Genomic DNA, 115,343 nt, shown 5'->3' with positions numbered 1-115,343 from the left:
TCCGCTCCCTGCTCGAAGCCCTCCAGCGCCACGCCCCGCTCCACCTTCGAGCCAAATGAGCCCAGGTGCTCGGTGAGCAGCGCCTCGGTGGCGTCCTGCGGGAGCATGAGGATGAAGGGGTAGCGCGTCTCCAGCCAGGTGAAGCCCCGCAACGAGACGCGCGCGCGCACCCCACCCTTCCCCAATACGTTGAAGCCCAGGGCCTCACGCCCGAGGGCGAGGGCCTGCTCCACGATGCCCAGGTCCTCGAAGATCTCCAGCGTGCGGGCCTGCACCGCCAGCGCGCGCGAGAGCGGCGAGGGGGCCGTGAGCTGCTCCACCACGCGGCAGCTCAGCCCATGCCGCGCCAGCTCCGATGCCATCGTCAGGCCCGTCGGCCCAGCGCCCACCACCAGTGCGTCCAGCATGTGCCGTCCTCGTTCACTCCAGCTCGACACCATGGCCGGCCTGGACGTGACCGACGTCCACCCGTCCCCCCTCGATCCGCAACCCCCCGCGGAAGGAATGCTCGCGAATGAAGAGGTGGGTGTCCAGGTCCGCGTAATCGAAACCGCCCAGGCCCGCGGCGAAGTGCACCGCGCTGCTCATCGCCAGGGTGCTCTCCAGCATGCCGCCCATCATCAACTCCATGCCGAAGGCGCGCGCCACGTTCCACATGGCCAGCGACTCCACCACCCCGCTCTTCATCAGCTTGAGGTTCACCCCGTGCGCGCCACCCTCGCGGCCCAGGCGCACCACGTCCGCCACCGTGCGCGCCGACTCGTCCGCGCAGATGGGCACCCGCGAGGAGCGCGTCAGCTCGGCCAGTCCCTCCCAGTCGTCGCGCGGCACGGGCTGCTCGAAGAGCGCCAGCGGAACGCCCGCCGCCTCCAGGCCGGACAGGAAGGTCCGCGCCCCCGCCACCGTGTAGCCCCCGTTCGCATCCGCGAACAGCCGGGTCCCGGGCGCCTCCCGGCGGATGATGACCATGCGCCGCACGTCCTCCTCGGGAGACAGCGCGCCCACCTTCACCTTGAGGGTACGGATGCCCCGCGCGAGGATGGCCCGCGCCGACGCGGCCGCGTGCGCCTCGTCTCCCGCCGTCACCGTCATGTCGATGTCCAGCGTGCTGCCCGCGCCTCCGAACAGGGTGGCCAGGGGCATGCGGTGGTGGCGACCCAGCGCGTCCAGCAGCGCCAGCTCGATGCCACAACGCGCCGACGGAGCCTGGGGCAGCGCCTCCCCGAGCCACGCGCCGATGGGCCTCCAGGCGCTCGCGTCCCGGCCCACGAGGGCGTCGCGCACGGAAGCCATGGCCTCGATCGTGCTCGCCTGCGTCTCACCCGAGACGGCCGTGAAGGGCGCCGCCTCGCCCAGCCCCACCGTGCCGTCCGCGAGGGTGAGCCGCACCAGCACGTTGTCCGCCCGTTCCGGGGCCCCCGTGGCGATGGCGAAGGGCTCGGTGAGCGGGAGGTTGAGGGGTTCGAAGCGCAGTTCGGTGATGACGGTCGGGTTCATGGGCTCGTGGGGAAGGAAGGAATAAGGAATGAGGAAGAGAACGGAGCGGCGGGAGTCAGCGCCCGGAACCGAGCGCCACCAGCGCCGCCGCCATCACCTGCTTGAGTGGAACTCCGGCGGACTCGGCCACCCGGCGGCAGTCCTCGAACTCGGGGTGGGCGTTGAGCACCACGCCGTCGCGCAGGCCGCGCTTCACCCGCACTGGACCCCAGGGCGTCTCGACCTCCACCCAGTCGCGATCCAGGGCCCGCCGCTCCACGGCATGGGAGCGCACCCCGAGCGTCGTGGATTCGCGCAGCAGCAGGTCCACCATGACCTCCTTCGCGCTCGACTCCACCAGCACGCTCAGCACATGGCCCGGCCGCGCCTTCTTCATCGTCGCGGGCACCACCCAGGCGTCCAGCGCGCCGCGCGTCAGCGCATGCTCCAGCAGGTAGCCGAGCAACTGCGGCGTGCTGTCGTCCAGGTTCGCCTCGAGCACCCAGAGGCCCTCCGTCTGGCCCTCGGCCCGGCCCAGGGTGGCGCGCAGCACGTTGGGCCGGTCGCGGAAGTCCTTCGTCCCCATGCCGTAGCCGATGCGCTCCATGCGGAAGTCCGCCGGCGGCGGGGCGATGCGCGTGAGCACCTTGAGCAGCGCCGCTCCCGTGGGCGTCGTCAGCTCGCCCACGCCCTCGAAGCGCACCGGCAGCTCCCGGAGCAGTTCCAGCGTGGCCGGCACCGGGATGGGCATGTTGCCGTGCGCCACCCGGATGGTGCCACTGCCCAAGGGCGGCGGCGCCGCGTACACCTCCGGGTCTCCCAGCAGCTCCAGCACCACCGCCGCCCCGCAGATGTCCACGATGGAGTCCACCGCGCCCACCTCGTGGAAGTGGATGGCGTCGAGCGACACCCCGTGCACCTTCGCCTCCGCCTCGCCGATGGCGCGGAACACCGCCAGCGCCCGCTCCTTGGCCCGGGGCGGCAGCGTGGGCGCCGCCTCGATGAGCGCGCGGATGTCCGCATAGGCCCGGTGGGGATGCGCCTCGCGCTCGTCCAGCACCACGTCCAGGTGCGTGCCGCTGATGGCGTGGCGCACCGCCCGGCTCACCGCCAGCTTCCAGCCCGGCACCCCGAGCCCACTGAGTGCCCGCGAGAGCGCCTCCGGCGACACGCCCAGATCGATGCCCGCCGCCAGGAACATGTCCCCGGCGATGCCGCCCACGGGCTCCAGATAGAGAACCTTGCGCATGCCCGAGCCCCTCAGCGCTGCCCGCGCGTGCGCGAGATGAGCGCCGCGTAGAAGCCGCCACCAAAGCCGTTGTCGATGTTCATCGTCGCCACGTTCGAGGCGCACGAGTTCACCATCGCCAGCAGCGCGGACACCCCTCCGAAGTTGGCCCCGTACCCCACCGACGTCGGCACCGCCACCACGGGGATGCCCACGAGCCCTCCCACCGCGCTCGCCAGCGCCCCCTCCATGCCCGCCACCACCACCGCCGCGTGCGCGGATTGAATCTCCTCGCGCCGCCGCAAGAGCCGGTGGATGCCCGCCACGCCCACGTCGTACACGCGCGTCACCGTGGCCCCCATGGCCTGCGCGGTGAGCGCCGCCTCCTCGGCGACGGGAATGTCGCTCGTCCCCGCCGTCACCACCGCCACCCGGCCCGCCTTGGGCTTGCCCTGCTTCACGTGGAAGATGCGCGCCACGGCGTGGTACTCGCCCTTGGGATGGGCGGCCAGGAGCGCCTCGGCCTTGTCCGGCTGCAGCCGCGTCACCAGCACCGTCTGCTTGCGTTCCACCAGCGTGGCCACGATGCCCAGCAACTGCTCCACCGTCTTCGGCTCGCCCAGCACCACCTCGGGAAAGCCGAAGCGCAGGCTGCGGTGGGTGTCCAGCGTCGCATAGCCCAGCTCGGCGAAGGGCAGGTCCTTGAGCTGCCCCACGGCGGCGTCCACGGAAACCTTGCCGCCCTTCACCTGCTCGAGCAATCGGGTGAGCGTCTTCTCATCCATGGCCGCTCCCTCTACTCCACTCCGCACGGGGCCGCACGCGGCAAGCGCTCGCGTTGTGCGGGAATGAAAAGGGCCCCGGACTTCCCTCCGGGGCCCCGCTCTTCCCTCAACGGGCCGTCATCACGGCCCGTGAATCACGACGCACGGCGCCGCTTGCGCAGCAGGCCACCCGCCAGCAGGGCCAGACCGCCCATGGCCCCGCCGCCGGTCCCCGCGCAGCCGCCGCAGCCGTCCGACCCCTCGGGGGGCGTCTGCCCCGGATTCACGAACACCACCGTGCTGCGCCCCGGCACGGTGAAGGCGCCCGACTGGAACGACGCGCCGCGCACCACCGGATCCGACGAGCCCTGCTGCACGGGGTGCAGCACCATCTCGCGGCTGGCGTACTCGGGGATCTGGAAGCTCTGCTGCTCGTCGTTGGCGTTGAAGAACACCACCACGTCGGTGACGCCATCGGCGGCCGAGCCGTCCTGGAGCTTCATGACGATGAGGCCCGGCACCTGCGAGGGGCCCGTGTTCAGGAAGCTCACGTGCTCCTGGACACCCTGGGCGGTGCGCTGGCGGAACAGGGCCGCGCTCTTGCGGATGCTCAGCATCTCGCCGAAGTGCTCGTGCGCGCGGCGGATGTGCTCCGGCGTGGCCTTGAGCGCCGGGTTGCCCAGCAGCTCCTTCATCGCGGGCCAGTTGTCCTTGTTCTTCTCCTCGGGGGGCAGGCCCACGCCCCAGTTGTTCGTCGTGTAGGTGAAGTCGAGCGCGTTGAACCAGTCTCCCGAGTTGTAGCTGTCGCGGTCGAGTGACTTGGAGCGCAGCAGCTCGTCGCCCGCGTGGAAGAAGGGAATGCCCTGGCCGAGCGCCACCAGGCTCAAGCCCATGTTGTGCATGCGCACCCGGGTGTCCAGGTCGGCCGAGGCGGGCGCCTTGAACTGGACGGCGTCGAACAGCGTCTCGTTGTCGTGCGCCGAGACGTAGGTGATGACCTCCTGGGGATCGGACGTGTAGCCGGCGGGCTGGCCGTTGTAGTCCACCTCCGAGCCCTTCACCGTGTTGCCCTCCTTGTTGACGAGCGTGTAGTCGCGCAGGTTGCCCGCCAGGCCCACGCGGATCTGATCCATGTGGTGCAGCAGCCGCTGGCGCTGCTCCTCGGGCGTTCCGGAGGTGGTCGCGTTGGGGTCGTACCAGAGGCCGCTGATGAAGCCCTGCTCCTTCAGGCCGCTGAACGGGCCTCCGCCGCGGGCCGCGTCGCGCAGCCGGTCACTGAAGGTGCCAATGCCCGTGCCCGTCATGTTGAGCTGGGTGGCGTTGATGCCCCGCTTGTTGCCCGCCACCTCGCCGAAGTCCCAGCCCTCGCCGTAGAGGTAGATCCTCGAGCCGTCCACGCCGTCCTTCTCCACGGTGAGCGCGCGCAGCCGCTCCTGGACCTTGAGCATGTTGGACTTCATGTGGTGGCCCATCAGGTCGAAGCGGAAGCCATCCACCTTGTAGAACTTCGCCCAGGTGACGAGCGAGTCCACCATGAGCTTCTCGAACATGGCGTGCTCGGAGGCCGTGTTCTGGCAGCAGGTGCTCGTCTCGACGTTGCCGTCCCCGTTGAGGCGCTGGTAGTAGCCGGGCACCACCTTGTCGAGCACCGACGTGTCCGACAGGCCCGAGCCATTGACGTGGTTGTAGACCACGTCCATCACCACGCGCAGGCCGCTGTCCGACAGCGCCTTCACCATCTGGCGGAACTCGACGATGCGCGAGTTGCCATCCGGGTTCACCGCGTAACTGCCCTCGGGCACGGTGTAGTGGAACGGATCGTAGCCCCAGTTGAAGCCGTCCGTCTCCTTCACCGCCACCACCGCCTTCTGCTGCTCCTCGGAGTCCGGCGGCAGGGCGGCGAGGTTGCCCACGGGCACCTGCTGCTTGGAGCGATCCTCCTCGATGGTGGCGATGTCGAACACCGGCAGCAGGTGCACGTGCGTCAGGCCCTTCCGCGCGAGGCCCCGCAGGTGCTTCATGCCGTTGGACTCCGGCTCGGTGAAGGCCAGGAAGGTGCCGCGCCTCGGCTCGGGCACCGTCAGGTCGCGGATGCTGAAGTCGCGCACGTGCAGCTCGTAGAGGACGATGTCCTCGGGAGCGTCGAGCGCGGGCTTCTGGAGTGAGTTCCAGCCCGCGGGTGCGAGCGCCGGATCCGCGAGGTTCACCACCTGGCTGCGCTTGCTGTTGAGGGACAGGCTCAGCGAGTAGGGATCGGTGACCAGGCTCTTCACCACCCGCTTCTCCGAGGGGACGTACACCTCCACCTCATAGAGATAGAACTTGTTGCGCCAGCTCCCGTCGACCTTCGCGCTCCAGATGCCCGTGGCGGCATCGAGCGACATGGCCACGCGCGTGCCCACCGACTCCGGCTTGGAGTTGTTGTAGAGCAGCAGCGCCACGTTGCGCGCCGTGGGCGCCCAGAGCTTGAAAGTGGGGGTGTTGCCCGACCAGGTGACGCCCAGGGCCTCGTCGTTGGCGTACAGCGCGTCCAGCGCGAGCGGCAGTTGCAAGCCCGTGGCGTTCACCACGTTGTTCCCGGCGTTGATGAGCGACAGCGCCACCTGCCCCTTGAGGATGTCCTTGACCTGGATGAGATCCGCGTCGGCGATGCGCAGCACCGTCATGCCCTTGAGGTGCGGGAACCTCTCGGCGATGTGCGGAGGCAACCCCGCGGGCTCGATCGACAGCGGCAGCACGCTGCCCCCCGAGATGTCCGTCGCCCCGAGCGTCATCGCGCCCGTGGGATCGTGGTGCAGCCGGAAGGTGGCCCCCTCGGGAAGCGGGGCCGTGCCCGTGGCGTTCCAGGCCAGCAGCTCTCCGGACACCCAGTAGGCCCGGGCCCGCTCGATGTCCCCCTTGGGCGCGCCGATGACCTCGATGCTCAAGACGTGGCTCGTGGGGTTGTAGGTGAAGACCACGGGCATCCCCGAGGAGGGCACGGAGAAGCCGATGTTGCCGCCGCTCTTCTCGCCATTCGCCCCGTAGTTCTCATCCCAGCTCTCGTTGATGGCGACCTTGCACTCATAGCTGCCCGCGGGAAGCGCCGTCGCCACGAACGAGTAGGTGCCATCTCCATCCTCGTCCGTCAGCCACGAGCGCAGGCAGTCCGGCGCCCAGTCACCCGGGCAGCCCAGCTCGCTCTGGAAGCTGCCCGCGATGGTGGCGATGACGGACTTGCTGGTGGTGACCCAGTGGCTCGCGGGGTCGTAGTAGAACTTGACGCTCTCCGGCTGGCCAAGCGTCAGCGAGTACTCGGCCCCATCCTTCTCGCCCTTCTGCCCATAGGTGGACACCGTGCCCGCCTCGTCCACGGCCGCGCGGAAGGTGGTGGGGCCCGCGAGCAGCGGGAACGACTTCGTCCAGACGAGGTCGGTCGCGTCCTGCTCCAGGCGGGACGTGGTGCAGGCCGTGCCGTCCGGAGCGCACAACGGCGCGGAGCCGACGAGCGTGACGCTCGCGGGCTGCGCCGAGACGGCTCCCGCCGAGAACAGGGACAGAGCACAGAGCAGGCTCTTCGCCCGGACTCTTCCGAGGAGTGGAGATACAGGGGTCATGAATACGCCTTTTGCGTGAGCCAGCCGCCGCGCGGACACGGACGGCCGGACATCCATCGGGGGTGAAGGCAGACACCCCGGCGCGACCGCCTCACGAAGACGCGGAAGCACCGCGGTGCCTCGCGAGCGTATAGCAGAGGGAACACACTCCTTCACCTCAGGCACTGGCCCGCGAGCGAAGGACGCTGGTAAGCCACCGGCACCATGCCCCGCGCCTCGCGTCTGCTGCCCCTGCTCGCCGTGACATCCTGCGTCACGGGTTCCCCGAATCTTCCCCCGCCACCCCGCGTGGAACTCGCCGCGCCCGTGGGCGACGCCTGGTACGAGCACGCCGTCTTCTACGAGCTGTTCGTGCGCAGCTTCCAGGACTCCAACGGGGACGGGAAGGGAGACCTGCCCGGCCTCATCTCCCGGCTGGACTACCTCAACGATGGAGACCCGAGCACCACGACGGACCTGGGCGTGGACGCGCTGTGGCTCATGCCCGTGTTCGCCTCGCCGAGCTACCACGGCTACGACGTGACGGACTACGAGCGCATCAACCCGGACTACGGCACCAACGAGGACCTGGAGCGCCTGTGCGCCGAGGCCCACCGCCGGGGCATGCGCGTCATCGTGGACCTGATCATCAACCACAGCAGCTCTCAGCACCCGTGGTTCATCGACTCCGCGTCCTCGCCCAACTCGGCCCGGCGCGACTGGTACGTGTGGAGCGACAGGGATCTGGGCTGGAAGCAACCCTGGGATCCCTCCGCCCCGGGCGCCACCTGGCACGCGCTCAACCGCGCCTACTACTACGGCGTCTTCTGGGGCGGCATGCCGGACCTCAACCTGCGCACGCCCGCGGTGCGCGAGGAGGTCAAACGCCTCGCCTCCTTCTGGCTGGGCAAGGGGGTGGACGGCTTCCGGTTGGACGCGGCGCGCTACCTCATCGAAACGGGCGGAGGCCCCACCGGACAGGCCGACACCGCCGAGACGCACGCCTTCTGGAAGGAGTTCGCCGAGCACGTGCGGAGCGTGAAACCCGACGCGGTGCTGGTGGGCGAGGCCTGGACCACCACGCCCCTCATCGCGACCTATTACGGCTCCACGGAGCGGCTGCCGCAGGGGGACGAGCTGCCGCTCAACTTCAACTTCCCGCTCGCCGAGGCACTGCTCCAGGCGGCCCGGAGTGGAGACGGCAACGGCATCGCCCAGAAGCTGTGGGAGATGAGCAGCCGCTACCCCGCGGGCGTGGCGGACACGCCCTTCCTCACCAACCACGACAACATCCGCGTGGCCACGCAGCTCGCCGGCAAGCCCGGGCCCCTGGTGACCGCGGCGTCCGTGATGCTCACCCTGCCCGGCTCGCCCTTCCTCTACTACGGCGAGGAGCTGGGTATGGCCAATGGCCCCACCCCCAAGGACGAGGACAAGCGCACCCCCATGCCCTGGGACCCGAGCGCGACGGGCGGCTTCACCACCGGCTCGCCCTGGTTCGCGCTCGCCCCGGGCCACGAGAGCACCAACGTGGCCACGCAGACGAACGACCCGGGCTCGCTGCTCTCGCGCTACCGCGAGCTCATCCGGGTCCGCCATGCCTCGCCGGCCCTGGAGCGCGGCGGCCTCACCCTGCTCACCTCCACCCGGGGCCGCGCGCCCACGCTCGCCTTCCTGCGCACGCTCGGCGGCGAGCGCGTGCTCGTGGTGCACAACCTCGGCGACACCGCGCAGACCACGGGGCCGCTCGAGTTGGAGGCCGAGTCCCTCGAGCCCCTCTTCACGGACGTCTCCATGGGCTCACCCGCGCGCAGCGGCACCGCCTGGAGCCTCACCCTGCCCGGCCGCGCCACCGGCATCTGGCGTCTGCGGTAGCGCGGACGCGCCGGGCCCGGGCTTCTTCCCGGGCTCCGGCACGACCCAGGCCACGCGGAACTACTTCTTCTCCGTGGGCGCCGCCGCGCCGCCCACCATGGGGAGGGTGGCCAGCGTCTTCACCGCGCCCTCCGCGCCACACTCGAAGGCGAGCGCCTCGTGCTGGGCCTTCACCTCGGAGGCGTCGCCCTTGCCCGCGCCCGCGAGCATGTCCATGACGTGCGGATCGCACTCGCCGTCGTTGCCACCACCGAAGCGGTGCTGACCCTCGTACTCATTCACCTTGCGGGTCAGCAGATCCTTGTCCGCGGGGAAGCCCTCGTTGGACTGGATGAGCACCTGGTAGCGCCACTGCGAGGGCTCGCCCTGCAGGCCCGGCGCGTTGACGGTGGCGGTGATCTTCTTGCCCGAGCCCTTGACGCGCTCGGGGACGAGGACGTTGTCCTTGACGGCGCCGGCCTTGGAGGCGACCTCGGTCTTCACGCGCTCGGCCCCCGCCGGCGAGATGACGATGGCCTTCTCCCAGCCGAAGTCGGGGGCGAACTTCACGTTGAGCCCGGGAAGGGACTCGGTGGAGCCGCTGCCCGCCTTGCCATCCGTGTCGATGAAGACGAAGACGAGCTGCACGGCGAAGCCACTGCCCGTCTTCCAGGCGTCCTCCAGCGTGGAGTTGAGGCCCAGGGTGACGTCGAGCTTGTCGCCCTTCTTCGACAGGGAGAAGTCGGTCAGGTCGAACGAGCCGGGCTTGTACACGGGGTCGGTCGGGTACTTGTAGGTGCCCGGGCCGTTGTCATCCCCCGTGGGATCCTTGAAGGACACCTTGTTGGCGGCGAGGGCGGGCGCGCTCAGCAGCGCCGCGGTGAGCGAGAACCACGCGAGTCGGGACGTCTTCATCAGGCACTTCTCCTTGGGGTAAGGCAGAGGCGAGGAAGGCGGACGGGCTAACCCTTGACGCTGCCGGCGGTGAGCCCGGACACGAGGTACTTCTGCAGGAAGAGGAACAGGAAGACGACGGGGATGGACACGATGATGGAGCCCGCGGCGAAGTAGCCCCACTGCTGCGAGTAGCCACCCACGAAGAAGCGCAGGCCCACGGGCGCCGTGTACATGGCCTCCTGGTCCATGAAGGTGGCCGCGAGGATGAACTCGTTCCACGCCGTCATGAAGGAGAAGAGCGCCGTCACCGCCACCGCGGGCTTGGCCAGCGGCAGGATGATGGTCCAGAAGATCTTCCCCACCGAGGCGCCCTCCATGAGCGCCGCCTCCTCCAGGTCCTTGGGGATGGTGTCGAAGTAGCCCTTGAGCATCCACACGCTGAAGGGAATGGACGTGGTGGCGTAGACGATCATCAGCCCCAGGCGCGAGCTGCCCAGCCCCAGCCACTGCACCAGGATGATGTAGAGCGGAATGAGCATGAGCGTGCCCGGGAACATCTGGGACACGAGGAAGGCCATCATGCCCGTGCGCTGCCCCACGAACTTGAAGCGGCTGAAGGCGTACGCCGCCGTGCATGCGAGGAACACGCCCACCACGGTGGTGCCCAGCGAGATGACGGCGCTGTTGAACAGCCAGTGGCCGAAGGGCTGCTCCGTCATCACCGAGGTGAAGTTGGAGGCCGACCACGTCTCGGGCCACGGGACGATGGCGCGCACGCGCTCGAGCGCGGTGGGCGACTCGGGCAGCGTGGTGATGGCGAGGCTCTGCCGCCCGGAGAACGCGATCGTGATGACCCAGAGGATGGGATAGAGCGCGAAGAGGGTGAAGAGCACCAGCAGCACGTGCAGCGGCCAGTGGGGAAGTCCGTCACGACGCGAGAACATCAGGCGGCCTCCGTGGCGCGCGAGACCCGGTTCTGCACCATGCTGTAGAGCAACAGGATGCCGAAGATGATGGTGGAGTAGGCCGCCGCGTAGCCGTGGCGGTAGAGCTGGAAGGCGTACTTGTACGCCTGGGTGATGAGGATCTCCGTCGAGTGGCTCGGCTCACCTTCCGTCACCAGGAAGATGACGTTGAACTGGTTGAAGGTCCACACCACCGAGAGGATGACGGCGGGCACGAGCGCGGGCTTGAGCGCCGGCAGGGTGATGGCGGTGAACTGCTGCCAGCGGCTGGCGCCATCCACGCGCGCCGCCTCGTACAGCTCCATGGGGATGGACTGGAGCGCGCCGAGCGACACCACCATCATGAAGGGGAAGCTCAACCAGCCGTTGGTGGCGAGCACCGTGAGGAACGAGGTGAAGGGCGTGTCGTACCAGGACAGGCCCTGGCCGCCGAACATGCGGATGATGTGGTTCACCACGCCGAACTGCTGGTGGAACATGCCCTTCCAGATGAGCGCGGTGATGTAGTTGGGCATGGCCCAGGGCAGGATGAGCAGCACGCGGTAGATGGGCCGGAAAGCCAGCTTGTCCACGTTGAGGATCAACGCCAGCACCAGGCCCAGCGTCACGCCGAGCACCACGTTGGTGATGGTCCACACCACCGTGAAGAAGAGCGTGTAGTAGAAGTTGAGGTAGTTGAAGACGAGCGAGCCGTCCTGCGCGCGCTTGACGATGTTGAAGTCGCCGAGGATCTCCACGTAGTTGCGCAGGCCGACCCACAGGTTCATGAACGGCTGGCCCGCGTTGTAGAGCGTGGAGTCGGTGAACGACAGGGCGATGCCGTAGAAGAACGGGAAGAAGACGAGCACCAGCATGCCCACCATCGCCGGGGCGATGTAGGCGTAGGCGGTGCGGTTCTCCACCACGGTGGCCGCCGTGCGGTGCACGCCGCCCAGGCCGATGAAGAGCAGCACGACGAGCGCCACCGCGCCCAGGCCCGTCATCGCGCGGCCCACGCCCGAGCGCAGCTCCTCCATGCGCGCGGACACCACCGACTCGTTCACCTGACCCTCGGGGCTCACCAGCCCCAGCGGACGGCGGTACGCATCCGCGTCCCAGTCCCCGGGCCGCAGCGCGGGCTCGGTGGCGAGCTGCCGCTCCGCCATCACCGCCTGGGCCCGCTCGGACATGGCGCGCACCTGCTCGGCCACGAGCGTCTGCGTGCCCCGCACCTCGGCGCCCAGCGTGCCCAGCGAGTAGGAGCCATAGGCGCCCAGGCCCACCACGAGCGCCACCACCGACACGGCGACGAGCACGCCCTGGCGCCGCGCCACGAAGGACGCCACGGCGCACAGCGCCAGCGGCAACAGCCAGCACAACAACAGCGTCGGCAGCGAGGGCTCGAGCGGGGCCGCGAGCGGCGCCGTGGCCAGCTCCACCATGCCCACCACCGAGCCCTCCACTTCCACCGGGGCGCTCAAGAGGCGTCCGCCTCCGGGCAGCGCCTCGGCCTCCACCTCCAGCTTGCGCGCTCCCCCCTCCTCGCGGTTGGTCTCCACCGCGGCGCGCAGCCGCTGGCCGCGGTCATAGAGGGGCTTCTCCTCGCGACTCAGCCGGCGCGGCGCCACGCGCTCCCCCACGTCCTCGGGGAAGGTGGACGCCTCCAGCCGGATGCCCGAGAAGGCCACCACCCGCACGGCGCTGCCGGCGGGCAGTTGGGTCTTCCACGTATCCACCACGGCGCGCACCGCGTCGCCCGAGCCTCCGGCGCGCTGGACGAGATCCTCCAGGGCGCGCAGGGACACGAAGGACTGACGATCCGCGCGCTCGGTGGAGACGCTGTCCAACGCCTTGGCCAACAGGCCCTGGGCGATGAACAGCGCCGCGCCGAGCGAGAGCAACAGGCCCACGAGCACCCGCCCCCGGTAGAGCGCACCCGCGCCTCCGGAGGGTTCGCCCGAACCGGGGACACCATTGAGGCCGCTCGTGTCGGTGAGCAGGGCGGCGGGATTCCCAGGTTCGCTGCTGGGAGGCTGGGGGACCACGTTTCTCACGCTCGACCTCTCACTTCTTGCGCAGGCTGGCCACGTCCTTGGCGACACCCTTCTGGGCGGCGTCGAGGGCGGCCTTGGGGGTCGCGGTCTTCTTGAGGATGGAGCTCATCGCCGAGGTGGCATGGCCCCAGACCATCGACATCTCCGGCACGTTGGGCATGGGCACCGCCGTGTCGACCTGGGCGCGGAACGCCTTGAGCTGCGCGTCCCCGGAGACCTTCGGGTCGGAGTACACCGCCTGGTTGGCGGGGCTCTGCCGGCCCTCGAGCGCGAGCACCTTGGCGCCCTCGGTGCTGGTGAGGAACCTGGCCAGCTCGAACGCCGCGTCCTTGTTCTTCGACGGCGCGGCGACATACACGCCCTCCACCGTCGTCCACGGACGCATGGGCTTGCCGCCCGCCTCGTCCAGCGTGGGCAGCGGCGCCAGGCCGTAGTCCACGCCCTTGGCGATCTCCCCGAGGAACCACGGGCCGGAGAACACCATGCCCGCCTTGCCCTCGTTGAAGAGCGAGGTGATGAGCGCCGTGGTGGGCTCGGCCGGAAGAATCCCGTCCTTCTCCTTCCACTTGAGCAGCTGCTCGGCCGCCTTGACGTTGGCCGGCGAGTTCATCGCGGGCGCGCCATCCGCGCCGAACACGCCCCCGCCAAAGCCGTTCATCAGGGCCGCGTGGTAGTAGAAGTCACCGTAGGCGTAGGCCAGACCGAAGCGGCCCGCCTTCTGGTCGGTGATCTTCTTGGCCATCGTCACCAGCTCGCCGCTCGTCTTGGGCGGCGTGGGCACGAGCTTCTTGTTGTAGATGAGCGTGATGGACTTGTAGTTGAGCGGCAGCCCGTAGGTGGTGCCGCGGTAGACCATCGCCTGGAGCGTGGAGGGGATGAAGCGCTTCTTGAGCTCATCGTCCAGGTAGAAGTCGATGGGCTCCACGGTGTTGCCCGCCTCGATCCATCCACCCAGGCGATCCTGGGCGAAGATGAAGACGTCCGGGCCCTTGCCGCGCGGCACCGTGGCGGAGATCTTGTCCGCGTAGGCGTCATACGGCACCGCCAGCGTGTTGACCTTGATGCCCTCGGCGGCGTGGGCGGCGTTGAACTGGCCCACCAGCTTCTCGAGCGCGGCCTTCTCCTCGGCGCGGTAGCCGTGCCAGAGGACGAGTTCCTTCGTCTCGGCGGCGGAAGAGGCCGAGGGCAGCAGGGCGAGCACACAGGCGCTCGCGGCCGCGAACATCCATCGCAGGTTCTTCATGTCGGGGGAGTCCTAGGAATGAGGAAGGGGTAAGGAGAGGCGTGGGCTCAGGCGGACAGCCGTTGCTCGGTCTCGGCGTCGAACAGGTGCAGCGAGTCCAGCTCCACCAGCACCTTGAGCTTCGAGCCCGACGGGGGCGAGTGGTGCGGCGGCAGGCGGAAGACGAGCGAGTTGTCGGCCAGGTGCGAGTGGACGATGACCTCGTTGCCGAGCGGCTCGACGAGGTCGACGTTCACCTCGATGGGCGCCGTCTCGCCCCGGGCGCTGGCCTCGGGCGACTGGATGTTGTCGGGGCGGATGCCGACCTTGAGCTTGCGCCCGCCCTTGCCCGCGGTCACCGCGCGCATGCTCTGGGGCACCGGCAGCCGGAAGCCCTCGCCCTCGAGCACCTCGCCATTGGCCGACAGCGTGGCCGAGGTGAAGCTCATGGGGGGCGAGCCGATGAACTGGGCCACGAAGACGTTGGCCGGACGCTCGTACACCTCGAGCGGCGTGCCGAGCTGCTGCAGCTTGCCTTCCTTCATCACCGCGATGCGGTGGCCCATCGTCATGGCCTCGATCTGGTCGTGCGTCACGTAGACCGAGGTGACGCCGAGGCGCTGCTGGAGCTTCTTGATCTCCGAGCGCATCTGCACGCGCAGCTTGGCGTCGAGGTTGGACAGGGGCTCGTCGAAGAGGAACACCGCCGGCTTGCGCACGATGGCGCGGCCGAGCGCCACGCGCTGGCGCTGACCACCCGACAGCTGCTTGGGCTTTCTATCCAGCAGGTGGGTGATGCCGAGGATCTCCGCCGCCTCGTTCACCAGCTTGTCCATCTCCGGCCTGGGCGTCTTGCGGATCTTCAGGCCGAACTCGAGGTTCTCCCGGATGCTCATGTGCGGATAGAGCGCGTAGTTCTGGAAGACCATCGCCACGTCCCGGTCCTTGGGCGGCAACTGGTTCACCACGCGATCGCCGATGGACAGGCTGCCCCCGGTGATCTCCTCCAGACCGGCGATCATCCGCAACGCGGTGGACTTGCCACAGCCCGACGGACCCACGAGCACCATGAACTCATGGTCCTGGATGTCGAGGTTCAAGCCCTCGATGACGGACACGTCGCCGTAACGCTTGGCCACATTCTTGAAAACCACACCGGACATTCAGGCTCTCCCTCCGAGGGCCCACTCGGAGGGGCCCCTCTGCCTGCTAGGACTGCACGAACTTCACGGGGCTCGACCCAGGATGCGGGCAGACAGCGCCTCGACGGTGATCTCCAGAGTCGGACCCGCCTCCAGTCCGCTTCCGTCGAGCAGGTCTCGCGCGGCCGCGCCACCCCACGCCTCGGGCCAGGGGACCGAGACGGAGGCCTTCTTACCACCGCGATTCACCGCGACAACCACCGCGTCACCGGACTCGGGGTCGTGGCGCACGAAAGTGTAAACATCCCCCTCGGTCGCCAGCCCCTGGTGCGAGCCCCGCGAGAGCGCGGGATGGGCCCGCCGGAGCGCGACGAGCTGCTGGTAGAACTGGCGCAGGGACTCGTCACGCGGCAGCCCGACCCCGGGACCCACGCGGCGCTCGCCCCAGGGCATGTCGCCGCGGTTGGCGGGCCAGTCTCCCCCCGGGCGGCCCACTTCCTCGCCGTAGTAGATGACGGGCAGGCCCGTGGTGGTGAACTGCAAGAGCGCCGCGAGCCGGAAGCGCGCCTTGTCCCCCGCGAGCTGGAAGAGCGCGCCCGGCACGTCGTGCGAGGACAGGAAGTGCGACAGGAGGTAGCCCTTGCGGACCTTGTGGCGCGAGCGGAGGTAGGCGTCGAAGGCCACGGTGCGTCCGCGCCCCTGCACCCACGCGAGCGCGCTGCCCTGGAAGCCGAAGTCGAAGCCGGCATCCAGCTCGTCCCCGGAGAACCACGGGTCGAGCGACTCGCGATCCCCACCCCACACCTCGCCGAGCAGGAAGAAGTCCTTGCCCAGCTCCTCACGGGTGCGGCGACGGTGCTCCCGCCAGAAGGGGTGGTCCACGTGCTTCACCGTGTCCAGGCGGAAGCCATCCACCCCCGAGCGCTTGCCCCAGGCGAGCTGCGCGTCGAGCAGGTACTTCGCCACCTCGGGCACTTCCGTCTTGAAGTCGGGCAGGCCGGACACGCAGCTCGTCACGTCGTCCTGGCCACACGTCCCCTGCTCCTGCGAGCGCAGCCATCCGCTCGTCTGGGGATCCTTCTGGTAGCGCGAGTCGTAGCCCGGGTGGTTGTACACCACGTCCAACAGCACGCGGATGCCGCGCTGGTGGGCGGCGTCCACCAGGGCCTTGAGTTCCTGCTCGGAGCCGAAGCGCGGCTCGAGCTGCTGGAAGTCCTCGGCCCAGTAGCCGTGATAGCCCCAGTCCGGAAAGCCCGCGCCGGTGACGAAGCCGTCGATGTTCTTCACCACGGGGGTGATCCACAGCGCCGTCACGCCCAGCGAGGACAGCTCGTCGAGCTGCTCGCGCAGGCCCTTGAAGTCTCCGCCATGGAAGGTGCCCGGGGCCTTGGCGTCCACCTGGAGGTTGTTGGCCGGGTCGCCATCGGCGAAGCGATCCACGACGACGAAGTAGAGCACCTCGTCGGACCAGGAGCGGGGAGCCACCGCGGGAGCCGCCACGGGAACGGAAACCGCCGCGTCCGTATGAACCTCGGACGTCACCTTCTCGGCGGAGGGCGGCGCGTGGAGGCAGCCCGTGAACGCCAGGGGTAGGAGCAGCGAGGTCACCACCGGATGACGAGTGTTCGCGCGTTTGGCCAGGGGGCGGCGAGACGACCAATCCACCATTGCGGCCGCACCTTTTCACACCCGTTTCAGAATAGAAACCTCGATGCTTTGAGTGTCACGATTCAGCGTCGAACCCGACAGGTCTGCCCCGGTTTTCACCGGGTGCGTGCGAGCCAGGGGACGTTTCACGTCGGGGAGTGCGCCCTGCGGGGCTACACGCCCAGGCGGGTGAGCAGCGCCCGGGAGCTTTCCTGATCCAACAGCAGCAGCATCTGGCCGGACACGGCGGGCACGCCCGCGGACGAGAAGCGCGTCTCCAGCACCACCACGCGGCCATCGCTGCCGGTGGCCTGCATCACCTCGGCCAGCACCGGGCCCGCCGCGCCGCGCAGGAGCACCGGCACCGTGGGCAGCAGCCGCCAGCCGGTGAGCATGCCGATGGCCGACAAGCACGCGCTCGCCACGATGTTGGCCGCCTCGGACAGGGCGCTCTCGCGCTCCTCCTGGGGCGCGTCCTCCCGCCGCAGCAGCAGCGATTCCAGGGCCACGCTGTCCTGGGTGGGCATCACCAGCAGCAGCACCCCGCCCAGCTCCCCGTCCATGCCCAGCTTCGCCGCCACCACGGACGCATCGGAGCCGCCCAACAGCTCCGTGAGCTCCGGGGTCTCGGCCACGAGGGCACGGGGAATGGACAGGTTCACGGTGCGGCCACCCACCAGACGCGCGAGCGCGTTGATGGCATGGCCGCAGCCGATGTTCGCCACCTCTCGGAGGGCGTCCAGCTGAATGTCGCTCGGAAGAGGGCTCACGCGGATAGCAACCTTGGCACGTCCAGGATGAAGACCGGCCGGCCCGTGCCCAGGATGGTGACCCCTGAAAGCCCTGGGAGCAAGTCCAGGGGCCGGGAGAGCGGCTTGAGCACCGCTTCTTCCTGCCCCATCAGTTTGTCGACCGCGAGCGCGACGCGGCCGGATTCGCCTTCCATCACCACATAGGGCCGCACGCCCCCCCTGCGGGGCGACGCCTCGACTCCCACCAGCTCTCCCAGGGCGTACACCGGCAGCAGGCCCTGGTTGTGGGGCAGGAGCGGAATCTGCCGACTGCGCTCGAGCTTCTCCGAGTCGGCCTCCAGCGCGCCCACCACCTTGGCGATGGGCAGGCCGAAGACTTCCTCCCCCACCGACACGAGCAGGAGCTGCACCACGGCCACCGTCAGGGGCAGCCGCAGGGTGAAGCGCGAGCCGCGGCCCAGCTCGCTCTCGATTTCCAGCGTCCCGCCCACGTTCTCCGCCACGCGCTTCACCGCGTCCATGCCCACGCCACGGCCGGAGATCTCCGAGACGTCCTTCGCGGTGGACACGCCGGGCAGGCACGAGAGCAGGAGCGCTTCCCGGTCCGCCATGCGCGCGGCGGCCTCGGCCGACACGGCGCCCCGGGCCACCGCCGCCTCCTTGAGCTTCACCACGTTCATGCCGCGGCCATCGTCCTCCATCTCCAGCACCACGCGGTCGCGCACGCGCCGCACCGACACCACCACCCGGCCCCGGGGCGGCTTGCCCGCCGCCACGCGCTCCTCGGGCGACTCCAGGCCATGGTCGATGCAGTTGCGCAACAGGTGCAGCAGGGGATCCGCCAGGTCGTCGAGGATGGCCCGGTCCAGCTCGATCTCCGCGCCGGTGATGATCAGCTCCACCTCGCGCTCCTTGCGCCGGGCGATGTCGCGCGCCGCGCGGGGCAGCCGGTCGGTGATGGTCGACAGCGGCGTCATGCGCGCGCTCATCACCTTGTCGTGCAGGTCCTTCACCAGGGTGTGCAGCCGGTACACGCCCTCCTCGATGGGCGGGCGCGAGCCCTCCGGCAGCATCTTGCCCAGCTCACGCAGGCGCGCGGTGGCCAGCAGCAGCTCGCCCGCGGTGTCCAGGAAGTGATCCAACAGCTCCGTGCGCACACGCACCGTGCGCGCGCCATCCGCCCCCGTCGCGGTGGCGCCCCGGGCGGCCTCCGCCGAGGCCTGCAGCGCGCTCGCGGGATTGGCCACGGGGGCGGCGGCGACCACCGGCGTCATCGAGACGAGCTCCACGTCGGCCACGTTGCGCAGGGCCTTGCGGATGCCCTCCTCGGACTCGGTGGATTCCAGCTCGAGCTGGATGGCCCCCTCGGGGATGCGGCCGGCCTTGAGGTCATCCAGCCCGGGGCGCAGGTCGTGCAACGTGCCCAGCCCCAGCAGCCGCTTGTGCATCAGGAAGGCGCGCACGCCCGGGGTCTGGCAGGTGGGGGACAGGCGCAGGTGCATCGTCCAGCGCGGCACCTTCTTGGGCTCGGCGTCCTGCCGCGCCAGCTCCTGCGCCTTGACGGCCTTGACCACCGCGGTGGCGAGCTGGGCCGCCGCGGTGCTCGCGCTCACCCCCGTGGGGGTGGGCGAGTCATCGGACAGGAAATCGGCGGGCAGGGGCTCGATGGCGGGAGCGGGCGGCGCGGCGGCGGCGGGCTCGGGCTCGACGGGAGCGGGGGGAGGAGCCGGCGGAGCGGGAGGCGGCGCGGGCGGAGGCACCGACACGGTCGCCGCGGCGATGGAGTCGGTCAGCCGGCTGAGCACCTTCGTGGCGGAGGGCGCCTGGCCGGTGAGCAGGCTCACGCGTTCGGCGAGCTGCCCGAGCAGCATCGAGGCATCCTCGGGCGTGCGGTTGTCGGCCACGCAGCGCACCTGGGCGAGCATCGCGTCGGTGGCGGACAAGAGCAGGTCCACCAGGGTGCGCTCCAGGCGACTGGGGTCCTGGCGGATGGCGTCCACCAGGTCCTCCACGCGGTGGGCGAGCACCGCGATGGACTCGAAGCCCATCGACGAGGCCATGCCCTTGACCGAGTGCGCGTGGCGGAACATCGAGTCCACCACGGCCCGCGCGCCCTCGCGCTCGAGCTGCACGAGGTCCCGGCCCAGTCCTTCCAGATGCTCGCTCGCCTCGGTCAGGAACAGGCCGAGGTAGCGGGACATGTCCATGGTCATGTCCAGCCTCGGTGATTCATCGATTCATGGGAGGGGACTCAGCCCTCACCCAGGACCTTCTTGACGACCGCCAGGACGTCCTCGGCGCGGAACGGCTTGACGATGAAGTCCGAGGCACCCGCCTCGATGGCCTCCATCACCAGGCTCTCCTGCCCCAGGGCCGAGCACATGATGACCACCGCGTTGCCATCGAACTTGATGATTTCGCGCGTGGCCTCGATGCCGCTCTTGAAGGGCATGACGATGTCCATCGTCGTGAGGTCCGGCTTGAGTTCCTTGTACTTCTCCACGGCCTCCAGCCCGTTGGCCGCCTCTCCGACGACCTCGAAGCCACCGGACGCGAAGATGTCCTTGATCATGTTGCGCATGAAGATGGCATCGTCGACGACCAGCACCCGCTTAGCCATGTGAAGCTCCGCCTCCGCGTAAGGCCCCGAGAGGGCCGCGGACACTACCACCCGCCCATTTCAGACAGCTACTCACTTCTGCGCCGCGGTGAAGAGTCCAACCACCGCGGAATCCAGCCCTTCTGGATCCAACACCGTCACCGCCAGCCCCCGCAACCGCGCGACACCGCGCACCGCCGGGACCGTCTTGCCTGGAGCCGCGCTCACCCGCTCCACGGCCTCGATGCCCTCCACGTCCGTCACCAACAACCCGAGATCACGCCGGCCCCGCTCCAACAACACCACCCGCCCGTTGGGAGAAGGCCCCTCGGGCAGTCCCAACAACTGCCGCAGCTCCACCACCGTCACCACCCGGCCCCTCAGGTTCATCACCCCCGTCACCGCCTTGGGGGCTCGCGGCACCCGGGTGAAGCGCTCCGGAGGAACCACCACTTCCTTCACCGCGATCAGCGGCAGCCCGTAGCGCTCCTTCTCCACCCGGAAGATGACGTGCCGCACGAGTGCTCTTCTACCAGCAATCCGGGGAGCGGGGAAAATCCATGCCCACGAAGGCCCTGAAGGAGGGCTTGGACGAGGGCCTGGAGGAGGGCCCGGCCACCCTCACGCATTGAGCCGGAAGCTGCGCACCACGCTCTGCAGCTCGATGGAGAGGTTGGTCAGCTCGCTGGCCAGCGACGTCATGCGCACCATGGCGTCCGTCTGCTCCTGGATGACGGACTGGATGGCCTCGGTGGAGGTGGCGTTGTTGCGCGCCACGAGGGAGATCTCCTCGGTGGCCTTCACCATCTCCTCGCTGCCCTTCTGCTGCTCGCGGGCGCTGTCGGAGATGAGGTGGACCTTCTCGGCCACCTTGCGCACCGTGTCGGTGATGGAGCCCATGGAGCGCACGATGCCGGTGAGGTCCTCGCGGCCCTCGGCCAGCTCCTCGATGCCCACCTTCATGGCGCTCACCACGGCGGTGGACTGGCCGGAGATGTCGCGCGCCAGGCGGGAAATCTGTTCGGCGGAGCGGCCCGCACTCTCGGCGAGCTTGCGCACCTCGTCGGCCACCACCGCGAAGCCGCGGCCGTACTCGCCCGCGCGCGCCGCCTCGATGGTGGCGTTGAGCGCGAGCAGGTTGGTCTGCTGGGCCACCTGGGTGATGGCGTCGACGATCTTGGAGATTTCCTGCGTCTTCTCGCCGAAGGCGAACACCTGCTGGCTCGCCGCCTCGATGCGGTTGAAGACCTTCTTCACCTTCTCGCCGGCCAGCAGGGCCGCCTTGCTGCCGTTCTCCGCGGCGCTGCTCGTCTCGGCGGCGGTGCGGGCCGCGTCCTCGGCGCTCGCCGCGGTGCGTTGAATGCTGCTGGCCATCTCGGTGATGACCTTGGACGTGCGGCCCACCAGCTGCGACTGCGTCTCGGCGCCCCGGGCGATCTTGTCCATGGACAAGCCCACCTCTTCATTGGTGCCGTTGACGTTCTCGGCCGAGCCCTGCAAGTCCTTGGCGGTGTCCGCCACGCTCTTGGCGGTGTCCTGGATCTTCCCCACCAGCTCGCGCAGGTTCTCCTGCATCTTGCGGATGGCCAGGGCCAGCTCGTCGATTTCATCGCGGCGCCAGGCGCGCGGCGGCTCGACCACCAGGGGCTTGGACAGGTCGCCCTGGGAGATCTCGAAGGCGGAGCGCGAGAGCACCCGCAGGCGTGTCACGCGCGGCAGGTAGCGCGGCAGCGTCAGGGACAGGGCGAGCGTGATGCCCAGGGCCAGGGCGATGCGCCACCAGAAGGTGAGCAGCGGCTCGGTGATGAAGAGCGTGCCGGTGAGCACGCACCCCATCATCAAGTAACCCACGAAGATCTTCAGTTGGAGGGAGACTTCATGGCCTCCCGTGCTGGATTGCTCGACCGTGCGCAACAGCCGCTGCACGGTGTCGCGGCGGGGAGTGAAGCCGGGAGGTGGATCGTCGCGAAGAGGGCGGCGCACGGTTTCGCTTTTCAGGAAGGCGGCAACGGCGGACTCCAGGGTTTAGCCCTCCCGTTCGGAACGGTCAATCCGCCCCCCCATCCTGTTGGAAGTGATCGAAGCCGGCGGGCAGGCGCAGCGCTCGCCCCCCCGTGACACGCATGTGTCCGGCCGGACCCGGGGTGAGCCGGCCTATACGGGTAATGGATTCTTCCGCCCGGAGGCACGCTCGCTCGAAGGCGGAGGTGCGCCCGGGTGGGACGGCGAGCAGCAGTTCGTAGTCCTCCCCACCCGCCAGGGCCCCCTCGAGCCCCAGGGAGGCACGCACGGCACGCGACACCGGGAGCCGTTCCACGTCCAGCTCGGCGCCCGTGCCCGAGGCCCGGCACAGGTGGCCCAGGTCCTGCGCGAGGCCATCGGAGAGATCCAACGCGGCGGAGGCGAAGCGCGAGGCGAGCCGGCCGAGCGCGATGCGGGGCACGGGGCGTTTCTGGCGGAGGATGGCCGGGGAGCGCCGCCGGCCGGCCTGGAGTTGGGCCAGGCCCAGCCGGGCGTCGCCGAGCGTGCCCGAGACGTACAGCACGTCCCCGGGCCGGCCACCCGCGCGGGTGAGGGGCGGGCTGCCCGGGGGCAGTTCCCCGGCGGCGGTGAGGGTGACGGACAGCTCGCGCGCGGAGGAGAAGTTGCCGCCCACCAGGGCGATGCCGTGCTCGCGCGCGAGCGCGCTCATGCCCCGCGCGAGCCCGAGCAGCGCGCGGCGGGGGAAGTCGCGGGGCAGCGCGAGCGCGCAGACGAACCAGCGCGGCAGGGCGCCCATGGCGGCCAGGTCCGACAGGTTCACCGCGAGCGCCTTGTGGCCGATGTCCTCGGGAGAGAACCAGGCGCGCTTGAAATGCACGTCCTCCACCACCGCGTCCGTGGTGATGCACTGCGCGCCCCGCGACGGAGCGAGCACCGCGCAATCGTCCCCGGGCCCCACGGGCACCCGGGCCCGGGGGAACTGGGACAGGAAGAGATCGATGAGGGCGAATTCGCCCGCGCGCTTCTGGCTCACGCGCCGCAGGGTAGCGCACCCGGCCCATGAAGCGCCCGCCCGCCCGTCCGCTGTCCGGACCGCCCCGGGGCATGGGACTGCCGGACGGGGCGGGCACGCCCATGTTGAGGCGCACCACGAGGGACGAACCCAGGGAGACAGGTCATGGACTACGACAAGAAGCCGGGCCGTACGAGCAAGGTGAAGGAAGCCCTCAAGCGCGACCTCGAGCAGACGAAGCACGACCTGAACCACAAGAAGGGTCAGGATCTCAACCAGGACGTGGGGGACACCCTGAAGCAGGCCACGGGCAAGGAGCCCATTCCTCCTCCGTACCTGCCGAGCCCCGACAAGAAGTAGGCCCCCCGCTCCACCGCGCGAAGCTCCATCCGGTCCTTCCCGGGTGGAGCTTCGGTGCGTCCTGGCGGGACTAGAAGCGCTCGGGCTCGGTGTCCACGGGGGGCGGGATGTAGGCCGGGCCCTGGCCCGACAGGGGCGGCTCCTTCGGGAGGACCACCCGGAAGCACGAGCCCTTGCCCACCTCGCTGCGCACCGACACCTGACCGCCGTGGCCTTCCACGTAGCTCTTCACGATGGCCAGCCCCAGACCCGCGCCGCCGTACTCGCGCGTCGGGCTGTCGTCCACCTGATAGAAGCTCTGGAAGATGCGGTCGCGCTGGTTCTCCGGGATGCCCACCCCGGTGTCCTCCACCTCGATGTGGTAGCCGGCGGAGGCGAGCTCCGAGCGCGTGCCCACCTCCGACAGCCGCACGTCGATGCGGCCCAGGGAGGGCGTGAACTTCACCGCGTTGGCCAGCAGGTTCACCACCACCTGACGCAGCTTCTCGCGATCGGCCACCACCCGCGGCTGCGGCCCCACCGGCAGGTTCGCCTCGAGCGTCAGGCCCTTGCGCTGGGCCTGGGGCGTCACGCTGGTGATGGCGCTCTCCACCATCTCCCGCACGTCCACCCACTCGAAGGCGAGCCGCACCTTGCCCGCCTCGATCTGGCTCATGTCCAGGATGGAGGAGATGAGCTTGAGCAGCGTGTTGCCCTTCTCCATGATGGTGCGCACGAACTGCATCTGCTCCGGATTGAGCCCGCCCACCAGGCCCTCGGCGAGCATCTCCGAGTAGCCGATGATGGACGCGAGCGGCGTGCGCAGCTCGTGGCTCACCGTGCTCAGGAAGCTCGACTTGCTGCGGTCCGACTCCTTGAGGCGCTGGTTGAGCCGCAACAGCTGCGAGTTCTGGTGCTCCAGCTCGCGCTGCGTCTCCACCATGGCCTCCAGGTGGAGCTGCCCGGTGAGATAGGACTTCTGTCCGGCCGCCAGCAGCGCCGCCAGCACCTGGGACAGGTGCGTCACCATGCGCGCCAGCTCCTCCTGGGACAGGTGGCGCGTCCGCTCCGCCTCCAGCCCCTCGGGGCAGCCCGGCGAGCCACCGTCCTCGGACGCGTAGGGCCCGAACACGACGCGCCCGAGCACGTCTCCCTCCCACACCACGGGGACCACCACGTAGCACAGGCCGGTGAGGCAGGTGTGCAGCAGCAGCTCGCCCGCGCCCTCCGTTCCCAGCGCCTGCAAGGGGGGCAGGGCCGCCAGCGGTCCCTCCTTCACCCGCGTCACCTGGGCGGAGCAGCGCACGCGCACCGCGGGGTTGGCGCCGATGAAGCCGCAGAATTCCCCGTGCGCGCCCTGGGCGTCCGCGAGCGTCCGGTTGCGCTCGTCCAGCACGCGCACGCCCACCTGGAACAGCGCGCCCAGGCTCTCCACCACGTCCCCGAAGGTGAGCGGATCCAACAGGTCCACCAGCGACAGCTTGCGCTGGAGGGCCAGGCCGGTGGGCTCGGACCCGTTGCCCGTGGGCCCCGGTTTCTCGGCGCTCATCGCGACTTGCCCCCCACCGGGGGGTAGAGCGCTTCCAGGGGCGTCCCCTTGAGGTCCATCTGCTGGAAGATGTGGCCGAGGAATTCCCGCTCCTCCAGGCCGATGTTGCGCGCCAGCCGCATGCGCTCGTCCAGGTTGCGCCAGGCCGACTGCAAGAGCGCGTGCAAGGTCTCCATCACCCCTTCCCCACGCAGCGCCACCGCGCCCACGATGGGCTCGGTGCCCCGCTGGCGCGCGGCCTCCAGCTCCTCGTCCGTCTGGGCGTCCGGCAGGTCCCGCTTGTTGAACTGGATGACCACCGGTACCTGCGAGGTGTCCAGGCCGTTCTCCCGCATGTTCGCCCGGAGGCGGCGCCAGGAGGCGTTGTTCTCCGCGCCCGCGCTGCGGCGGCTGTCGGCGATGAAGGCCACCGCGTCCGCGTTCTGCAGCACCACGCGGCGCGTGGCGTCATGGACGACCTGGCCGGGCACGGTGAAGAGCTTGAGCTTCACCTTGAAGCCCGACTGGCTGGTGAAGAAGACGGGGAGCAGATCGAAGAAGAGCGTGCGGTCCTCGTGTGTCTCCACGCTGAGCAACCGGCCGCGCGCCTCCGGCCGGGCCCGCGCGTGGATGCAGCGCAGGTTCGTCGTCTTCCCACTCAGCCCAGGGCCGTAGTAGACGATCTTCAGGGTGAGTTCGCGCTGGGCGTGGTTGAGTTGCACGTGCGGAGCTCAGGGTGCCGGGCAAGAAGGGGAAGGATCGACCAACCCGCTCGGGGAGGACGGTTTTTTATAGTGAAAGGTGTTCATCATTGAAAGCCGTCTCCGGTTTGTCGCATGGGGCAGCCCCGGAACGAAGCGGCGGCCGGCGGCCTTGGAATGCCCGGGCCACGTGCGCAGTTTGGGGTAGTCCGGTCCCCCCACCCATGAGTGGAAATGTGCGCTGAACCCAAGGGCGTGCAAGGGAGACAATGAAGCGGTTAGGATTCGTAGCGCAATGGAGGAGCAAGGCATGACGATGAAGCGGGTGGAGCCGGGCGTGGAGGTAGGCGCGATGCCGGTGCCGGACATGACGACCATGCCCAATGACCTGGCGCTGGCGGTCAAATTCAACGCCCCGAGCGACGAGGACATGGCCTCCGTGGCCGCGCTGCGCGCCAATTCGGAGCCGTGGCTGAGCCGCGGAGAGACGTTGGAGGACAGCCTGAAGGCCCTCACGGGGCTGCGGCCGTTCGTGCAGGTGGCCAAGGTGCAGAACCAGGTCGTGGGTTACGTGACGGTGGAGCGCGACGGCCCGGTTCCCGGCGCCGCCTATATGCGCAACATCGTCATCAAGCCGGAGCTGCGCCGCAAGGGCGTGGGACTGGCCGTGCTCAACCAGGCCCTCCAGGTGGCCCGGGACATGTACCGCAAGACGATCGCCCTGCGCGTGGACCCGGCCAACGCCCCCGCGGTGAGTTTCTACCGCAACGCGGGCTTCACCACCGTGGCCACGGTGGTGTCCAAGAAGTCCGGCAAGCTGCGCCTGCTCATGTCGCGCGAGCTGTGAGCCGGCCTGGGCAGGCCCGGCCCCCTCTCCGAGGGACCGCTCCTTCCCTCGTGTGATTCCGCCCGGATGGGGCCCTCTCGAGGGTCCCTGTCCGGGCGTTTCTTTTTTCGCGCCGCCTGTCCGTCCTCCCTCCCGGCGACCCGGGTCGACGGCCGCATTACCCCTCTTTCGGGAATACCCGACATTCCCAGTTGTGCTGTACCCTTTCCCGTCGGCCCCCCACTCCCCCGGAGGGCCCGAAGGGTGGCCCCGCGCAATGAAGAGCTTCACGGAACTGCTGCGCCAACTGGCTCGACCGGCCGTGGTGGAACTGACGCTCATCAGCGGACGCGCCCCGCTGGCCAAGACGGGCACGGGCTTCGAGACGCTGGATGAGGGCCTGCTCACCCTGGAGGGACTGCAGGAGGCGCTCAAGGGCCTGGTGGGCGCCGCGCGCGTCGCCTCGCTCTCCGAGAAGCCCGGGCAGTGGGGCCTGAAGCTGGAGGGCTTCGGTCCGGTGATCGTGGGTGCCATGCGCCGCGGCGACGTGCTCCACGTGCGTATCCTGCGCGGCGAGCCCGCGCCCACCGTGGCTCCCCCGCCCGCCCCGCCTCCCGCCACGACGGGCAGGCCCGCCCGGTCCGCCGGCATGCAGATCCTCCCCAGCACCGAGCGTTCCGCGCCCGCCGCTGGGCCTTCTCCCTCGGCCCCCCCACCCACGGCCGAGTCCAGGGCCGACGCCTCCGCGGGGCCCCGGCTCGTCGTGCGGCCCGCGTCCGCGGGCAACCTGGCGATGCTCCTGGAAGACGCGCGGAGCGTGGGCGCGAGCGACCTGCACATCATCGCCAGCCGCCCTCCCCTCTTCCGGCTGGTGGGCGAGCTGCTGCCCCACGGCGCCGTGCTGCCGCCCGAGGCGGTGGAGAAGATGCTGCTGCCCCATGTGCCCGACCGGCTGCGCCTCGTGCTCGAGCGCGAGGGCAGCTGTGACTTCGCGCTCGACCTGGGAGCGTCCGGCCGCTTCCGCGTCAACGTCTCCCGCCAGCGCACCGGCTACAAGGGCAGCTTCCGGCTCATCTCCCGCGAGATTCCCACCCTCGAGTCGCTCGGCCTGCCCGCCGACATCGCCAAGGCCACCCACCACCACCAGGGCCTCATCGTCGTCACCGGCCCCTCGGGCCACGGCAAGACGAGCACGCTCGCGGCCATCGTCGACATCATCAACCGCGACACCACCCACCACGTGCTCACCGTGGAGGATCCCGTCGAGTACCTCCACCCGCGCAAGAAGGCGCTGCTGAGCCAGCGCGAGGTGGGCACCCACACCAAGAGCTTCGCCAGCGCCCTCAAGGGCAGCCTGCGCGAGGACCCGGACGTCATCCTCGTGGGCGAGCTGCGCGACACCGAAACGGTGCGCATGGCGCTCGCCGCCAGCGAGACGGGCCACCTGCTCGTGAGCACCATGAACACCCAGAGCGCCGCGAAGACGATCGACCGGCTCATCGATCTCTTCCCCCCGGGCGACCAGGCCCAGGTGCGCATGACGCTCGCCAGCAGCCTGCGCCTCATCGTCAGCCAGCGGCTGCTGCCCTCCGCGGACGGCAAGGGCCTCGTGGCCGCCGCCGAGCTGCTGCCCGGCTCGGTCGCGCTCGGCAACCTCATCCGCGACAACAAGACGTTCCAGATTCCCTCCCTCCAACAGCGCGGCAAGAGCCTGGGCATCGTGCGCTTCGATGACTCGCTCGCCGAACTGGTGCGCTCGGGCCGCACCACGCTCGAGCACGCGCGCGTCTACGCCGAGAACCCCGACGAGCTGGAGGCCGTGGTGACGGGCAAGCGCCCCGGCTCTCCTCCCGAGCCCTCGCCGCCCGACGGCTCCAAGCCGCTGCTCTCCAAGATGGGCAACCTCCTCAACCGCAAGAGCGCCTGACCCATGAGTTCCTCGAGTGCCTCGCCGCGCATCGCCGCGTTCTTCGACAAGCTCCTCGAGCACAAGGGGAGCGATCTGCACCTGAGCATCGGCCACCCGCCGCTCGGCCGCATCCGCGGTGGACTCCAGCCGCTGCGCGAGGAGCTGCTCACCCAGAGGGAGCTGGAGGCCATGCTCTTCGAGCTCACCAGCCCCGAGCAGAAGCGCCACATCACCGAGGAGTTGGACCTCGACTTCGCCTACAGCTACGGCACGCGCGCGCGCTTCCGCGCCAACTACTTCTACAAGACGAGCGGCCTCGCGGCCGTCTTCCGCACCATCCCCAGCCGGGTGCTGTCGCTCGCGGAGCTCAACACGCCCGAGGTGGTGCGCAAGCTCGCCGAGCGCCGCAGCGGCCTCGTGCTCGTCACCGGCCCCACCGGCAGCGGCAAGTCCACCACGCTCGCGGGGATGATCCACCACATCAACCACACCCGCGCCGCGCACATCCTCACCATCGAGGACCCCGTCGAGTTCGTGCACGAGTCGGTGAAGTCCCAGGTGACACACCGCGAGGTGGGCCTGCACGCCTCCAGCTTCGCCACCGCCATCCGCTCGGCGGGCCGCGAGGACCCCAACGTCATCCTCATCGGCGAGCTGCGCACCAACGAGACCATGAAGCTCGCGCTACAACTGGCCAGCTACGGCGTGCTCGTCTTCGCCACCGTGCACACCAACAGCGCGCCGGCCACCATCGATCGCATCATCAACTCCTTCCCCGCCGACGAGCAGCCCCAGGTGCGCGGCATGCTCGCCGAGGGCCTCGCCGGCATCGTCGCCCAGCAACTCATCCGCACCGCCGACGGCAAGGGCCGCGTCGCCGCCCTGGAAATCCTCATCGGCACCAGCGCCATCGCCTCGATGATCCGCGACAACAAGGTGTTCCAGATCGCCAGCAAGATGCAGTCGAGCCAGGGCCTCGGCATGCAGACGCTCGACATGCACCTGGAGCGGCTCGTGGCAGCCAACACCATCACCCCCGAGGCCGCCCTCGAGAAGGCCCAGGACAAGGAGTCCTTCGTCAAGACGCTCCAGCGGCTCAAGCCCGACTTCCAGGTCTCCGCCGTCGACGGGGGCGAGGTACTCGGGCACTAAAGCCCGTGCCTCACTCCTCCACGTCGTACACGGGCTCGCCGTGGAACCACGCATGGAGCGAGTCGTGCGAGTGCGTGCGCCAGGCCGGCGGCAGGCTCGCGAGGAAGGACCGCCCGTAGCTCTTGGTGACGATGCGCCGGTCCAACAGCGCCACGATGCCCCGGTCCGCCCGCGTGCGGATGAGCCGCCCGAAGCCCTGCCGCAACGCCAGCGCCGCCTGCGGCAACTGGTAGCCCCCGAAGGGCTCCTCGCCACGCGCCTCCAACTGGCGGATGCGCGCGGCCACCAGCGGGTCTCCCGGCGAGGCGAACGGCAACCGATCGATGATGACCAGGCTCAGCGCGTCCCCCGGCACGTCCACGCCCTCCCAGAAGCTGTGCGCCGCGAAGAGCACGCTGGGCTGCGAGCGGAACGCCTCGAGCAGCTGCTGCTTGGGCCGCTCGCCCTGCAACAACACCTGGTAGGGCAGCCGGTGGCGCGCGAGCGCATGCGCCCGCTCCATGTTGCGCAAGCTGGTGAAGAGCACGAAGGCCCGCCCCCCCGTCACCTCGCACAGCCGGACGATCTCCTCCGCCGCCGCCTCGATGAAGCCGGGCGCCGCCGGGTCCGGCAGGTGCGTGGGCAGGTACAGCGCCGACTGCCGCTCGAAGTCGAAGGGGCTCGGCACCGCCACCGTGCGCACGCTCGTCACCGGCGAGCCCTCGTCGTCGTACAGCCCCATGCGTTTGGCGAAGAAGTCGAAGCGGCCCGCCGCCGCCAGCGTCGCCGAGGTGAACACCACCGTGTCCACCCCGCCGTAGAGCCGCTCCTGCAACTCGCGCGACACCTCGATGGGACTCGCGCGCAGGAACACGCCCCGCCCCCGCGCCTCCGCCCAGTACACGTGGTCGTTCGACTCCACCTTCTGCAGGAAGGAGAAGTCCGCCACCAGGTCCGCGCACCGGCGCGTGAGCAACGTCAGCTCCGGCTCGCGCTCCGTCGTGGTGAACGCCGAGAGCGCCGAGAGCGACTCCTTCACCTGCTCGATGGACCCGGACAGCTGCTCCAGCCGCTCGGGCTTGAGCGCCACCGCGCCCTCCTGCTCGGTGAGCCCCAGCACCCGCGGCGCCTGCGAGAAGAGCGCCTCCGAATACGTGCGCAGGCGCACCACCAGCGACGACAGCATCCCGAAGCGCGAGTCCTGCGGCGACATCACTCCCAGCGCGTCGCGCACCAGCTCCTCCAGCCGGAAGCTCGACACCGAGTGCCCGAAGTAGCTGCCCGCCGCGTCCTCCAACGCATGCGCCTCGTCGAAGATGACCGCGTCATACGGCGGCAGCACGCCCTCGCCCCGCTGGCCCCGGCCCCGCAGCGCCAGGTCCGCGAAGAACAGGTGATGGTTGACCACCAGCAGGTCCGCCGACTCCGCCGCCCGCCTCACCCGCGTCACGAAGCAGTTGTCGTACACGGGGCACTTCGAGCCCAGGCACGTGTCCGACGTCGTCGACAGCCGGCCCCATGCACTGAAGGACTCGGGCAGCTCCAGCTCGCTGCGGTCCCCCGTCTCCGTGCTCCCCGCCCACGTCTTCAGGTGCTTCCAGTACCGCCCCTCCTCACGCGAGGCGAACTGCGGATCCTTGCTGAAGGTGTCATAGCGGTGCAGGCACAGGTAGTTGCTGCGGCCCTTGAGGTACACCGCCTCGAAGGACAGGCCCATGCGCTCGCGCAACAGCGGCAGATCCTTGAAGAAGATCTGCTCCTGCAGGGTTTTCGTCGCCGTGGACACCACCACCCGCCGGCCCGACAACAACGCGGGCACCAGGTAGGCGAGCGTCTTGCCCGTCCCCGTTCCCGCCTCGGCCAGCAGGTAGCCACGCTCCTGGAAGGCCCGCTCCACCGAGCGCGCCATCTGGAGCTGCTCCGGACGGTACTCGTACGCATCCAGCGCGGCCTCCAGCGCACCGCCAGGGCCGAGCAGGGAGTCCACCGAGGGAAGATGCGAGGAAGCAGGCAGGGCCATGGTCGGGGGCGGCACGAGGCGGGGGAAGACGGGCACGGAAGGATAACAGCCGCCCCCTGTCCCGTCGGGTTTTGTACCCACTCTCGCAGGCCGCTCGCCCGGGGGGCATGACGCCCCGCCCGAAGCCCCTGTCAGGGAGAGGGAGGAAGCGTGCCGCGCACCTGCACGGGGCGCTCGCGGATGAAGCGCAGCGTGGCCTCCACCGCGCGCTCGAAGCCCTCGAAGGTCGTCTCCTTGCGGGGATCCACCCGGACGTGCCCGGCGAGCTGCTCGCGCATCCGCCGCACCCGCTCTTCGAGCCCAGCGCTCTCGAACGCCCGCGTCACCTCCTCCAGCCGCGTCGCGTACGCCGCCCGGCAGTCCGCCTCCTCCAGGCAGCGCGCGGCGAGCAGCCCCGTCACCGCCCATGGGTCCTGCACCGTGCCCGCCTTCGAGCCCTGGCGATGGCCGAAGGTCTGATCGATTCCCCCCGGAATCAGCGTCCAGCGCCCCGTCGAGGGATCCTCGTACACCCGGTAGTTGTTACGCGTGTCGAACGAGTAGCCGTCCCAGTGGGAAATCACACCCTCGATGGCCCACGTCGTGAGGAAGCGGTCGTAGTCGAAGAACGCCAGGACCTCGGGATAGAACCCGCCCCGGCCGAGTCCCTCGAGCCGGCGCGTGAGCTCGCGCAGGGGCGCATACCCATCCGCCGCGGGAGAGCCCCCACCGAGCTTGCGCTCCAGGCAATAGCCGCTCGCGTCCTCCCCCGGGGCCGGCATGTTCTCCGCGAGCAGATCACACCAGTACGAGCCCTCGTAGAGCGCGCCGTCCTTGTCCTCGAACCAGCGCGCGAGGAAGCGCCGGTCGATCGTCTCCACATGCGTGTAGAGGCCCCACGGCTCGCCATTGACGAACAGCCGCACCGACGCCGCCCGGGGCGCCGGCACCCCCATCGCCCGGAAGAAGGCGAAGCCCAGGCGCTCGTTCATGAAGCTCGGGTCCTGCACGTTGTTGTCGAAGGTGAAGTTCTTGCGGCCCAGCAACTCCCGCGAGGGCTCGCCTCCGGGCACCGCCGGGTCATCCCACTCGAGGTCCACCTTGAAGGAGGACTTGCCCTCGAGCGTACGCGCCGAGCCGCAGCCCCCCTTCACGTGCACGCCGACGTTCTCGAACACCTGGGCGCCAAAGCGCAGCGTGGCCCGGTGGTCATCGCGCTCGTGCGGAACACAGTCGGGTGGAACGGCCTGCGCGTTCATCGCCGCCCAGGAGTCCGGTGGAATGTCGAGATGGAACTCGAGCACCCGCGCCTCGTCGAAGAGCTGCGCGGAGCCATCCTCCGTCCGGAAGAGGCGGAAGCCACTCCACGGCCCCCAGGCCTCACAGGTCGAGGACCCATAGGCGTAGCGCACCCGTGCCGCGTACCGCGTCCGCTCGGACAAGCCGGCCCTCGTGGATTCGAAGCGACCTTCGGACAGTCGCGCCTCGGGCGCGCTCACCGTGGCCGACCAGACGAGCACCCCGGGCGCGTCGTCCTCCACGGACCACACCTCGAAGTGGGCCCGGCCCGGCGCCGCGCCTCCGGAGTCCTCGAAGCCTGACGCATGGAGCACCAGTTCCCCGGGCACCACCCACGCCTCGGGCGCGGGGCGCTCCATGACGGGCGCCGCCGCCTCCACCGGAGCCATCTCACACGGAACCTCGGTCCCGGGCGGTGGCCCGGACGGCTCCGTGGGCCCTGGCGGCACCGGCTCGCCTGGAGAGGCCGGAGGCCCCTTACCAGGCGCCTCGGGCTCTGGAGTCGGCGGGGAGCAGGCGGCGAGCAACGCGACCAGACAGGCCAGCGGCAATCTCTTGTTCACGCGAGCGAACATGGGTTCGCCCCCCACGCGCGTCATCGACGCCTTGCCCGTCCACTCCCTCCACGAACGAGGCACCAGGCGGAGCGCGATTCGAGCGGGTTCCAGGAAAGTTCCGTCCGGGAGGGGCACGCACCCGAAGAGCGGAACTTCTTGCACCCCCCGAAAAGTCCCTTTCCGTAAGTCTTACTGCCCTCCAGTACAATGTCGAGGCCGCGCACTTCACAACCCATTGGAATCAGGAGGCTCTTCCCCCTCCTGGCCCCTGGCATGCGGACTGCTATGGACCCCGGGCAGGACGGGCGGGTCGAGGACCAGCAGGTCGGGGCAGGACGGGCGGAGTCGGGGTTGGGGCAGGACGGCGGATTCGGGGTCGGGGCGGAACGGCGAGGTCGGGGCAGGACGGGCGGGGTCGGGGCGGACAGGTTTTCGAGTGGGGTTGAACAGTACGGGGGCAGTGCATCACGGCAGCAACACTACGGGGGTAGTGGGTAGAGGAGTGCGTCGGGGGGGATCCGCTGGGGGCGGATCCTCCCCGATTCTTTTTTGGCGTCTCCCGCTCGCGGCCCGCGTGGCACGGTGAATCCAGAAGATCCTTCCTCTTCCCAGGAGCCCCATGTCTCCGCGTCCCTTTCGCATCGATGTGCCCCAGGCCGTGCTCACGGATCTTCAACGCCGCCTGGAGGCCACGCGCTTCCCCGAGCCGCTGCCCGGTGAGCCCTGGCAGCGCGGCGCCGACGTCGCCTATGTCCGCGAGCTGTGCGCGTACTGGCGTGAGCGTTACGACTGGCGCAAGCAGGAGGCCGAGCTCAACCGCTTCCCTCAATTCCTGTGCGAGGTGGAGGGCGTCGACATCCACTTCTGGCACGTCCGGGGCAAGGGTCCGTCTCCCCTGCCGCTGCTACTGACGCACGGCTGGCCCGGCTCCATCTACGAGTTCCATCACCTCATCGAGCCGCTGACGGACCCCGCCGCGCACGGAGGTGACGCCCGGGACGCCTTCGACGTCATCATCCCCGCGCTGCCGGGCTATGGCTTCAGCGGCAAGCCGCGCGAGCCGGGCTGGGATGCCACGCGCGTGGCCACCGTGTTCGACCGGCTCATGGTCGAGCACCTGGGCTACTCCCGCTATGGCGCGCAGGGCGGTGACTGGGGAGGCGTCGTCACCACGGCGCTCGGGGTGGAGCACGCCGAGCACCTGGTGGGCATCCACCTCAACTTCGCCCTCGCGGCGCCGCCGTCCGGACAGGAGCAGAGCGAGCTGGCGCGAGAGTATGGCCAGAAGATGGCGGCGTTCTCCGCCGCCGAGAGCGGCTACAGCCACGTGCAGATGACCAAGCCCATGTCGCTCGGCATCGGGCAGGCGGATTCACCGGCGGGGCTCGCCGCGTGGATCGTCGAGAAGTTCCGCACCTGGAGCGATTGTGGCGGGGACGTCGAGCGCGCCTTCTCCAAGGACTGGCTGCTGACCAACCTGATGTTCTACTGGGCGCCCAACAGCATCGCGAGCGCGGCCAACCTCTATTACGAGACCTTCGGCATGCAGCGCCTGGACTTGAAGAAGCCGGTGCGCGTGCCCACGGCGATCGCGGACTTCCCCAAGGAGCTCACCCACACGCCCCGGCCCTGGTTGGAGGCGCGATTCAACCTGCGGCGCTACACGGAGATGCCGCGCGGGGGCCACTTCGCCGCCGCGGAGCAGCCGGAACTGTTCCTGAAGGACGTGCGCTCGTTCTTCCGGGAGCTTCGCTAGGAAACCGAGGGAATCTCCTTCCTGGTAAGTCTTACCGCTTCCGGACGGGCTTCCGGTCCCCGCTCCGCGTAACCCCCCGAAATCACGGCCTCATCTCTCACGAGCACACTGGCATTCGGACTGCAATAGCCCTCTGGCACGAAGTCGGGATGAGGCAGCACGGGGCAGGACGGGCGGGTCGGGGCAGCACGGGTAACACGGGGCGGTACGGGGCAGGACGGGCGGGTCGGGGTCGGGAAAGACAACCATTTCAGGGGGAGAAGGAGTCGAACGGGGGCAGTACGGGGAGCGCCACTTGGGGAAGTGGCGCGAGCAGTGCGAGTCGGGGAGGAGCTGCTGGGGAGCGGCTCCTCCCCGACTCTTTTTTGGGGGTTTTGTCAGGGGCATTCCGGCAAGGCGAGCGCGGCCCTCGGAGAAGAACGCCAGAGGGCCGCGAGGGCCTCACACGTCCCGGCCTCGGACGCACCGGAGGCGAGGCTCCGCCAGAGGGCATGGTTGCAGAACACGAGCTTCCACTCCCTCTGGACGAGGGCCTGGAAGGCCGCCGTGTCGTCACGCCGCAGGACGTCGAGCGCGCGCAGTTGCTCCCGAGGAGACAGGTCTCGGAGCTGGGCCGAGGTGGGCACGGGTCCGGTGTAGCTGGCTCCGAACCAGACGGCGCTCACCTGGATGAGCGAGGCCAGATGGGCGTTGAACGCAGCCAGTTCCCCGGAGGGAACCCACAACTCCTGATGGCGCGAGTCGCCCACCACCTTCACGTCGAAGGCGCGCAGGTAGTCGGCCTCCACCTCGAACGAGGTGACGTACCCGGCGAAGCCCGAGCGCACGTCGGGAGGGTTCCAGTCGCGAGCGATCTGCTCGGCGTACCCGGCGTTGAGGACCGGGTAGAAGATGGGCTGCTCCGGCAGGCGCGGCGGAAACGCCCGCGAGCCCGCGTCGAGGATGAGCTCCAGTTCGAGAAGGCCCACGGGCCGGTACAGGGTCTGCGTCCGAGGAGGGATCATGGTGGTGAAGGAGGAAGAGGCCCACCGACCCCCTACCACCCCCTGTCCTGACGGGAGGTCCAAGTCTCCGTAACCTTTTGAAGGCCCATTTCGTGGTCCCGCCGAGAGCCCCAAGCACGGGGCTCGAAAGGGAGCGAGACCATGAAGACGACGGACGTGGCGGTGGTGGGCGGAGGGCTGGGAGGCCTGGCGGTGGCGACGCTGCTGGCACGGGGAGGCCGGCGGGTGGTGCTGTTCGAGAAGGCCAGGCACCTCGGCGGCCGGGCGCACACCACGCTTCAAGAGGGCTACCACCTCAACCTGGGCCCCCACGCGCTCTACCTGGCCGGAGCGGCGGCGCGAGTACTCGGACAGTTGGGCCTGGAGCTCAAGGGCCGAGGGCCTCGCGGTGAGGGAGGCTTCGCGCTGCGCGGAGGTCGGCTGTACACCCTCCCCTCGGGGCTCGTGTCGCTGCTGACCACGGATCTGCTGAGCACGGCGGGCAAGCTGGAGTTCGCCCGGGTGATGGCGAGATTGAGTCGCATGGACGCCTCGACGCTCAGGGGCATGAGCCTGGAGGAATGGCTGCGCGCGAACGTGTCTCGCGACGAGGTGCGCGCTCCGGTGGCGATGCTCTTCCGGTTGTCGACGTACTGCGCGGATCTGGCGCTCCTGGGCGCGGACGCGGCGGTGGCGCAACACCAGGCGGCGTTGACTCAGGGCGTGCGCTACCTCGATGGGGGCTGGGTCGAGATGGTGCGCGGACTGAGCACGCTCGCGGACGCGGCGGGAGTGGAGCGGGTGCTGTCGGCGCGAGTGGAAGAGGTGACGCGCGAGGAGGGAGGCGGGCGCCCCCGGGTGCGCGGCGTGCGGCTGGCGGATGGAACGGAGTGGGCAGCCGAGTCGGTGGTACTGGCGGCGGGACCTCATGAGGTGGCGGCGCTCCTGCCGGGGGACGCGGTGGCGGCGGGCTGGGCGGCGAAGGCGGTGCCAGTGAAGGCGGCCTCGCTGGAAGTAGGGCTGTCGCGGCTGCCGAGGCCCGGGGCGCTGACGGCGTTCGGGGTGGATCGGCCGTGGTATGCCTCGGTGCACTCGGCGTGGGCGCGGGTGGCCCCGGAGGGAGGAGCGCTCGTGCACGTGGCCAAGTACCTCGGGGAGCGCGACGCGGAGGCGAGCGAGCCGGAACTCGAGGGCGTGCTGGACCTGTTGCAGCCGGGCTGGAGGCAGCACGTGGTGACGCGGCGGTTCCTGCCGGGGCTGACGGTGATGCATGCGCTGCCGACGAAGGCCGAGGGCCTCGCGGGGCGGCCCCGGCCGGTGGTGGAGCACCTCCAGGGGCTGGGCCTCGTGGGGGACTGGGTGGGGACCGAGGGAATGCTGGTGGATGCCTCGCTCTCCAGCGCCGAGGCGGTGGCGCGCGCGTGGTCAGGCAGCCGCGTGGGAGCCCGCGCGGCATGACGTCCGTGGGCCACGAGGCGCTGGAGCACGCGGCGCGGGAGCACGAGCGCTTCCTGTGGGGGCTGTGCTACCGGATGACGGGCGTCGCGGCGGACGCGGACGAGCTGGTGCAGGAGACGTACGCGCGGGCGCTCGCGACGCCGCCGGAGCGCTCCGAGGAGTTGCGCCCCTGGCTCACGCGCGTGGCGATGAACCTCGCGAGGGACAGGCTGCGGCGGCGCAAGCGCGAGGGCTACGTGGGGCCGTGGCTGCCCTCGCCGGTGGAGACGGGGGAGGAGGCGGTGGCGTCGGTGGAGGCGCACCTGCCCGGAGGCGGCACGACCGAGGGCCGCTACGAGCTGTTGGAGAGCGTGACGTTCGCGTTCCTGCTGGCGCTCGAGGCGCTCACGCCGCGGCAGCGCGCGGTGCTGCTGCTGCGCGACGTCTTCGACTACCCGGTGCGCGAGGTGGCCGGGTGCTTGAGGATGAGCGAGACGAACGTGAAGGTGACGCACCACCGGGCGCGGGCGGTGATGGCGGCGTATGACCGGGAGCGGTGCGTGCCCACGCGCGAGCTCCAGGAGCGGACCCGGCGGGCGCTGGAGGACTTCCTGGGGGCGCTGGTGTCGGGGGACGTGGCGGCGGCCGAGGCGCTGCTGGCCGAGCCCGTGCGGGCGTTGTCGGACGGGGGTGGCGAGACGTTCGCGGCGCGGGTGCCCGTGGTGGGAGTCAAGCGCGTGGCGCTCTTCTACCGGCGGCTGCACGAGCTGGGCGGCGTGGCGGACGCGCTGGAGGTGCGGATGATCAACGGGCTGCCCGCGCTGGTGGCCCGCTGGAAGCAGCCCGCTCCCGGCCGCCCCACGCGGGTGGTCGTCCGCCTGGACATCGGCGAGGACGGACGGGTGCGGGTGCTGCACTCCATCCAGGCGAGCCGCAAGCTGGCGGGACTGCCCACCTCGGCGTGAGCAGTCCGCCTGGACCTTCCGGGCGGTGAGCGGACACGGAGGCCCGTGTCGCCCACCGAATCGGGAGGGAACTGCTCAGCGCTGGAGCAGCAGCGCGTTCCTCCCGAGGAGGCCGGTCCCACTCAGAAGGTCCAGCCGGCCATCCCCGTTCGCGTCCAGCACCGAGAGATGTGGAGTGTCATAGGAGCTGTCGGAGTCATAGGACCCGAAGCACTGATCCGGAGCGAGCACGCCCTGGCCCACGCCCCGCAGCACGGAGACGGAGCCAGCGTTGAGGTTGGAAGACAACACGTCCCACCATCCATCCGCATCGACATCCGCCAGGGTCAGGGTCGTGCAGTTGCCTTGCGTGGAGTAGGAGCCCAGGCGGGTGAACTCCCCGGTGCCCGTGCCCTTCAACACCTGGAGGGAGTACTTCACTTTGGGTTGCTCGTAGACATCGCGGCAGTACACGGCATCCAGGACTCCGTCCTGATCCAGATCCGCCAGGCGTAGCTGGCCCGTCATGGCATCGTCTCCGAGCGACAGCCCGGGTCCAGGCGTGAAGGTGCCATCACCCCTGCCCATCAGCACCTCCGCGCCCACGCCGGTCCCGGACCGCAGCACCATCACATCCAGCTTGCCGTCACGGTCCAGGTCCGCCAGCACCGCCTGCCGCAGCAGGCTCCCGGTCGCCAGGGACACGGGCGGCTCGAAGGTTCCATCTCCCCGGCCGATCAACAGACGCGCTTCCCTGCCGGAGGAGGCCTCGCGCCCGGCGATGAAGACGAGGTCTGGTTTGCCATCCCCGTTCACGTCGCCGGATTCCACATGCTCCACGAGCGATCCCAGTGGGAGCGCGACGGCGGGACGCAGGGTGCCGTCACCATTGCCCAGCAGGAGCTGCACGAGTCCAGAAGAGGAATACAGCACCACGTCTAGCGTCGTCCCCACATCCACGTGGACCACCTGCAACGCGACAGTGGCGGAATTCAACGTGGTGACGAGCCCGGGGTTGGACAGGCCTCCTGGGCCCCCGAGGCTCATCTTCACCTGCGTCGTCGAGTACCCCGTGGTGGAGATGACATCCGTCCACCCATCGCCGTTGAAATCTCCGACAGCGGAGAGGCCCTCGGACCCGATGGGCAGCGTCCGGGTCGTCCGCCCCGGGCCACCGAGCCACACGCGCACGTCCTTGGTTTCCCACTGCAGCGTCACCACGTCGGACACACCATTCCCATCGAAGTCGCCGGTGGTGACGAAGGAGGGCCTGCGCCCCGAGGGCAGCCGCACGACCGGCGCGAAGGTGCCATCTCCCAGCCCCTTCACCAGGTTGAGCGTGTTGCGCACTTCGCGACCGGCGTTCTGCTCCTGCTCGATCGTCACCGCGAGGTCCAGGTGGCCATCACCGTCCAGATCGTCCGCCTCCAGGAGGGTCGGGCCCGAGGGGTTGGGAGCGCCCGGGACCGAAGCCACGAGCGCCGCCGCGGAGAATCCGCCCTGGCCGTTGCCCCGGCGCAGGCGCAGCTCGGTGGTGGAGGACCCAGGCACGGCGATGACCTGGTCCACGTGACCATCCTCGTCGAAGTCCCTCAGTGCCGAGTCCAGCATCCAGACATCCCCCGTCTGCTGCTGGGTGCGGAAGGTGCCATCCCCGTTGGACAACAGCACGACGAAGGGCCTGCCATAACTCGTGGCCACCAGGTCCTGATGGCCATCCTCATCGAGGTCGGCCGTGGCGAGCCTGCTCGTGAAAGGCCAGTAGGTCCCCGGGGGCAGGACGGCACTCAAAGTCCCATCGCCCTGGTTCAAGAAGAGAACCAGGCTGCTGTATCCCTTCTTCAGGGCCACGTCGGGACTGCCGTTGCCGTCGAAGTCGGCGACGACGAGGCTCGACTTGCCGCCAGCGGACAACAAGCCAGCCTGCATACCCGCCTGCACACCGTATTGGATCACGGGGGCGAACGAACCATCTCCGAGTCCCCGCGCCACGAACAGGATCTGCTCATAGCTCCTCGTCCAGAGCAGATCCAACACGCCGTCCCCGTCCAGGTCCGCGGCGACAGGCGGGGCGTCATCGGGCAGGTTGAAGCCGAGTACGAGCGGGACGGCGGGCAGGAAGCCTCCGTTACCCAGCCCCTTCATCATCAGCATGGGGCCGTAATCCATGACGAGGATCAGATCCAGCTTGCCATCCCGATCGAAGTCGCCCGAGGTCGCCAGGCGGGGCATGTCCTTCTGCATGCTGGTGACTCGGCTGCTGTCCATCCACACGTCACAGCCACGGCCGGGGGCGGGCAGGGCCAGCGCCACGGTCCTCGAGTCCAGCGCGGCGCCCGGCACCTGGGCACTCACGCGCACGTTCACCGAGGTGGCCGCGCGCACGTCCACGGCGCGATTCCACAGGAAGCGGTGGGCCACGCCCTCGGGCGAGGTGGCGCGCGCGAGCAGCCCCTCGTGGTCCGTGGAGCCCGCCTGGGTGACGCGCTGGAAGGAGCCATCCCCCTGCGCGTCCACCTCCACGACGACATCGGCGCGCTCCCCATCCGGCTGCTGGAGGGTATAGGAGATGGACAGACACCCGTCCGGGGAAGCCGGCACCGCGAGGGCCGTCACCCGCGCGGGCTCCTTCAGCAGCCGCACCTCGGGCGAGGCGGATGACACGACGCCGGAGGGCGACACGGGCCGCACGGGCTCGCAGGCAGCCCCCACCGCCATCGACGCGACAATGAACGAAGACAAATACCGTGACACGGCTTTCCCCCCCTTATGGAGTTCGAGGGCGGCGAAAGGAGCCACCCGTTCGGGCGGCTCCTTATCCCAATGAGATATCTGGCGCATCAATTGGAGAAGGCCCACGGGCCGGTACGGCGTCTGCGTTCGAGGAGGAGTCATGGAAGGTGACTGGGAAGACAGGAAGCTCCCCACGCCCGGCGAATGGCGCCGAGCCGGAAGAGAGCGGCCTCCGACGCCTCATCCCCGCCTCACCTGACAAGGTGCTCCGGAGCGTCAACCCCCCACGCCCATGGTCCTGGCCCGCCGGACGGTCTACCCTGATGCCAGGAGGCTCTCCCCATGCACCTTGGCTCGTGGATGCCCATCGTGTCCGCCGCGCTCCTGCTGGTCCTTCCCGCCTCGGCGCAGGTTCCCCCACCGCCGCTGCCTTCGGTGGATCTGGCCGTCCACGAACTCCGTCTCCAGGCGGGGCTCCTCTCCAAACGAACGGAGGAGGACTTGTGGGTCCTCGACGACGCGCGGTTCGCTGTCCAGGTGTCGCGAAGCGCGGACGCCGGCCGTTCGTGGCGAGTGGATGCCCAGGCCACCGAGGCCCTGGTCAAAGCGCTCCTCGCCCATTCGCACAACACCCTCGAACACATGGTCTGGCCCGGCCCCGACACGGGCATCGCCGCTGGCGCCATCGGCCCGCGGGTGCTGCGAACGACGGATGCGGGGCGCTCCTGGAAGTCCATTCCCCTCACGGACGACCTCCAGGTCCACGACCTGCAACACCTGGGGGATCGGCTCTGGCTCTGTGGCTCGTCCGGGCGAATCTTCCGCAGTGATGACGCCGGGGCGAGCTGGCGGGAACTGAAGGGCACGCCCTTCAATGACGATGATCGCTGTCTGAGCATGTCCTTTCTCTCCCCGGAGAGCGGATGGGCCTTGGGAAGCAAAGAGTCCCTCTGGTCCACGGAGGATGGCGGAACGAGCTGGCAGCGTCTGCCTCTTGGCGACCTCACCCGGACAGAGCGCTTGCGCCGCGTGGTCCGACTCTCTCGCCACGTCGCCTGGCTCCAGGGAGAGGGCTTGTGGGTCCAGGGCGAGAGCGGGTGGGTCCAGGGCGAGAGCAGACGGTTCGTCACGACCGATGGAGGAAAGACCTGGCAGTCCAAGGCCTCGGAAGAAAAGGATCCGCTCCTCTCCGTCGCGCGAACTCCCGATGGCCAGCGCATCATCACCGTGCGGCCCACTGGCGACGGCGTTCCGTTGGAGCAGTGGATTCCCTTCCTCGGAGAAGAAAAGGCGGTCGTGCTGGGGGCGGACACCGTCGTGGCGCTGGGCAAGAGGAGGCTGTACACCTTCATCTCCGGCCAACTGCTGCGAGCGGGCCCCCCTGTCAGCCAGGGTTCAGGCGTCCTGACCCCACTCGAGGGCATTGCCCGGAAGGCGCCCGATGAGTGGCTGGGCTGGGCCGGCGACCAGATCGTCGCCTCCCACGATGAGGGCCGGAGCTGGTTCCAGGTGGGCCGTGTTCCCCAGAGTCCCCTCCGGGCGATCGCCTTCCTGAAGACCAAGACGGTTCTCGCCGAGCTCGGTACGGGGGCGCTGCTGCGCTCGGAGGACTTCGGGCGCACCTGGAAGACGAGCACGAGTCCCCTGGACGCCTACGACTTCGCGCGGGCCTCGGGCCGCACCACGACCCCAGACAACCCCTTCGAGTGCGTTCTCGGCACCTCGCCTGTGTCGATGAAGATCCACTACGAGGAAAGCGGTTGCTTCAACGTCTTCGGGGGGGTGCTCTCCGTGCGGTTGTCCCCAGGTGAAGCCCTGCTCTCGGTGGAGCGGAACCAGGGGGGAGCGGAGGGCAAACAGGTGCGCGAGCGGAGGAAGCTCTCCCGCGGTGACGGGGAGCGCATCATCCGGGAGTTGGTGGCGGCGGCAATCCGTGAGGAGACGATGCCCGACTGCGATTCCACCACGGTGTATTCGGCCTCCATCGAGTGGTCCTGTGCGTCGGGACCCGTCAAGAAGGGGTCCGTGAGGCTCAACGATTCGAGCTGTGAGTCTCGAGACCCCTCGTCCCTGATGAATGTGCCTCCCAACGCGTATTCGCGCACCCTGGGCATGCATCAGGCCGTGGACGAGGTGCTCGAGCGCACGTCCCTCTGATACGCCCGCGTGGGTGAGCGTCTCCCATGACATCTGCTCATGCCAGCTGAACTGGAAATCAACGAAGGACTCTAGCGCCGAGCAACTCAGGGCGCGGGAGCAGGCAAGAGCCCGGTAAGCGACATCATCCTGGAGACAGATGAGACCGAGCGCCACTGGTGACAGCGGCGCTCTCTCGCAACCCCATGACAGATGCCTCGTGTATGACAGATGCAACGTGAGCCGGGGCCACGATGTCCCAACGCGCCGGACACCTCCATGGAGACAATCGTGTCAAAACTTTCGCTGGTCGCCGCACTCGCCCTGGGTCCCCTGCTCGGCTGCGGTATTCAAAGCACTCCGTCCGAGCCGAACCCCGATGGAAACGTCGGAGCGGAGTTCGTGGATGCGGGAGCACCCCTGAACGATGCCGGAACTCAGACGAGTTGGTGGCGCCCCACTCCCGCGCAGCCCATTCACTGGCACTGGCAGCTCTCCCAGGACTTTTCCTACCCGCGCGACGTGCTGCCCCACAAGACGGTCTATGACCTCGATGGCGAGCTGACGTCGGCCGAAACGGTGGCGAAGCTTCACGCCCTCGGACCAGACATCGTGGTGATCTGCTACTTCGACGCGGGCGTCTACGAGGACTACCGGTCGGACAAGGCGCGCTTCCCAGCGTCCGTGATTGGCAAACCGGACGAGGGCTGGGACGGCTCGTACTGGCTCGACATCCGCCAACAGGACATCCTCCTTCCCATCATGAGGGACCGGATGATCAACTGGTGCAAGAACAAGGGCTTCGATGCCATCGAGCCGGATGAGACGGAGGTCTGGAGCAATGACTCCGGATTCCCCATCACCAAGGCCCAGAACAATGCCTACAACAAGGCGATCGCGGACCTCGCCCACTCGCTCGGAATGTCGGTGGGACTCAAGGGCAACAACACCGAGGCGCCGGAGTTGGTGGACTACTTCGACTGGGCCCTGACGGAGCAGTGCTGGGAGTACGACGAGTGCCAGCTCTTCAAGAACAGCTTCATCGCGAAGGGCAAGGCGGTCTTCAACGTGGAGTACAACACCAACCCGAACTGCACCCGCGCGAATCAGTGGCACATCAACTCGAGCCGCCGCGACCTCGAACTCGTGGGACCGACCGCGAGCGGCTATCTCTACCAGCCCTGCATCCCCGACACCCAGTCCACCTGGTGAGGTGTTGAGCTGACGTCCCGAGGGCACATCCTCGAGCACCAGGATGTGCCCACCCGCGCACCGTCGAACTACGTCGTCAGATACTTCTTCAAGGATTCGTTGGCGGCGTTGCGGTACTCCGGGAGGCGGCCACGCTCGGCCTGGGCGAGGGCCTGCTTCAGGCGCGCCGCATCGAGGTCGTGGGTGTAGCTCGGGGTGCCGGGCTGCTGGCGCCAGGAGTCCGAGAGACTCCCGGCATCGATGGCATCGAAACCGAGTTCGTCCACGAGTTGGAGCACCTTCGCCCGGGCTTCGGGCGGATCCCCCGCGACCGGCAGCGCGATCCTCCCCGGTGTGCCCTTCGCCTTGCCGTTCTCCAGAAGGCTCTTGAAGAAGATGTTGTTGAAGGCCTTGACGACGGGGCGGCCGATCCGCGACGCCACCCACTCGCTCTCGACCTTTCCGCCGTCGAGCTCCTCGAGCAGTCCGTCGCGGATGGGGTAGTAGTTGCCCGTGTCGATCACGACGACGTCCTTCGGCACGTTCGCGAAGAGGTCCTTCGGCAGGTCCAGGACCGCCTTCTGGGGGATCGTCAGGACGACGACCTCGCCGGCCCTCGCCGCCTCGGCGCGGGTGACGGCCTTCGCGCCCGTCTCCGCCGCGAGTTCGCGAAGCGTCTCGGGCCCGCGCGAGTTCGCGATGAAGACCTCGTGTCCGAGCCGGGTCCAGCGCCGCGCGAGGGTTCCACCGATCATTCCCGCGCCGATGATTCCGATCTTCATGCCGCCATCCTCCTGGGAGTGATTCCGATGACTCCGTGCGCCGGTTCGATGCTCGACCCCCACGGAGGGTTCGCGGCGTGTCTCGTGCGGTCGGCGCAGCCGGATGGGGCCCACCACGGGCAGGGTGGGCCCCGCGAGGAGGAGCAGGCCCTCCCGGTCGCTGGGCAAGCAGGCATCGGCGGCGGGGACGCCCTTGCTCCGGGTTGCTCGCCATTCGGCTCAGGCCCAGCTTTCATTCATGAAGCTGCCCGTCATGCCTCCGGTGTCGCCAATGCTCGCCAGTCTGGTGCGAGAGATACCGGGGGAAGGCGAGGTGCTCTACGAGCCGAAGTGGGACGGATTCCGCGCCATCGTCTATCGCGACGGAGACGAGATCATCCTCGGCAGCCGCAACGAGCGGCCGATGACGCGCTACTTTCCCGAGCTCGTCGAGTCGCTCCGCACGCATCTGCCGCGCCGCTGCGTCGTCGACGGAGAAATCGTCATCGTGGGCGAGGACGGCGGGCTCGATTTCGACGCGCTGTTGCAGCGCATCCACCCGGCGGCTTCACGCATTCGCAAGCTCTCGGTGGAGACGCCCGCCTCGTTCGTGGCGTTCGATCTGCTCGCGCTCGACAAGCGAGACTTGCGGCCGCGGCCCTTCCACGAGCGCAGGAAGTTGCTCGAGAAAGCGCTCGCGGGTGTCCGTGCGCCCATTCACCTCACGCCCGCCACGCGCAGCCGCGAGGTGGCCGAGGCCTGGTTCCGCCGCTTCGAGGGCGCCGGGCTCGATGGGGTCGTCGTCAAGCCGCTCGCCCTGCCGTACCTGGAAGGCAAGCGCGAGATGTACAAGGTGAAGCACGAGCGCACCGCGGACTGCGTCGTCGGTGGCTTTCGCTGGCACAAGGACGGCCAGGGCATCGGCTCGTTGGTGCTCGGCCTCCATGACGAGCAAGGCACGCTGCACCACGCGGGCGTCGCCACGGGGTTCACCGCGAAGCAACGGGTGGAACTCGCGAAGAAGCTCGAGCCGTACCGGAAGCGGGCGATGGAGACGCACCCCTGGCGCGAGTGGGCCGAGGTGGAGGACGACGCGGTCCGGATGCCGGGGGCCCAGAGCCGCTGGAGCGCGCAGCGCGACCTGAGTTGGGAGCCCGTGCGCCCGGAACTCGTCGTCGAGGTGGCGTACGACCACATGCAGGGCATGCGCTTTCGTCACGCCACGCACTTGCGAAGGTGGCGCCCGGACCGGACGCCGCGCTCGTGCACCTACGCGCAATTGGAGCGCTCGGTCCCGGCCGAACTCGTCGAGGTCTTCGCCTCCGGGCTCGAGGGCGCCACCGCCCATTGAGTTTCCGGCGGGTTTCCGGCCCTCGCGCCGGGGCCGGCTCAACGGCTTCCGCCGCGACGCGGCTTTCGCTGTGCACGTGCCGCGAGCGCCGGTTTCGCGCGGACAGCGCCCGCGCGGGGCGCCGCACGGAGCGGTTCGTCCTTCTGCTTGTCGAAGTGCGGCGGAAAGGGGGCTTCACCGAGCCCCGCGGCCTTCTGGCGCTCGAAGAGCTCGAGCAGGCTGTCGAGCGCGAAGGCACGCTCGTCCATCCCTTCCCAGACGTCACCGAGCTTCTTGTAGCGCCGGGGCACCGTGGCGAGCGTCAGCTCCTCGGGCTCCACGTCCGCGACCTCGTCCCAGCGCAATGGGCAGGACACGCGCGCTTCGGGGTTGGCCCGCACGGAATAGACAGACGCGATGGTCCTGTCCTTCGCATTCTGGTTGAAGTCCACGAACACCCGCCGGCCGCGCTCCTTCTTCCACCAGGCGCTCGTCGCCTTGCGCGGCATGCGCCGCTCCACCTCACGCGCGAGCGCGAGCGCGGCGTGGCGAACCTCGGTGAAGTCCCAGTGCGGTGCGAGCCGGACATAGACGTGCATGCCGCGCGACCCGGACGTCTTCGGGTATCCCACGAGCCCGTGCTCCTCGAGCACCTCGCGCACGCACAGGGCCACCTCGCGCACGCTGGAAAAGCGCACGCCCGGCTGCGGGTCGAGGTCGATGCGGAGCTCGTCCGGGTGCGAGAGCTCGCTCCGGCGTACCGGATGCGGGTTGAAGTCCAGACAGCCGAGGTTCACCGCCCAGACGACGTGCGCCAGGTCCACCGGGCAGAGCTCGTCCGCGCTCCGGCCGCTGGGAAAAGTCACCTGGGCGGTCTGGAGCCACTCGGGCGCGCCGGCCGGAACCCGCTTCTGGAAGAAGAAGGCCCCTTCGGCACCGTCCGGGTAGCGCTTGAGGGCGCACGGGCGCTCGCGGACGCCGCGAAGCACACCTTCACCGACGGACAGGTAGTACTCGATGAGATCGAGCTTCGTCTCGCCGCGCGCGGAGAAGAAGACCTTTTCCGGCCGGCTGATGCGCACGGGACGACCCGCGATCTCCAGGTGGGTGAACGCGTCGGACATGTCCTCAAGCTAAGTCCACACCTGAGACGGGTGACCGGAGTGCGCGGGGGAGCGCCCGGCTGTCCGGCGGCCGAGTGGGTCCTGGCGTTCAAACGTCGGAATCAGATGCTCGGCGGCCAACCGCTCCTCCCAGACGCACGTGAGTCCCACGACTCCGTGCGCCGGTTCGCTGCCCGACCCCCGTGGAGGGTACGCGGTGCGTATCGGATTTTCGGCGGGGATTCAGAGCCGGAAGCGCGTTTCTGCTAGGAGGCAGCGGATGCACCGCTACACCTCCCGCATCGTTCCCAGGTGGTTCGCTCTAGCCCTCTGCCTTTTGACACCCGCTGCTCACGCGGCCGAGGTCTCGCCCGCCAGCCGGGTGGAGACTTCCCCCGGCCTCTCTCCCGAAGCAGTCAAGCGCGTCTTCGACCAGCAGCGGCCGGCGCTGGCCTCCTGCATGCGCCTGCTCACCGAAGAAGCCCCCAGGGAAAACACTCCCTGGACCCCTCCTCCCGATGTGGATGATCGGATCCTGCTGCGCTTCGAGGTGGGGCGCGACGGCAAGGTGCTGGATGACGCGCGCGGTGGACACATCCCTCACGTGGGAGGTCTCTATCTGGAACGCAACTGCGTCATGCTGCTCGTGCGCTCCTGGGTCTTTCCCGCCTTCCCCGCCCGCCAGGGCGAGGAGGTGAAGGTGGAGATCGAGGCGCGTTTCAGCACCACGGCGGCCGAGCGCAAAGCCGAGCTGGCTCGAATCCGCGAGGAATTCGAAGCCCTCTGCCGTGCCCTCTCCGCGCTGGGTGGAGGCAAGCCGCCAACGGCGCAAGACACGACACAAACCATCCAGCGCTTCCTCGCGGAGCGCCGCGGCCGCCTGTCCTCACCCACGCGGAGCAGCCTGGAGTCGCTGTTGCATGTCAACGTGCCGGACATGGTGTCCATCTACGAGCACCTCGCCCTGGAGCTTCTGAGCACGCCTGTCTCATGCCCCACGGTCCATGGCTGGGGTAGACGACAGGCGCCATGATCACATCGGTGGTGACCTCCGGGCGCGAACCGTTGATGCCTTCTACAATGACTACGGCCTGCAGGCTCGTGGCACGCTGAAGGCCGACACCCTCTCGGTGGAACGACACCAGGTGACGGCGGGCCGGTTCGGCGTCAGGGAACGAATCGACAAGTAGCCGAACCGGCTCGGACGAACGCTCAGGGCACCGTGTCCTTGCGCGGGACGGAGGCCGAGCGCAGGCTCGACACCTTCGAATTGACGGTGTTGGTGTCCAGGTACGCGTCCTTGGCGAAGTACACCCAGTCCACGTCCTCGAAGTACGTGCGCGCGCCGCCGGAGGGGCCGAGCTCGATGAACCACATCTGGAAGTCGAGGAACTGGTTGATGAGCGGCGAGAACTGGGACGAGTGGTTGGCCCGCTCCACGCCGTCGATGTGATAGACATTGCCCGTGGGCCTCACGTGCAGCACGAGCGTGTGCCAGCCATCATGGCTGTAGCCGAGCCGGGCCGAGGTGCTCGCCGTCTTGTTCTTGTCGAACGAGGTGATGAACATGGTGGGGGTGTTGCCCTGTCCCCAGCCGCCGTTGGGCAGGTACTCGTAGTCCTGCTCCGAGTAGCTGGGGCTGCTGTAGGGCGTGAGCGCGAAGAAGGTCTCGACGTACTTGTCGGCGAAGACGCGCGTGCCGGACAGCGGGGTGTCGCGGAAGCGCATCCGGGTCGCGTAGGTGCCGAAGCGGAACTTCTGCGCCTGGGTGAGGACCTCCGAGTGCGTGGTGCCCGCCGCGGTGCCGTTGGTGCTCGCCCGCAGCCGCATCAGCCGGTCCGAGCCCTCCGTCACCATGGAGATGTTGCTCGCGGACCAGGTGGCGCCACTCACGCCGGGGCCGCCCGCGTACGTGCGCACATTCCAGAGGTTGGTGAACGCCGCGTCACCCGTGCCCGAGTAGGTGAAGTCATCGAAGAACTCGGCCAGGTTCGAGGGCGGCGGGTCCGTCGGCGGAGGAGTCGTGCCACCCGTGGGGAGCGTGCCGCCGCGCAGGCCGCCGGTGGGCGCCGAGCCCGCGTCGTGCACGGTGATGCGGCTCCAGTCGGTGGGCGCCGTCTGATTGCCGTAGGAATAGTCATCCGTCTCGTTGACGGCGGCGCCTCCGAAGGTGACACCGAGATCGATGGGCGCGGTCGTCGCGCCAGCGGCCAGGCTTCCGGCCGCGCTGGTGAAGCGGATTTCCACGTACTGATCCGCGCCGGAGGCGGACGCGCTCCCGGTGGTCAGCGAGATGGCCGAGCAGTCCGGCGCGTTCCACCACCAGCACGCCGGAGCCACCGTGGAGGCGCCATTCTTCGTGAGCCAGTAGCGCACGACGATGTTGCTCAGGGGGATGGCGGCCGAGGTGTTGTTACGTACCTGGATGCCCGCCTCGATGATGTCGTCGTTGGGCCCCGCCGCGTTGTAGTTCTGATACTGAACAGTGAAATCCGCCGTCCCCGCGAGGCTCTCGCTCAAGGGCACCACCAGCGACATCGCGGCGAGCAGGCTCTGCTTCCAGATCGTCTTCATCGGCTCCTGGTCCTTTCCCCGGAGAGCGCCTGGGCCCACTCCGTGGGGATTCGTTCGGGTGACGCACGCACCGACGCGCGAACACCTTGGCTGGAATAGAGCACGACTCCAATTTAGTCGGGTTAATTCGTTATGACTTTTTAATCCTACTAATCCATGAGAAGACGGGAAATAACCCACGTCTTTCACAGCAAGTGTGATTGACCGCCCTGAAGTTCCCCTGGCATTCCGGGTGCCCGTGAGGAACACACCCCAGGCATCTGACGAGAGGCAGGCCCCCATCGCGGCGCGTCGTCTCCCGAGCCCTCGAATCGGAGGAGCCTTGCTGGCCCTGACAGTGGTCGCCCTGCTGACAGGGTGCGTCACGGGCGCGCCTCGGGGGCACCTGACGGGCGGCTTCGACCCTCACTCGTCCTCGCTCCACGACGGCTCCGCACCTGGGCGACCCGAGGCCGCTCCCGCCCCCCGAGAGGCGACCGGGGGCTCCGGCGAGCTTCCCGACGACACGGCCGACCCCTTCCAGGTGGTGCAGCAGGCCAGTGGCCTCGGAGAAGAGGCGCGGCACCCGGCGGGCGCGGCGCTCTACCAGGAGCAGGCACGCCAGCTCTTGGCTCAATTGCTCAGGACGCCCGTGACCTATCGGAGCTTCGCTCCGCGCCGGGTGCTGTGCTGGCTGCTGGGCGAGGTGCTCGCGGGCGGCGAGCGCGTGGAGTACGCCGACTTGAAGTGGCGGACCGAACGCTTCTGGCTGCTGGTGATGGTGCGACCGGATGGCTACCTGGCGACCACGCTCACCGGCACGCCCCTGCAGCGCCTGGGGCAGCTCCAACTCGTGGAGGGCGAGTGGCGGGTGGGCAACCTCGCGGTGGGTGACTTCTACTTCTCACGCGGCGGCGTCTTCTATCCGGTGAACGAGGCCTTGAGGCGCGTGGACAGCCCGCCCCTGGCCGAACTGGGCCTGGGCAAGGACTGGCTCAACGCCGCGCTCGATGGGGCACAGGTCGCCCTGGGGGAGATGGTGGTGGCGATGGCCCATTCCCTCCTCCATCCCATTCGCACCGTGGAGGACCTGGGCCAACTGCCCACCACGGTGGCGAGCCTCATCGCCTCCTCGCCGGAGTACTTCGCTCGCTACGGCGCCATGTCCCGGGAGGACCAGATCCGCGAGGCGGCACGTCTGTCCACGCACGTGCTCATGCTGCTCGGCGGAGCGGAGGCCACCCTGGGGCGCATGGGCGGACTGGGGGCGGAGTTGCCGGCGCTGTCCCTCACCGCCCGGGGTGAGCTGGTGCTGGGCGGCGGAGCGGCCGTGGCGGGAAGCACCGTGAGCACCACCGGGGGCATGGCGCTGGGCGACCTCTCCCTCCTCCACATGGCGGGGAAAAAACAGGGAAGCACCGGAGGCGCGAGCGGCAACAAGGGGAAGGCCGCCCAGACAACCACAGCGAAGGGTCCCGGCAAGTGGACCTACAAGAAGCCCACGACCCAATCGAAGAACTCCCTGGACTATCAAGAACAGATAACGGGACGGCCCGCGTGGTGGGTCTACATGATTGGAAAACTGGAGTTCGACGGCATCCGGGGCACAGAACTGTTGGAGGCCAAGGGCCCCGGCTATTGCTCCTTCTTCAACCCAGATGGCACGCCCAAGTATTGGTACGTGAATTCCGGAAAGTTCAAACAGATGATGGAACAAGCCGAAAGACAATCGAAGGCGGCCCGCCAGTTGGGGCTATCGCTGATCTGGCATGTCGCCGATGCAAAGGTCACGAAGTTCCTTCGCGAAATCTTCGAGGACAGAGGATGGAACAACATCACCGTCCATCACACCCCACCAGCGCGGTAGGAGAGGAGCGCGTATGCAAGACAGATATTACGTGGGGGCGTACTGGGGTCCACGCAAGGAAACAGCGCTGGAGTGTGCCCGGCGCGCGGAACTCTTCTTCTACATGCTGGCACGGTGTGATCCGTCATTTACCCAATGGTACCGAGCAGGCCGAGGATTCCCTCGCGAGCTACCAGGCCACCCGGTGCGCCCGGAGGTTGAGGAACTGGAGAAGTTCCTATTGCAGGGCAGGAATCGCACGGACCTCGGCAAGGAAGTCATCGAGGACTTGGGATTCAGTCAGATGATGTGGAATGAGAAGAAGGATCCCACTCACCTCAGCATTTCTTGCGGTGGATACTCCCCCTGGGGAGGGCCCAATTCGTGCCTGCTCAACCCGCCCAGGGCGGGCCCTGTACGGGAGCGGCTCCTGCGAGCCCCCGTGCTAACCGAAGTGCTCACGAGCATGGCCACCGCGTGGGACCCCGACTTCGCCATGGCCAGCTCGACCGAGATGGTACGCCTCGTCGAGAAACGGCAACCCGAGGTCCGCGTGGGCTGGCTGACCTACCTGTCGCGCCGCCTGGGCACGCTTCCCCCACTGCCCGCGCCCGTGCGCATCGAGCCAGTGGGCACCCTCGGCTGGCTCCTCGCCCTCTCCCCCGAGCCCATGACGGCGAGCAACCCCGAGCACGTGGCCTTCACCGCGCGCGTGCGCGAACTGCTCGACCGGGCTGGCCTCATCGAACGTCCGGAACCCGAACCCACCAGCGATTGAGCCGAAGGAGGTGCATGGAAAGGAGGGCCACCGGATTTCAAGCCGCCCCTCACCAGAGGCTTGACCGCCCCTCCGCACCTCTCTCAAATCCCGGGCACTCGTCAGCCCCTGATGTGAGGGAGGTGAAGCATGTCCACCCGTCTCGCCGCGGGGCCAATCTCCATGGCGGCGCGTCGTCTTCCGAGCCGTCGAATCGGTGGGGCCTTGCTGGCCCTGGCGGTGGTCGCGCTACTGACAGGGTGCGCCACGGGCACTCAGCGTGGCCACCTGACCAACGGTTTCGGCCCTCACTCGCCCTCGCGCCACGACGGCTCCGCACCTGGACGACCCGAGGCCGCTCCCGCCCCCGGAGAGGCGACCGGGGGCTCCGGCGAGCTTCCCGAAGACACGACGGACCCCTTCCAGGTGGTGCAGGAGGCCAGTGGCCTCGGAGAAGAGGCACGACACCCGGCGGGCGCGGCGCTCTACCTGGGGCAGGCACGCCAGTTCCTGGACCGGTTGGCGAAGACGCCCGTGACGTACCGGAGCTTCGCCCCGCGCCGGGTGCTGTGCTGGCTGCTGGGTGAGGTGCTCGCGGGCGGCGAGCGCGTGGAGTACGCCGACTTGAAGTGGCGTGCCGAGCGCTTCTGGTTGCTGGTGATGGTGCGACCCGATGGCTACCTGGCGACCGCGCTCACCGGCACGCCCCTGCAGCGCCTGGGTCAGCTCCAACTCGTGGAGGGCGAGTGGCGGGTGGGGCGCCTCGCGGTGGGTGACTTCTACTTCTCGCGCGGCGGCGTCTTCTACCCGGTGAATGACGCCCTGCGGCGCGTGGACGTCCCACCCCTGGCCGAGCTGGGCCTGGGCAAGGACTGGCTCAACGCCGCGCTCGATGGGGCCCAGGTCGCCCTGGGGAGATGGTGGTGGCGATGGCCCATTCCCTCCTCCATCCCGTCCGCACGGTGGAGGACCTGGCCCAACTGCCCACCACGGTGGCGAGCCTCATCGCCTCCTCGCCGGAGTACTTCGCGCGCTACGGGGCCATGTCCCGGGAGGACCAGATCCGCGAGGCGGCTCGGCTGTCCACGCACGTGCTCATGCTGCTCGGGGGAGCGGAGGCCACGGTGGGGCGCATGGGCGGACTGGGTGCGGAGCTGCCAGTGCTGTCGCTCACCGCCAGGGGCGAGCTGGTGCTGGGCAAAGCGGCCGTGGCGACAAGCACCGCGAGCACCACCGGGGGCATGGCGCTGGGCGACCTCTCCCTCCTCCACATGGCGGGGAGGGGACAGGGACCCATCGGAGGCGCGGGCGGCAAGAAGGGCAAGTCCTCCCAGCCGACTGCAGCGAAGGGTCCCGGCAAATGGGCGTACAAGAAGCCCACGACCGAGTCCAGGCGGGCCCTTGAGTATCAGGAACAGATCACGGGACGGCCAGCATGGTACGTGTACATGATTGAAGAGCTGGAGTTCGACGGCTTCAACAGCAAGGAACTACTTGAGGCCAAGGGTCCCGGCTATTGCTCGTTCTTCAATCCGGATGGCACACCCAAGTCCTGGTACAAGAATTCCGGAAAATTCGACGAGATGATGAACCAGGCAGAGAGACAGAAAAGGCGGGCTCAACAGAAAGGGCTGCCACTGACTTGGCATGTCGCCGACGCCAATGTCGCGCAGTTCCTCCGTAAGGAATTTGAAAAGCGCGGATGGAACAACACGACCGTCCGCCATACGCCACCCATGCGATAGGAGGCAAAAATGGACGAGAGCTACTACGTCGGAGCGTACTGGGGTCCGAGAAAGGAGACAGCGCTGGAGTGTGCCCGACGCGCGGAACTCTTCTTCCACATGCTGGCGCGGTGTGAACCGTCGTTCGCACAATGGTACCGTGCGGGCCGGGGATTCCCCCGTGAGCTGCCGGGCCATCCTGTCCACCCGGAGATGAAGGAGTTGGAGAAACTCCTTCTCCAGAGCAGGAATCGAACGGACGTCGGCAAGAAGGTCATCGAGGATCTGGGGTTCAGCCGAATCATGTGGAATGCCAAGGAGGAGGCCACCGACCTCCACCTTTCTTGTGGAAAATATTCGCCATGGGGCGGCCCCAACATTTGCCTGCTAAGCCCACCCAGTAAAGGCGCAATAAGGGATCGGCTTCTGCGCGTGCCAGTACTCACTGATGTGCTTACCGCCATGGCCACCGCGTGGGACCCCGACTTCGCCATGGCCAGCTCAACCGAGATGGTACGCCTCGTCGAGAAACGGCAACCCGAGGTCCGCGTGGGCTGGCTGACCTACCTGTCACGCCGCCTGGGCACGCTTCCCCCGCTGCCCGCCCCCGTGCGCATCGAGCCGGTGGGCACCCTCGGCTGGCTCCTCGTCCTCTCCCCCGAGCCCATGACGGCGGACAACCCCGAGCACGTGGCCTTCACCGCCCGCGTGCGCCAACTGCTCGACCGGGCCGGCCTCATCGAACGTCCGGAACCCGAACCCTCCAGCGAAGACTCCTGAGCCGGCCCTTCCTGGGGGCCGAGGAGGCAGGCACCCCGCGTCCGCTGACCAGCAGCCCACACTGCCCCCCCATGCCATTGGCCCGAGGCGCGGAGCGTGATTTGACTCCCCCATGAGCCTCCCGTCCCCCGCCGCGAAGTCCGCGTCTGGTCTGTCCACCCTCGAAGCCTCGATCCGTCGGGACCTGGAGCGCCTCGAGTACCCCAAACGCCCCTGGGTGCTCTCCCGCCAGGCGAGCGACGGCCGCCCCATCCTCGACGTGCTCATCATCGGCGGCGGACAGAGCGGCCTCGCCGCCGCCTTCGGCCTCATGCGTGAGAAGGTCAACAACCTCCTCGTCGTGGACGACTCCGCCCCCGGCCTCTCCGGCCCCTGGAAGACGTTCGCGCGCATGCACACACTGCGCACCCCCAAACACCTCACCGGCCCCGACCTCAACCTCCCCAACCTCTGCTTCCAGACCTGGTACGAGGCCCAGTTCGGCGAGGACGCCTGGAAAGCCGTGGGCTTCGTCCCCAAGGAGCTGTGGGCCGACTACCTCCACTGGTACCGCCACGTCCTCTCCATCCCCGTGCGCAGCCACACCCGCGTCGGCGCCCTGTCCTGGCTCCCCGAGGAGCGCTGCTTCGCCGTCCCCGTCCGCTCCACCGACAAGCAGGCGCCCCAGGACGCCCCCGAGGAAATACTCCTCGCGCGCAAGGTGGTGCTCGCCACCGGCATCGACGGCTCGGGCCGCTGGGAGACACCCGCCAACGTGGCCCGCCTGCCCCGCGAACTCTGGGTCCACACCCGCGACGACATCGACTTCGAGGCCCTGCGCGGCAAGCGCATCGGCGTGCTCGGCGCGGGCGCCTCGGCCTTCGACAACGCCTCCGTCGCCCTGGAGCGCGGCGCCGCCGAGGTGCACCTCTTCTACCGCCGCAAGACGCTGCCCACCGTCAACGCCTACCGCTGGGCCGAGTTCGTCGGCTTCCTCAAGCACCACGGCGACCTGCCGGACGCGGATCGCTGGCGCTTCATCCGCCGCATCCTCGAGATGGGGCAGCTCCCCCCGCACGACACCTACCAACGCGCCCGCGCCCTCCCCCACTTCTTCCTCCACCCGGAGAGTCCCTGGCAGGACGTCCAGGCCGTGGAGGGCCGCGCCCAGGTCACCACGCCCCACGCCACCTTCACCTTCGACAAGCTCATCGTCGGCAGCGGCACGGTGACGGACCTGTCCTTGCGCCCGGAGCTGGCCCACCTCGTGGGCGACATCGCCCTGTGGAAGGACCGCTACACCCCGCCTCCCGAGGAGGCCCACACGGATCTCGCCCGCCACCCCTACCTGGGCCCCGGCTTCGAGTTCCAGGAGAAGGTGCCCGGCCGCGCCCCCTACCTCGGCTCGGTCTTCAACTACACCTTCGGCTGTCTGCTCTCGCTCGGCTTCGGCGGCGCGAGCATCTCCGGCATGAAGTACAGCCTGCCCCGGCTCGTCGCCGGCATCACCCGGCAGCTGTACCTCGAGGACAAGGACGCCTACTTCGACTCGTTGATGAAGTTCGACCTGAAGGAGTTCGAGCCATGAGCCAGGACTGGGTTTTGCGCGGCGAGCGCGTCGTCACGGACACGGGCGTGCGCCCGGCCGCGGTGGTGGTGCGCGACGGCAAGGTGGCCGCCCTCATCGGACCCAAGGACGTGCCCGCGGGGCTGCCGGTGACGGACGTGGGGCAGAAGGTCGTCATGCCCGGCGTGGTGGACAGCCACGCCCACATCAACGAGCCCGGACGCACCGAGTGGGAAGGTTTCGAGACGGCCACGCGCGCCGCGGCCGCCGGCGGCATCACCACCGTGGTGGACATGCCGCTCAACTCCATCCCCGCCACCACCTCGCGCGAGGCGCTCGCCCAGAAGGCCGCCGCCGCCGAGCGCCACTGCGCCATCGACTACGGCTTCTGGGGCGGCGTCATCCCCGGCAACTCGGGCGAGCTGGACGCGATGATCGACGCGGGCGTCGCCGGCTTCAAATGCTTCCTCATCCAGTCCGGCGTGGACGAGTTCCCCCACGTGACGCGCGAGGACCTGGAGCACGCCATGCCCATCCTCGCGCGCCGGGGCGTGCCCCTCATCGTCCACGCGGAGCTGACGGCCTCGGAGAAGCCTCCCGAGGGCGACACGCGCACCTACCAGAGCTACCTCGCCTCGCGCCCACGCAAGTGGGAGGACGACGCCATCCACATGATGGTGGAGCTGTGCCGCAAGCACCGCGGCCCCGTGCACATCGTGCACCTGTCCTCCTCGGACGCGCTCGGGGAGATCGCCTCCGCCAAGAAGGAGGGCCTGCCCTTCACCGTGGAGACGTGTCCGCACTACCTCACCTTCGACGCGGAGCACATCCCCGATGGCGCCACCTGGTTCAAGTGCGCGCCCCCCATCCGCGAGTCGGAGAACCGCGAGAAGCTGTGGGCGGGCCTCGCGCGCGGCGACATCGACATGGTGGTGTCCGACCACTCGCCCTGCACCCCCGCCCTCAAGCACCTGGAGCACGGCGACTTCGGCCGCGCCTGGGGCGGCATCGCGTCGCTCCAGTTCAGCCTGCCCGCCGTGTGGACCGGCATGCGCGAGCGCGGCCAGGGACTCGAGCAGCTCGTGCGCTGGATGTGCCACGCGCCCGCCCGGCTCACCGGCCTCACGGGCGTGAAGGGCTCGCTCACGCCGGGCGCGGACGCGGATCTGCTCGTCTTCGACCCCGAGGCTTCCTTCACCCCCGACGCCTCGGGCGTGCTGCACCGCCACAAGCTCACCCCCTACGCGGGCCGCGCGCTGGTGGGCGTGGTGGAGCACACCTGGGTGCGAGGTCAGAAGGTCCACACTCGGGGCGAGCCGCCGCCCTCTCCCACGGGCCGATGGATTCGCCGCCCTTCCACGGCGCGGCGCGTGGAATAAGGTAGCCCTCAGGTAAGCCCTTCGAGGAGAAGCCCACCATGCAGACACCCGAGGAAGGCAAGGTGCGAGTCGCCTTCGCCGAGCTCATCGATCTGGCCGCCGAGAAGGTCGGCGGCCGCGCCCTCTACGCCAACGACGAGTTCTTCGCCCCCAAGGAGAACCTGCTCAAGCCGGGGCGCGGCGTCTTCATCCCCGACAAGTACACCGAGTTCGGCAAGTGGATGGACGGCTGGGAGACGCGCCGCAAGCGCGTGCCGGGCCATGACTTCTGCATCCTCCAGCTCGGCCTGCCCGGCACCATCCGCGGCGTCAACGTCGACACCAACCACTTCGTCGGCAACTTCCCCGAGTACGCCTCGGTGGACGCGCTCGAGGTGCGCGGCGAGGCCACGGTCGAGTCGCTCGTGGCCGCCGCGTGGACGCCCATCGTCCCGAGGACGAAGCTGGTGGGCGGCACGCAGAACTACCTCCCCGTGGCGAGCGAGGCGCGCTGGACGCACCTGCGCCTGAACATCTTCCCGGATGGCGGCGTGGCGCGCTTCCGCGTGCACGGCGTGGTGCGGCCGGACCTGGAGAAGCTGCGCTCCAGCGAGCTGGTGGACCTGGCCGCGGCGGAGAACGGCGGCATCGTCGTCACCTGCAACGACTCCTTCTTCGGCCCCAAGGACAACCTCATCCTCCCCGGCCGCGCGCCCACCATGGGTGATGGCTGGGAGACGCGCCGCAAGCGCGTGCCGGGCTTCGACTGGATCGTCGTGAAGCTCGCCACCGCCGGCACCGTGCAGCGCGTGGAGGTGGACACCAACCACTTCAAGGGCAACTTCCCCGACACCTGCTCGCTGGAGGGCTGCTTCCTCAAGGAAGACCTCCTCGACTTCGCCAACGCCCGGGACATCACCTGGCAGGAGATCCTCCCGCGCACCAAGCTCCAGGCGAGCCACCGCCACTTCTACGAGCAGGAGCTGCGCGAGAAGGGCCCCTTCACCCACGTGCGGCTCAACATCTTCCCGGACGGAGGCATCAGCCGGCTCCGGGTGCACGGACGGGCGGCGTGAGCCGGCTCGCGTGGCTCAACGGGCTGTCCGCCGAAGAGGCCCGGGCGGAGTTCTCGCGCTGCTGCGGCTCGACGCGCTGGGCCGCGGCGCTCACCCAGGCGCGGCCCTTCCCGAGCGAGGCGGCCCTGTACGAGCGCGCCGAGGCGCTCTGGGCCCAGACGGGGCCCGAGGACTGGCGCGAGGCGATGACGCACCACCCGCGCATCGGCGACGTGTCGCGGCTGCGCGAGAAGTTCAAGGCCACCGGCGCCTGGAGCGAGCAGGAGCAGCAGGGCATGCGGGGCGCGGGCGAGGACGTGATTCAAGCGCTCGCCGACGGCAACCGCGAGTACGAGGCGCGCTTCGGCTTCATCTTCCTCGTGTGCGCCACGGGCAAGAGCGCCGGGGAGATGCTCGGCCTGTTGCGCGAGCGCATGAACAACCCGCCGGACCAGGAGCTGCGGGTCGCGGCCGGGGAGCAGGGAAAAATCACCCGCATCCGCTTGGAGAAGCTTCTCTCGTCCCCATGAGCACCCTGTCCACCCACGTCCTCGACACGCAGTCGGGCCGCCCGGCGGCGGGCGTCCCCATCACCCTGGAGTTCCAGTCCGCCGAGGGCTGGCGCGAGCTGACCCGGGGCACCACCAACGCCGATGGCCGCGTGCGCGACTTCCTGCCCACCGGCACCCGGCTGGAGCCCGGCGTCTACCGGATGACGTTCCACACCGGCGAGTACTTCCACGCCCACGCCCTGCGCGGCTTCTATCCGTATGTCTCCGTGGTGTTCGAACTCACCGCACCCGAGGAGCACTACCACGTCCCCCTGCTCCTCAGCCCCTTCGGCTATTCCACCTACCGGGGGAGCTGACCTCTCGCCATGAGCTCTCCCCTTTCCTCCGAGCGACTCGCCATCACCCGCGCGGCGCTGGCCCACGCCCACCTGTCGTACGAGCGCCACCACCCGGAAGCCGCCCCTCGCCGGCAGCCCGTGCACACCATGTACGGCGGCGCCCACCTCTTCACCGCGCAGACGGCCCAGAAGATGGGACGCACGGCCGTGAACGCGCTGCGCGAGTACGCGCCGGATGGCCACGCGCTCGCCGCGTGTCTCGGTCTGCACGAGGCCCTGGCCGAACGGGTCCACGCGCGCGTGCTCACCAAGCTCGAGCGCGAGCCGGTGGAGGACTTCCGCATCGACTTCGAGGACGGCTATGGCCACCGCCCGGACGAGGAGGAGGATGGCCATGCCACCACCGCCGCCACCGAGGTGGCCCGGGGCCTCGCGGACGGCACCCTGCCGCCCTTCATTGGCATCCGCGTCAAGGCGCTGACCGAGGAGCTCTTCGACCGGAGCGCGCGCACGCTCGGGCTCTTCATCGGCACGCTCCTGGAGCGCACGGGGGGACGGCTCCCGCCGGGGTTCGTCGTCACCCTGCCCAAGGTCTCCCTCCCCCAGGAGGTGACGGCGCTCGTGCGCATGCTGGAGCTGTTGGAGACGGACTATGGCCTGGAGCCCAAGGCGCTGAAGCTGGAGTTGATGGTGGAGACGCCCCGGGCGCTCTTCACGCCGGACGGACGCCTCGCGCTGCCCGCGCTCGTGGAAGCGGCACATGGGCGCTGTGTGGCGGCGCACCTCGGGCCGTATGACTACACGGCCTCGCTCCACATCACCGCGGCCCAGCAGGACCTGCTGCACCCGGCATGCGACTTCGCCCGGAACGTGATGCAGGTGTCGCTCGCGGGCAGTGACGTGGCGCTCGCGGATGGCCCGACGAACGTGCTGCCGGTGGCACCCCACAAGCCGGGAGCACACCCGCTCACCGAGGCCCAGCGCGAGGACAACCGCCAGGTGGTGCACCGCGCGTGGCGGCACATGTACACCAACACGCGCCACGCGCTGGAGCGCGGCTTCTACCAGGGGTGGGACTTGCACCCGGCCCAGCTCCCGGTGCGCTACGCGGCCGTGTACGCCTTCTTCCTGGAGGGACTGGACGTGGCCTCGCGCCGGCTCAAGTCCTTCGTGGAGCAGGCGGCCCGGGCCACGCGGCTCGGCGAGGTGTTCGACGACGCGGCCACGGGACAGGGGCTGCTCAACTCCTTCCTGCGCGGCCTGGCCTGCGGCGCCGTCACCGAGGAGGAAGCGCGCGCCACGGGCCTGACGTTGGAGGAGCTGCGTGGCCGCTCGTTCCTCCGCATCATCCAGGGCCGCCGTCCTCCCGCGTAAGTGGCATCCCCAGTCGGAAGCACCCTCTCACCCAAGGGAAGAACCTCCATGAACGAGAAGATCGCGAACCTGCCGCTCAAGCGCATCGACGGAACCGAGACCTCGCTGGCCGCCTTCCAGGGCAAGGTGCTCCTGGTGGTCAACGTGGCCTCGCAGTGCGGCCTGACGCCCCAGTACGAGGGCCTGGAGAAGCTCTACAAGGACTACCAGGCCCGGGGGCTGGTGGTGATGGGCTTTCCCGCCAATGAGTTCGGCGCCCAGGAGCCGGGCACCAACACGGAGATCCAGGAGTTCTGCCGCTCCAGGTTCGGGATCGACTTCCCCATGTTCTCGAAGATCGTCGTCAAGGGCGAGGGCCAGCACCCGCTCTACCAGCACCTGACGGAGACGCTCCCCGAGGCGCGCTTCCCCGCCAACAGCGCCATGCGCGCCCGGCTGGAGAAGCACGGCGTGAAGCAGCAGAAGAGCAACGACATCCTCTGGAACTTCGAGAAGTTCCTCATCAACCGCCAGGGCGACGTGGTGGCGCGCTTCTCTCCGGACACCAGCCCGGATGACCCCACGCTGACCCAGGCCATCGAGGCCGAGCTGGCCAAGGCCTGAGTCAGCAGGCCCTACCCGCGCTCGGAGAAGGAGGGCGGCCGGCGCGGCAAGCGGACGTGGAAGGCGGTGCCGTCGGCCTCGGTGGACGACACGTCGATGTGGCCGCCGTGGACGTCCACGATGTGCTTCACGATGTAGAGCCCCAGGCCCACGCTGCGCGAGACCGTGGCGCCCGAATCCCCCCCGCGCTGCATGGGCTGGAAGAGGCGATTGAGCACCTCGGGCGCGATGGGATCCCCACCATTGTGGACCTCCAGTTCCACCCCCAGGGGCTCTCCGCGCATCGAGACGAGGATGGGCGTGCCGGCCGGGCTGTACTTCGCCGCGTTCGTCAGGAGGTTGGTGAGCAGTTGCACCATCCGGTCGCCGTCCCACTCGCCCCGCGCGTCTCCCTGCTGGAGCAGTTGGAAGTCGCGCTCCGGAAAGCTCATCTGCATCTCGTCCAGCACCTGCCGGGTGAGCAGGTGCAGGTCCATGGGCTCGGGCCGGATGGGCAGGCCGCCCCCGAGCCGGGCCTGGGTGAAGTCGAGCAGATCCCTCACCATCCGGGTGCCACGCTCGGCCGCGGAGAGGATGCGCACGGCGGTGCGGGTGGCGTGCGCGTCCAGGGTCTCGCGCCGCAAGAGCGCCTGCGCGCCCAGGGCGATGGCGCTCAGGGGGTTGCGCAGGTCATGGCTGACGATGCCGATGAGCTGCTGCTCGAAGTCGGCGCGGCCCTTCTCGTCGGCGGCGAGGCGCTTGGCCTCCGTCACGTCCCGGGCCACCGAGAACAACAAGCCCAGGCGCGACTCGGGGGTGATGCTCCACGACAACCAGCGCCAGGTGCCGTCGCGGTGCCGCATGCGGAGGTCCGACTGGGTCACCTCCTCGCCCTGGCGCAGCCGCTCCACGTTCGCGGCATGGGCCGCCAGGTCCTCGGGATGGACGAGCCGCTCGAGGGGCGTGGACAACAGCTCCGCCTCGCTCCAGCCCAGGGTGCGCTCCCACGCGGGATTGACGCGCTTGAGGTAGCCGTCGAGGCCCGACACGCACAGCAGCTCCCTCGAGAGGGTGAAGATGCGGTCGAGCTCGACCTCGGTGCGCTTCTGATCTCCCACGTCGCGCAGGAAGACGGCCATGCCGCCGTCGGGCGTGGGGTGGGCCCGGGCCTCCAGCCAGACATCCAGATTCTCCTGGTGATCCAGGAAGCGCACCGGCACGCGCTCGTGCATGCACCGGTGGTACTCGGCCCAGTAGTCGCGGGTGGGCAGGCGCAGATTCGGCCACAGCTCCCAGAGGACGTGGCCCACCAGCTCCCCGCGGGGTTTGCCGGCCATCCGCTCGAGCATGGAATTCACGCGGGTGAGCCGCCAGTCCTTGTCCACGGCGAGGAAGACGTCCCCCATCGTCTCGAGGATGTCGGCGATGCGCTGATGGGCCTCGCGCTGCTCCTTCTCGGCCCGCTCGCGCGCGCGCACGCTCGAGAGGAGCACGGACACCTGCCCCGCCAACATCCGCAGGAAGTCCTGGTAGGGCCCATCCAGTCGTGCACGGGGCGAGGTGCCCAGCACCAGGAAGCCGAACGGCGAGGACGACTCCCCCATGCCCAGGGACAGGACGAGCGCCTCGCGCGGCGACTCCGGCCAGGGGCCACCCGGCAGGCGCTCCGCCCGGGCGCGCAGGTCCACGCGCAGCAGGGCCTCGGACCGCGCGGCGGCCAGGGGCCAGGGGCTCGGGACGGAGGCGTCGAGGATGATCTCCTTCGGACTGGCCGCGCCCCCCGCCTCCAGACCCACGGCGAGCGCCAGACGGGCGCGCCGCTCGTGGCCCTCGCACAGGTACAGCAGCGCGAAGGGCACATCGGCGGAGTGGAACCGCAGCACGTCCGCGATGCGCTCGCAGGCCTCGCGCGACGTGCCCACCCCGGTGGTCTCGGTGGCCAGATCCCTGAGCGCGAGCAGTCGCCGCTCGGCGAGCAGCATCTGGGTGTCCTCCACCACGGTGACGAGCACCCCCGCCACCTGCTCGCCCTGCCCCCAGACAGGGGCATAGGAATCCGTGAAGTAGCACTCCTCGGTGAAGCCGTGGCGATGCAGGAAGAGCAGCAGCTTCGCCCGGGTGGTGGACACGCCCGAGTCGAGCACCTGCCTCAGGCGGGGCTCGAGCTGGGGCCAGACTTCCGGCCACGCCTCGCGACAGGGGCGGCCCAGGTAGGCCGGGTGCTTGTCGCCCATGAGGGGGAGGTAGGCGTCGTTGTAGAGCTGGACGAGCTCCGGCCCCCACAGCAGGTTCATGGGGAAGTGGTTGGCGAGCACCATGCCCACGCAGGCGCGCAGCTCACGCGGCCAGGCGAGCACGGGACCGAGCGGCGTCGAGGCCCAGTCCGTGGCGCGCATCCGGGCGCCCATCTGGCCTCCGCCCGGGAACATCCGCTCGACGGCCTGATGCTCCAGCTCGTGTTCGTCGCTCTCCATGCACCTGTGCCTATTGGGCGGGCGGGTATTTCTGCAACTTGCGTTGCAGCGAGCGCCGGTGCAGGCCCAGCCGCCGCGCCGCCTCGGAGATGTTGCCCCCACAGTCGGAGAGCACGCGCTGGATGTGCTCCCACTCGGCACGAGCGAGCGAGGGAGGCTGGAAGTCCTCCGTCACGTGGGCGGCCTCGCCCGGGCCGCGCGAGAAGGCCAGCAGCAGATCATCCACGTCCGCGGGCTTGGGCAGGTAGTTGAACGCGCCGAGCTTCACCGCCTCCACCGCGGTGGCGATGCTGCCGTAGCCGGTGAGGACGATGATGCGGGTGGAGCCGTCCAGCGCGTGCAGGGCGCGCACGAGCTCCAGGCCGCCGCGGCCGGGCATGCGCAGGTCCACCACCGCCACCTCGGGCGACTCGCGCGTGGCCAGGGCGAGCGCCTCCTCGTAGGAGCCGGCGGTGCCCACCTCGAAGCCGCGCTCGCGAAAGGCGCGGGCCAGGCGTTCACGGAACACCGCCTCGTCGTCCACGAGCAACAACGTGGGAGCGGAAGACAGAGAGGGATTGGGGCTCGTCATGGAGCCACTTGTGTCGAGGAGGACCCCGGAGACAACGCGGCGGATTGTCGCACCCCGGCCACGGGCCAGGTCAGCACCACGCGCGTGCCCTGGCCCGGGGTGGACTGGAGCGAGAGCTGCCCGCCCAGCCCATCCAGCATGGCGCGCGTGAGGAAGAGCCCGAGCCCCATGCCCTCACCGGGCGCCTTGGTGGTGAAGAAGGGCTCCCCGGCGCGCGCGAGCACCTCGGGCGGCATGCCCGCGCCCGAGTCCTCCACCGACAGCCGCCACGTGTCCGGCCCGGACGACAGGCGCAGGTGCACGGGCGCCTCCGGCGGCGAGGCCTGCAGGGCGTTCTTCACCACGCCGCGCAACGCCCGGACGAAGGTCTGCGCGGGGACGAGCGCACGCTCGTGCCGGGCGCGCTCCTCCATCTCCACGCGCACCCGCTCGCTGCCGGGCAGCCCACCGAGGGCCTCCTCCACCAGGGACGCGGGCGCGCGCGAGCCCAGCGCCTCGCCCTGGCTGGCGCCCGCGTCGGCGGCCATCTGCGCGAGGATGTCGCGGCAGCGGGCCACCTGGGAGCGGATGAGCTGGACGTCCTCGAGCGAGCCGGCCGTCTCGGCGGAGCGGGGCAGGTGGCGCTCCAGCTCGCGCGCCACCACGGCGATGGTGGACAGGGGCGTGGACAGCTCATGCGCGGCGCCCGCCGCGAGCGTGGCCAGGGCGGTGAGCTTGTCGCGACGCGCCGAGGCCGCGCGCGCCGCCACCAGCTCCGCCTCGCGCGCCGACAGGGCCCCCGTCACCCGCCGCACGAAGTAGACGATGAAGGCCGCGGCCAGCGCGAACGCCGCCCACATGCCCTGCAGGTGCATGCGCATGTCGTGGATGTGGTGATGGGGCGTGTCCACGAAGAGCACGCCGAAGCAGATGATGGCCAGGGCGGTGAGCGCCCACGTCCACCTGGCGCGCAGCACCACCGCCGAGAGCGCGATGTGCACGATGTACATCGCGCTGAAGGGGTTGAAGGCCCCGCCGCTGAGCGCCAGCAGCACCGTGAGCAGCACCACGTCCAGGGCCATCACCGCCGCGGGCACCACCTCGGGGGGAGCGCGCTCGCGCCGCCGCTCCCACAGGGCCAGGGCCGTGTTGCTCGCCACCGCCACGGCGATGGTGGCGAACAGGGGCACGAGCCGCTGGGGCAGGCCCAGGCCGAAGTGCACCCCCAGCACGAGCGCCACCTGGCCGATGATGGCGCCCCAGCGCAGGCGCACCAGCCACGACAGATCGATGGCGTGGGCGTCGCGCACCGGGTTTACGGAGCCCCGAAGGTGAGCTTCCACACGCGCACGCCCATGGCCACCAGCAGGATGAGCAGCATGAAGAGGAAGACACCCAGCGCGGCCATGCGGAACTTCGTGCCCTTGTCGGGCGGCGGCGTGGCCAGGAGCATCGAGCCGGCCGAGGCCAGCCGCAGCACCTCCTCGCGCCCGCGCAGCGCCATGGCGTCCTCGGGCTGGCGCGCCAGGCGAACACGGTAGAGCCGGCCGAGCGCCGGCAGTTCCCCGCGCTCCGACGCCAGCGCGAGCACCTTGTCATGAGCGCTCTTGCTGTCCCACAGCTCCAGCACGCCCAACCACGTGGAGGACACCACGGGCGAGGGGCGGAAGTCGTCCTGCCGGAAGCGCGTGAAGTCCAGTCCGCAGAAGGGACACACCACCGAGCCCTCCTTGCGCGGCCCGATGCACTTGGGACAGAAGCCCGCCGGGGGCATGAAGGCGTCCTCCGACACCGAGGAGCCCGCGCCCACCGAGGGCATGGAGCCGGTGTCGCGCACCACGCGCAGCGAGGTGCTCGAGGCGCGCGCGCCCTGTGCCGGGGGCGGAGCCGCCGCGGGCGGCGGCTCGGACGGGGGCGCGGAGGGAGACTCGGACGGCGTGCGCGTGCGCGGCGACTGCACGTCCGACAAGCGCAGCACCGTCAGGTTCGCCCCGGGCGCGTCGGACAACGACGGACGGGAGGGCTTGTCCTTGGCGGCCCCGGACTCGGACGTCTTCGGGGGGGCCTTGACGAACTCGGCCACCTTCACGGGCTCGGGCGGCTTCACGGACTCGGCCGCCTTGTCCTGCGTGGGCTCCTTGTCCTTCTTGTCCTTGGCGGAGCCCTTCTCCTTCTTGCGGCGGTTCTCCCGGGCCTCCTCCTCGATGGCCTGCAGCAGCTCCGCGGGCACCGCCATGCGCCGGGTGGGCTCGTTCTCGATGGGATCCGGCTCGGCCTCGTCCTGCCCGAGCGCGATGATGGGCCCGCCCCCGTCCGACTTGTCCGACTTCCTGGCGGCCGGTGCCGGGGCAGGGCCCTCGTCCTGCTCGATGGCGCCGCGCATCTCCACCTTGCAGCGCGAGCACTTGAGCACGAGCAGACCGTCTTCCACCCGGAACGCCGCCGGGGGAACGAGCCGCTCACACGCCTCACAGAAGTACTTCACCAGATCACCATCCGGATAGGCACGGGCATGGCACACCCCGCCAGGGCGAGGAAGCATAGCGCGCACACCAGCTTTCTCCCGAAGCTCAAAGGCTCGGCGGGGTGGGTGAGCTCGGGATGACCAAAGCCCACCAGCTTGGTGGCGACCAGGAGCCAGACCGCCCAGGTGACGGTGTAGAAGAGGGTGAGGAAAAGAAGCACCAGCGCCATGGCCTTGCCCACCCACCGGGCGCGAGGGCCCCAGAGGGCGTAGGCCATGTGTCCGCCGTCGAACTGGCCCACGGGCATGAGGTTGAGCACCGTCACCAGCAGGCCGAACCAGCCGGCGATGACCACCGGGTGCTCCTGGATGTCCCGGCCGGGCGGCAGGGGCCCGAGCACCAGCGCCTTGAGGCCGCGCATGAGCAGGCTGTCACTGAAGATGATGGCCTGGTGGCCGAAGAAGGGCTCCTCGGGTGGCGCGGGCAGGAGCGAGAGCTGCTCCCCGGCCCATTGCACGGCCAGCCGCCCCAGGCTCCACAGCGAGGTGGAGCCGGGGAAGGCGGTATCGGTCACCGGGGGGGCGTCGATCCATTCGGAGTGGGCCAGGCCCCAGACGAGCAGGGGGAGCGCCACGGCCAGTCCGGCGAGCGGCCCGGCCGCCCCGATGTCCACCAGCGCGTTGCGGGTGGGGATGGGAGCGCGGATGCGGATGACGGCGCCCAGCGTGCCCACGCCCAGATAGGGCAGCGGGATGAAGTAGGGCAGGGACACGTCCACCCCGTGCAGGCGCGCCAGCACGTAGTGCCCCATCTCGTGCGCGCCGAGGATGGACAGCAGCGCGGCGCTGAAGGTGAGCGCGTGCGCGAGCCGCTCGGCGTCCGGCAGGGGTCCGCTGGGAAAGGCCCGGTCGAAGGTGAAGGACGTCGTCCCCACCGTGAGCACGAAGAGCAGCAGGTGGAGCCAGAGACGGTGGGTGACGGGACGGACGGTGACGCGCTCCATGGGGAGTCACGGGGTAGCAACCCGTTCCCGGCATTTCAATACGCCCATCCATTGCTTGACTTGAAAGCGGCCTTTGCTACGACCCCCACGCCACTCGAAGGCCGAGCAACTCGTCGAGGGCTTGCTTCATTCGACGGGGGCTCTGAGCCTGAGCGTTTCGGAGGAAACACACGATGAAGAAGGCGATTGTTGCGGCGGTTCTGGCGAGCGGTCTCGTGGCGTGCACCAGCGTGGAGACCGCGGTGGTTTCCGGCAATGAAGTGGCGGCCACCGGTGGCGAGCCCATCGCCGTCATCCAGGGCTCCGCCCTCGGCCTGACCGCCATCTTCCACGTCATCGACCTGGTGCAGAGCGACCTGGACACGGTGGTGAACCGGCTGCTGGTCAGCGAGGCCAAGGCCATGGGCGGCAACAAGGTGCAGCTGCTCGACGCCAGCACCACGCCGCGTCACGGCATCTTCGCCCTCACCGGCACCATCCTCGCCTTCCCGTATTCCCAGGCCACCGGCGTGGCGGTGAAGTAGTTCCCCTCTCTCCGTCTTCCACGGAGGGTTCGACGAAGGCCCCGCTGGCGACAGTGGGGCCTTCTTCTGTTTGGGCCCACACACATGCCCGCTCGCTTCCTCTTCCTCGTCCTGCTCGTGCTCACCGGCTGCCGCCGGGGAGAAGACCCGTCCGCCCTGCTGTCGGGCGTGCGGCAACGCCTGGCCGCGCGCGACGGCAAGCTCACCAGCTACGTGCTCGCGGGCACGGCGACCGAGGGGGCCCAGACGATGGACTTCCAGTTCGCCTACCGCGCCCCGCTCAAGATGCTGGGCACGCTCGGGGCGCCCGCCTCGCGCACCTTCGCCTGGGACGGTGAGCGCCTGATGGAGCGCGATGACGGGGCGCGCCGCTTCTTCACCTACGAGGACACGCTCACGCCCGAGCAGCGCATGGGCGTGCTCACCCAGCTCTTCTCCCCCTTCGTCCCCGAGGGCTTCCGCGCGCCGTTGTTGCCGGGCCAGGGCGTGACGGCCCGCCGCGCCCCGCACCCGCGAGGCCCCGAGGCCGTGGAGCTGACGGTGAAGCCCGCGGGCAGTGACGTGGAGGTGACGTACGTGCTGCGCTGGCCCGCCCTGGACTTCCTCGGCAAGCGCATGCGCAGCGGCGAGGCGCTCTCGGAGCTCCGGGTGGAGGAGGAGCAGTGCGAGCCGGGCCTGGAGTTGTGTGTCCCCCGGCGGCTGACTCAGTGGGCAGGCGCACAGCAGGTGGCACAGACCGTCCTCACCCGTGTGGAGCTCAACCCCGTGCTGCCCGCGGAGACCTTCGCGATCACCGCTCCAGGGGGTTACGATGTCGGCTCCAAGACACTCACACCCCAGGGGGGCCCGTAGCGAATTATTCCGGGTTGAACCCCTTCAGGGCCATCCCCACCTTCTCCCGGAAGGAGTGCGACGGTATGGCGCTGGTGCAGAACGTCATCTTCGATGTGGACGGCACGTTGGTGGATTCCGTGGACGAGCACGCCGAGGCTTGGCGACGTGCCTTCCTCGAGTTCGGCCGGGACGTGCCCTTCGCTCACGTGCGCAGTCAGATTGGCAAGGGCGCGGATCAACTGCTGCCCGTCTTCTTCACCGAGGACGAGCTGGAGAAGTTCGGCCAGGAGCTGAGCGACTACCGCTCCGCGCTCTTCAAGCGCGAGTTCATGCCCAAGCTGCGTCCCTTCCCGCAGGTGCGCGAGCTGTTCCAGCGGCTGCGCCAGGACGGGCTGAAGCTGGTGCTCGCCTCGAGCGCCAACGAGGACGAGCTGGAGCGCTACGTGCGCCTGTGCCGCATCGAGGGGCTCACGCACGGCGAGACGTCCAAGAGCGACGTGTCCAAGTCCAAGCCCAATCCGGACATCTTCGACGTGGCGATGGAGCGGCTGGGCCGGCCGGATCCGCACAGCGTGGTGGTGATTGGCGACACGCCCTTCGACGCGCTGGCCGCGGGCAAGCTGGGACTGGCCAGCGTGGGGCTGCGCTGCGGCGGCTTCCCCGAGGACGACCTGCGCACGGCGGGCTGCCGTGACATCTACAAGGATCCCGCGGAGCTGCTGGCCCGCTACGAGTCCTCGTCCAACACGTGGCCGTGGACGGCCGAGTCCCTGTCCTCCAAGGACGACGAGTCGCGCTGAGTGCGGGAGGAGGAGCGTGCGGGTGGCGCGCTCCTCCCGGTTGGTGTGCCTGCGAGTGGAGGACTGCACACCGGCTGGATTCCCCGGTGTCGGCTAGCTGGACCGCGGTCCCATGCACAGCTTGGATGGTCATGAACAGCGAGACCCATCCAGATGCCGCGCTCAGCGCGAGCCCCGAGCGCGTGTCCCTCGATGAAGGGCCCGCGATCCTGCTGCTCAATCCCAACTCGCGCATGGGCGGAGAGGCCTTGTCGGCCACGCTCGCCGCGCTCGAGGCCCGGGGCATCCGCCTGACGGCCAGCCACGAGGTCCAGGACCACGAGGAGATGGAACAGTTGCTGCGCGAGGCCGTGGCGGGCGGCGTGCGGCGCATCCTCGTGGGCGGCGGAGATGGGACACTCAACTGTGCCATCAAGCCCCTGCTCGGCCAGGACGTGACGCTCGGCGTGCTGCCGCTGGGCACGGGCAACGACTTCGCGCGCTCGCTCGGCATCGAGCCCACGCTGGAGGCCGCCTGCGACGTCATCGCCGCGGGCTACACCGCGCGCGTGGACGTGGGGCTCGCCAACGGCCACCCCTTCCTCAACGCGGTGAGCCTCGGCCTGGCCTCGGCCATCGCCAAGCGGCTCACCCCCGAGCTCAAGCGCCGCGTGGGCAAGCTCGCCTACCCGGTGGCCGCCGCCGCCGAGCTCTGGGAGCACCAGCCCTTCCGCGTCCGCGTGGTGACGGACACGGAGGAGCTGGAGCAGAACGTGCTCCAGCTCGTGGTGGGCAATGGCCGCTACCACGGCGCGGGCAACATGGTGACGCCCGACGCCACGCTCGATGATCACCTGCTGGACGCCTACGTCATCTCGGCGCCCTCGTCCGAGGCGGGCCGCGAGGGCACGGGGCTCGGACACATGCAGGACATGTCCACGCTGGCGCGCGTGGCCCTCACCGTGCGCCGGGGCGAGCACCTGGCCCACCCCGCCGTCAAGGCGGTGAGCGGGCCGCGCATCTTCGTGGAGGCCACGCCCCCGCAGGACGTCAACGCGGATGGGGAGATGATTGGCCAGACGCCCGTGCGCTTCGAGCTCATGCCCTCGGCGCTGCGCGTCTTCGCGCCCGCGCAACCGGCCGAGCCCCACTGAAGAAGCCTGGGGGCGGCTGAAGCCGCCCGGGGGGCCTACGCCTTGTCGAGCGCCAGCGAGAGCGCCTGCGCGGTGAAGTTCACCAGGGGGATGATGCGCTGGTAGTTCATCCGCGTGGGCCCGATGACGCCCACCGTGCCCAGCACCTGCTCGCGGCTGCCGTAGGGGCTCGCGATGACGGACACATCGCCCGCCGAGGAGAAGTCGCTCTCGGTGCCGATGAAGATCTGCATCTCGCGCGCGCGCTGCACCCTGTCGAGCAGCGACAGCAGCTTGTGCTTCTCCCCGAGCGCCTTGAAGAGCGCGCGCATGCGCTCGACGTCGGCGAACTCGGGCTGCTCCAGGAACGAGCCCGTGCCCTCGATGAGCACGCGCTCGCCCGTCTGGAGGTCCGTGGCCGCCGCGCCTAGCTTGAGCGCCTTGGACGTGAGCGCGTTGTAGAGCGCCTGCTCGTGATCCAGCTCGGAGCGGATGCGCTCGCGTGCCTCCTCCAGCGTCACCTCGTGCAGGAGCTCGGACAGGTAGTTGCTCGCCTTGAGCAGCTCGTCCGAGGTGACGGGGAAGTCCACCGTGAGGAGCTTGTTCTGCACCTGGCCGTTCTGCCCCACGAGGATGGCGAGGACGCGATCCTCGCGCAGGCGCACGAACTCGATGCGGTGGAACACGGCGGCGTCCGGGCGCGGGGTGACGACGACGCCCGCGTGCCGGGTGAGCGCGTGAAGCAGGCGCGAGGCCTCCGACAGCAGCTCCTCCATGCCGACCTCGTGGGTGAGCCCCGCGTGGATGAGCTCGCGATCGCGCGGACCGGGATCCTTCAGGCGCACCAGGGTGTCCACGTAGAAGCGGTAGCCGCGATCCGTGGGAACCCGGCCGGCCGAGGTGTGGGGCTTCTCGAGGAAGCCGAGCTCCTCCAGGTCCGCCAGCACGTTGCGCAGCGTGGCCGAGGACACGTCGAACTCGGGCTTGCGCGCGAGGTGTTGGCTGCCCACGGGCCCGCCCGTCGTGATGTATTCCTGCACGACGGCACGGAGGACTTCCTTCTCGCGATCGCCCAGCTCCTCAGACATCTTGATCACATTCCCTGGTGACGGTGCGGTGACGCTGGTGGAGCCCCTGCTCGGCACGGCCCACCGAGAGTGCACTGAAAGTTTAAAAAGGCGGCGAGAACGGTTCAATCCCCTTCTCCCCGCTTGTCACCGTCACAAGCGCGCCGAGGTCGAGCCGTGAGCGGGCAGGAGAGCGGCGTGGGGTGGAGGGACCGGAGGCGGAGTACTCCGGGGGCACACATCGCGGGGTGGCGGGAGGCACGTTAGAAGCAGCGCGCCTTGGCCTCCCTGTCCTCGCCCACGACTCCCTCCTCGAGCATGCCCGCCGCCGCGCCCCTGGCGGAGGGCAGCCGCGCGATGCTCGTCTTCTGCCTCTTCGCGCTCTACGTCATCTGGGGCTCGACGTATCTGGCGGTGCACTGGGCGCTCCAGGGAGGCCTGCCGCCCTTCCTGATGGCTTCGGTGCGCTTCCTGACGGCGGGGCTGATTCTCTACACGGCGCTGCGGTTGCGCGGCGCGGCGAACCCCACGGCCCGGCAGTGGGCGGGGGGCGCGGTGCTGGGCGTGCTGCTGTTGCTCTTGGGCAATGGCGCCGTGGTGTTCTCGCAGCAGTCGGTGTCCTCGGGAGTGGTGGCGCTCGTGGTGGGCAGCGTGCCGCTGTGGGCGGCGCTCTTCAGTGGGCTGCAGGGCCAGTGGCCCGGGCGCGCCGAGCGCTGGGGACTGGCCATCGGCTTCTGCGGCCTCATCGTGCTCAACATGGGCAGTGAACTGCGCGGCAACACCTGGGCCACGCTGGCCTTGTGTGTGGGCCCGATGAGCTGGGCCCTGGGCTCGGTGATTTCACGCCGGCTGCCGCTCGCCGGGGGGCTCATGGCCAGCGCCACGCAGATGCTCACCGGCGGCGTCTTCTTCCTGCTGGTCAGCCTCCTCCGGGGCGAACACCTCACGGCCGTGCCGTCCGCGAAGGCGCTGCTCAGCCTCGGCTACCTCATCATCTTCGGCTCGCTCGTGGCCTTCAGCGCGTACGGCTACCTGCTGCGCCACACGCGGCCGGCGCTCGCCATGAGCTACGCGTACGTCAACCCGATGGTGGCGGTGCTCCTGGGTGTCGCGCTCGCGGGCGAGTCCTTGAGCCTGGGCGGCCTCGTGGCCATGGGCGCCATCCTCGGCTCCGTGGTGCTCATCACGCGCGCCCGGGCGTGAAGCAGCCTGCCCCCGGCCTCACGAGCCCATTCCATCAAGGTGGGGTGTTGATGCCCGAACCGCGTGATGGAGCGGCAACCGCCCAAAAGCCCCTTTTGGGCGAGAATCCACCCCATGCGAACTCCATTCAGGTGGGCATGGCTGGCCGTGGTGCTGAGTGCGGTCCTGGAGATTGGCTGTGCGGCGACGGATGACCCTGACGAAGCAGTTCTGACCTTGGCCACACGTGCCTCGGGTGCGGCCACCCGGCTAGAGGCCTCGACGGTCGCATTGGCCGCGGGCTACACCCACTCCCTGGCGCTGCACACCGACGGCACTGTCTGGGCCTGGGGCGACAACTCCTACGGCAAACTTGGCGATGGCACCCTCACTCGTCGACTCTCCCCGGTTCAGGTGACAGGCCTGACAAACGTGGTGGCCCTGAGCGCGGGTGACTCCCACTCCCTGGCGTTGCGCACCGACGGCACCGTCTGGGCCTGGGGCTACAACAACGACGGCCGACTGGGCGATGGCACCACCACCCATCGACGCACGCCGGTTCAGGTGCCAGGCTTGACAGACGTGGTGGCCCTGAGCGCGGGCTACTCCCACTCCCTGGCGCTGCGCACCGACGGCACCATCTGGGCCTGGGGCGACAACTCCTACAGCCAACTGGGCGATGGCACCACCACCCCTCGACTCTCCCCGGTTCAGGTGCCAAGCTGGACAGGCCTGACAGACGTGGTGGCCCTGAGCGCGGGCTACTCCCACTCCCTGGCGCTGCGCACCGACGGCACCGTCTGGGCCTGGGGCGACAACTACTCCGGCCAACTGGGCGATGGCACCGACACCCCTCGACTCTCTCCGGTTCAGGTGCCAGGCCTGACAGACGTGGTGGCCCTGAGCACGGGCTCCGCCCACGCCCTGGCGCTGCGCACCGACGGCACCGTCTGGGCTTGGGGCTACAACAACGACGGCCGACTGGGCGATGGCACCACCACCCCTCGACTCTCCCCGGTTCAGGTGCCAGCCTGGACAGGCCTGACAGACGTGGTGGCCCTGAGCGCGGGCTACTCCCACTCCCTAGCGTTGCGCACCGACGGCACCATCTGGGCCTGGGGCTCCAACGAATTCGGACAATTGGGAAATGGCATCCCCACACAGCGGTCCTCTCCAAACCCTGTGTTCGGCCTGACAGACGTGGTGGCGCTGAGCGCGGGCGACTCCCACTCCCTGGCGCTGCGCACCGACGGCACCGTCTGGGCCTGGGGCTACAACTTCGCCGGCCAACTGGGCGATGGCACCACCACCCCTCGACGCACGCCGGTTCAAGTGCCAGGCCTGACAGACGTGGTGGCCCTGAGCGCGGGCTACCACCACTCCCTGGCGGTGCGCACCGACGGCACCGTCTGGGCCTGGGGCTCCGACTACTACGGCCAACTGGGCGATGGCACCACCACCACCCTTCGACGCGCCCCGGTTCAGGTGCCAAGCCTAGCAGACGTGGTGGCTCTGAGCGCGGGTTGCTACCACTCCCTGGCGGTGCGCACCGACGGCACCGTCTGGGCCTGGGGCTACAACTACGACGGCCGACTGGGCGATGGCACCACCACCCCTCGACTCACGCCGGTTCAGGTGCCAGGCCTGACAGACGTGGTCGCACTGAGCGCGGGCGACTCCCACTCCCTGGCGCTGCGCACCGACGGCACCGTCTGGGCCTGGGGCTCCAACACCTACGGCCAACTGGGCGATGGCACCACCACCTTTCGACGCTCCCCGGTTCAGGTGCCAAGCCTAACAGACGTGGTGGCCCTGAGCGCGGGCCGCTACCACTCCCTGGCGCTGCGCACCGACGGCACCGTCTGGGCCTGGGGCCCCAACAACTACGGCCAACTGGGCTATGGCACCGACACCTCTGGGCTCTTTCCAGTCCTGGTGTCCAACCTCACGGGCACGTCCAATCTATACGTAGGTGCAGAGCACTCGCTGGCACTGCGTACAGATGGAACCGTACGCGCCTGGGGCGACAACTACTACGGACAACTCGGTGATGGGACCTCTGCCCTTTTTCTCCATCCCGTACAGGTCCCCTGAGACTCCCTGGGTTCGTCGGACGGGCTTTCAAAGGAGACCAGCCTCTCCCCCGTGTCATGTGGGTTGACGCCTGAAGTCATCTCCCGACAAGCCATTTCTTGCTCTCAAGTTCCGCATTTCAGGCAGCGGTCAAGCCCCCGCCTGAAAGGAGCCAGGTAGGAGAAGTGGGACGTGCTCGCTTCAATTCCGCGGTTCATGAACACGTCCACTTCCGTCGTCGGTAACCTGTTCCCCATCCGCAATCCGAGAGACGGCTGGTACAGCCCCTACCTGGCGGCGCTGCTCAAGACCAATACCCTGGACAACGGCCACAACATGCTGACCGTGGACTTCTTCGACGACAACAAGCAAGCCGTGGCCAACGGCAGCTTCTCTCGGCTCATCTACATCGACAACACCCAAGGCGACGTGTCATTGGAACTGCCTGCGGGTGCTTGGCGTACGTGATCAAGTGTGAGCCCACGGAGCGTCTGAAGGACACTTCGTGAACCTTCCATCTCGCGCCAATCGCCCCAAAGCCCCTTTTGGGCGAGAATCCATCCCATGCGAAATCCATTCAGGTGGGCATGGCTGGCCGTGGTGCTAAGTACGGTCCTGGAGATTGGCTGTGCAGCGACAGATGACCATGACGAAGCAGCCCTGAACTTGGCCACACGGCCCGCGGGTAGGGCCACCCGGCTGGCGCACTCGACAGTCGCATTGGCTGCAGGCTACTCCCACTCCCTGGCGCTGCACACCGACGGCACCGTCTGGGCCTGGGGCTCCAACTCCTCCGGCCAACTGGGCGATGGCACCACCACCCCTCGAGGCTCCCCGGTTCAGGTGCCAGGCCTGACTGACGTGGTGGCCCTGAGCGCGGGCAACCACCACTGCCTGGCGCTGCGCACCGACGGCACCGTCTGGGCTTGGGGCTCCAACTCCTCCGGCCAACTGGGCGATGGCACCACCACCCCTCGACTCTCCTCGGTTCAGGTGCCAGGCCTGACTGACGTGGTGGCCCTGAGCGCAGGCTCCTCCTACACCCTGGCGCTGCGCACCGACGGCACCGTCTGGGCTTGGGGCTACAACTTCTACGGCCAACTGGGCGATGGCACCACCACCCCTCGACTCGCCCCGGTTCAGGTGCCAGGCCTGACTGACGTGGTGGCCCTGAGTTCGGGCATCTACCACTCCCTGGCGTTGCGCACCGACGGCACCGTCTGGGCATGGGGCGACAACGCCTCCGGCCAACTGGGCGATGGCACCGCCACCCGTCGACTCTCCCCGGTTCAGGTGCCAGGCCTGACTGACGTGGTGGCCCTGAGCGCGGGCGGTTACCACTCCCTGGCGGTGCGCACCGACGGCACCGTCTGGGCCTGGGGCTCCAACTTCTCCGGCCAACTGGGCGATGGCACCGCCACCCCTCGACTCTCCCCGGTTCAGGTATCAGGCCTGACAAACGTGGTGGCCCTGAGCGCGGACGACTCCTACACCCTGGCGCTGCGCACCGACGGCACCGTCTGGGCCTGGGGCTACAACTCCTACGGCCAACTGGGTGATGGCACCACCACCCCTCGGCTCTCCCCGGTTCAGGTGCCAGGCCTGACAAACGTGGTGGCCCTGAGCGCGGGCTACTCCCACTCCCTGGCGCTGCGCACCGACGGCACCGTCTGGGCCTGGGGCTACAATTACAACGGCCAATTGGGAAATGGCATCCCCACACAGCGTTCCCCTTCAATCCCTGTGTTCGGCCTGATAGACGTGGTGGCACTGAGCGCGGGCTACTCCCACTCCCTGGCGCTGCGCACCGACGGCACCGTCTGGGCCTGGGGCTACAACTCCTTAGGCCAACTCGGCGATGGCACCACCATCCCTCGACCCTCCCCAGTTCAGGTGCCAGACCTGACAGACGTGGTGGCCCTGAGCGCGGGCGACTCCCACTCCCTGGCGCTGCGCACCGACGGCACCGTCCGGGCCTGGGGCGTCAACTACTCCGGCCAACTTGGCGATGGCACCACCACCCATCGACTCTCCCCGGTTCAGGTGCCAGACCTGACAGACGTGGTGGCGCTGAGTGCGGGCGGCAACCACACCCTGGCGTTGCGCACCAACGGCACCGTCTGGGCCTGGGGCTCCAACTCCGACGGCCAACTGGGCGATGGCACCACCACCCCTCGACTATCCCCGGTTCAGATGCTAGGCCTGACAAACGTGGTGGCCCTGAGCGCGGGCTACTACCACTCCTTGGCGGTGCACACCGACGGCACCGTCTGGGCTTGGGGCTCCAACTCCGACGGCCAACTCGGCGATGGCACCACCACCCATCGACTCACGCCAGTTCAGGTGCCAGGCCTGACAGACGTGGTGGCCCTGAGCGCGGGCGACTCCCACTCCCTGGCGCTGCGTACCGACGGCACCGTCTGGGCCTGGGGCTCCAACTCCTCCAGCCAACTGGGCGATGGCACCACCACCCCTCGAGGCTCCCCGGTTCAGGTGCCAGGCCTGACTGACGTGGTGGCCCTGAGCGCGGGCGGCGCCCACTCCCTGGCGTTGCGCACCGACGGCACCGTCTGGGCCTGGGGCTCCAACTACTACGGCCAACTGGGCGATGGAACCACCACCCCTCGACTCTTTCCAGTCCTGGTGTCCAATCTCACGGGCACGTCCAATCTATACGCAGGTGCAGGGCACTCGCTGGCACTGCGTACAGATGGAACCGGACGTGCCTGGGGCAATAACTATGGCGGACAGCTCGGTGATGGGACCTCTGCCTTTTTTCTCCATCCCGTACAGGTCCCCTGAGACTCCCTGGGCTCGTCGGACGGGATTTCAAGGGAAACAGCCCAGCCACTCCCCGCGTCAGGTGGGTTGATGCCTGAAGTCATCTCCTGACAAACCACTTCCTGATTTCGAGTCCCGCACTTTCAGGCGGTGGTCAAGCCCCTGCCTGAAAGGAGTCAGGCAGGAGAAAATGGGGCCGCCAGGCAATGTCCATCACGCCCACTGGAGAGCGTGCTTGAGAAGACACCGTCCGCCGACGCTGCGGCCTCCCCATCGGGGACGGATTCTCCGCGGAGTCAAGGGGCCACGCTCGTCTGGAATTTATTTCCTGGCACTCCCGGAGAGGCCTGGACGCGGCGGTGATGTCAGACCCGTATGTGAAAGTCTCTCCCGTTGGCCGCCACTTCCGGCCAACGTCAGCCACGGCGCCAGGACTCATGACGTTCTCTTTTGCGGTAGCAGAGGAGACACGGAGGTGTCTTCGCGCCAGCTGTGGAGGTACCCCACAATGATGAAATACCAGCAGAAGATCCCCAATCTGAGCGACATCCGTGCCACGCACTATTCTGCGGGAGCGGACCATCTCTTCTACATGGATTCGGGTCGGGGCGATCTGTGGTGGCTGCCCGTCAACCCGGTGACGCTGCTGCTGTCGAAGACCGAGACGCTGACGCAGAACAAGCGGCTCAACCTCAACGCCTTCGCATCCCAGGAACTCCAATGGTTGTGGGAATCGACGGGGTCCAAGCGGCTGCTCGCGCTGAACTCCGCTCGCATCCTCCCCCTCGGAGCAACCTCCCTAGAGGAGGTCTCTCCAGCATCGTTGGCACAAGCCAACTGGGACTCGGTGGTGGTCAATAACAGTGTGCCCGAGGACGGCACCTCGACCACGGGCCGGATCTACGCGGTCCGGATTCCCAATGGAGGCGAGTTCCACTACGTCAAACTTCGCGTCTTCAAGGCCAACAACCAGACCTGGATCGAGTGGTTCACCTACTCCACCAGTCCCAATGCATACCGCCTCAGCACGGGCTTCCTCGACGTGCGGGACATCCTCCTGTCAGAGTACGAGACAGCTTTGTATCTCACGGCCCAGTACCCCGTGGATGGGCAGTACTACGTCCTCACCTCGCCCCGGGCGAGCACCGCGCTGAGCCCCTATCCCGATTACACTTCCCAGGCCCAGCCCGTCCACGACACCCCCCTGACGGAGCCCCAGCAGATGGCGCTGGATGATGGCTTCCTCTACGTCGTGGATGACACTTCGCTCTGGCGCATTGACTTGTCCACGCGCAATCAGGTGTGCCTGGTGGAAGGACTCACGGGGGGCACGGGGCTGCTGCTTTCGACGCTGGGCTCCTCCCCGAAGGTCTGCCTCTCGGACGCCTCGGGCAACGTCTTCGTCGTCGATCTCCCCAGTTCCGTGGAGGAAGGTCTCACGCTTCAGGTGCCCGCTCAGCCCACCTACTCACTCGGGACCCAGAGCGGTTTCATGGCCTGGGCCAATCAGGAGCACAGCGCCCTCTACATCTGCCTGCATGGCACGAAGAAGGTGGCGCGCATCGACTTGCTCACAGGGGAGATCACGACCGAGGGAGAGATCAACTCCGGCACCGTGACGCCCCGGAGCATCGAGCCGATCTCGGACACCCGGATGTACGTGGCCGGTGAGACGGAGATCGGCCAGTTCTCCCGTGAAATCGAGGTGGCCAACCACCTGCTGTTGGGTATCGGCCTGATTCCGTTCGAATACATCAACAACTCGCAGCAGCTTATCCCGACGAGTCCCGACTCGGGCAAGGTCAACACCAGCTCGGCACCCGGCTACTACTTCAGCGCGTACGCCAACCTGCCCTTCGCTGGCAATCTGAGCCTGATGGTCAACCATGAGCTGGCGTGGACCAATGGGGTCCGCTTCTACAGCGTGAAGATCAAGAACCTGTCCACTGGAGTGACGCGCTCCATCATCGACACGTTCCACGACATGAAGTGGGACGCGCTCGCTTCGCCTCCGCGGTTCATGAACACGCCCACTTCCGTCGTCGGCAACCTGTTCCCCATCCGCAACCCAGCGGTCCTCTGGTACAACCCCTATCTGGCGGCGCTGATCAAGACCAGCACCCTGGACAACGGCCACAACGTGCTGACCGTGGACTTCTTCGACGGCAACAAGCAAGCCGTGGCCAACGGCAGCTTCTCGCGGCTCATCTACATCGACAACACGCGCTGCAACGTGCGGTTGGAACTGCCGCGCGTCGGCTCGGCCACTACGCCCCCCGCCGCCCTCAGCTACCCCACGCTGGAGTGCGGGTGCCTGGCCTACGTGACCAAGAACGACCTGGTGGAACTCGACTTCGTGGCGTGGCAGCCCCAGGGCTCCGGCAGCTACAGCCTGCGCATCTCTGGCGGCGGAGCGGCGCGCCCCAAGCTGGCCCAGGACGGCACCGTCACGGCGAGCCCCCTGCTGGTCACCAAGAAGCTGACGTCGGACGGCAAGCCCATCCGGGCCGGCCACATCCTGGGCGACTGCGACGTGGCCAACGTGCTCATCTCGCTGAGCGTGCCCTCGCGCGTCATCGACGGCTACGGCTGGGTGAACCTGGGCGCGACCACCCAGCGGACCTTCACCCTCATCAAGGGCCCCATCAGCCACTCGCCCTGGAACGAGCCGGCGTAGGCACGAACGCGCCTCAGCGCTGAGTTTCGTCGGGCCCGAATGGAGGCAGGTGACGCCGGTCAGGTCACCTGCCTCCAGCGTCGGCGCGGCTCCCTGGGTGGGCGCCCACCACCCAGGAAGAGCGCCATGCCATGTTTGCCCGGCGCCAAGCCGTGCCAGAGGGCACTGCCGTACGTCAAAAGCCGTGTGCTTCCCAGTATAAGGCCCACGTAGTGTCGGGAAACGCGGGCGAGTCCTTGAGCCTGGGCGGCCTCGTGGCCATGGGCGCCATCCTCGGCTCCGTGGTGCTCATCACGCGCGCCCGGGCGTGAAGCGGCTTCTTCTCCGCCCCATGGGGCAGGAAATCGATTCACATGGGGCCACGAGGCCGTGTTGATAACCCCACGCCGTGAGCACCCATCACCCTCGCTGGCTTGATGGCACTGGAGACTGCGTTCAGAGTTCGCATGACACACGTGTCTGGGAACCTGAGCCATGAAACCCTCCCGCGGATCCTTCTGGCGGCGAGTCGCCATGGAGTTCGACAAGCTCACCGTGGCTCTGCTCCAGAACACGTCGGCCTCTGTCGCGGAAGGGAGCAGGGAGTATCTGGCCCTCCAGAAGACGCTCCTACGCGAGGCGGAGACGGAGTGGGAGCGTCGGCACATCAGACGGTTGGTGGCCCATCACATCCTGAGCTTCGCGCATTTCCGAGCGCGCATCTGGGATGAGTATCGGACGGCACTGCTCCGCGTGCGGCGGCTCGACCATCCGAGCCTGGAGTATCGAATGCACGCGGCCTGCGAAACCCTGGAGTGGGCAGCCGACCGCGATCCCACCAAGGCCGCGTTGGGCTGGGCGATGGTGGAGGATGCGGAACGTCGGCTCCAACGTCTGCGCCGGGGAAACCCGGTGCGAAAGCAGGCCCTGGCCGCCATCGCCAGTGTCAAACAGCGGGTCGCCCGAAAAGGGCTCGCCCCCCCTGCGCCTCCGGGCGCGGCCAGGAGAACGTCTCGAGCCGCATCAGCCCGGTAGAAGCTCCATGAGCGCGTGACGTCAAAAGCCCTGTGCTTCCCGGTATAAGGCCCGTGCCATGAGCCGCGAGCCGAAGCAGAAACCACCCACCACCCCGGATGGGCGCTACTTCGTGATGAAGGGCGTGCTGTGGCGGTGCTCGGACCCGGGACTCGGGCCCAAGCAGCGCGCGCTCCTCGTGGAGGCGCTCATGCACGCGCGGCGGGACGTGGGCCGGGCCCTTCGCGCCGGGGACTCGGAGGCCGAGCACCAGGCGCGCGCCCGTGTCCACAAGGCCAAGGTGGCGCTCGGGGAGCGGGGCCCGCCGTGGTGGATGGATGGCGCTCCGGACTTCAACCGCCACCGGGTGGAGAACACGCCCTATGCCGCGTGGTTCCACGCCCTGCCTGCTCAAATCGAGGGCACCTCGGCCGGCACATCCTCGTAGTACGCGATGACGTTGCCGTAGTTGTAGACGTTGTTGTCGGTGTTGATGGCCTGGCTCGCGTCCTTGGTGCAGGCCGCCGCCGTGGGATCGAACCGCTTCCACTCGCCATCCGCGCCCTTGTACTCGACCCAGGCGTGATTGCCCTTGTTCGTCTCTCCACCCACGACGCGCGCATCGATGCCCGCCGCCTCGAAGCGCTGCGCCGCCTCGACCGCCATGTCCGTGCAGATGCCGGACTTGGAACCATCGAAGTTGTTCTCGTTGCCCACCGCGGCATCAAACGACTTGCCGGGCGAGTTGTCGTAGTTCCAGCTCGTCGCGTCCTGGGCAATCTGCTGGGCCACCGCGTCCGCATTGCCCGAACCATTGAACGAAGGGCCCTGCCCGGGGGGCGAATCGAGCCCCAGATCCGTCGGCCCACCCTCACCCAACGCGTCCAGCCCGCCCGCCGGGGGAACACCGCCACCGCCACCACCACCACCCGGGATCTCACCGCCGCCACCGCCACCACCACCGCCGCCGCCAGCGCCCTTCTGCGAGGGCTCGAAGCCATCCTGGCCCAGCATCTTGATGAGCTCCTGCAACAGCTTCATCAGCTCATCGATGTTCGGCTGCTGCTTCGACCCGGGGGCGTCGGCGTACTTCGTCTCGGCGGGAGCGATGGGAGCCCGCGGGGGGAGCCGATAGGAGGACGAGGAGGGGAGGCGGGAAATGGACATGGCGCGAGGTCTCGAAGTCGTCGAGGAAGGAGCGGCATCAGCCCGTGCCGCCCACGCTCCCTAAGCAGTCCTCGTGCCAGCGCCTTCGGAATCTCTCGATTCCTCATAACCTCCCAGCATCATTATCGAGAGCCGAGTCCTCCCCCTCCGGGACCCGGTGACAGCCGTCACCAGTCGACCCGACTCCTGGTGACTGCTGTCATCAGGACCGCGCTCCCCGACGGCTCCCGGTGGTACAAGAGGACGCCCGGGAGGCGGAATCCCATGAAGTTCTCGAGGAACACGCGGATGAGTTCGTTGCCCATCAGGGCGAGGCTCGTGGTTCCGCTCGTGGGAAGTGCCCTGCTCCAGGCGTGTTCTCATGGCGGGAGTACCGCCGCGTTCAGCGCCTCCCTGTTACGGCACGTGACGGACAGCGGTGTGGAACTCAACGGAGACAGGCTCGAACTGGGAAGGCCCAAGGAGGAACTGCCCCCCTGGTGCAACCCGTTCAGCAAGAAGACGCTTTCGTGCGCGCACGTGCACCTGGCGAAGCCCTGGGAGGTGGGCATCTGGCCAGCTGGCAATGTGAGGACCATCGTTCTCTGGAGTATCCAAGGGCCCTCGGACTTCATCTGCCGCCTCTACACGTCCATGGATTCCGACTTCCGCCAGCATGCGGGCCAGCCCAGGTCGGCCGTGCCTTGCGCCTGCGGGAATCATGGATGCGAGGATCCACGGGCTTCCTCTCGCGAGTGGCGTCTGAGTGAGAAGGTGGAACTCGACTTGGACACCGTGATCCATGCGGAGGCCCCCTTCGCACCAGATGGAACGCCCATCTCCACACTGATCGTGACCGTCAGTCAGGCGTTCGAGAGCCAGTAGGCGACATGACCCGGGGCGGTCGCCGGGTCGGCCAGTTCCGTGAACGGTTACAGCGCGCGCTCGGAGAGCTTCCTCGCGGCCCGGAGCAGCTCGTCACTCAGGGGCGTGCCACCCACCGCCCTCGACAACGAGAGCGCGCCATACATGAGCGCGATCAACCCGAGCGCCTGCTGCCGGTGCTCGGCATCGGACCCCATGAGCTCGGCGAGCGAGCGGACATAATGAGACAGCTCCTTCTCGAGCGCGCCGCGATAGGGCTCCCCTTCCCGCGCGACTTCCGGGGCGACGCTGGGCATCACACACCCCGCTTCCGGATGGTCGCGGTGCTGGCGTGACAGGTAGCGCTCCACCACGTTGAGCACCCGTTCCCGGGGCGAATCGCCCTTGGCCGAGCCCAGCAGCCGGTTCCACATGGTGCTCGCCGCGCTCTGGATGGTCTCGGTGAAGAGATGCTCCTTGGACTCGAAGTGCCCATAGAAGCCGCCGACGGTGAGCCCGGCGCCCTTCATGACATCCATCACCGAGCTGGCCTTGATGCCCCGCTCACGCAGGAGCGCCGCCGCCGAGGCGAGGATGGCTTCACGCGACTTCTGCTTCTGTTCCGTCTTCTGGTTCATGAAGGGACCCCGGTACGACGGCTCAGAGCCGCTCGATGATGGTGGCGATCCCCTGGCCGCCCCCAACGCACATGGTAATGAGCGCGGTCTGCTTGCCGCTACGCTCGAGTTCATCGAGCGCCGTGCCGAGCAACATCGCGCCGGTCGCGCCGAGCGGATGGCCGAGCGCGATGGAGCCTCCGTTGACGTTCACGCGCTCGGGGTCGATGCCCAGCGCGCGAATGGTCTGGAGCACCACCCCCGCGAAGGCCTCGTTGATTTCCCACAGGTCGATGTCGCGCGCATTCATGCCCGCCTGGCGCAGCGCCTTCTCACTCGCTGGCGCGGGCCCCGTGAGCATCAGCACCGGCTCGGTGCCCACGGTCGCCATGGCGCGGATGCGGGCGCGCGGTTGGATGCCCTTCTCCCGGACGTAGCGCTCCGAGGCGAGCACCACCGCGGCGGCGCCATCGACGATGCCGCTCGAGTTGCCCGCGGTGTGCACGTGCTGGAGGGCCCGGGCCCGCGGATAGGCCGCGAGCGCGAGCTGAGCCAGCGTCTCGCCCCGGGGCCCCGCCACCGTCTCTCCCATCGCCACGAAGGAGGGCTTGAGCGCGGCGAGCCCCTCGGCCGTGGTGTCCGGCCGGGGGAACTCGTCCCGCTCGAGCACCACCGCCCCGGTGCCTGGTTGCCTCACGGGGAATAGCGACTTCACGAAGCGGCCCTCCTCGATGGCGCGCGCCGCGTTCTTCTGGGAGCGCAGCGCCACGGCGTCGAGTTCCTCGCGTGACAACCCCTCGAGCGTGGCGATGAGGTCGGCGCTGATGCCCTGGGGCACCTGGAACAGGCGCTCGCGCAGGTGCGGGTTGTTGCCATCCTGGCCGCCGCCATCCGCGCCCATGGGCACGCGCGACATGCTCTCCACGCCCCCGGCGACCGCCAGGTCCATCGCGCCCGAGGCCACTCCCATGGCCCCGAAGTGGATCGCCTGCAGCCCCGACGCGCAGAAGCGGTTGAGCGACACCGCCGACACCTGCTGGGGCCAGCCCGCGGTGAGCACCGCGTTGCGCGCCAGGTTGGCGCCCTGCTCTCCCACCTGGGAGACACACCCCACCATCACGTCTTCGACCTCGCGCGCCTCGAAGCGCCCGCGCGCTTGGAGCGCGTTCAACACCTGCGCGAACAACTCCTGCGGGTGGATGCCCGAGAGTGCTCCCTTGCCCGCCTTGCCCCTCCCTCGGGGGGTGCGTGCGGCGTCGATGACATAGCTGGTGGTCATATGGCCCGGCTCCTCTGGATTATGAGCGTAATATGTCCCCCTCCCTCCAGAGAATCAAGTCGGCCCCCCAGGAGGGCACCCGGATGGAGGGTGTGTGGAGTGTTCACCCCGGGTCAGATGATTGGAATGGCATACAACTCACCCCCGGACGGCTCGCGCGTATGGATGAACTCTACTCGGAGTCCCTCCCCTCACCCCGCCGCCGATTGGATTTGTTTATGACAGTCACAAACGCTAGGGTGCCTTTCACTGTATTCCAGTCCTCGCTGTTTTTTCTCGTTTCAACCCAAACCATAACAATCTCGCTGGAAAGGCCCCCATGTCCCTCTCCATCCGCTCGCGCGCCCTCGGCGCGATGCTCTCGCTTGGGTTCTGCGCGCTGCTCGGCGCGCCCGCCGCGCACGCCGCCTCCACCGAGGCCTGTGCCGGCGGTGGCTTCCGCCTGGAGCTGCCCAATGGCAGGACCCTGTCCGGCTCGGCCCGGACGAAGCTCGACCGCCGGAGCCTGCCCTCGCACGGCACGCTGCGCGTGCGCGGCACCTACGTCGACTTCGACGTCGATGTGTCGACGTTCGCCGTCTACAACTACACGCTCAAGGCGACGAGCAACCCCCTGGACATCACGGGCGGGGTGACCACGGTGCTCTTCGCAGGCAAGGTGCCCCACCTCGGCACGCAGACGCTGGAGAAGGACGACCTGGAAGTGGAGATGGGCGCGGGCGACCTGTGGCTGCTGCGCCGCGGCGAGCGCATCAAGATGAAGATCCAGGCGAAGGACTGCGCCCAGGGCGGCATCTTCCAGATGGAGCCGGAGACGGAGACGACCGGGGCGACGATCGACTTCACCCACACCCTGGGGCCCGCCGTCTTCTACTTCACCAACCCGTACACCGGGAAGATCAACTTCGGCAACGCCCAGCTCATCCGGGGCAAGGACAGCCCGCAGGTGGCGGCGAAACTCGTCCAGGGCGAGCGCGAGACGGTCTGGCGCGTGACGTCCGGGGGCCGCATGGGCGGCGTGCTCGGGGAGGACGCGGTGGAGAACTCGCCTCCCGCCACCTCGTGCACCCAGGACTGCCAGGCGCAGAACCGCGTCCAGGGCAAGTACGACGTGCCGGATCCCGTCTACGAGAACGACGGCGGCGGCATCGGCACCGGCGGCGATGACGGTGGTGGTGGCGACGACTGAGCGAGCGGACAACCGAGAGCCGGGGCGGTCCGGGCTCCCGCGGAAATGCCGCGGGGTGGTGCGCCGTGTCTAGGCAGGGCCGGGGGCATCTGCGAGGCTCGCTCCCGCGTGCACTTCGAGATGCCCCTGCTCATCGGCCTGATGGTGGCCGCCAGTACCCTCGCGATCGCCGCCAAGCGCGTGCGCATCCCCTACAGCGTGGCGCTGGTGGTGGGAGGCCTGTTCATCTCCGTGGCGGGCCTGCTGCCCGGCATTCCTCCGCTCAACCCGGAGTTCGTCTTCCTCGTGTGCCTGCCGCTGTTGCTCTTCGAGGGGGGCATCACCGCGGACGTGGCCAACGTGCGCGCCAACCTGGTGCCCATCGCCACGCTGGCGAGCCTGGGCATGGTGCTGGCCATCACCGCCACCGGCACCGCGCTGCACTACGCGCTGGGGCTGAACTGGGGGCCGGCGCTGCTGCTCGGCGCCATGCTCTCCGTCACCGACACCGTCTCCATCCTCTACGCCTTCCGCCGCGTGGCCGTGCCCCGGCGCCTGTCGGGCATCATGCAGGGCGAGAGCCTCTTCAATGACGGCACCGCGCTCGTGGCCTACGCGGCCATCGCCGGCGTGGTGACGCGGGGCGAGACGTCCTTCTCCCTGCCGCTCTTGAGCGCCCAGGTGGTGTTCGCCACGATCGGGGGAATCGCCATCGGGCTGACGCTGGGCGCCGGGGCGGGCTTCATCATCCGCCGCACGAGGGATCCGCTCGCGGAGATCATGGTCACCACCGCGCTCGCGCTGAGCGCGTACACCATTGGCGAGCAGGTGCACCTGTCGGGCGCCATCGCCGCGGTGACGGCCGGACTGATGACGGGCATCACCCTGCGCCGCCACGTGGCGCCCCAGAGCCAGGTGGCCATCCACACCTTCTGGGAGTACGTCACCTTCGGGGTGAACACCTTCCTCTTCCTGTCGGTGGGGCTCGCCACGAAGCCCGGAGCGCTGGTGCGCCACCTGCCGCTCACCCTGCTCGCGGTGGCGTGCGTCTTCGCCGGGCGCGCGGTGGCCATCTACGGGCCCTTCCTGCTGTTGCGCTGGCTGCGCCCCTCGGCCTGCGTGCCCGTGCGCTGGCAGCACGTCTTCATCTTCGGCAACATCAAGGGCGCGCTGTCCATCGGCCTCGCGATCGGCCTGCCCGAGGGCACGCCCGCGCGCGAGGAGCTGGTGTCCATCGCCTTCGGCGTCACCTTCCTGTCGCTCGTGGTCCAGGGGCTGACGCTCACCGGCTTCCTGCGGCGCCTGGGGCTCATCCGCGAGGACCCCGTGGCCCAGGCGGTGAGCGAGCAGCAGGCGCGGCTCATCGCCAGCCGTGCCGCGCGTCAGGAGCTGGAGCAGTTGCATGACCAGGGGCTCATCCCGCGCGCGGCCTACGAGCACCTGCGCAGCGACTACCAGGTGGGCATCGCCAGCGCCGAGCGGGAGCTGCGCCGGCTGAGCGAGCAGCACCTGGCGCAGGCGGCGCGACTGGTCTTGACGACGCGCCGGCACCTGGTGGACGCCGAGCGCACGGCGCTGCTGTCGGCGCGGCTCGCGGGCCTCATTCCCGAGGCCACGGCGGAAGCGCAGCTCGCGCGGCTGGACGCACGCACCCTGGAGCTGGAGCACGTGTTGTCGGATGTGCCCGATGAGCCGCAGGGCAGTGGGAGGAAGACGACATGAAGGTGGTCATCGCGGGGGGAGGCCGGGTGGGGGGCGCGCTGGCGGCGCGGCTGGTGAACGAGCAGCACCACGTGACGGTGGTGGACCGGGACGCCGCGACGTGCCACCGCCTGTTCGAGGACATCGGCGTGGTGACGGTGTGTGGGGACGCCACGGACCCACGGGTGCTCGAGTCCACGGGCATCATCAATGCGGACATCGCGGCCGGGGTGCTGGCGCGCGACGCGGAGAACCTGGCGTTCGCCACGCTGGTGCGCGCGGTGAGCCCGGCGCGCGTCATGGTGCGCATGCTGGACAGCCGCTACCGAGAGCCCTACCGGCTCGCCGGGGTGGGCGAGCTGGTGGAAGAGGCGGAGGTGGTGGTCACGAAGATGGCGACCGCCATCGACTTCCCCCAGGTGGCGGGCTCGCTGCCGCTGGCCGCCGGGGACGCCATCCTCTTCGAGCTCAAGGTGAGCACCAAGGCGGTGGTGGCCGGGCGCACGGTGGCCCAGGTACGCGCCCAGACGGACTTCCCGCGCGAGTGCGTCTTCATCGGCATGGTGGACCCCGAGGGGCGCATCACCCTGCCGGACGGCAACACGGTGCTGCGCGCGAGCCACACCCTCATCCTCGTGGCGCGCCGTGCCGGGCTGGCCCGCGCGGTGGAGTGCCTCACGCGCGAGCCCCAGAACACGCCGGACACGCCGCTGGCGGACATGCTGCGCCGGGTGGACTTCCTCGCGCCGCTGGGCACCGAGGAGGTGCTCAAGCTGGCGCACGGCGCCGAGTACCTGCGCAAGGACGCCGGAGAGCCCATCTTCAAGAAGGGGGACGCGGGAGAGACGTTCTTCGTCGTCGTCTCCGGGCAGGTGAACCTGCTGGGCGAGGGCAACAAGCTCGTGGAGGTGGTGAAGCCCGGGGGCTTCTTCGGAGAGTTGGCCCTGCTCACCGGCGAGCCGCGGGCCACCCATGCCTCGGCGGCCACCGTGTGCGAGCTGGCGAGCGTGGGCCGCGAGGACTTCCGCGGCGTGGTGATGGCCAACCCCGTCATCGCCCTGGAGATGAGCCGCATCCTCGGCCAGCGGCTGTCGCGCATGGCGCAGGAGGACCCCGCGCCGCGCAAGCGCAAGGGCCTGTTCGGCCGCTGACGCGCGTCAATCGGCGGCGGCCGCGGGCAGGACGCGCCAGGCCACGTTCTCGCGCTTCGCGTCGCCGAAGGCGGGCTGGAAGAGCTCCGGGTGTCCGGCCATCCACCGTGCCTCGATGGGCGCGGGGGCCAGCGTCACCACGTAGTCCACCCGCGCCTCGCGCACCCGCCGCAGCCACGCCGGGAAGTCCGCCTGGGCGAACGTGTCCTTCAGGGCGTAATCCCTCACCACGCCGTCCGGAGAGATGGGCACGTAGGTGAGCGTGTTCTGCAGCCGGCTGCCCATCAACGGGTACCAGTACCAGTTGTGTCCGGAGATGTCCCATCCCGCCGTGACCGCGAGTCGCAGGGGAGCCTCCCCATCCAGCGCCTTCCACTCGGGAAGGCCCATGCTGCTCGGGATGACGAGCGGGTGAAGTTCGTAGGACTGCGCATTCGCGGCGGAGGCATAGATCTCGTAGCGCAGCGCCGCGCGGACGGCGGCGATGGCCTCCCAGCCGCCCCCGAGCAGCATGAGCGCCGCGAGCAGGCCGGGGAGGAGCCGGTGCCGGCGCAGGCCCCACGCCACCAGGGCGGCGGCGCCGCCCAGTGACACCAGCACGGCCGGGAGCACCAGGAGCACCCCGCGCGCATCCACCCCTGCCCAGCCGCACGGCAGCCCGAGCAGCAGTTCCAGCAGGAAGCAGCCCCAGAGCAGCAGCCGCACCCACTCTTCCTCCAGGAGGGCGGCGAGCAGCAGGCACGTGGCCAGCATGCACAGCACGAAGCGGGACGAGGTGGACACCCAGGCCGTCCAGAGCTGCCGGCTCATCGAGCCGAGCAGCGTGCTCGCACCGCAGACGAGCACCAGCAACGAGCGCGCACCCCACCGCTGCCGGGTCCGCACCGCGGCCAGCAGGCCCACGGGCGCCAGCAGCAGCGTGTGGCCCAGCCCCAGGTGATCCGTCCCCGCCAGGAACCGGGAGAACAGGAGCGCCATCACCAACTCCGGCACATCGAGGGGCGTGGTGTTGAGCAGCTCTCCCGACTCGAGGCCGGCCAGCGCCGGGCTGCCCGCGGAGATGCGAATCCCCGCCAACGTCAACGGCCAGGGAAAGAATGGAGAGCCGTGGAGCACCCATGCCCTCAGGTAGGGCAGCACCCCGAGCAGCAGCGCCAACACCACCAGCGCCGCGTGGAAACGAGGCGCCTCTCGCGAGCGCCAGGCCTGGAACGTGCCCCAGCAGACCAGCGCGCCGCCGAGGCAGAACACGGGCAGGCCGCCGGGCTTGATGCCCGCGAGCACCCCCAGGGCCGCCATCGCCGCCACCCGTTCGCCCTGCCGTCCCGGGCGCAGGCTCGCCAGCAGCAACGCCATGGCCAGCAGGAAGAGCGCCAGGATGGTGTTGTCCACATAGCTGGCGGTGAGGACCGCCATCACGATGGGCACGAACACCGCCGTCAGTGCCGCGGGCACGGCCATGCGCCAGCGCGCGCCCAGGCCCCTCGCCATGCCATACGCGCCCACCAACGCGCTCAGCCAGATGAGCCCACCGGCCGGCGCGAGGAACCCATCTCCATGGTCGGGCAGCATGGCCCAGGCCGACAGGGCGTCGCCGTAGGGGAGGAAGTACTGGTAGTAGCTCCACGCATCGGGGGCGAGGAGCGGCTCGTCGCGCCCGCTCTGCACCCACCGGCCCGCCTTCACCAGGTGATAGGTGAGCGAATCCCAAGCGAGCGGTGGGGCGGCGAGCCCGCGCAGGAGCCGGGCGCCGACGAGCAGCGCCCCCAGTGCCAGCGGCCCCAGCATCTGCTCGCGCCGCATCGCGCGGCCCATCGCCTGGAGCCGCCGCAGGTCCCGGCGAAGGGCCACCCCCGCCCGTGCCCACCCGCGGGCCAGCAAGAGCCCGGTGAACGGCACCCAGACGAGCAGGGCGGCCCCCAGGGTGAAGACACCGAGTCCCAGGAGCAGCTCGAACGCGGCGATGAGCAGGCCATACGCGAGCGCCAGCGTGGCGCAAGCCCGGACCCACCCTCCGCGGCGAATCCCCAGCTCGAGGGCGAGGAGGTAGGCGCCGCCGAGGCAGCAACACAGCAGCAACAGCGCGAGGAGGGCGGAGAGACCGGGCATCTGGGCACCGGCAGACTACTCCACCCCCCCACCCGGCTCACACGGCGAGGCGCTCAGCGCTGGAAGTCCACGCCCACGCCCAGGCCCGCGGAGAAGCCCTGCAGCAGGTGGCCCTCCGCCTGGGGGAAGTGCACCGTGCCGCCCGTGAGCACGCCGTAGAGGGCGGGCAGGAAGCGGTGGCGCAACTCGGCGGCCACGGAGTAGCGCGGCCTGCCCGTGAGGTCCGTGAGGATGACGCGCAGCTCGCCCACCGTCTTGTCTCCGGGCAGGTGCAGTTGGAGCGCGGCGTCCGCGTCCACCCGTCCGGTGTTGACGAAGTACTCGCCCGAGGCGCTGACGCTCAGCGCCAGGTCCTCCGGGTTGAGGGGAATCACCGCCGCGGCCACCTCGCCATACCCCGAGAAGGTCCCCGGCAGCACCTCCTCCGCGAGCGGCGCCGCGCTCAGGCCCACCCCGGAGAAGCGCGCCAGCTCGTAGCCCGCGCCGAAGAAGCCGAAGCGGAAGCGGCCTCCCTGGCGCCGGCCCTCGAGGCGCCCGGTGATGTCCAACGACGGATCCGGCTTGCCCCGCACGACGAGGCCCACGGTCGCGCCGTAGTCCGGCACCGACTCGATGAGGGTGTCCGCCCGTGCGCCCGCCGCGGCCTGGAGCCACAACTGGAAGGTGTCGCTGCGCACCACGCCTGCCTGCAACCCGAGGCTCGCCGCGGACAGGGAGGGCGTCGTGCCCCCCGCCAGACCGAAGTCATGCGCCACGTCCACCGACAGGAGGAAGCGGTCGAAGGCCGTGTCCTGATCGCTCAGCACGCGGCCCAGGTCCAAACGGAACTCACCCGCGAAGAGCCGCGCGCCCAGCACGTCGCTGGCGAACACCTCCACCCGGGTGGGGCCGAGGTAGGCGACGAAGTTGGCGCCCGCGGGGTGGTAGTCCTGGGAGAGGTTGTTGTTGTAGCGGTTGATGAGCCAGCCCGCGCCCAGCGTCCAGGTGGAGAACGCCCCCGCGCGCAGTTGCAGCATGCCGTCATCCCGGCCGATGCGCAGCTCCCGCACGAGCTGACCGAAGTCACTGAGCTCGTCCCAGTCCTGGCGCCGCAGCCGGGCGGCATGGTCCGCTTCCACCTGGGAGGGTTCCGTGTCGATCAGCCGCAAGCGCAGCGGCGCCCCCATCTCGAACTCGAACTCCTCGCCACCCTTGACGCCCAGGCGGGGAAACACGGCCAGGAAGCCGTCCATCCCATTGGCGCCCAGGCCCGAGGGAAGGGCGAGTGCTCCCGCCTCGAGCGAGGCGTGGAAGCGAATGCCTTCTTCCGCCGGGGCGGGATTCTCGACGAAGGCCCGAGGGGTCTGCTGAAGCGTGTAAGCGAGGAGGAGGGCACCAATCATGGCGCGTCACTCTAATCCGCCTTCCGCCACACGTCCGTGAACTCCGGCCTCGCCAGGAGTGCACCTTGTCCCTCTGAACAGCGTACGACCAGGCGTCCAGTACCCGACTGGACGAGTCCCCACGTGCCGCTCAGGCGACGACGACGATGTGCGTGCCGGTCGCCTGGGACATGGCGCGCGAGGACACCAGCTTCGCGGCGCCCTTCGTCTCACCCGCCACGTCGAACGCCGCGGCGATCAAATCCCCCAGCGTCACCTGCACCTTGCGCACCGGACGGCTCGCCTTCGCCTTGGCCACCACCCGACCCGCCTTCTTCACCTGACGCGCCACCTGGTTCATCACCGCACCACTCCGCTGGGTCTTCGCCATGGTTCGCCCCGTCCCTTCGAGTCGCTCGTCCACCGTGTTGCCCGCCGCCCACCGCCGCCGCCCGACGGGAATATCTCTTAGCAACCAGCGTGCCCGAACCTAAACCCTTGAAATCAGCAGGGTACCGCTGCGAACGAGCGCACGAGACCCGGGCCAGGGACTGACATTTCTACCGGGTGGCGAGGAATTCCCTCCGGAACGAATGACCGGACGCCAGACCAGCGGGCATGCATGCGTCTGGAGCCGCGCAAACGACCTCGGGCCCACACGGCGCCAGGGAGGCGGCCGGGTGGGCCCGAGTGGGGGAAGCGAGGAGGAGAAAGGGCGGGGTGCTACTTCGCGGCGGGAGAGGAGAGCACGAGGATGAGCTCGCCGCCCACGTGCTTGCCGGCGCGCTGGTAGACGGCGCCCTCGCGGCCCAGCTCCACGTCCACGGCGGACAACTGGGGCACGTCCACGCGCAGGGTGGCGGTGTCGCCCTGCAGGCGCAACAGCCGCAGTGAGGCGGTCACCCCGTTGGGCAGCTTCACCTCGGCGGGCACCTGGGTGCCCACCTCCAGGGACTGCTGCGACAGGCGCTTGAAGGAGGTGAAGTTGAAGTTCTGCTTCTGGAAGGTCTCCTTCATCTTCTGGAGCTCGGGAGGACTCACCTCCGAGCCATTCCGGGAGACGAGCACCACCGCCACCTCCACCTGGAGCTTCTGGACCTTGGCGGCCGGAGCGGGAGCCTGGGCGCGCGCCTGGGTGGGAAGCAAGAACGACCCCAGCAGGGACAGCACCAGCAGGGCCACCGGCGTGCGCGTCATCATCGTCACAGCTCTCCTCCCTTGGGCGGTTGCTCCGGCGCCGCGGGCTTCGCGGGCCGGCGGGCCGGCACATCCTTGAGCGACTCCCCTTCCAGCTCGTCCGTTTCGTCACCGGGCACGCCGCGGGGCTTGGCCGGAGAGGCATCGTGCGCCGCGGGCGCGTCCTCGTCCACCGCCCAGATGATGGTGTTACCATCATCGGACTCCAGCACCACCGGGGCCGCCTTGGCGCCCTCGGAGGCACGCACGGCGCGCACCTTCATGCGCTCGGCGCCATAGCCCAGGGGGGCGGAGGGACGGTTCATCGCCATGGGGACGGCCACCAGCACCACCACCGCCGCCGTGGCCAGCGAGGAGACCATGGCCGTGCGGTGGTAGAGGAACATCTCCGAGAGCGAGATGCGCACGCGCTCGAGCAGCGGCGGACGCTCCGGCGTCACCCGCGCCATCACCTTCTGGGTGAAGTCCTTGAAGTCCACCTCGTCCACCGCCATCTCCAGCCCCACGCGCAGGAGCGCGGACTCGGCCCTCAGGTCGGCCGCCCGGCTGGCGCAGTCGCGGCAGGCACCCAGGTGCCGCTCGACGTTGATGCGCTCGGCGGGGGACACCTCGCCGTCGATGTACGGCGACAACAACGGGATGAAACGCTCACATGCGGGATTGGCGGGGGCCATGGTGTTCCTACCCGTTCCAAGAGGGGACGTGCGGCTTGGACGGTAATGGAAAAGCAATATTCCAAGCCGACTCACTCACTGCCCACTCCACTCTTGGCCTCGTCCAACTCCAGGTATTCACTGAGGATTTTCTGCACCTTGGCGCGGGCGTGGAAGAGCCGGCTCATCACCGTGCCCTTGGGGATGTCCAGCGTGCGCGACAGATCCTCGTACGACATGCCCTCGACTTCACGCAGCAGCAGGATGGCGCGGTGCTTCTCGGGCACGCTGGCCAGGGCCTCTTGAATCTTCTCGGCCAGCTCGCGACGCAGGGCGCTCTTCTGGGGGTTGGTGCCCAGGCGGCTGCCCAGGGCGCCGATGCGCGCCTCGCCCAGGTCCGTGGCGATGGACTCGTCGAACTCCTCCATCTGCCCGCCCGAGGAGCCTTTGCGGCGCATCACGTCGATACAGATGTTGACGGTGATGCGGTAGAGCCACGTGTAGAAGGACGAGTCGCCCTTGAAGTGGTCCAGGTACTTGTAGACCTTGACGAAGGCCTCCTGCGAGACATCCATCGCCTCGTCCTTGTCCTTGAGCATGCCCAGCGCGACGGCGTACACCTTGCGCTGGTAGCGCTCGACAAGGAGCTTGAAGGCGCGCTGGTCTCCATCACGGACGCGCTTGACGAGAGTGAGGTCGTCGGTGGCCAAGGGTGGGCCACCCTAGCACGGGCCACCCTCTTCCCAAGCATTCTCAGAGGCTCACGAGCATGGCCACCAACAAAGCGGCCCCCATCAGGCAGACGACGGCACCAAACGCCAGTTGACTCCACTTCTCCTTGAGCACCGCGCTGTCCTCGGGCGAGGCGCGCAGCGAATGGAGCACGCTCCAGAGCATCCGCGGCCCCAGGCGTTTGTTCGTCCCTCGACGTTCCCGCTCCTTCTCCTCCTCCCACTGCTGGCGGGGGTCGCGAGGGGCGAGCAGCCCGGGAGCGAGCGCCTGGGGCTGCTGCGTGCCGGCCGCCTGGACGCCCGCCTGGCCAGCGGCAGGGGGAGACCGATCCACCTCCTTCTCCTTCTGCTCGGACACCCGTTGGCCCTGGGGCTGGCGCGCGGCGGCCTCCTTGCGCGCCTCGGGCTGCTCCGGCGTGCGGCGCTCCTCGGCCACCGGCAGGGAGACCTCGGTGGGGAGCCGCTCGAGACCGGGCTCCATGTGGACCTGGTCGAGCTGCGCGTGGAACTCCTCCAACGAGGGGGCATCGAGCAGCTCGAGCGCCACCTCCACCCCGTCGCGCCCCGTGCGGACATCCCGCAGGGCGGCGAAGCCGTTGGCGGCGAGCGTCTCGGCGAAGGCCTGACGTCCCGCCGGCGTCTGGCCCATGGGATTGCGCGCGTTCGCCTCGGCGTAGGCGCTGAACATGGCCCACAGCCGCAGGGAGCGGCTCGCGGGGGACTGCCTCGGAGGCAGCAGGAGCAGGTTCTCCGCGAAGTGCTCGGCGAGCGCCTCCTGGCCGACGAGGCCGGAGAGATCCGGCAACAGCTCCTCCAGGGACACCTCGCCCCGAGCACCGGGAAGTCCCGTCGGGGAGGCGGCCGGCGAGCCGGGCTCGGAGGCGGGAAGCGCGGGGCGTCCACCCGACCTCGTCGAGGGACGGGACTCGAAGAGCGTGCCGGCACCAGGCAGCCGCTCACCTCGCACGGTCTGGGTCCCCTGCTCTCCGCGCGGAGCCCCGAACACTCCCGTGGACTGGCCGTCGGCGCCCCGGCCCCGCCCGGGTCCCCGCGGCGGAGCTTCCGGCGTCCCCAGGTCCGAGGGTGCCTCGAACCCGCTCGCCGCGTCCTCCGCGCTCCGGGGCTGACCCGGCACCTGGGGCCGTCCTCCTGGAGCCCGGGGATCCTCCAACTCGCGGGGGACGTCGAACCCACCGGAAGACGCCTCCGCGGCGTCCCGCGTCCGGGTCGGCACCTGGGGCCGCTCCGCCGACGCCCAGGGATCATCCACATCATGCGGAACGTCGAACTCACCGGAAGACGCCTCCGCGGCGTCGCGTGCCCGGGTCGGCACCTGGGGCCGCTCCGCCGGCTCGCCCAGCTCCGGGGGTGCATCGAACTCACCGGAGGACGCATCCGCGGCGTCGCGTGCCCGGGTCGGCACCTGGGGCCGCTCTCCCGAGGGGCGGGAGTTCTCGAAGTCCGACCCGCGCGCGCCTCCCTCCTCCGTGCGGCCACGCGTCCGGGGCCGCTCCGTCGAGGGGCTGCTCTCGAAGACTTCCGCGGACTTGCCTTCCCGGGGGCGCTCGGTGCGGGGAGTCTCCCGGGGCATCAACTCATCCTGGGAGAAGTCGATGCCGCCGCCCTTCGTCTCACGCGGACCGCCCGTGCGGGGGGACTCTCCCTCTGGAGCGGGGCGCCCTCCCGACGTCGTGGTCCCCGGGTCCAGCGGCGAGCGACCGATGCGCGTGCGCTCCTCCCCCATGCCCGGCTTGTCGCCCCGACCCGTGTCCAGCGGCGAGCGACCGATGCGCGTGCGCTCCTCCCCCATGCCCGGCCTGTCACCCCGACCCGGCGAGCCGTTGCCGGAAGCGCGAGAAGGCACGAAGCCCGAGGACCCCGGAGACCCCTTGATGTTTCCAGCCTGGCTCATCCCCTGGATTGTCGTCTGGATGGCGAGCAAGTTTCCAGGGGGCGGGATCCGGCCGTCGATCCTTCACTCCTCCTCGCGCTCCGCCTTCACCGCGGACGTCATCCCGTTGACATCCAGCGTGACGCTGAAGACGGAGACCTGTCCGTCCCCATCCCGATCACCTCGCGCGTAGCAGGTGACCTCGGCCTCTCCCAGGGGAGTCTCCTGCACCACCACCTGGTACTGGTGCCGCACGTGCTCGCCGGGCTCGAAGCCCAGCTTTCGCATGTTCTCATCGGGCGAGAAGGGCACCGCCTGTCCGCCCCGGGGCACCTGCGCGGGCACGGGGCCCGCCACGAGAAAGACGCCGTGCTCATCCCGGTAGGCCTGCGCGTCACCGCACAGGCGCAGCACGTTGACGCGTGCCTCCTGCGACAGGGCCGTCGCGTCGACCACGGCCCCCGCGCCTCCCGGCGCTCGCAACACGAAGACGCCGAGGGCGCTCAGCCCCAGGACGGCGACCACCGCGCCGCCCACGAGCATCTTCCCGTTGCGGGTCATCTCAGGCACCCACCCAGTCGCGAGGACGACGGAGCACCTCCACCAGCCGCGCCTCCTCGGTGCCCGGCTCCGGGTGGTAGTCGTAGCGCCAGCGCACCCGCGGCGGCAGGGACATGAGGATGGACTCGGTGCGCCCCTTCGTCTCCAGGCCGAAAATGGTGCCCCGGTCCCACACGAGGTTGAACTCCACGTACCGCCCGCGCCGCACCTCCTGCCAGGCGCGCTGCTCCTCGGTGTAGGGCGTGTCCTTGCGCCGCTCGGCGATGGGCAGGTACGCGGGCAGGAAGGCCCGGCTCACGTCCTTCACGAAGGCGAACTCGCGCTCCAGCTCCTCCCCCGTGTTCTCGAAGAAGATGCCGCCCACGCCCCGCGCCTCTTCCCGGTGGCGCAGGTAGAAGTACTGATCACACGCCTTCTTGTAGCGCGGGTAGTACGAGGGATCGTGCCGGTCACACGCCTCCTTGTGGACCCGGTGGAAGTGCACCGCGTCCTCCTCCTGGAGGTAGTACGGCGTCAGGTCCGCGCCCCCGCCGAACCAGGCCTTCGAGCCCTGGTGGATGAAGCGGTAGTTGGCGTGCACGGTGGGCACATGCGGGTTGCGCGGGTGGAGCACCAGCGACAGGCCGCCCGCCCAGAACGTGCGCCCCTCGCCCTGCAGCTTGCCCGCGAACGCCTCCTCCAGCTCGCCGAACACCACCGAGGTGCTCACCCCACCCTTCTCCAGGAACTCCCCATCCTCCAGCACGCGGCTGCGTCCCCCACCGCCACCCGGCCGCGTCCAGTGGTCCTCGCGGAAGCGGGCCTTCCCATCCAACCGCTCCAACGCGCCACAGATCTCATCCTGGAGGGCGTGAATGTGATCCGCCATCTGCTTCTTGAGCGTCTCCAAATCCACCGTCATGGGTTCTCCTGGGTCGCCACGGGTGACTCGAATTGCAGGGGAGCGACCCCCGGCACGAGGTTGCCCGCCGCATCGAATACATCGATCTTCGCCCGATAGCTCTTGCCATCTTCCAGGGCGAACGCCCCCCCGCAGGCGCCATGGCCCAACAGGGCCACGCCGTCATGCAGCGGGAGGACATAGTGCTGGGGCGCCATGTTGTCCTTGTCCTTGCTCCGGCTGAGCGTCACCTGTGCGTACGCCGGGCTGTCCTCGGACAGGGACATGCGCAGCTTGACGAAGCGCTCGCTGCCCTCGCGGGTGCGGCGGAAGATGCCCTCGCTCACCACGGGACGCTTGAGCCAACGCGGACGCGCCAGATCCTGCCCCCGCCCGCTGTTCCACTCGGGCCTCGAGTGGCCCATCATGCTGTTGAGCACCTTCACCCCGGGCAGCACGTCGTCCAGGCGCAACGTGTAGACGAGGCCCGGCTTGAGCGGGCCCGAGAGCCGCAGGATGACGAGGGTGCGTCCCAGGGTACTCGTCCAGCCGCGCTGGACGCGCACCTCCACTTCGTGCCCCTCCGTCTGCATCCGCAGGACGCGGCCGGGCAGCGCCCCCACCTTCTCGGACAGCGAGCCCACCCCCTCGAGCAGCAGGCGGGTGTTGGTGGGAACCACCGAGCCCGGCGCGGGAAACAATTGCACGCCATCCGCGGGGCAGGCGGCATGGGCCGAGGGAACGAACCAACAGAGCGTGAGCAGCAAGCCGACGAGTCGCACGAGGCCTCCGAGTCTGCGCTGGCCCGGCGTCGGAGGCCAGCGTCGCGAAACCTCTCGAACTCCGTCCCACATGTCCCACCTCAGTTCATGGACGAGCCCTCGCCCGAAGGGTCGAGGGGACCGAAGCGCGCCTCATAGGAGGCAAGACTTTCCTGCATCACGAGCAGCAGGCGCTTGACGTGTTTGGGGTTGAGAATGATTCGCGAGCGCACCTTCGCACGGACCTGGTGCGGCTGGACGTAGATGAAGTCCAGGGTGAACTCCGTCTCCGTGTGGTTGACCATCGCCATGTTCACGTACTGACCGTTGGCGACCTCGTCATCGAGTTGAATCTGCAGGGGGGCATCCGGGGGTTTGGGAACATCCGCCATGACCGGCGGCATACCTCCCAAAACCCCTCGTGACCAGACTTCCTCCCTCGGGGCGCCCGCGGGACCCGTGGACGTCACGGGACGTGGCGCTGGGGAGGGCCCCCCTACGCGAGACTGGCGAGGATCCCGGCGACCTCCCGGGCCTTCAGGATGAAACCGACGTGGCTGGACTCGACGGTCCTCACGTCGAACCGGTTGTGCGGCGTCAGGGCATCGGCCTCGGCGATCATCTTGTCCTGCATGGAGAGCGGGATGGAGCGATCCTGGGTGAGGCGGATGTAGCTGTGGGGGATCCGCCCCCAGGTGCGCGCATCGACTCGCGCATCCGCCACCATGACCGAGATGGACTCGTCGGGCTGCAAGGTGTTGAGGAACGCCCGGAACTGATCATCGGTGGCCTCGGCCATCAGGGCGGCCTTCGCATTGGCGAGGAAGGTCGGGTCCGACGAGCGGTAGTTGGCCCGGCCCACGCCAATCTGCGTGGGATTTCCCACGGCCACTCCCGCCAGGCTGGGCAGCAGGCTCTCGTTGTTCTCCGGCGTCTGACTGTACTCGGCGATGCTGGGCAGCTCGACGCAGCACCAGGCGGAGATGTAGACGAGCCTGGCGAGCAGGTCGGGGATGGCGTTGCCGACGCCGCTGATGGTCACCCCGCCCATGCTGACACCGACCAGGATGACCGGCCCGTGCACGGCGACGCGCCGCACGATGTCGACGACGTGGTCCACGTAGTCCTGGAGGCTGAAGCGCGCCATGGCCGACGGCTCGTTGGCGAACGCCTCCAGGTCCTGGGGGGCCTGGTACGAGATGGGGAACTGCGCGTCGAAGCCATGGCCCGGTAGATCAACGGCGAGCGTACGATGCCCCAAGAGGGTGAGCTCGCGAAGCAGCGGAGCCCAGCTGAACGAATTGCTGCCGGCTCCGTGGACGAACACGAAGGTCGGCTGCCCCTTCTCGCGTGAAGCATCTCGGTGGGTTGCTTGAGTCATGGGATTCCGTTCTCGGCGGGGTGGAGGAGGTGACTGCTCCCTCCCCCACCGACGTCTGTGGGGACACCCTGTGGCCTATCCCTCCAGGCCACTCTACCCCTCAAGCCGAGACGTCGGCCACCCGGTAGCCCCGCTTCCCGCCAGGGCCTCCCCCTCGGAGCAGCCCACCGTCTCCTGGTGGATTCTCCTCACCCCGGGTGGACCCTGGAACTCCCACCGGGCTTCTGGACGCCCTCCTTCAGCCGCGCCTCCACCAACGCACACAAGGCCTCGAGGTCGAACGGCTTGTCCAGCCGGGCGTTGTCCACGCGCGCGAGGAACTCGCGGGCCGTCGCCGTGAACGCCCCGCCCGTGATGAAGATGATGTCCCGGGCGCGCTCGGGCATGCGCCGGGCGAGCGCCTCATGGAACTCCATCCCGGTCATCTCGGGCATCATCACGTCACAGAGAATCAGGTCCCACGGCTGTCCCTGCTCCATCCACGCCAGTGCCGCCTGGGCCCGATCGAAGGCGATGACCTCATGCGTCCGGCCCAGGGTGCGCTCCAGGGAGGAGAGCACCCGGGCCTCATCGTCCACCACCAGGAGGCGACCACGCCGCGTGGCCGCGACCTCGGCGCGCGGGGGCACGGTCTCGGGTGGGACGCTCGTGGGCTCGCGCCGCGCGGGAGGCGGGAGCACCACCCGGAACACCGTGCCCTTGCCCACCTCGCTCTCGAACTGAAGCTCCCCTCCCATGTGGGTCATGAGCGTGTGGCTGATGGACAGCCCCAGCCCCATGCCCTCGCCCACGGGCTGGGTGGTGAAGAACGGCTCGAAGACGCGCGAGCGGATGGACTCCGGGATGCCACGGCCCGTATCGCTCACCTCGATGAGCACCCGCCCCTCGGCGTCCACGCGCGTGGTGATGCGGATCTCATTCTGGTCCGCCGCGCCCTCGGCAATGGCGTGCGCCGCGTTCACCAGCAGGTGGAGGACCACCTGCCCCAGACGCCCCTCGTTGGCGTACACCGGGGGCACCTCCTGATACTGCTTCACCAGGCGCGCCCGGTGGCGGATCTCATTCCACGCCAGGGTCGCCGCCGAGTCGATGGTGTGGTGGAGATCCAGCCACTCCATGCGCTCGTCGGCTGGCCGGCTGAAGGTCTTCAGGTCGCGCACGATGCGCCGGATGCGCTCGGCCCCCTCATGCGCCTCCTGGAGGACCTGGGTCAGCTCGTCCGCCCCAGGCGCCGCGGCCCGGCCCTCGCGCACCTCCGTCAGCGCGTAGCTCAGGTTGGCCATGACATACGCCAGCGGGTTGTTGATCTCATGCGCCACCCCGGCCGCGAGCGTGCCCACCGAGCTCATCCGCTCCGCCAGTTCCACGCGGGCACGCAGCTCCTCGCGCTCGCTGATGTCCACGCCCACGCCAATCAGGCGCCGCGGATGGCCCTCGGCGTCGCGCAGGATGGCGCTCCGGCTGAACATTCGCGCCCATTTTCCATTGGCGAGGCGGAAGCGGTACTCGTCCGTCCACAGCGAGGCGCCCTGGGCGATGGCACGCTCGAGGCTCTCCGTCACTCGCGCCCGGTCCCCCGGGTGGAAGCGATCGAACCACCAGGAGATGTCGCTGCTCGCGTGCTCCAGGTCATCACCGAGCAGCTCGGCGACGCGCGGGTTCCACGTGAGCTGGTTGGTCTTCAAATCCCAATCCCAGATGGCGTCATGGGTGGCGCGCTGGAGGATGTCGATGCGCTCCTGGCTGGTGCGCAGCTCGGCGATGAGCCGCCGCTGCTCGTGATTCATGCGCCGCAGCTCCAGCAGACTGACCACCTGCCGGGCCAGGGCCTCGAGCGAGCGGGTCTGCTCCGGGGTGAGCTGGCGGGGCGTGTAGTCGAGGACACAGACGGTGCCCAGCGCATGCCCCTGCGGGTTGATGAGGGGGACGCCCGCATAGAAGCGGATGCCCCAGGGCGCGTTGACGAACGGGTTGTCGCGGAAGCGGGCGTCGGCGGTGGCGTCCTCGATGATGAAGGGCTCGGACCGAAGGATGGCGTGGGAGCAGAAGCCCTCCTCCCGCGAGCACCCCTCGATGCCCACGCCCTGGCGGGACTTGAACCACTGGCGCGTCTCATCCACCAGGACCACGGCGGCCATGGGGGTGCCACAAATCCGCGAGGCCAGGTGGGTGACGTCGTCGAAGGACAGCTCGGGTTCCGTATCGAGCACCGCATAGCTGCGCAGGGCCGCCAGCCGCTCCTGCTCGTTGTCGGGCAGTGGGGCGGCCACCGCGCCTCCAGCGGGTGGTGAGTCGGGGACGCGTGCCATGTCAGCTCCTGCCGATGCCGTGACCCGGCCCCGGTCGTCCCAGCCACTCTAAAAGCCCTCCTCGAGACCCACCACCCCTCGATTTGAAAGTCATGGAGGGACACAGGCGATTGTCCCTCCATTGAACCTCGTGGACCCTCACTCACGCATCAGGCGAAGACGTCCGCCACCAGACGGCCCTGCTTCTCCATTCCCTCGAGCCACACCGTGGCCTCCGCCTCGGAGCAACCCACCGTCTCCTGGTGGATTCTCGCCAGCGTCTCGCGCACCGCGGGCGCCATGCGCCGCCCATCCCCGCAGAGGAAGAACATCGCGCCCCGGGCCAGCAGCGCCTTCACCTGCTCGCGCTCCTTCCACAGCCGGTGCTGCACGAACAGCACGTCGCCCTCGGGCTGGCGGAAGAAGGCGGGCAGCACCTTCACCACGCCCTCGCGCTCCCATTGCGCCAGCTCCTCGCGGTAGAGGAAGTCCACCTCCGGGTGATCACACCCGAAGAAGAACAACGCCGGCCCGGCCGCCTCCCCTCGCGCGTGGCGCAGGGCGCGCTCCTGGAGGAAGCCCCGGAAGGGCGCCAGCCCCGTGCCCGCTCCCACCAGGATGATGGGCGTCGCGTTCGACGCGGGCGGATGGAAGGGCGCGTTCGGCGTGCGCACCGCCACCGCCACCTGCTCGCCCGGACGCAGCCGCGCCAGGTAGCTCGAGCACGTGCCATGGAAGCGGCCCTGGCCACTCCACGCCTCCGCGTCCACCACCGCCACCGTCAACGTGCACACCGTGGGGTCCGCCCTCGGCGAGGACGACACCGAGTACTGCCGCACGCGCATGGCCGGCAACAGCTCGAGGAAGTCCCCGAAGGTGAGGATGCACGAGGTGTACTGCTCCAACAGGTCCAACACACTCACGCGCTTGTCGAGGATCTCCTTCTTGTAGCGCTCGGCGTCCTGGGCCAGGGCCTCCAGGTGCATGGCATGCGGCGGGCACGGGTTCTTCTCCGCCAGCCGCTCCAGGTCCTTGCGTGTGGCGGGCGCCGACAGCTCCACGTGCCGGCCGAGCAACTCCTGCACCGACACTGGCTTGTCCGTGGGCAGCGACGACGCCATGGCGCCCCGGGTCGAGTGCAGGACGACGGCGGCGTCCGTGCGCACCCCGAAGCGGCGCGCGGCGCGCTCCACGAGGTCCGGGTGGTTCTCCGGCAGTACCGCCAGGTAGTCACCCGCCGCGTACGTCACGCCCTCGGGCAACTTGAACGCGAGGTGCCGCTTGGAGCGTCCGAGCGGCGACGTCATGTCGACGAGCTCGCGGTTGTCCACCAGCGTCGCCAGCTCGAGCTTGTTCTGCTTCACCAGCTCCGTGCTCGAGGACGGCACCAGCTCCACCGTGTAGAGCGGCTCGGACGACACCGCGCGAGAAGACACGCCGAGCGCCACGCCCACTGTCTCCCAGAAGGGCGCGTACCAGTGCTCGAAGTCGCCGAAGAAGTCCCCCCGCGCATCGGCCTCGCCGCGAGCGACGAGCGCCTCGGCTCCCGCGGCGCTCAGCCGCTCGTCGAAGTGCTTGGGAATGGCCTGGTACGTCGCGGCCCAGTCCCGGTTGCCGCAGCCGAACACCGCGTAGCGCACGCCCAGCAGCGAGCCCTCGGGGACATTCGAGACCCACGTGTGGAAGGCCCGCGCGTTGTCCGGCGGCTGGCCATTGTAGGAGGCCGTCACGAGGACGACGGCGCCCTCCTTGGGCAGCTTCCCGGTGTAGTCGTCCAGCGGCGCCACCTTCGCCGAGTAGCCCCGCGCGAGCCCGTCACTGGCGATGCGCCGGGCGAACGCCTCCGAGGCCCCCGAGTTGGAGCCGTAGAGCAGCAGCAGGGGCGTGCCATGCGAGGCCACCCCTTCCTGCTTCGGAGCGGGCGCGGCGGCACCGGGCGTGGGACGCGAGGCGAGCGGACGGGAGACGGGCTTGCGCACACGGACGCGCAGCTTGAGGCCCTCGGGCTTGAGCGTGAGCGTCTCGCGAATGTGCAGCTCGTACGGCGCGGGCTCCACGAGGTGGAAGCGCTGGAGCATCATGCCCAGCACCAGCGTGGCCTCCTGGAGCGCGAACGCCCGGCCGATGCACGAGCGCTGCCCGTTGCCGAACGGCTTCCACGCGTGCGGCGGAATGCCGTCACGCACCTCGGGGGCGAAGCGGTCCGGATCGAAGCGCTCCGGGTCCTTCCACACCGTGGGATCGCGGTGCAGCATCGTGGTGAGCACCACCGCGGAGTCCTCGCGGCGGATGGGGTAGGTGCCCGCGATCAGCGTCTCCTCCGCCTTGGGGTGCACGGTGAAGGCCGGCGCGGTGGGCCACAAGCGCAGCGTCTCGCGCAGGATCTGATCGAGGTAGTGCAGCTGGGACACCTGCTCGAAGCGCGGCAGCTCGTCGCCCAGCACCCGATCCACCTCGGCATGGGCCTTCTCGAGCACCTCGGGGTGGCGCAGCAGGAAGTACGTGGCGAAGGACAACAGGCCGCTCGTCGTCTCGTGACCCGCGATGAGGAAGGTCACCATCTGGTTGCGGATGTTCTCCTCGTCGAGCCCCTCGCCCGTGAGGGGATCCTTCGCGTCGAGCATGAGGCCGAGCAGGTCGCGCGGGGCCTCCTCGGGCTTGAGCGTGCGGCGCTTCGCGATGAGCTCGCGCGTCACCTCGTGCATGTAGCCGGTGTCCGCCTGGAACTGGCGCTGGGTGCGCAGCATGAGCTGCGTCTGGAGCGGGACGCGCCGGGCGCGATTGCCCGCCTCGGCCAGGGCGCGCACCATGGACTCGACGAAGGGGTGCAGCTCCTTCTGGTAGAAGGAGTTGAAGCGGTAGCCGAAGCCACACAGCGCGATGGTGTCGAGCGTGAGCCGCGTCATGTTGTCCGGCACATCGAGCACGGCCTCTGGCCCGAAGCGCTCCCAGCGCGTGAACATCTGGTCGGCCACGTCGAGCATGTCGTCGTGGTAGTTGCGCATGGCCGCGGGACCGAAGGCGGGCATCAACAGGCGGTGGGCCTTGCCCCAGTTGGGCTCCTCCGTCCTCGCGGTGAAGAGGCCGTCGCCCGCGAAGTCGCGGATCTGCTTGAGCGCCCCGGTCACATGCTTGTCGAAGCGGCTCTCATCGCAGACATCCGCCACCAACTCATGCGAACTGAGCACCAGGGCGGTGCGCCCTCCGGGGAACGACAGCCGGAAGATGGGCCCCAGCTCGCGCGCGAGCTTCATCAGGTTCTGCGTGGGCGTCTCGAAGCCGACGTCCGGCACATTGCCGACGAGGGGACGCACATGGGGCTGGGGAATCGTGCTCGAATGGGAAGACTTCATCGAAGGACTCCGGATCACGGTTGGAGGACGAGACGAATGGGATTGCCCTGCTTCTTCATCAGGCGCTCGACGCCCAGGGGCGCGTCCGCCAGGGGGAGCACGGCGCTGACCGAGCGGGAGAAGTCGAGCCGGCCCAGCCGCGTGAGCTTCACGAGCTGCGGAAGGTGCTCGAGCCGCGAGCCGTAATGCCCCCGCACCTGCTGCATCGCCACGCAGAAGCCGATGCCCTGGGAGAGCGACAGGGGCGCGGGCGTCAGGCCCACCAGCACGAGCCGGCCCCGCGGTGCCAGCACCGATTGCGCCTGCTCACGCACCGGAGCCGCGCCCGCCAGGTCCAGCGCCACGTCCAGGCCCCGCCCGTCCGTCCAGTGCAACACCTGCTCGCGCACGTCCGGCTGCTGGGGATCCAACGCGAGGTCCGCGCCCAGCGCCAGCGCCCGCTGCCGGGCCTCCGGCAGGGGATCGAAGGCGATGATGGGCGCCGCGCCGAACGCGCGCACCAGTTGCACACCGTGCGCCCCCAGTCCGCCAATGCCCCAGATGCCCACGGACTCCGCGGGCCGCAGCGCCGCCGTGTCCACGATGGCCGCGTACGGCGTGGAGACCGCGTCGGGCAGAATGGCCGCCTGTTCGATGGGCAGCTCGTCCGGAACGGCGATGAGCGTGTCCTGACGGGCGAGCGAGTACTCGGCCCAGCCTCCGTCGTAATCCACGCCTCGCGTGAGCGGACGCACACACCCCGTCCGCGTCATGCACGGGGCGCACGCGCCACACGACTGCCCCGCCTGGAGCAGCACGCGCTGGCCCACCTTCCACCAGGTCCCCGTGCCCTCGCCGAGCTTCTCGATGACGCCCGCGACCTCATGGCCCAGGGTGACGGCCGTGAACCCCGGGCGCGGCTTCAATCGCAGGGAACCATCGATCAGGTGCACGTCCGACAGACAGATACCGGCCGCCAACACCTTGATGCGCACTTCACCCGGCCCCGGCTCGGGAATGGCCACCTGTTCCATCCCGAACTTCCCCGTCACGAGGTCGAGCCGACCCGCCAACATCGTCGCCATCTCGCTTCTCCTCTCGCGTCGAATCCGAGGAGAATGATGGGCACCCCACCTCCCAAACTCTGTCGCGACCGCGACACACTCGCGAAAAAGCGCCTCCGCGCGGGGCACCCAGAGGAGTGGCCCACCATGAAGCCTGACCGCACGGCACTCGACTACCTGGAACTCTTCCGCTCCGGGAGTTGGTTCCGCGCCACCCCGGCCGACTTCCAGGAGAGGCTGCTCCGGCTCGGCGTGCTCCGCCCCCTGAAGACCGGCCAGCACCTGTTCTCCCGGGGAAACCTCCCCTCCGGCCTCTATGGCGTGGTCGATGGCGCCATCCGGCTGCGCACGCTTGGACCCTCCGGCCGCGAAGCCCTGCTCAAGTTCCTCGAGCCCCCGTCCTGGTGTGGGGAGATCAGCCTCTTCGATGGCCTGCCCTCGGCTCACGACGCCATCGCCGACGCGCCGACCCTCGTCGTCCATGTGCCGCACGCCCCCCTGGCGGCCCTGCTCGCGGAGCAGCCCGGCTATTGGTACGAATTCGGCCGCCTCATGGCGCAGCACATGCGGCTCACCCTGCTGTCCATCGACGAGGTCGCGCACGAGGCCGCGCCCATCCGGCTCGCGCGGCGCCTGCTGCTCATCGCCCAGAACTACGGGGATCTGCACGCCCACAGCAGCCGGGTCATCGAGGTGCGGCAGGAGGAGCTGGCGATGATGCTCACCATCTCCCGGCAGACGACGAATCAAATCCTCAAGCAGCTCGAGGCCCAGGGCATCGTGGGGCTGCGCTATGGGGAGATCGAGATCCTCGACCTGGAGAAGCTGCGCGAGGTGGTGGCGGGCAAGGGTGACGCGGGGCCCCAAGCGAGCTGACGAGGCAGCGCCGCGCACACGGAGCGTGCACACGGGGCGCGCTTCCATTAGGCACTCCCCTGCATGTCCCCCTCCCCGCCCGTGGTCGAGCTGAACGACGTCTCCAAGTCCTACGCCGAGGGCGATGCCGTGCGCGAGGTGCTCGCCGGCACGAGCCTCACCCTGCACGCGGGCGAATTCGCCGTGCTGCTCGGCCGCAGCGGCTCGGGCAAGTCCACGCTGCTCAACCTCATCAGCGGCATCGACCAGCCCTCGCGGGGCACGGTGCGGGTGGCGGGACAGGAGCTGGGCGCCCTGAGCGAGCACGCGCGCACCCTGCTGCGCCGCGAGCGCATCGGCTTCATCTTCCAGGCCTTCAACCTGCTGCCCACGCTCACGGTGGAGGAGAACATCCTCCTGCCGCTGGAGCTCACCGGGCGCGGGGGCCCGGCCTCGCGCGAGCGGGTGCGGGAGTTGCTCGACACGGTGGGCCTGGGCAACCGGGCCGCGAGCTTCCCGGATCGGCTCTCCGGCGGCGAGCAGCAACGCGTGGCGGTGGCCCGGGCGCTCGCCCACGCCCCGCCCCTGCTGCTCGCGGACGAGCCCACGGGCAACCTCGACGAGGCGACGGGAAAGCGGGTGTTGGATCTGCTCGAGGAACTCACGCGCCGCGAGCGCGTCTGCGCCCTCATCGTCACGCATGATCCGGGAATGGTCGCGCGCGCCCACCGTGTGTTGCGGTTGGAGGCGGGACGGCTGCGCGAGGAGGCCCGCCCGTGAAACAACGCCTGCTCTTCCGCGCGAGCCTGCGCCACCTGGGCGGCCACCCGTGGCTCACCGCGCTGTCGCTGCTGGGCATCGCGCTCGGGGTGGCGGTGGTGGTGTCCATCGACCTGGCCAACGCGAGCGCGATGCGTGCCTTCGAGCGCTCCACGGACACGGTGACGGGCCGCGCCACGCACCAGCTCGTCGGGGGGCCCTCGGGGGTGCCGGAGACGGTGTACCGCGACGTGCGCCTGCTGCCCGGCGCGCCCGTGTCCGCCCCGATGGTGGAGGGCTCCGTGCGCGCGCGAAGTGGCGACCAGCGGCCCCTCACCGTGCTCGGGGTGGACCCGTTCGCCGAGGGCCCCTTCCGCTCCTATGTGCCCCAGGGTGGAGGCCAGGTGGACATGGGCGCCTTCCTCACCGAGCCCGGCGCCACGCTGCTCACCGAGCGCACCGCGCGGGCCCTCGAGGTGAAGGCGGGAGATGACCTGAGGGTGGCGGTGGAGGGCGTGGAGAAGCGGCTGCGCGTGCTGGCGGTGCTGACGCCCGGCGACGAGGGCAGCGCCCGGGCGATGGAGGGGCTCGTGGTCACCGACCTCGCCAGCGCACAGGAGCTGTTCGGCCTGGAGGGACGCCTCTCGCGCATCGATCTCCGGCTGCCGGAGGGCGCGGAGGCGGAGGCCACGCTGGAGCGCCTGAGTCCGCTGCTGCCCGAGGGCGTGGAGGTGGTGCGACCGCGCGCCCGGGGCAACGCGGTGGCGCAGATGACGCGGGCATTCCGCACCAACCTCACCGCGCTGTCGTTGCTGGCGCTCGTGGTGGGCACCTTCCTCATCTACAACACGATGACCTTCTCGGTGGTGCAGCGGCGCGAGCAGCTCGGCCGGCTGCGCGCGCTGGGCGTCACCCGGAACGAGCTCTTCGCGCTGGTGCTTGGCGAGGCGGGCGTGCTGGGCGCGGTGGGCACCGTGGCCGGCGTGCTGCTCGGCATCCTGCTCGGGCGGGGCCTGGTGGAACTCGTCACCCGGACGATCAATGACCTGTACCTCTCGGTGAGCGTGCGGGGCCTCGCGCTGGAGCCCTTCACGCTGGGCAAGGGGCTGGTGCTCGGCCTGGGCGCCACGCTCGCCGCCGCGCTGCGCCCCGCGTGGGAAGCGGCCCGCTCGGCGCCCGCGCTCACCCTGCGCCGCTCCACCCTGGAGGACGTGGCCCATGGCCGGGCGCCGAGGCTCGCGCTGACGGGAGTGGCCGTGCTCGCCGCGGGCGTGGGGCTGCTCGCCCTGCCCACGCGGGAGCTGCTCCCCGCCTACGCGGGCCTCTTCTCCGTGCTGCTCGGCGCGTCCCTGCTGGTGCCCTGGCTCACGGCCCTGCTCGCGCAAGGGGCGGCGGGACCGTTGGGCGGTGCCTTCGGGTTGCTCGGGCGCATGGCGGCACGGGGGGTGACGGCGAGCCTCAGCCGTACCGCGGTGGCGCTCGCGGCGCTGATGGTGGCGGTGGCCACCACGGTGGGCGTGGGACTCATGGTGACGAGCTTCCGCGGCACCGTGGCGGACTGGCTCGGCTCGTCGCTGGTGGCGGACATCTATGTCTCCCCGCCCTCGCTCGTCGCCCGGCGGGGGGGAGCGGCCTTCCTCCCGGGGCTCGCCGAGCGCGTGCGCACCACGCCGGGGGTGGCCAGCAGCAGCACGATGCGCACGGCGCAGGTGCGCGTGGACGGGGTGCCCACGGACGTGCGCGCGGTGGACTTCGGCGGAACGCCCACGCGTCCCTACCGCTTCAAGGAGGGCGAGCTGGCGCGAGTGTGGAAGGAGCTGGAGGCGCCCGACACCGTCATCGTCTCCGAGCCCCTCGCCTCCCACCGCCGCGTGGGCCTCGGCTCGCGCGTGGAGCTGGCGACGGACGGGGGCCTCGCGTCCTTCCGCGTGGTGGGCGTGTACTTCGACTACGGCTCGGACGCGGGCACGGTGATGATGTTGCGGAGCACCTGGCTGCACCACTTCCGCGACGAGACCGTGAGCGGCGTGGCCCTCTATGCCGCGCCGGGACAGGACGTGGACGCGCTCGTCGCCCGGGTGCGCGAGCGCGTCGGCACCGAGCAGACGCTGGACATCCGCTCCAACCGCACCCTGCGCGAGACGTCCCTGGAGGTGTTCGATCGCACCTTCACCATCACCCACGTGCTGCGGCTGCTGGCCATCGGCGTGGCCTTCGTGGGCGTGCTCAGCGCGCTCATGGCGCTGCAACTCGAGCGCGCCCGGGAGTTCGCCGTGCTGCGCGCCACCGGGCTCACCCCGCGGCAGCTCTGGGCGCTCGTGTCGCTGCAGACAGGGCTGCTCGGAGCGCTCGCGGGGTTGTTCTCCCTGCCGCTCGGCGTGGCGCTCGCGTACGTGCTCGTCCACGTCATCAACCAGCGCTCCTTCGGTTGGACGTTGCAGCTCGAGGTGGCGCCCCCGGTGCTCTTCCAGGCGCTGGGGCTGGCGCTGCTCGCGGCGGCGCTCGCGGGCCTGTACCCATCCTGGAAGATGTCGCGCGCCAACCCCGCGCGGGCCCTGAGGGAGGAGTGAGATGACGCGCGCGGGTGGACTGGTCCTCGGCGTGGGAGTGGTGCTCGTGGGGCTCGCGGCGGGCGCGGGGTGGGTGTCCCGCGAGGCGGCGCCTCCTCCGGCGCGGACGACCACCCTGAAGGTCTCCGAGGCGCTCGGAGCGAAGGCGGGAGGAGACGAGGGGTACACGCGGGCGCTGGAGCCCCGGGAGTTCCACTTCCCCGAGGACCATGGTCCCCACGCGGGCTTCCGCAACGAGTGGTGGTACTGGACGGGCCACCTGGCCACGGCGGACGGGCGCGAGTTCGGCTACCAGTTCACCCTGTTTCGCAGCGCCCTGGCGCCCGGTGAGTCCGAGCGTGCCTCCGCATGGGGGGCACGGCAGATCTACATGGGACACCTCACGGTCTCGGACATCCAGGGAGGCCGCTTCCACGCCTTCGAGCGCTTCAGCCGGAGCGCGCTGGGACTCGCGGGGGCACGGACCGAGCCCTTCCGGGTGTGGCTGGAGGACTGGAGCGCGGAGGCGGTGGGCGGCGAGCCCCTGCCCCTGCGGCTCACCGCCCGGAGTGGGGACGTGTCGTTGTCGCTCGTGCTGGAGGAGGGCAAGCCCGTGGTGCTCCAGGGAGAGCGGGGCCTGAGCCAGAAGGGGTCCGAGCCGGGCAACGCCTCCTATTACTACTCACTGCCGCGCATGCCCACGCGCGGAGAGGTGATGGTGGACGGCCGCGCTTACCCAGTGACGGGCGAGAGCTGGATGGACCGAGAGTGGAGCACGAGTGCGCTCGGCAAGGCGCAGGTGGGCTGGGATTGGTTCTCGCTCCAGCTCTCGGATGGGAGCGAGCTCATGTACTACCAACTGCGCCGGCGCGACGGCACGGTGGATCCCTTCACCTCGGGCACCCTCATTCCCGCCCGGGGAGAGCCCGTGCACCTGACCGCGAAGGACACGCGGCTGGAGGTGCTCGACACATGGAAGAGCCCCCGGACGGGCGTGGAGTACCCCGCGCGCTGGCGGCTCGTGCTGCCCTCGCGCGACCTCTCCCTGGAGGTGACGCCGGCGCTCGCCGACCAGGAGTTGCCCGTGACCGTGCGCTACTGGGAGGGTGCGGTGCGCCTGTCGGGCAAACACGAAGGCCAGCCCGTGGAGGGCCGCGGCTACGTGGAGCTGACCGGATACGGAGACTCTCCTCCCCGCTGGGAACGCTGAGCGTCAATCAAAGAGGTCATTGCGCGTCAGCCGCTGGTAGTGGTTGTCCTTGACGAGGCTCAGGGTCATCGCCGACACGAAGTGGAACAGGTCGTCGAAGTAGGTGGCCACCGCCTCCTTCTTGAACTGGCGGATCTGGGTCCCGTTGCCACTGGCCCACTCCGTGATCGAGTCCTGCTTGTCGACGCGCGGGATGGTGCTCTGCCCGTTGAAGGCGCCGACGTTGATGACCGCCGCGCTCATGTCCAGCAGGGCGGTCCTCGCCTTGTCCGCGGTGGCATGGAGCAGGAGCGCCTCGACCTCGCCGGGCGCCCTGTCCCCCTCCCACGAGTGGACGAACTCGTTCGAACCGGTGAATGCCTTCAACCGCTGAAGAGCCGCCTTCTGTTCTTGCGTGGGCGTGTGCGCTCCTGGGGGACGGACGAGTCTACCCCAGGAAGCGCTTCGGCCCGACGCATCACTCCGACCCGGCGGCCGAGCCGAGGGGCTCGACCACGGGGCGTCCATCTCGGTGGGCTCCACCGCGAGCGTGTCCAGGCCGTGGGCGCGGCCACGCGAAGTGGGCAGGGCGCAACCGGCCTTGCTGGCATACGGCGTGCTTTGGGCGCGGGGTGCCATGCCCGGACCCCATGATCTCTTCGTCCGCTACACCTTTGGCTCCCCCGAGCGAGCGGCGGCCGAGTTGCACGCCGTCTTGCCCGCGCACGTCGTCTCCGCGGTGGACTGGTCGAGCTTGCGGCAGGAGCCTGGGAGCGTGGTGGACCCAGAGCTGAGAGAAACGGAGAGCGACCTGTTGTTCACGGCCCGCCTGCGCACGGGCGAGTCCGTGCTGCTCTACGTGTTGCTCGAGCATCAGTCCTCGGTGGACAGGTGGATGGCGCTGCGGATGTTGCGTTACGTGGTGCGCCAGGTGGAGCGCTGGCGCCAGGAGCACCCGGAGAGCACGCGGCTGCCGGTCATCATCCCACTGGTCATGTACCACGGGACGGCAGGGGCCTGGACGGCACCGCGCCGGGTGGAGGACCTCTTCGAGCTGCCAGAGGCGGAACGGGAACTCTGGCGA

Annotated in this window: 93 protein-coding genes and 1 pseudogene (2 of these 94 running past the window's edge); 43 read left to right on the top strand and 51 right to left on the bottom strand. The window is 69.3% G+C overall.

All coding sequences use genetic code 11. From position 1 onward, the window contains the following. The 5 genes from D187_RS19555 to pulA all read right to left on the bottom strand — a co-directional run. A protein-coding gene (locus D187_RS19555; protein ID WP_002632164.1) for an FAD-dependent monooxygenase crosses the window boundary here: on the bottom strand, nt 1-407 show its beginning. The gene continues 1,243 nt to the left of window position 1, outside the view; the window shows 407 of its 1,650 coding nt (coding positions 1-407); it begins with the start codon at nt 405-407; its stop codon lies off the left edge, out of view. A gap of 13 nt (nt 408-420) precedes the next feature. Next, nucleotides 421-1,497 (bottom strand): dipeptide epimerase, encoded by a 1,077-nt coding sequence (locus D187_RS19550; protein ID WP_002632163.1) that lies wholly within the window; start codon nt 1,495-1,497, stop codon nt 421-423. 55 nt (nt 1,498-1,552) lie between these two features. Beyond that, nucleotides 1,553-2,725 carry a nickel pincer cofactor biosynthesis protein LarC gene (gene larC / locus D187_RS19545; RefSeq protein WP_002632162.1) on the bottom strand — a complete coding sequence of 391 codons (1,173 nt, stop codon included), beginning with the start codon at nt 2,723-2,725 and terminating at the stop codon, nt 1,553-1,555. Nucleotides 2,726-2,736: 11 nt separating this feature from the next. Next, on the bottom strand, nt 2,737-3,489 hold the full coding sequence (gene larB, locus D187_RS19540; RefSeq protein ID WP_002632161.1) for a nickel pincer cofactor biosynthesis protein LarB: 753 nt from the start codon (nt 3,487-3,489) through the stop codon (nt 2,737-2,739). Nucleotides 3,490-3,623: 134 nt separating this feature from the next. After that, on the bottom strand, nt 3,624-7,064 hold the full coding sequence (gene pulA, locus D187_RS19535) for a pullulanase-type alpha-1,6-glucosidase (protein WP_002632160.1): 3,441 nt from the start codon (nt 7,062-7,064) through the stop codon (nt 3,624-3,626). A 204-nt stretch (nt 7,065-7,268) separates the two neighbouring features. Here pulA and D187_RS19530 point away from each other — a divergent pair, with 204 nt between their 5' ends. Further along, nucleotides 7,269-8,918 carry an alpha-amylase family glycosyl hydrolase gene (locus tag D187_RS19530; protein WP_002632159.1) on the top strand — a complete coding sequence of 550 codons (1,650 nt, stop codon included), beginning with the start codon at nt 7,269-7,271 and terminating at the stop codon, nt 8,916-8,918. Nucleotides 8,919-8,978: 60 nt separating this feature from the next. On the opposite strand, the gene D187_RS19525 is transcribed toward D187_RS19530, so the two are convergent. The 12 genes from D187_RS19525 to thiL form a co-directional block, all read right to left on the bottom strand. After that, the gene (locus D187_RS19525) at nt 8,979-9,812 is read right to left on the bottom strand and encodes a glucodextranase DOMON-like domain-containing protein (protein ID WP_002632158.1); all 834 of its coding nucleotides are present in this window, start codon (nt 9,810-9,812) and stop codon (nt 8,979-8,981) included. Nucleotides 9,813-9,859: 47 nt separating this feature from the next. Then, a complete protein-coding gene (locus tag D187_RS19520) occupies nt 9,860-10,738 on the bottom strand; it encodes a sugar ABC transporter permease (RefSeq protein WP_002632157.1) in 879 nt (292 codons plus the stop codon). Further along, nucleotides 10,738-12,792, bottom strand: a complete 2,055-nt coding sequence (locus D187_RS19515; protein WP_245591764.1) for a carbohydrate ABC transporter permease — start codon at nt 12,790-12,792, stop codon at nt 10,738-10,740. Before D187_RS19515 ends, D187_RS19520 begins: the two co-directional genes overlap by 1 nt. A 10-nt stretch (nt 12,793-12,802) precedes the next feature. Then, the gene (locus tag D187_RS19510) at nt 12,803-14,035 is read right to left on the bottom strand and encodes an extracellular solute-binding protein (RefSeq protein WP_002632155.1); all 1,233 of its coding nucleotides are present in this window, start codon (nt 14,033-14,035) and stop codon (nt 12,803-12,805) included. Between the two features lie 47 nt (nt 14,036-14,082). Then, nucleotides 14,083-15,177, bottom strand: coding sequence for an ABC transporter ATP-binding protein (locus D187_RS19505; protein ID WP_002632154.1), 1,095 nt, complete (start codon nt 15,175-15,177; stop codon nt 14,083-14,085). A gap of 63 nt (nt 15,178-15,240) precedes the next feature. After that, entirely contained in the window at nt 15,241-16,824 is a 1,584-nt protein-coding gene (locus D187_RS19500; RefSeq protein WP_002632153.1) for an alpha-amylase family glycosyl hydrolase, read from the bottom strand. A gap of 152 nt (nt 16,825-16,976) precedes the next feature. Further along, nucleotides 16,977-17,573 carry a chemotaxis protein CheC gene (locus tag D187_RS19495; protein WP_043430603.1) on the bottom strand — a complete coding sequence of 199 codons (597 nt, stop codon included), beginning with the start codon at nt 17,571-17,573 and terminating at the stop codon, nt 16,977-16,979. After that, a complete protein-coding gene (locus tag D187_RS19490; protein ID WP_043430601.1) occupies nt 17,570-19,768 on the bottom strand; it encodes a chemotaxis protein CheA in 2,199 nt (732 codons plus the stop codon). Before D187_RS19490 ends, D187_RS19495 begins: the two co-directional genes overlap by 4 nt. 38 nt (nt 19,769-19,806) lie before the next feature. Continuing rightward, complete coding sequence (locus D187_RS19485) at nt 19,807-20,175, bottom strand: response regulator (protein WP_002632150.1); 369 nt, start codon at nt 20,173-20,175, stop codon at nt 19,807-19,809. Between the two features lie 72 nt (nt 20,176-20,247). Beyond that, a complete protein-coding gene (locus D187_RS19480; RefSeq protein WP_002632149.1) occupies nt 20,248-20,673 on the bottom strand; it encodes a chemotaxis protein CheW in 426 nt (141 codons plus the stop codon). A gap of 102 nt (nt 20,674-20,775) precedes the next feature. After that, nucleotides 20,776-22,137 (bottom strand): methyl-accepting chemotaxis protein, encoded by a 1,362-nt coding sequence (locus D187_RS19475; protein WP_002632148.1) that lies wholly within the window; start codon nt 22,135-22,137, stop codon nt 20,776-20,778. Nucleotides 22,138-22,201: 64 nt separating this feature from the next. Then, a complete protein-coding gene (gene thiL, locus D187_RS19470) occupies nt 22,202-23,170 on the bottom strand; it encodes a thiamine-phosphate kinase (protein WP_002632147.1) in 969 nt (322 codons plus the stop codon). A gap of 144 nt (nt 23,171-23,314) precedes the next feature. Between thiL and D187_RS19465 the strand changes: the two genes are divergently transcribed. Then, a complete protein-coding gene (locus D187_RS19465; RefSeq protein ID WP_002632146.1) occupies nt 23,315-23,509 on the top strand; it encodes a hypothetical protein in 195 nt (64 codons plus the stop codon). Nucleotides 23,510-23,579: 70 nt separating this feature from the next. Here the strand turns inward: D187_RS19465 and D187_RS19460 are convergent, their stop codons facing one another. Then, nucleotides 23,580-25,037 (bottom strand): ATP-binding protein, encoded by a 1,458-nt coding sequence (locus tag D187_RS19460; protein WP_002632145.1) that lies wholly within the window; start codon nt 25,035-25,037, stop codon nt 23,580-23,582. Then, entirely contained in the window at nt 25,034-25,738 is a 705-nt protein-coding gene (locus tag D187_RS19455) for a GTP-binding protein (protein WP_002632144.1), read from the bottom strand. The genes D187_RS19460 and D187_RS19455 overlap by 4 nt, the downstream gene beginning before the upstream one ends. A gap of 289 nt (nt 25,739-26,027) precedes the next feature. Here D187_RS19455 and D187_RS19450 point away from each other — a divergent pair, with 289 nt between their 5' ends. From D187_RS19450 to D187_RS19440, 3 genes are all read left to right on the top strand, one after another. Further along, the gene (locus tag D187_RS19450) at nt 26,028-26,564 is read left to right on the top strand and encodes a GNAT family N-acetyltransferase (protein ID WP_043430744.1); all 537 of its coding nucleotides are present in this window, start codon (nt 26,028-26,030) and stop codon (nt 26,562-26,564) included. A gap of 256 nt (nt 26,565-26,820) precedes the next feature. Continuing rightward, entirely contained in the window at nt 26,821-28,470 is a 1,650-nt protein-coding gene (locus D187_RS19445) for a type IV pilus twitching motility protein PilT (protein WP_002632141.1), read from the top strand. A gap of 3 nt (nt 28,471-28,473) precedes the next feature. Next, a complete protein-coding gene (locus D187_RS19440) occupies nt 28,474-29,604 on the top strand; it encodes a type IV pilus twitching motility protein PilT (RefSeq protein ID WP_002632140.1) in 1,131 nt (376 codons plus the stop codon). Nucleotides 29,605-29,614: 10 nt separating this feature from the next. Here the strand turns inward: D187_RS19440 and yoaA are convergent, their stop codons facing one another. Then, entirely contained in the window at nt 29,615-31,603 is a 1,989-nt protein-coding gene (gene yoaA / locus D187_RS19435) for a DNA repair helicase YoaA (RefSeq protein ID WP_002632139.1), read from the bottom strand. 131 nt (nt 31,604-31,734) lie between these two features. Next, entirely contained in the window at nt 31,735-33,456 is a 1,722-nt protein-coding gene (locus D187_RS19430; protein ID WP_162159656.1) for a CotH kinase family protein, read from the bottom strand. Between the two features lie 601 nt (nt 33,457-34,057). Between D187_RS19430 and D187_RS19420 the strand changes: the two genes are divergently transcribed. Then, the gene (locus D187_RS19420) at nt 34,058-35,194 is read left to right on the top strand and encodes an epoxide hydrolase family protein (RefSeq protein ID WP_002632136.1); all 1,137 of its coding nucleotides are present in this window, start codon (nt 34,058-34,060) and stop codon (nt 35,192-35,194) included. 377 nt (nt 35,195-35,571) lie between these two features. Here the strand turns inward: D187_RS19420 and D187_RS57115 are convergent, their stop codons facing one another. After that, nucleotides 35,572-36,162 carry a hypothetical protein gene (locus D187_RS57115; protein WP_211241548.1) on the bottom strand — a complete coding sequence of 197 codons (591 nt, stop codon included), beginning with the start codon at nt 36,160-36,162 and terminating at the stop codon, nt 35,572-35,574. Between the two features lie 177 nt (nt 36,163-36,339). Here D187_RS57115 and D187_RS19410 point away from each other — a divergent pair, with 177 nt between their 5' ends. After that, complete coding sequence (locus tag D187_RS19410; RefSeq protein ID WP_002632134.1) at nt 36,340-37,635, top strand: phytoene desaturase family protein; 1,296 nt, start codon at nt 36,340-36,342, stop codon at nt 37,633-37,635. Next, nucleotides 37,632-38,579 carry a sigma-70 family RNA polymerase sigma factor gene (locus D187_RS19405; protein ID WP_002632133.1) on the top strand — a complete coding sequence of 316 codons (948 nt, stop codon included), beginning with the start codon at nt 37,632-37,634 and terminating at the stop codon, nt 38,577-38,579. Before D187_RS19410 ends, D187_RS19405 begins: the two co-directional genes overlap by 4 nt. A gap of 75 nt (nt 38,580-38,654) precedes the next feature. On the opposite strand, the gene D187_RS19400 is transcribed toward D187_RS19405, so the two are convergent. Continuing rightward, nucleotides 38,655-41,312: an FG-GAP repeat domain-containing protein gene (locus D187_RS19400; RefSeq protein ID WP_002632132.1), complete on the bottom strand. Its 2,658-nt coding sequence runs from the start codon at nt 41,310-41,312 to the stop codon at nt 38,655-38,657. Nucleotides 41,313-41,633: 321 nt separating this feature from the next. Here D187_RS19400 and D187_RS19395 point away from each other — a divergent pair, with 321 nt between their 5' ends. Then, entirely contained in the window at nt 41,634-43,448 is a 1,815-nt protein-coding gene (locus tag D187_RS19395; RefSeq protein ID WP_002632131.1) for a WD40/YVTN/BNR-like repeat-containing protein, read from the top strand. Between the two features lie 270 nt (nt 43,449-43,718). Next, nucleotides 43,719-44,639 (top strand): endo alpha-1,4 polygalactosaminidase, encoded by a 921-nt coding sequence (locus D187_RS19390; protein WP_245591763.1) that lies wholly within the window; start codon nt 43,719-43,721, stop codon nt 44,637-44,639. 68 nt (nt 44,640-44,707) lie between these two features. On the opposite strand, the gene D187_RS19385 is transcribed toward D187_RS19390, so the two are convergent. Continuing rightward, entirely contained in the window at nt 44,708-45,463 is a 756-nt protein-coding gene (locus tag D187_RS19385) for an NADPH-dependent F420 reductase (protein ID WP_162159661.1), read from the bottom strand. Between the two features lie 175 nt (nt 45,464-45,638). Here D187_RS19385 and D187_RS19380 point away from each other — a divergent pair, with 175 nt between their 5' ends. After that, nucleotides 45,639-46,730: an ATP-dependent DNA ligase gene (locus D187_RS19380; RefSeq protein ID WP_211241547.1), complete on the top strand. Its 1,092-nt coding sequence runs from the start codon at nt 45,639-45,641 to the stop codon at nt 46,728-46,730. A 38-nt stretch (nt 46,731-46,768) separates the two neighbouring features. On the opposite strand, the gene ligD is transcribed toward D187_RS19380, so the two are convergent. Further along, nucleotides 46,769-47,833: a non-homologous end-joining DNA ligase gene (ligD, locus tag D187_RS19375; protein WP_002632126.1), complete on the bottom strand. Its 1,065-nt coding sequence runs from the start codon at nt 47,831-47,833 to the stop codon at nt 46,769-46,771. Between the two features lie 259 nt (nt 47,834-48,092). Between ligD and D187_RS19370 the strand changes: the two genes are divergently transcribed. Beyond that, nucleotides 48,093-48,845, top strand: coding sequence for a hypothetical protein (locus D187_RS19370; protein WP_155893446.1), 753 nt, complete (start codon nt 48,093-48,095; stop codon nt 48,843-48,845). A gap of 179 nt (nt 48,846-49,024) precedes the next feature. On the opposite strand, the gene D187_RS19360 is transcribed toward D187_RS19370, so the two are convergent. Next, nucleotides 49,025-50,386: a cellulose binding domain-containing protein gene (locus D187_RS19360; RefSeq protein ID WP_043430592.1), complete on the bottom strand. Its 1,362-nt coding sequence runs from the start codon at nt 50,384-50,386 to the stop codon at nt 49,025-49,027. A 322-nt stretch (nt 50,387-50,708) separates the two neighbouring features. Between D187_RS19360 and D187_RS50105 the strand changes: the two genes are divergently transcribed. The 11 genes from D187_RS50105 (at nt 50,709) to D187_RS19305 (ending at nt 62,258) form a co-directional block, all read left to right on the top strand. Continuing rightward, nucleotides 50,709-52,232, top strand: coding sequence for a Tox-REase-5 domain-containing protein (locus D187_RS50105; protein ID WP_051256421.1), 1,524 nt, complete (start codon nt 50,709-50,711; stop codon nt 52,230-52,232). Beyond that, nucleotides 52,135-52,989: an Imm52 family immunity protein gene (locus tag D187_RS59245; RefSeq protein WP_368665048.1), complete on the top strand. Its 855-nt coding sequence runs from the start codon at nt 52,135-52,137 to the stop codon at nt 52,987-52,989. Before D187_RS50105 ends, D187_RS59245 begins: the two co-directional genes overlap by 98 nt. 908 nt (nt 52,990-53,897) lie before the next feature. Continuing rightward, nucleotides 53,898-54,713 (top strand): Tox-REase-5 domain-containing protein, encoded by an 816-nt coding sequence (locus D187_RS57915; RefSeq protein WP_245591761.1) that lies wholly within the window; start codon nt 53,898-53,900, stop codon nt 54,711-54,713. 9 nt (nt 54,714-54,722) lie between these two features. Beyond that, a complete protein-coding gene (locus tag D187_RS52450; protein ID WP_043430589.1) occupies nt 54,723-55,472 on the top strand; it encodes an Imm52 family immunity protein in 750 nt (249 codons plus the stop codon). 112 nt (nt 55,473-55,584) lie between these two features. After that, nucleotides 55,585-57,039: an FAD/NAD(P)-binding protein gene (locus D187_RS19335; RefSeq protein ID WP_002632116.1), complete on the top strand. Its 1,455-nt coding sequence runs from the start codon at nt 55,585-55,587 to the stop codon at nt 57,037-57,039. Next, nucleotides 57,036-58,397 (top strand): allantoinase AllB, encoded by a 1,362-nt coding sequence (gene allB, locus D187_RS19330; protein WP_002632115.1) that lies wholly within the window; start codon nt 57,036-57,038, stop codon nt 58,395-58,397. Before D187_RS19335 ends, allB begins: the two co-directional genes overlap by 4 nt. Nucleotides 58,398-58,435: 38 nt before the next feature. Then, nucleotides 58,436-59,452, top strand: a complete 1,017-nt coding sequence (alc, locus tag D187_RS19325; RefSeq protein WP_002632114.1) for an allantoicase — start codon at nt 58,436-58,438, stop codon at nt 59,450-59,452. Further along, a complete protein-coding gene (gene uraD, locus D187_RS19320) occupies nt 59,449-59,961 on the top strand; it encodes a 2-oxo-4-hydroxy-4-carboxy-5-ureidoimidazoline decarboxylase (RefSeq protein ID WP_002632113.1) in 513 nt (170 codons plus the stop codon). The genes alc and uraD overlap by 4 nt, the downstream gene beginning before the upstream one ends. Beyond that, entirely contained in the window at nt 59,958-60,299 is a 342-nt protein-coding gene (uraH, locus tag D187_RS19315) for a hydroxyisourate hydrolase (RefSeq protein WP_002632112.1), read from the top strand. Before uraD ends, uraH begins: the two co-directional genes overlap by 4 nt. Before the next feature lie 9 nt (nt 60,300-60,308). Then, nucleotides 60,309-61,655: a DUF6986 family protein gene (locus tag D187_RS19310; RefSeq protein ID WP_002632111.1), complete on the top strand. Its 1,347-nt coding sequence runs from the start codon at nt 60,309-60,311 to the stop codon at nt 61,653-61,655. A gap of 48 nt (nt 61,656-61,703) precedes the next feature. Then, on the top strand, nt 61,704-62,258 hold the full coding sequence (locus tag D187_RS19305) for a glutathione peroxidase (RefSeq protein ID WP_002632110.1): 555 nt from the start codon (nt 61,704-61,706) through the stop codon (nt 62,256-62,258). Between the two features lie 11 nt (nt 62,259-62,269). Here the strand turns inward: D187_RS19305 and D187_RS50095 are convergent, their stop codons facing one another. From D187_RS50095 to D187_RS19280, 5 genes are read right to left on the bottom strand one after another with little or no spacing between them, the layout of a single operon-like run. Continuing rightward, nucleotides 62,270-64,711, bottom strand: a complete 2,442-nt coding sequence (locus D187_RS50095) for a sensor histidine kinase (protein ID WP_002632109.1) — start codon at nt 64,709-64,711, stop codon at nt 62,270-62,272. A gap of 10 nt (nt 64,712-64,721) precedes the next feature. Continuing rightward, nucleotides 64,722-65,282 carry a response regulator transcription factor gene (locus D187_RS19295; RefSeq protein WP_002632108.1) on the bottom strand — a complete coding sequence of 187 codons (561 nt, stop codon included), beginning with the start codon at nt 65,280-65,282 and terminating at the stop codon, nt 64,722-64,724. Next, entirely contained in the window at nt 65,279-66,571 is a 1,293-nt protein-coding gene (locus tag D187_RS19290; protein WP_002632106.1) for an ATP-binding protein, read from the bottom strand. Before D187_RS19290 ends, D187_RS19295 begins: the two co-directional genes overlap by 4 nt. A 5-nt stretch (nt 66,572-66,576) precedes the next feature. Beyond that, a complete protein-coding gene (locus D187_RS50090; protein ID WP_155893445.1) occupies nt 66,577-67,803 on the bottom strand; it encodes a hypothetical protein in 1,227 nt (408 codons plus the stop codon). Further along, a complete protein-coding gene (locus D187_RS19280; RefSeq protein ID WP_002632104.1) occupies nt 67,743-68,729 on the bottom strand; it encodes a site-2 protease family protein in 987 nt (328 codons plus the stop codon). Before D187_RS19280 ends, D187_RS50090 begins: the two co-directional genes overlap by 61 nt. 173 nt (nt 68,730-68,902) lie before the next feature. Between D187_RS19280 and D187_RS19275 the strand changes: the two genes are divergently transcribed. From D187_RS19275 to D187_RS19260, 4 genes are all read left to right on the top strand, one after another. Beyond that, on the top strand, nt 68,903-69,253 hold the full coding sequence (locus D187_RS19275; RefSeq protein ID WP_002632103.1) for a hypothetical protein: 351 nt from the start codon (nt 68,903-68,905) through the stop codon (nt 69,251-69,253). An 84-nt stretch (nt 69,254-69,337) separates the two neighbouring features. Next, on the top strand, nt 69,338-70,105 hold the full coding sequence (locus D187_RS19270) for a hypothetical protein (protein ID WP_002632102.1): 768 nt from the start codon (nt 69,338-69,340) through the stop codon (nt 70,103-70,105). A gap of 71 nt (nt 70,106-70,176) precedes the next feature. After that, on the top strand, nt 70,177-70,887 hold the full coding sequence (locus D187_RS19265; RefSeq protein ID WP_043430726.1) for an HAD family hydrolase: 711 nt from the start codon (nt 70,177-70,179) through the stop codon (nt 70,885-70,887). 131 nt (nt 70,888-71,018) lie between these two features. Further along, nucleotides 71,019-72,020, top strand: coding sequence for a lipid kinase (locus D187_RS19260; RefSeq protein WP_002632100.1), 1,002 nt, complete (start codon nt 71,019-71,021; stop codon nt 72,018-72,020). Nucleotides 72,021-72,055: 35 nt separating this feature from the next. On the opposite strand, the gene hrcA is transcribed toward D187_RS19260, so the two are convergent. Then, nucleotides 72,056-73,087 (bottom strand): heat-inducible transcriptional repressor HrcA, encoded by a 1,032-nt coding sequence (hrcA, locus tag D187_RS19255; RefSeq protein WP_002632099.1) that lies wholly within the window; start codon nt 73,085-73,087, stop codon nt 72,056-72,058. A 258-nt stretch (nt 73,088-73,345) separates the two neighbouring features. On the opposite strand from hrcA, the gene yedA reads away from it, so the two are divergent. From yedA to D187_RS19220, 7 genes and pseudogenes are all read left to right on the top strand, one after another. Continuing rightward, nucleotides 73,346-74,269 (top strand): drug/metabolite exporter YedA, encoded by a 924-nt coding sequence (gene yedA, locus D187_RS19250; RefSeq protein WP_002632098.1) that lies wholly within the window; start codon nt 73,346-73,348, stop codon nt 74,267-74,269. 216 nt (nt 74,270-74,485) lie between these two features. After that, nucleotides 74,486-76,342, top strand: a complete 1,857-nt coding sequence (locus D187_RS19245; RefSeq protein WP_076606187.1) for an RCC1 domain-containing protein — start codon at nt 74,486-74,488, stop codon at nt 76,340-76,342. 171 nt (nt 76,343-76,513) lie between these two features. Beyond that, on the top strand, nt 76,514-76,789 hold the full coding sequence (locus D187_RS19240; protein ID WP_002622067.1) for a hypothetical protein: 276 nt from the start codon (nt 76,514-76,516) through the stop codon (nt 76,787-76,789). A gap of 216 nt (nt 76,790-77,005) precedes the next feature. Continuing rightward, a pseudogene (locus D187_RS19235) lies at nt 77,006-79,123 on the top strand (RCC1 domain-containing protein); the annotation flags it as partial. Nucleotides 79,124-79,610: 487 nt separating this feature from the next. Continuing rightward, nucleotides 79,611-81,779 carry a hypothetical protein gene (locus tag D187_RS19230; protein ID WP_002622065.1) on the top strand — a complete coding sequence of 723 codons (2,169 nt, stop codon included), beginning with the start codon at nt 79,611-79,613 and terminating at the stop codon, nt 81,777-81,779. A gap of 513 nt (nt 81,780-82,292) precedes the next feature. After that, on the top strand, nt 82,293-82,793 hold the full coding sequence (locus D187_RS19225) for a hypothetical protein (protein WP_002622064.1): 501 nt from the start codon (nt 82,293-82,295) through the stop codon (nt 82,791-82,793). A gap of 58 nt (nt 82,794-82,851) precedes the next feature. Continuing rightward, nucleotides 82,852-83,220, top strand: coding sequence for a hypothetical protein (locus tag D187_RS19220; protein ID WP_002622063.1), 369 nt, complete (start codon nt 82,852-82,854; stop codon nt 83,218-83,220). On the opposite strand, the gene D187_RS55280 is transcribed toward D187_RS19220, so the two are convergent. Beyond that, on the bottom strand, nt 83,184-83,939 hold the full coding sequence (locus D187_RS55280; RefSeq protein WP_002622062.1) for a transglutaminase-like domain-containing protein: 756 nt from the start codon (nt 83,937-83,939) through the stop codon (nt 83,184-83,186). The two genes, D187_RS19220 and D187_RS55280, sit on opposite strands and share 37 nt — an antisense overlap. A gap of 264 nt (nt 83,940-84,203) precedes the next feature. Here D187_RS55280 and D187_RS19210 point away from each other — a divergent pair, with 264 nt between their 5' ends. Beyond that, nucleotides 84,204-84,803 carry a hypothetical protein gene (locus D187_RS19210; protein WP_002622061.1) on the top strand — a complete coding sequence of 200 codons (600 nt, stop codon included), beginning with the start codon at nt 84,204-84,206 and terminating at the stop codon, nt 84,801-84,803. A 47-nt stretch (nt 84,804-84,850) separates the two neighbouring features. Here the strand turns inward: D187_RS19210 and D187_RS19205 are convergent, their stop codons facing one another. Both D187_RS19205 and D187_RS19200 read right to left on the bottom strand, forming a co-directional pair. Further along, nucleotides 84,851-85,420 (bottom strand): TetR/AcrR family transcriptional regulator, encoded by a 570-nt coding sequence (locus tag D187_RS19205; RefSeq protein WP_002622060.1) that lies wholly within the window; start codon nt 85,418-85,420, stop codon nt 84,851-84,853. A gap of 22 nt (nt 85,421-85,442) precedes the next feature. Further along, nucleotides 85,443-86,678, bottom strand: coding sequence for an acetyl-CoA C-acetyltransferase (locus D187_RS19200; protein WP_002622059.1), 1,236 nt, complete (start codon nt 86,676-86,678; stop codon nt 85,443-85,445). Nucleotides 86,679-86,997: 319 nt separating this feature from the next. On the opposite strand from D187_RS19200, the gene D187_RS19195 reads away from it, so the two are divergent. The 3 genes from D187_RS19195 (at nt 86,998) to D187_RS19185 (ending at nt 90,698) form a co-directional block, all read left to right on the top strand. Beyond that, nucleotides 86,998-87,867 carry a hypothetical protein gene (locus D187_RS19195; protein WP_002622058.1) on the top strand — a complete coding sequence of 290 codons (870 nt, stop codon included), beginning with the start codon at nt 86,998-87,000 and terminating at the stop codon, nt 87,865-87,867. 108 nt (nt 87,868-87,975) lie between these two features. Then, nucleotides 87,976-89,568: a cation:proton antiporter gene (locus D187_RS19190; protein WP_002622057.1), complete on the top strand. Its 1,593-nt coding sequence runs from the start codon at nt 87,976-87,978 to the stop codon at nt 89,566-89,568. Further along, complete coding sequence (locus tag D187_RS19185) at nt 89,565-90,698, top strand: NAD-binding protein (RefSeq protein WP_002622056.1); 1,134 nt, start codon at nt 89,565-89,567, stop codon at nt 90,696-90,698. The genes D187_RS19190 and D187_RS19185 overlap by 4 nt, the downstream gene beginning before the upstream one ends. A gap of 6 nt (nt 90,699-90,704) precedes the next feature. Here D187_RS19185 and D187_RS19180 read toward each other — a convergent pair whose 3' ends face one another. The 15 genes from D187_RS19180 to D187_RS19110 form a co-directional block, all read right to left on the bottom strand. Beyond that, entirely contained in the window at nt 90,705-92,807 is a 2,103-nt protein-coding gene (locus tag D187_RS19180) for a hypothetical protein (protein ID WP_002622055.1), read from the bottom strand. A 53-nt stretch (nt 92,808-92,860) separates the two neighbouring features. Beyond that, the gene (locus D187_RS19175) at nt 92,861-94,189 is read right to left on the bottom strand and encodes a hypothetical protein (protein ID WP_002622054.1); all 1,329 of its coding nucleotides are present in this window, start codon (nt 94,187-94,189) and stop codon (nt 92,861-92,863) included. A 130-nt stretch (nt 94,190-94,319) separates the two neighbouring features. Then, nucleotides 94,320-94,559 carry a hypothetical protein gene (locus D187_RS19170; RefSeq protein WP_043430579.1) on the bottom strand — a complete coding sequence of 80 codons (240 nt, stop codon included), beginning with the start codon at nt 94,557-94,559 and terminating at the stop codon, nt 94,320-94,322. A 332-nt stretch (nt 94,560-94,891) separates the two neighbouring features. Next, the gene (locus tag D187_RS19165; protein ID WP_002622052.1) at nt 94,892-95,368 is read right to left on the bottom strand and encodes a hypothetical protein; all 477 of its coding nucleotides are present in this window, start codon (nt 95,366-95,368) and stop codon (nt 94,892-94,894) included. Nucleotides 95,369-95,370: 2 nt separating this feature from the next. Beyond that, the gene (locus D187_RS19160) at nt 95,371-96,039 is read right to left on the bottom strand and encodes an anti-sigma factor family protein (protein WP_002622051.1); all 669 of its coding nucleotides are present in this window, start codon (nt 96,037-96,039) and stop codon (nt 95,371-95,373) included. Between the two features lie 71 nt (nt 96,040-96,110). Next, nucleotides 96,111-96,728 (bottom strand): RNA polymerase sigma factor, encoded by a 618-nt coding sequence (locus D187_RS19155; RefSeq protein WP_002622050.1) that lies wholly within the window; start codon nt 96,726-96,728, stop codon nt 96,111-96,113. 43 nt (nt 96,729-96,771) lie between these two features. After that, complete coding sequence (locus D187_RS19150) at nt 96,772-98,661, bottom strand: hypothetical protein (protein ID WP_155893444.1); 1,890 nt, start codon at nt 98,659-98,661, stop codon at nt 96,772-96,774. Nucleotides 98,662-98,724: 63 nt separating this feature from the next. Then, nucleotides 98,725-99,201 (bottom strand): hypothetical protein, encoded by a 477-nt coding sequence (locus D187_RS19145; RefSeq protein ID WP_002622048.1) that lies wholly within the window; start codon nt 99,199-99,201, stop codon nt 98,725-98,727. A 1-nt stretch (nt 99,202) separates the two neighbouring features. Then, nucleotides 99,203-100,102: an oxygen-dependent coproporphyrinogen oxidase gene (gene hemF / locus D187_RS19140; RefSeq protein ID WP_002622047.1), complete on the bottom strand. Its 900-nt coding sequence runs from the start codon at nt 100,100-100,102 to the stop codon at nt 99,203-99,205. Beyond that, on the bottom strand, nt 100,099-100,863 hold the full coding sequence (locus D187_RS19135) for a hypothetical protein (protein ID WP_002622046.1): 765 nt from the start codon (nt 100,861-100,863) through the stop codon (nt 100,099-100,101). The genes hemF and D187_RS19135 overlap by 4 nt, the downstream gene beginning before the upstream one ends. An 80-nt stretch (nt 100,864-100,943) precedes the next feature. Next, the gene (locus D187_RS19130; protein ID WP_002622045.1) at nt 100,944-101,234 is read right to left on the bottom strand and encodes a DUF3467 domain-containing protein; all 291 of its coding nucleotides are present in this window, start codon (nt 101,232-101,234) and stop codon (nt 100,944-100,946) included. 104 nt (nt 101,235-101,338) lie between these two features. Continuing rightward, a complete protein-coding gene (locus tag D187_RS19125) occupies nt 101,339-102,223 on the bottom strand; it encodes an alpha/beta hydrolase (protein ID WP_002622044.1) in 885 nt (294 codons plus the stop codon). Nucleotides 102,224-102,411: 188 nt separating this feature from the next. Further along, complete coding sequence (locus D187_RS19120) at nt 102,412-104,532, bottom strand: hybrid sensor histidine kinase/response regulator (protein WP_081713759.1); 2,121 nt, start codon at nt 104,530-104,532, stop codon at nt 102,412-102,414. A 149-nt stretch (nt 104,533-104,681) separates the two neighbouring features. Next, on the bottom strand, nt 104,682-107,864 hold the full coding sequence (locus D187_RS19115) for a bifunctional cytochrome P450/NADPH--P450 reductase (RefSeq protein WP_002622042.1): 3,183 nt from the start codon (nt 107,862-107,864) through the stop codon (nt 104,682-104,684). A 14-nt stretch (nt 107,865-107,878) separates the two neighbouring features. Next, a complete protein-coding gene (locus D187_RS19110; RefSeq protein WP_002622041.1) occupies nt 107,879-108,928 on the bottom strand; it encodes a zinc-binding dehydrogenase in 1,050 nt (349 codons plus the stop codon). 126 nt (nt 108,929-109,054) lie between these two features. Here D187_RS19110 and D187_RS19105 point away from each other — a divergent pair, with 126 nt between their 5' ends. From D187_RS19105 to D187_RS19090, 4 genes are all read left to right on the top strand, one after another. After that, nucleotides 109,055-109,783, top strand: coding sequence for a Crp/Fnr family transcriptional regulator (locus tag D187_RS19105; RefSeq protein ID WP_002622040.1), 729 nt, complete (start codon nt 109,055-109,057; stop codon nt 109,781-109,783). Nucleotides 109,784-109,846: 63 nt separating this feature from the next. Then, nucleotides 109,847-110,542: an ABC transporter ATP-binding protein gene (locus D187_RS19100; RefSeq protein WP_002622039.1), complete on the top strand. Its 696-nt coding sequence runs from the start codon at nt 109,847-109,849 to the stop codon at nt 110,540-110,542. After that, the gene (locus D187_RS19095) at nt 110,539-113,091 is read left to right on the top strand and encodes an FtsX-like permease family protein (RefSeq protein WP_002622038.1); all 2,553 of its coding nucleotides are present in this window, start codon (nt 110,539-110,541) and stop codon (nt 113,089-113,091) included. Before D187_RS19100 ends, D187_RS19095 begins: the two co-directional genes overlap by 4 nt. Before the next feature lies 1 nt (nt 113,092). Beyond that, nucleotides 113,093-114,280, top strand: coding sequence for a lipocalin-like domain-containing protein (locus D187_RS19090; RefSeq protein WP_002622037.1), 1,188 nt, complete (start codon nt 113,093-113,095; stop codon nt 114,278-114,280). Between the two features lie 3 nt (nt 114,281-114,283). Here the strand turns inward: D187_RS19090 and D187_RS19085 are convergent, their stop codons facing one another. Next, nucleotides 114,284-114,646, bottom strand: coding sequence for a hypothetical protein (locus tag D187_RS19085; RefSeq protein WP_002622036.1), 363 nt, complete (start codon nt 114,644-114,646; stop codon nt 114,284-114,286). Nucleotides 114,647-114,896: 250 nt separating this feature from the next. Between D187_RS19085 and D187_RS19080 the strand changes: the two genes are divergently transcribed. Further along, nucleotides 114,897-115,343, top strand: the 5' portion of a protein-coding gene (locus D187_RS19080) for an Rpn family recombination-promoting nuclease/putative transposase (protein ID WP_002622035.1). It continues 528 nt past the right edge of the window; 447 of the gene's 975 nt are visible here — the first part of the coding sequence; its start codon is at nt 114,897-114,899; its stop codon lies beyond the right edge, outside the window.

The organism is Cystobacter fuscus DSM 2262, assembly GCF_000335475.2.
GTDB classification, from domain to species: domain Bacteria; phylum Myxococcota; class Myxococcia; order Myxococcales; family Myxococcaceae; genus Cystobacter; species Cystobacter fuscus.
The sequence above is the reverse complement of the archived record's forward strand: the minus strand, read 5'-3'. Positions and strand labels throughout refer to the sequence as shown.

Coding starts and splice junctions, on each gene's coding strand:
- D187_RS19550 (WP_002632163.1), bottom strand. CDS start 1,497: ATGAACCCGACCGTCATCACCGAACTGCGCTTCGAACCCCTCAACCTC.
- larC (WP_002632162.1), bottom strand. CDS start 2,725: ATGCGCAAGGTTCTCTATCTGGAGCCCGTGGGCGGCATCGCCGGGGAC.
- larB (WP_002632161.1), bottom strand. CDS start 3,489: ATGGATGAGAAGACGCTCACCCGATTGCTCGAGCAGGTGAAGGGCGGC.
- pulA (WP_002632160.1), bottom strand. CDS start 7,064: ATGACCCCTGTATCTCCACTCCTCGGAAGAGTCCGGGCGAAGAGCCTG.
- D187_RS19530 (WP_002632159.1), top strand. CDS start 7,269: ATGCCCCGCGCCTCGCGTCTGCTGCCCCTGCTCGCCGTGACATCCTGC.
- D187_RS19525 (WP_002632158.1), bottom strand. CDS start 9,812: ATGAAGACGTCCCGACTCGCGTGGTTCTCGCTCACCGCGGCGCTGCTG.
- D187_RS19520 (WP_002632157.1), bottom strand. CDS start 10,738: ATGTTCTCGCGTCGTGACGGACTTCCCCACTGGCCGCTGCACGTGCTG.
- D187_RS19510 (WP_002632155.1), bottom strand. CDS start 14,035: ATGAAGAACCTGCGATGGATGTTCGCGGCCGCGAGCGCCTGTGTGCTC.
- D187_RS19505 (WP_002632154.1), bottom strand. CDS start 15,177: ATGTCCGGTGTGGTTTTCAAGAATGTGGCCAAGCGTTACGGCGACGTG.
- D187_RS19500 (WP_002632153.1), bottom strand. CDS start 16,824: ATGGTGGATTGGTCGTCTCGCCGCCCCCTGGCCAAACGCGCGAACACT.
- D187_RS19490 (WP_043430601.1), bottom strand. CDS start 19,768: ATGACCATGGACATGTCCCGCTACCTCGGCCTGTTCCTGACCGAGGCG.
- D187_RS19485 (WP_002632150.1), bottom strand. CDS start 20,175: ATGGCTAAGCGGGTGCTGGTCGTCGACGATGCCATCTTCATGCGCAAC.
- D187_RS19465 (WP_002632146.1), top strand. CDS start 23,315: ATGGACTACGACAAGAAGCCGGGCCGTACGAGCAAGGTGAAGGAAGCC.
- D187_RS19460 (WP_002632145.1), bottom strand. CDS start 25,037: ATGAGCGCCGAGAAACCGGGGCCCACGGGCAACGGGTCCGAGCCCACC.
- D187_RS19450 (WP_043430744.1), top strand. CDS start 26,028: ATGACGATGAAGCGGGTGGAGCCGGGCGTGGAGGTAGGCGCGATGCCG.
- D187_RS19445 (WP_002632141.1), top strand. CDS start 26,821: ATGAAGAGCTTCACGGAACTGCTGCGCCAACTGGCTCGACCGGCCGTG.
- D187_RS19440 (WP_002632140.1), top strand. CDS start 28,474: ATGAGTTCCTCGAGTGCCTCGCCGCGCATCGCCGCGTTCTTCGACAAG.
- yoaA (WP_002632139.1), bottom strand. CDS start 31,603: ATGGCCCTGCCTGCTTCCTCGCATCTTCCCTCGGTGGACTCCCTGCTC.
- D187_RS19430 (WP_162159656.1), bottom strand. CDS start 33,456: ATGTTCGCTCGCGTGAACAAGAGATTGCCGCTGGCCTGTCTGGTCGCG.
- D187_RS19420 (WP_002632136.1), top strand. CDS start 34,058: ATGTCTCCGCGTCCCTTTCGCATCGATGTGCCCCAGGCCGTGCTCACG.
- D187_RS19410 (WP_002632134.1), top strand. CDS start 36,340: ATGAAGACGACGGACGTGGCGGTGGTGGGCGGAGGGCTGGGAGGCCTG.
- D187_RS19405 (WP_002632133.1), top strand. CDS start 37,632: ATGACGTCCGTGGGCCACGAGGCGCTGGAGCACGCGGCGCGGGAGCAC.
- D187_RS19395 (WP_002632131.1), top strand. CDS start 41,634: ATGCACCTTGGCTCGTGGATGCCCATCGTGTCCGCCGCGCTCCTGCTG.
- D187_RS19380 (WP_211241547.1), top strand. CDS start 45,639: ATGAAGCTGCCCGTCATGCCTCCGGTGTCGCCAATGCTCGCCAGTCTG.
- ligD (WP_002632126.1), bottom strand. CDS start 47,833: ATGTCCGACGCGTTCACCCACCTGGAGATCGCGGGTCGTCCCGTGCGC.
- D187_RS19370 (WP_155893446.1), top strand. CDS start 48,093: ATGCACCGCTACACCTCCCGCATCGTTCCCAGGTGGTTCGCTCTAGCC.
- D187_RS19360 (WP_043430592.1), bottom strand. CDS start 50,386: ATGAAGACGATCTGGAAGCAGAGCCTGCTCGCCGCGATGTCGCTGGTG.
- D187_RS59245 (WP_368665048.1), top strand. CDS start 52,135: ATGTCGCCGATGCAAAGGTCACGAAGTTCCTTCGCGAAATCTTCGAGG.
- D187_RS57915 (WP_245591761.1), top strand. CDS start 53,898: ATGGCCCATTCCCTCCTCCATCCCGTCCGCACGGTGGAGGACCTGGCC.
- D187_RS52450 (WP_043430589.1), top strand. CDS start 54,723: ATGGACGAGAGCTACTACGTCGGAGCGTACTGGGGTCCGAGAAAGGAG.
- D187_RS19335 (WP_002632116.1), top strand. CDS start 55,585: ATGAGCCTCCCGTCCCCCGCCGCGAAGTCCGCGTCTGGTCTGTCCACC.
- allB (WP_002632115.1), top strand. CDS start 57,036: ATGAGCCAGGACTGGGTTTTGCGCGGCGAGCGCGTCGTCACGGACACG.
- alc (WP_002632114.1), top strand. CDS start 58,436: ATGCAGACACCCGAGGAAGGCAAGGTGCGAGTCGCCTTCGCCGAGCTC.
- uraH (WP_002632112.1), top strand. CDS start 59,958: ATGAGCACCCTGTCCACCCACGTCCTCGACACGCAGTCGGGCCGCCCG.
- D187_RS19310 (WP_002632111.1), top strand. CDS start 60,309: ATGAGCTCTCCCCTTTCCTCCGAGCGACTCGCCATCACCCGCGCGGCG.
- D187_RS19305 (WP_002632110.1), top strand. CDS start 61,704: ATGAACGAGAAGATCGCGAACCTGCCGCTCAAGCGCATCGACGGAACC.
- D187_RS50095 (WP_002632109.1), bottom strand. CDS start 64,711: ATGGAGAGCGACGAACACGAGCTGGAGCATCAGGCCGTCGAGCGGATG.
- D187_RS19295 (WP_002632108.1), bottom strand. CDS start 65,282: ATGACGAGCCCCAATCCCTCTCTGTCTTCCGCTCCCACGTTGTTGCTC.
- D187_RS50090 (WP_155893445.1), bottom strand. CDS start 67,803: ATGCTTCCTCGCCCTGGCGGGGTGTGCCATGCCCGTGCCTATCCGGAT.
- D187_RS19280 (WP_002632104.1), bottom strand. CDS start 68,729: ATGGAGCGCGTCACCGTCCGTCCCGTCACCCACCGTCTCTGGCTCCAC.
- D187_RS19275 (WP_002632103.1), top strand. CDS start 68,903: ATGAAGAAGGCGATTGTTGCGGCGGTTCTGGCGAGCGGTCTCGTGGCG.
- D187_RS19270 (WP_002632102.1), top strand. CDS start 69,338: ATGCCCGCTCGCTTCCTCTTCCTCGTCCTGCTCGTGCTCACCGGCTGC.
- D187_RS19260 (WP_002632100.1), top strand. CDS start 71,019: ATGAACAGCGAGACCCATCCAGATGCCGCGCTCAGCGCGAGCCCCGAG.
- hrcA (WP_002632099.1), bottom strand. CDS start 73,087: ATGTCTGAGGAGCTGGGCGATCGCGAGAAGGAAGTCCTCCGTGCCGTC.
- D187_RS19230 (WP_002622065.1), top strand. CDS start 79,611: ATGATGAAATACCAGCAGAAGATCCCCAATCTGAGCGACATCCGTGCC.
- D187_RS19225 (WP_002622064.1), top strand. CDS start 82,293: ATGGAGTTCGACAAGCTCACCGTGGCTCTGCTCCAGAACACGTCGGCC.
- D187_RS19220 (WP_002622063.1), top strand. CDS start 82,852: ATGAGCCGCGAGCCGAAGCAGAAACCACCCACCACCCCGGATGGGCGC.
- D187_RS55280 (WP_002622062.1), bottom strand. CDS start 83,939: ATGTCCATTTCCCGCCTCCCCTCCTCGTCCTCCTATCGGCTCCCCCCG.
- D187_RS19210 (WP_002622061.1), top strand. CDS start 84,204: ATGAAGTTCTCGAGGAACACGCGGATGAGTTCGTTGCCCATCAGGGCG.
- D187_RS19205 (WP_002622060.1), bottom strand. CDS start 85,420: ATGAACCAGAAGACGGAACAGAAGCAGAAGTCGCGTGAAGCCATCCTC.
- D187_RS19200 (WP_002622059.1), bottom strand. CDS start 86,678: ATGACCACCAGCTATGTCATCGACGCCGCACGCACCCCCCGAGGGAGG.
- D187_RS19195 (WP_002622058.1), top strand. CDS start 86,998: ATGTCCCTCTCCATCCGCTCGCGCGCCCTCGGCGCGATGCTCTCGCTT.
- D187_RS19185 (WP_002622056.1), top strand. CDS start 89,565: ATGAAGGTGGTCATCGCGGGGGGAGGCCGGGTGGGGGGCGCGCTGGCG.
- D187_RS19180 (WP_002622055.1), bottom strand. CDS start 92,807: ATGCCCGGTCTCTCCGCCCTCCTCGCGCTGTTGCTGCTGTGTTGCTGC.
- D187_RS19175 (WP_002622054.1), bottom strand. CDS start 94,189: ATGATTGGTGCCCTCCTCCTCGCTTACACGCTTCAGCAGACCCCTCGG.
- D187_RS19170 (WP_043430579.1), bottom strand. CDS start 94,559: ATGGCGAAGACCCAGCGGAGTGGTGCGGTGATGAACCAGGTGGCGCGT.
- D187_RS19165 (WP_002622052.1), bottom strand. CDS start 95,368: ATGATGACGCGCACGCCGGTGGCCCTGCTGGTGCTGTCCCTGCTGGGG.
- D187_RS19160 (WP_002622051.1), bottom strand. CDS start 96,039: ATGGCCCCCGCCAATCCCGCATGTGAGCGTTTCATCCCGTTGTTGTCG.
- D187_RS19150 (WP_155893444.1), bottom strand. CDS start 98,661: ATGAGCCAGGCTGGAAACATCAAGGGGTCTCCGGGGTCCTCGGGCTTC.
- D187_RS19145 (WP_002622048.1), bottom strand. CDS start 99,201: ATGACCCGCAACGGGAAGATGCTCGTGGGCGGCGCGGTGGTCGCCGTC.
- hemF (WP_002622047.1), bottom strand. CDS start 100,102: ATGACGGTGGATTTGGAGACGCTCAAGAAGCAGATGGCGGATCACATT.
- D187_RS19130 (WP_002622045.1), bottom strand. CDS start 101,234: ATGGCGGATGTTCCCAAACCCCCGGATGCCCCCCTGCAGATTCAACTC.
- D187_RS19125 (WP_002622044.1), bottom strand. CDS start 102,223: ATGACTCAAGCAACCCACCGAGATGCTTCACGCGAGAAGGGGCAGCCG.
- D187_RS19120 (WP_081713759.1), bottom strand. CDS start 104,532: ATGGCACGCGTCCCCGACTCACCACCCGCTGGAGGCGCGGTGGCCGCC.
- D187_RS19115 (WP_002622042.1), bottom strand. CDS start 107,864: ATGAAGTCTTCCCATTCGAGCACGATTCCCCAGCCCCATGTGCGTCCC.
- D187_RS19110 (WP_002622041.1), bottom strand. CDS start 108,928: ATGGCGACGATGTTGGCGGGTCGGCTCGACCTCGTGACGGGGAAGTTC.
- D187_RS19105 (WP_002622040.1), top strand. CDS start 109,055: ATGAAGCCTGACCGCACGGCACTCGACTACCTGGAACTCTTCCGCTCC.
- D187_RS19100 (WP_002622039.1), top strand. CDS start 109,847: ATGTCCCCCTCCCCGCCCGTGGTCGAGCTGAACGACGTCTCCAAGTCC.
- D187_RS19090 (WP_002622037.1), top strand. CDS start 113,093: ATGACGCGCGCGGGTGGACTGGTCCTCGGCGTGGGAGTGGTGCTCGTG.